We start from the raw sequence: 115,343 nt of genomic DNA, 5'->3' as shown, positions 1-115,343 counted from the left end.
TCCTGGCTTGCGGCAAGAGGCCATCCCCAAGCATGGCGGCGAATATCAAGGTGTTGCCCGAAAAAGAAAATGGAACAGTTTCACAAGAAAACCCTTAATATCCTCGTCTGAGCCAGCCCAGGGAAGCGATTTCCCAACTAGCCGGCAACTATGTACAGATGCAAATCTGGTTAAACAATCTACACACAACGAAATCACTCAGCCGCCTAGCGTCAAGGGTGAGCCGACGCAGCGAGACAGGCGCTCTTTCTGGCTTGCTGCAAGAGGCCATCCCAAAGCAGGGCGGCGGATTCATAAGCGATGCCTTGAACGAACCATAATACCTTACCGCACGCCAAGTCTGACTAACCGACCCAGATTTTAATCCAGGGAAGCGATTATGCACATTCTGCCCCAGCTCTCATTCTCGACTCACCGAAGAAAGTGAATGTCTCCAACTACATATCTGCCGGAAACCTCAAGATTCCACGCAATCGATCCACGGCACCTAATAGCGCGCATTTTATAGGCTGCAAATGGGTATGTGACAGTATGCTTTCTTCTGGACACAATGAACCAGCGCAGTGGTCCCCCTTTTTTGTTCGAGAACTTGAATCATGGTACAATTACAAGGATGAAATAAACCCGAAAGAAGATGAAAAGCAGAGCTATGCCTAATCAAAAGACACGTCAGTTGACGAATGGGGCCATGATGACGGCACTGTTTGCCGTCTTATTGGCTGTTTCTGTATATGTACCGGTGCTGAGTGTCGTCAGTACCTTGTTTTTAGCATTGCCGATTGCATGGTATAGTGCCAAGTATCCGGCAAAGGCTTCGGCGCTTGTAGCCGTGGTTGGAGTGGTCTTGAGTTTTATGATCGGCGGGCTGCTGGCGATTCCGCTGGCGTTGATCCACATTCCGCTTGGTCTGATGATCGGCTTGTCGATCTATTATAAGAAAAGTAAATTGTTCATGTTCATGGGCGCAAGTATTACGCTGTTGCTGTCCATCCTTGTCCAATATTTGGCGGCGATCGCGTTCTTCGGAATCAACTTCATCGAAGAGTTTATCTCAGCGATGCGGCTCTCGATCGAACAGGCAAATGCTTGGATGGAGCGCCTTGGGCAAACACCGACAGAAGACTATCAGGAGTTGGTAACTGAGTTTATTTTCACGTTCGAGGCTTTGATGCCGACGCTGTTGGTGTTGTCGGTATTTACCATGGTGTGGCTGTTATTATTGGTGTTTTTGCCGATTTTAAAGCGGCTTGGCATCGATGTACCGAAGTTCCCGCCATTTCGCGAGATGCGTTTGCCGAAGAGCGTATTGTGGTATTATTTGATCGTCATTTTGGTGTCCTTGCTGTCTGATTTTGAGCAAGGGACGATGGCGTATTTGATTTTTGCGAATGCCTCGATGCTGCTGCAGTTTTTGCTGTTTTTGCAGGGGGTATCGTTCTATCATTTCTATGTTCACCAAGAGGGCTGGCCTCGCTGGGTGACGGTGATCGTGACGATTTTTGCGTTTCCTTTGCAGTCGTTTACGAGCATCATCGGGATTTTGGATCTCGGTTTCGACATCCGAGGCTGGATCAAGCGTGCGCACGAGTTTAAAGGAAAGTAAGGAGCTGAAGAGAAATGTCGGCTTTTTTCAGGAAACGTAATCTAAGATATCCATTGCTGGCATTGCTGGCTCTTGGAATGGCCGCTGTCATCCTCATCTCCCTCTGGTCTGAATGGGGCGCAGGCATATTTGCCTTGCTCTACGGGGCGGCAATCACGTCGGCCTGGATAATGGAAAAGCGGAATTATGAAGCAACGGAAAAGCATATCGAAACGCTCTCTTACCGGATGAAAAAGGTCGGGGAGGAAGCGTTGCTTGAGATGCCGATTGGGATTTTATTGGTCAGCGACACTCATCAAATCGAGTGGGCCAATCCCTATATGACGGCAGCACTCGATTATGAGACTTTGATCGGCGAGTCGGTGTACAGCTTATCGGAGGAATTTAACCAATTGGTCAAGTCGACGGAATCGAACGAAATGGTCATTGCGCTCGCTGGGCGCAAGTACCGCGTCTATTACCGTGCAGATGACCGGCTGTTTTATTTATTCGATATTACCGAACAAGTGGAGATCGAAACTTTGTATCATGCGGACCGGACCGTCATCGGTATTCTGTTCATCGACAATTACGATGAATTATCGCAAGGAATGGATGACCAGGTGCGCAGCAATTTGAATAGTTTGGTGACTTCGCTCATCAATAAATGGGGGACCGACAACGGTATTTTCGTCAAACGGATTTCCTCGGACCGCTTTATGGCCGTCTTTAACGAATCGATTTTAAAAACTTTGGAAGAAACCAAATTCACCGTGCTTGACGATATCCGTGAAGTGACCGCGAAAGACAATATGGCGCTCACCTTGAGCATCGGTGTTGGAGCAGGCTCTGCATCGCTCATCGAACTTGGCTCGATGGCGCAGTCGGGGCTTGACCTGGTGCTCGGGCGCGGCGGCGACCAAGTGGCGATCAAACATCCGAGCGGCAAAGTGAAATTCTACGGCGGCAAAACAAATCCCGTGGAAAAACGTACACGAGTCCGTGCACGCGTCATTTCCCACGCGCTGCGTGATTTGATCCAGGAAAGCGATCAAGTCTTTGTCATGGGCCATAAAATGCCCGATATGGACTCGATCGGGGCAGCGGTTGGTGTGGCCAAAATGGCGGAAATGAACCGCGTCAAAGGCCGCATCGTCATCGATTTCGATGAATACGACCGCAGCGTCATGCGCTTGATGGAAGAAATTGAAAGCGACCCGGATTTGTTCGAGCGCTTTATCACGCCGGAAGAGGCGTTGGCGGAAATGACCGAACACTCGCTTTTGGTCGTCGTCGATACCCACAAGCCGTCGATGGTCATTGATGAACGTTTGCTTCAACGCATGGAGCGCGTCGTTTTGATCGACCATCACAGGCGCGGCGAGGAATTCATCACCAATACGATGCTCGTCTATATGGAGCCGTACGCATCTTCTACAGCGGAGCTCGTGACCGAATTGATCGAATACCAGCCGAAGCACGATAAACTGACGAAGCTTGAATCGACAGCGATGCTCGCCGGCATCATCGTCGATACGAAAAGCTTTACGCTGCGTACCGGGGCGCGAACATTCGAAGCGGCATCTTATTTGCGCTCGAACGGGGCGGATACGGTGCTCGTGCAGCGGCTTTTGAAAGAAGACCTCGAGACGTACATCGAACGGGCGAAAATCGTCCAAAGCGTCGAGTTCGTCGGAGACGGCATCGCCATTGCAAAAGGCGAGGAGGGGCGCATTTACAGCCCCGTGCTGATTGCCCAGACGGCCGACATCCTGTTGACGATGAAAGATGTTAACGCTTCGTTTGTCATCGCAGAACGGACAGAAGGAGGCGTCGGCATCAGCGCCCGCTCACTTGGCGAAGTCAACGTCCAGGTGGTAATGGAAAATCTCGGCGGCGGCGGCCATTTAACGAATGCGGCGACGCAAATGCCGAATGTTACGCTTGCTGAAGCGGTTGAGCAGTTAAAATTAGCATTGATGGAAAATGATAAAGGGGGATCTGAAGAATGAAAGTGATTTTCTTGAAAGACGTAAAAAATGTAGGTAAAAAAGGTGATATCAAGAACGTGGCTGACGGCTATGCCAACAACTTCCTGTTGAAAAACAATTTGGCTGTAGAAGCCGACCAGGCAGCGATGAGCAAATTGGCCGGGCAGCAAAAAAAGCAGGAACAAGAAGTCGAGCAGGAATTGAACGAAGCAAAAGAGTTGAAAGAAAAGCTCGAGGCTTTGACGGTTGAATTGACAGCGAAATCCGGTGAAGGCGGCCGCCTGTTCGGCTCGATCACGACCAAGCAAGTGGCGAAAGAGCTGGAGAAAAAACATGGCTATAAAATCGACAAGCGTAAAATGGAGCTTGACGACGCCATCCGGGCGCTCGGCTATACGAATGTGCCGGTGAAACTGCATCATGAAGTAACAGCGACATTGCGCGTGCACGTTACTGAAGAAGCGTAAGGGGAATAGATATGAACGAATCGATAGACCGCGTCCCGCCGCATAACCAGGAAGCTGAGCAATCCGTTATCGGCGCCATTTTCCTGGAGCCACAGGCACTGGTTTCCGTTGCGGAAATCGTCATGCCGGAAGATTTCTACCGCATCGCCCACCAGAGGATCTTCCAGACGATGATCGATCTATCGGACCGCGGCAAAGCGATCGATTTGGTGACGGTGACAGAAGAGCTATCGGTCAAAAAAGAGCTCGAAGATGTTGGGGGCTTGTCGTATTTGACCGAAATCGCCAATGCCGTCCCGACAGCCGCAAACGTCGGGCATTACGCCCATATCGTGGAAGAGAAGGCGTTATTGCGCCGTCTCATCCGCGTGGCCACATCGATCGTCGAAGACGGTTTTACGCGTGAAGACGAAGTCGAAGCATTGCTTGCTGAAGCCGAAAAGAAAATGATGGAAGTATCGAGCCGCAAAAATGCCGGCGACTTTATCCACATCAAAGACGTTTTGGTGAAAACCTATGACAATATCGAATTACTGCATACACGTAAAGGCGACGTTACCGGCATTCCGACCGGTTTCCGCGATTTGGACAAAGTGACGGCGGGCTTTCAACGCAACGATTTGATCATCGTGGCTGCCCGCCCGTCCGTCGGTAAAACGGCATTCGCCCTCAACGTTGCACAAAACGTGGCGACGAAAACCGATGAAAACGTGGCGATCTTCAGCCTGGAGATGGGCGCAGAGCAGCTCGTCATGCGGATGCTCTGTGCAGAAGGCAATATCGACGCCCAAATCATGCGGACCGGTGCGTTGCAAAATGAGGATTGGCGCAAGCTGACGATGGCCATGGGCAGTTTATCCAATGCCGGCATTTTCATCGACGACACGCCGGGTATCCGCGTCAACGATATCCGCGCGAAATGCCGCCGCCTCAAGCAGGAATACGGTCTCGGCATGATCATGATCGATTATTTGCAGCTGATCCAAGGCCCGGGCAAAGCCGGGGAGAACCGTCAGCAGGAAGTATCCGATATTTCCCGTTCCTTGAAAGGTTTGGCACGTGAACTCGAAGTTCCGGTCATTGCCTTGTCGCAGCTGTCCCGTGGGGTTGAGCAACGGCAAGACAAACGCCCGATGATGTCCGACTTGCGTGAATCTGGATCGATTGAGCAAGATGCCGATATTGTGTCGTTTTTATACCGCGAAGATTATTACGATAAAGAAACCGAAGACCAGAACATGATTGAAATCATCATCGCCAAACAGCGGAACGGCCCGACCGGCACCGTCAAACTGGCGTTTGTGAAAGAATATAATAAATTCGTCACCATCGATTGGGCAGACCATGAAGGCGGCGGCGATTTCTAATACGACTATTAAACACGAACATTAAATGCAGTCATGCATTTCGATGTTCGTGTTTTCTTTAGTTTCGTATTGACGATACGCCACTCTATTGATACAATTAACACTGTTTGAAACAGGGCGACAAGCCTAACGGAGGTGCGGACGATGACATCAGTCGTAGTAGTAGGAACGCAATGGGGAGACGAAGGAAAAGGGAAAATCACGGATTTTCTATCGGAACACGCAGAAGTGATTGCACGTTACCAAGGCGGCAACAACGCCGGACACACGATTATTTTCGGCGGCGAAACGTATAAATTGCACTTGATTCCATCAGGGATTTTTTATAAAGATAAAACATCGGTGATCGGCAACGGCATGGTTGTCGACCCGAAAGCGCTCGTCAAGGAACTTAAAGGCCTTCACGACCGTGGTGTGACAACAGAGAACTTGCGCATTTCAAACCGCGCACACGTCCTGTTGCCTTACCACATCAAGCAAGACGAAGTAGAAGAAGCGCGCCGTGGCGCGAACAAGATTGGGACGACCGGTAAAGGCATCGGGCCTGCGTATATGGACAAAGCGGCACGTGTCGGCATCCGGATGGCGGATCTTCTTGACCACGTCGTGTTCGAGGAAAAATTACGCCAGAACTTGACGGAGAAAAACCGCATGTTCGAAAAATTCTATGAAACAGAAGGCTTTACGGTCGAAGAAATCATGGAAGAGTACTATCAGTATGGCCAGGAAATCGCGAAATACGTGACGGATACATCGAAAGTATTGAACGATGCATTCGATGCCGGCCGCCGTGTATTGTTTGAAGGCGCACAAGGCGTCATGCTCGATATCGACCAAGGCACATATCCATTTGTCACTTCATCCAACCCGGTAGCGGGCGGCGTGACAATCGGCGCGGGTGTCGGCCCGACAATGATTTCACACGTAATCGGCGTCTGCAAAGCTTACACATCACGTGTAGGCGACGGACCGTTCCCGACCGAATTGTTCGATGACATCGGCGACAAAATCCGTACAGTCGGCAAAGAATTCGGCACTACAACAGGACGTCCGCGCCGCATCGGCTGGTTCGACAGCGTGGTTGTGCGCCATGCACGTCGCGTTAGCGGATTGACGGACCTTACAGTCAACTCGATCGACGTCTTGACAGGACTCGACACGGTGAAAATCTGTACAGCTTATCGCTACCAAGGCGAGCTGATCACAGAATACCCGGCGAACTTGCGCATGCTCGCAGACTGCGAACCGGTCTATGAGGAAATGCCAGGTTGGACAGAAGACGTCACGTCTTGCAAATCATTGGATGAATTGCCGGAAAACGCGCGCCATTATTTGGAGCGCATTTCCCAGCTGACAGATGTCCAGATTTCCATCTTCTCAGTCGGCCCTGACCGCAACCAAACCAATATCGTCAAAAGCGTTTGGCGCTAAAACAACTTCAAGCCATTGCACTCTTTTCGAAGAGCTGCAGTGGCTTTTTTCCATTCACACGCCATAGGTGACGGTTATGACAAAGGCATCTCGAAAAAAGGGTGAATTATGGGAAATAATTGCACACGGGATTAATGTATTGCCTTCTTTTGTTGATATAAAGAAGATATTCCCTAAAAGCCGCCGGTGCAGCAGGCACATTCGGCAACCGCGTCATCATCGACCACCACAATGGCTACGAGACGATCTACGCGCACCTCTCATCGATCGACGTTAAGGTGAGGGAAAGGGTTATTCCCCAAACATCAAACTCGGCGATATGGGCACCACAGGGCGCTCTACAGGAATCCATCTCCATTTCGAACTGTCCTTTGAAGGCCAGGACCGCGACCCTTTGGATTATGTAAAGAAATAATGGATCAAAAAGCTGCCGGCTTGCCGGGAGCTTTTTTGTGTATTTCAATATAGATTGCTTTAGGCCCGGCTTCAAAACATGCAGCTGATGCGACAGGACGTCGCGTTTTCAGCTGCCCGGTAATGGGGCGGGTGCCCGGCCAAGGCGGAAGAGCACCGCCTTTGTCTCGCCAGCCCGCGCGGTCCCACAGGCGTCAGCCCCCTTCCACTCCGTCTCTAGTTTTAAAGTGGATGACCGTTTCTTCTGTTCACTCTATAGAAAATGTGTAAATGTGTGATGTTTTATAGTTCAGCTGATCTTGAACCAAAGAGAGGCAATTGCGTTCTATTACTAATCCATACACAAGCTTTTTGAATTAAACAGGTTTTATCGGATGCTGCCACCAAGGAAGCGATTCCCCAACTAGCCGGCAACTATGTACAGAAGAAGATCTGGTAAACAATCTATACACAACGAAATCACTCAGCCGCCTAGCGCCAAGGGTGAGCCGACAAAGCAAGTGAAAAGTTACATGCAAGCATCCTATGAAAAACCTTGCTCCCACATCTGCGAGCAGATGCGTCGCAAATGAATCGGCTCAACTTCCTCTCGCCAATTCATTGGCTTGCGGCAAGAGGCCATCCCAAAGCAAGGCGGCGAATACTTAGGTGTGGCTCAAAACAGAATGATGGAACTGTTCCGCAAGAAAACCCTGAATATCCTCGTCTAAGCCCGACCAAGGAAGCGATGGACGACCAAACACCGACAACATCTCCGCACACCCATTCCACCTCCCAGCTGATGCTACTGAAAACAGTCAGCATCTAACAACATCATCCTACCAAAGCACAGGCTCGTCTCCATGCAGCCATATCTGCACATTCCCATGCCCTGACATAGCCGGAGCCCCAAGGCCCGCCATGACCATCTAAAGGTGCGAAATGCTTGAAATAATGATAAAGTAAAGGATAGTAAAGATTTTTAAACCGGCTGACTAATGGAAGAAATGGCATGCAGAGGGGGAGAAAAAATGAGTAAAACGATATTGGTTGTGGATGATGAGAAGCCAATTGCGGATATTCTGCAATTTAATTTAAAAAAAGAAGGATTTAATGTAGTGGTGGCCTATGACGGCGACGAGGCAATCAAGGTGGCGGAAGAAATTCAGCCCGACTTGATGCTGCTCGACATCATGCTGCCGAACCGCGACGGCATGGAAGTATGCCGTGAAGTGCGCAAGAAGTTCGACTTCCCGATCATCATGCTGACGGCAAAAGATTCAGAGATCGACAAAGTGCTCGGCCTAGAGCTCGGCGCGGACGATTACGTGACCAAGCCGTTTTCGACGCGTGAATTGATTGCGCGTGTCAAAGCCAACTTGCGCCGCCAGAATGTCGTGCCGGCAGAAGAAGAGGGCCTCGGCTCGAACGACATCCAAGTCGGTTCGTTGACGATTCAACCTGATGCGTATTTAGTATTGAAACGCGACCAAACTATTGAATTGACGCATCGCGAGTTCGAGCTATTGCATTACTTAGGCAAGCATATTGGCCAAGTGATGACGCGTGAACATTTATTGCAGACGGTCTGGGGCTATGATTATTTCGGCGACGTCCGTACAGTGGATGTAACGATTCGCCGTTTGCGCGAAAAGATCGAGGACAATCCGAGTCATCCGGCGTGGATCGTAACGCGCCGCGGTGTGGGCTATTACCTGCGGAACCCTGAACAGGAGTAGGCTGAATGCTGAAAACAAGTTTTTTTAAGTCGATCCATGTGAAGTTCGTTTTAATATACATTTTACTTATTCTCCTGGCAATGCAGATTATTGGTTTGTATTTCGCCCAACAGCTGGAAGAAACGCTGCTGGGCAACTTTGAGAATTCCATTGAAGACCGCATGGAAATTATTGAGTTCAGTGTACGCGAAGAAATGATCCGCAACCGGACAGATGAGGACTTGACCACCGAGCAGAGTCTGCGGTCGGTCATTTATAATTTCCAGTCTGAAGACATTAGTGAAATCCGTGTTATTGACAATCGCTACCGGATCTTGGCCACTTCGGCAAGCGAGAACCAGTCGCTTGTCGGCCAGCGTTCGACGGATGATCTAGTGCGCCGCTCCATCATCGGAGAGACGGAACTTTATCAAACCTATGTCGACCCGGTTCTCGAAGAGCGGGTGTGGGTCAGAACGCAGCCAATTGTCGCGGTCGGCGGGGAAGTGCTCGGCACGCTGTATGTCAAAGCAGAAGTCGAGAACGTTTATAACCAAATGGATTCCATCAACTCCATTTTAGCGGGCGGTACGGCGATTGCGCTGTTCATCACGGCAGTGCTCGGCGTGCTCGTCGCACAGACGATTTCACGGCCGATCGCCGATATGCGCCGGCAAGCGCAAGCGATGGCGAAAGGCAATTTCTCGCGCAAGGTGCGCGTCTATAGTGAAGATGAAATCGGCCAGCTCGCGCGTGCGTTCAACCATTTGACGAACCGATTGCAGGAATCCCAGCAATCGACTGAAAGCGAGCGCCGCAAGCTTGCCTCGGTACTCGCCAATATGACGGACGGGGTACTGTCGACTGACCGTCGCGGCCGCATCATTCTTATTAACGAGCCGGCTTTGCAGCTGCTCAATGTTTCACGTGAAACAGTCATCAACCAGCCGGTGACAGCCGTTCTTGGCCTTGATGAATCCTATACATTTGAAGATTTGATCGATATGCGCGAAGCGATTACGCTGGATATTAACACGCAAGACCAGTCGACGATTTTGCGCACGACATTCTCGGTCATCCAAAAAGAGACCGGCTTTGTCAATGGCTTGATCGCCGTCTTGCACGACAATACCGAGCAGGAAAAAATCGATATGGAACGCCGCGAATTCGTGGCGAACGTGTCGCATGAATTGCGGACGCCGCTGACGACGATGCGCAGCTATTTAGAAGCGCTCGCAGACGGCGCGTGGCAAGATCCGGAGCTTGCACCGAATTTCCTCAATGTGACGCAAACGGAGACGGAGCGGATGATTCGCTTAGTCAACGATTTGCTGAAGCTGTCGAAAATGGATTCGAGCGAATCGGATTTAAGCAAGGAAATGGTCGAGTTTGGCGTATTCTTCAACCGCATCATCGATCGTTTCGAGATGTCGAAATCGCAAAATGTGTCGTTCGAGCGCAAATTGCCGAAAACGCAGTATTTTGTGGAAATCGATACCGATAAATTAACGCAAGTAATCGACAACATCATCTCGAACGCCTTGAAGTATTCACCAGAAGGCGGCAAGGTCCGTTTTTCAGTCCGTGAAAAAGAGGATGAATTGCTCGTGTCGATCACCGATGAAGGCATGGGGATCCCGAAAGAAAATGTCGAGCGTATTTTTGACCGCTTCTACCGCGTCGACCGTGCACGTTCGCGTGCGATGGGCGGGACCGGCCTTGGTTTGGCGATTTCCAAGGAAATGATCAATGCCCACGGCGGCAAAATCTGGGCAGAGAGCAAGTACGGCAAAGGGACTTCGATTTTCTTCACCTTGCCATATGAAATCGACGATGGAGGTGAATGGGATTGAAGTATTTGGAGCATGTAAAGTCCATGGCGCTGCTGCTGCTCATTGTGCTCAGCCTGGCGCTGACATTCACCATCTGGACATTCACCCCGACCTACGATGAAATCGAAACTCCGACACAAGAAGAAGTAGCGATCGGCGACAAACGCAATGCCGATGAGGTCGTGCGGCCGATCAAAGTGCTGTACCATCACGAAGATGAAGTGACCGGCACTTTCTCCCAGCTGGAGATCGAAACGATGCTCGACACAGTCCAGCAATGGCAGATTTCCGATGTTCTGTTGTCTGAAGAAGAGGCCATACCGGAAGTGCTGACACAGTATTTACATGGTCCTGGTCGCGCGGTGCTTTACTACCCGGCGGCCGTTCCTTTTCCTGTATTCGATGTCATCATGGACATCACCGATAATAATTTGCCGGAATCGACGTTTAACCGTGTCGTCATCGAATGGGGAACGGAAGACAACACTGACCCCGTCATTTACTTTATCAATACCGGCTCCGGCCGAATATACGAAGCGCAAGTAATGAATACAGCGCTCGATCAGTTCCGTGATGATTTTGTCGAACAGGCAAAGGATTATGAAAGCTACATCACCGATCCGCGCATCGGTACATTGCCGGTATACGTAGCGGAAAATCCGGCAGAGAAAACCAGCTTTGATTATTTACTCGAAGAGACACCGGCCTCAGTACTGGCGGATGCCATTATGGACAGCCCGACTGCAGAATTTGCCGGAGATTTATTGAGCGAGGAATATACGGACGATTCCGGGGCAATCATGCGCGAGGTGGACAGCCAGAAGAGCATCAATTATGTCCAGCCGAAAGCCGAGACATCGGACCCAGGAATCCCATCCGACTTGATTTTCAATTCGGTCAGCTATATTAACGAACATGGCGGCTGGACCGATCAGTACATGTATTTCGGCATGACTTCGGTCAATCAGCAAATCAGCTATCAATTGCTATTTGAGGATGCACCGGTGTTCAGCAATACGACGGCGATTAGCTTGGACGTGGAGATGGGCACCGACGAAGGCATCGAGCAAGTGTTCCGCTACAGCCGCCCGACCTATTTCCTCGATTCGGTTGCTGAAACCCGCACCGTGGAAATGGCGCCAGGAAAGGCCGTACTGGAAGCTTTGACAAGGCTCGACCTGGAATTGGAGACCATCCAAGCGGTAACCATCGGCTATGAGCTGACACGCAGTGAAGACGAACAGCTGATCACGTTTGAACCGGCTTGGTATTATAAATCAAACGGCAAATGGACACGGCTATCTGAAGAATCGGTAGGGGGCGTAAAGCTTGGATTGGAGTAAAACGAAAACGATTTTCATCATCGTCTTTTCAATTCTCAATGTGTTTCTATATTCGCTTTATCTCGACCGCTATACCGAAGCGGAACGGATCGAGCTGCTTCCGGAGTCTACGATCGATGAGAAGCTGCGCGGCGATAACATTACCTATGCGGCGCTGCCTGATGCGACAGAAGCCAAACCGTATGTCCGCGGCGAATCAAGAATCTTCACCAGTTCGGATGTCGACATAGACGGTGTGGTCAATGTGTTGAATGACCGCATGCTGCAAGTGACTTATGATGAGCCGATTGCGTTAGAAGGCGAGGCTGAAGACGCGCTCGAAGCTTTCGCGGAACAGGAAGTTCCGTCGGGCTCGGATTATTTGCTGCGGCAAATCGATGAAGAACAGAACCGCGCTGTGTTTTCGCAGCAAATTGCGGAAAAGCCGCTGTTTTATAGCCGGGACGGACAATTGACCGTATTCTGGAATGAAGACGGCGACGTCATCGGTTTTGAGCAGACCATGTTCGACAATATTATCGAAAACGAAGAAGAAAAAGTGCTGATCAAGCCGCTTCAGGCGATCCACACTTTGTACCAGAAGAACTTGCTTGAAACGAATAGCCGCATTACCGAAGCACAGCTCGGCTATTCGATGCATGTGCAAGTATCGGAAAACCGCCAAATGTTCGTGCCGACATGGCGCATCCGCGTCCAGCAATCGGACGGTGTGGAAGAAGATCATTACGTCAATGCCATCAAGGATGGCGTCATTGAATTGAACAGACAGAACGAGGAAACAGCAGAGTAAGGAGATTTTGACTATGCGCTTTAGTGTATTGGCCAGCGGTTCGACTGGCAATGCCATTTACGTTGAAACCGACGAGCATGCGTTTTTGGTTGACGCAGGGCTTAGCGGCCGGAAAATGGAAGGCTTATTCGCTTCCATCGGCCGCGACATGAGCAAGCTCGACGGCATTCTCGTCACCCATGAGCATAGCGACCATATTAAAGGGCTCGGCATCGTCGCGCGCAAGCACAAAGTGCCGATCTACGCCAACGCCAAAACCTGGACAGCGATGGACGGACTAGTCGGGGCGATTCCTCTAGAGCAGCGTTTCCATTTTGATATGGAGACGATGAAATCGTTCGGCGGGCTCGACATCGAGTCGTTCGGCGTGTCGCACGATGCGGCAGAGCCGATGTTCTACGTATTCCATGAACACGGCCGCAAGCTCGCGCTCATCACCGATACAGGCTATGTCAGTGACCGCATGAAAGGCATCATCGGCGCGTCCGATGCGTATGTCTTTGAGAGCAATCACGACGTCGGCATGCTGCAGATGGGACGTTATCCGTGGTCGGTCAAACGGCGCATCCTAAGCGATGTGGGGCACGTCTCGAACGAAGATGCGGCGGTCGCCATGGCTGAAGTGATGGCGGAAAAGCCGACACGCATTTATTTGTCGCATTTGAGCAAAGACAATAACATGAAAGACCTGGCGCGCATGAGCGTCGAGCAGACCTTGCAGACAAAAGGCATCATCGTCGGCGAATACGTCGATTTGTTTGATACGTCGCCGACCGAAGCCACGCCCTTGGTTGTTGTGTGAATAGATGGTAGAGGAAAGACTGTCCCAGAAGCCTGAGAAAAGGCTTGTAGGGGCAGTCTTTTTTTAAAGAGTCGCTGATGTCCGTGAAAGTGGACGCTTTCCGGAGGGCTCGCATTGAGCCGCTTCCCTCGCTGCGCTCAGTCCAGGGTCTCAATTGTCTCGCTGATCCTCCCGGAGTCGCCACTTTCACTACCATCAGCTACAGGACGTCGCGGTGCCAGCTGCCGGGGGCTTGCAACCCCATTGCTCCCACATCTGCGCTGCAAGGGTAGACTTGCCCAAGAGCGAGGTTAAGATGGTGTAGAAACGGTGACTGGGATGTAAAAAACAGGCTTTCCGTTCCAGCGCTCGCTTTGCTCAGTCCAGTGTCTTCGGCTCGTACTGTTACCGCAGGAGTCGAGCGCTTCCACTTCAAGCTCAGCTTTCGCGGTATTGTCATCTACCTCGAGCAGCTTGTGAGCAGCAGGGACGATTGCTTGCATTTTGGGGGAGAGAATTTATGATAAAAAGAGAGACACTCAGAGAGGATGGAGGCTATGGGCTATTATAATCAAACGCCAAACGGCAGGCCGCGCAAACCGAGCCGTTCCGGCAGCTTTTTCTCCGGATTGTTCGGGGCGCTGGCCGGAGGGCTTGTGGTGTGGCTGCTGTTCAGCCAAGCACCGGGCGTCATGCCGGGGGCGGATAACCAGTCTGGCACGCAAATCCAAGAACAACAGCGCGAACAGCAAGGCGCTTCGCTCGACATTACGACCGATGTGACAAAAGCGGTGGAAGCGGCGTCGGATGCAGTCGTCGGCGTTTCGAATTTGCAGGCAGGCAGTGATTTCTTTTCCCAAAGCCAGGAGCAGGCAGTTGGCACAGGCTCCGGCGTCATCTATAAAAGTGAAGGCGAAATAGCGTATGTGGTCACGAACCAACACGTCATCGACGGTGCGAGCGGCATCGAAGTGACACTCGCAGACGGCACGAAAGTCGAAGCAGAACTAGTCGGCAGCGATATTTGGACAGATCTCGCCGTGCTGAGAATGAGCAATGAAAAAGTGCAAGACGTTGTGGAACTGGGCGATTCGGATGCTTTGAAGCGTGGCGAAGCAGTGATTGCAATCGGCAACCCGCTTGGACTGGAGTTTTCCGGTTCAGTGACGAGCGGTGTTGTCTCCGGCACTGACCGTGCGGTGCCCGTCGACTTGAACGGTGACGGCACAGAGGATTGGCAAGCGGAAGTGCTACAAACCGATGCTGCCATCAACCCCGGAAACAGCGGCGGGGCGCTCGTTAATCTGGCGGGTCAATTGATCGGCATCAATTCGATGAAAATCGCTACTTCACAAGTCGAAGGCATCGGCTTTTCGATCCCGATCAATTCAGCATTGCCAGTCATACGCCAATTGGAGGCGACCGGTGAAATGGTACGGCCGGCGATGGGCATCACGCTGGTGGATCTCGCCCAAGTACCGAGCACATATCGTGAAGATACGCTGAACTTGCCTGAAGACGTCACAGCAGGCGTTGTTGTCAGTTCGGTTGTCGAAGGGTCTGCGGCGGCACAAGCAGGCATGAGGCAGTACGACGTGGTGGTGGAGATGGACGGGCAAGAGATCCGCGACATCATCGATTTGCGCAAACATCTGTACAATGAAAAACAAATCGGCGATATGCTCGAAGTGAAAGCGTATCGAGACGGCGAATTGCTCGAATTCGAACTCGAACTCGTCGATAATTCTACATTTTAAAAAAAGCAGCTCCGGACGGTTGAATATACACCTCCGGAAGCTGCTTTTTTCTATTGGAAAACAGATGTGCGGCAACGGATAAAAAGCATGAATATTATACACTTCGCAAAGCGAAATTCCGGTGAAAAGGAGTCTAATGTTCGGAAAAATGGTATGTGGATAACTTTTTTGTAAAATTTCGATTGTGCACAATCCACAGGCAGTAAAAGCTTCGCTATCCGTAGGGTTTTTAATCTGTTAAAATGGATTGTGGATAAAGGGAACGAAATGTGTATAACTGTGTTGAATATTCGGAAATCGGAAGGAGGCGGAAAAATGAAACTTTATTGCTGCCAAACACACGTGGGACAAGGGCTTGACGAATTTGTCGCCAAAACGGAAAGTTATCCTATACTGACGGAATTATCAGAAATCGAAAAGTTATCCACAAACTGTGATTACTGTGAAGAACAAGCATTGTATCTTGTGGCGGATAAATAAAATTCTACAAGATGTAGAAACGCCTGTGGATATGTGCATAAAGTCTGTGGGCAACTTGTTTGTAAATTTCGTGTAAAGGGGGATAAGTTGTGAACATTTCCATTGTCACCGTCGGAAAACTGAAAGAGAAATACTTAAAAGCAGGCATTGCAGAATATGCAAAAAGGTTAGGGGCTTATGCAAAAATCACGGAAATTGAAGTCGCGGACGAGAAAGCGCCGGAGCAATTGAGCGAAGCGGATATGGAAATCGTCAAAAAGAAAGAAGGCGAGCGCATACTCGCCAAAATCTCGCAAGACGCCTACGTCATCGCCCTGGCGATCGACGGCAAGATGAAGACGTCCGAAGGGCTCGCTAAAGACATGGAATCGCTCATGACCTACGGCCGCAGCAAAGTTGTCTTCGTCATTGGCGGCTCACTCGGCCTCCATGATGAAGTATTGAAGCGTGCAGATGAGAAATTATCGTTTTCCAAGATGACGTTCCCGCATCAATTGATGAAGTTGATCTTGCTGGAGCAGGTGTATCGGGCTTTCCGGATTATAAAGGGTGAACCTTATCATAAGTAAGTGAGGTTTAAACTATTAAATAAAATTTAACTTATACATGATTTGTCCAAATGCTAAAGGCAATTCAGTTATTGAAACTATCCAAGAGAAACAGAATTTCATCATTTGGATATACTAAACATTGATTTGAATTCTGTTGTTTTAGTTGAATATATCCTTGATAAGGCCACTGCGCTTATTAGGATAACCCACTCAATGAAGCAATTGGACCGATTTCCTTTTTTCAAAAATTTATAATGATAAGAATGGATTTTTATTTGGAAGTATCTCTTAAGGGGTTTTTATCACTCGAGTTAAGGGAGCTTGAAGTTAGAAGGTGGGACTGAATTTAATGAAAAAAATTGGATTTGACTCGGAGAAATACTTGCAAGAACAATCAGCCTACATCCTGGAGCGGGTGCAGCAGTATGATAAACTTTACTTGGAATTTGGCGGAAAATTGATAGGCGACAAACATGCCAAGCGTGTCCTGCCTGGATTTGATGAAGATGCCAAAATCAAACTATTGCATACACTGAAAGAAAATGCGGAAATCATCATCTGTGTGTACGCTGGAGACATCGAACGAAACAAAGTCCGTGAAGATTACGGCATCACTTATGACCAAGATGTCCTGCGCTTAATTGACGAATACCGAGCATACGGAATTTCTGTCAACAGTGTCTTGATCACCCGTTACCAGGGGCAGCCAACAGTCAAAGTATTTATGACAAAGCTTGAGAGAAGCGGAATTAGCGTCTGTATTCACCGCGAAATTGAAGGTTATCCGACAAACGTGGAGGCGGTCCTTGGGGAAGAAGGATTTGCGAATAATCCTTATATTAAAACGACAAAGCCAATCGTGGTAGTAACGGGCCCTGGCCCGGGCAGTGGAAAGCTTGCCACCTGCCTTAACCAAATGTACCACGAGAACAAACTGGGAAATGAAGTCGGCTATGCTAAGTTTGAGACTTTTCCAGTTTGGAACTTGCCGTTAAAGCATCCAGTAAACATCGCTTATGAAGCGGCTACCGTCGATTTAAAAGACGTAAATATGATTGATAATTATCATTATGAAGCATATGAGAAAGTAGCGGTCAATTACAATCGTGATATTGAGACATTTCCTGTCATCAAACGGATTATTGAAAGGATTACCGGCAAAGAGTCTGTTTACAGTTCACCGACGGATATGGGGGTCAATCGCCTGAAATCGGGCATCACGGATGATAGCGTTGTCCAGGAAGCTGCCAAGCAGGAAATCATTCGGCGCAGCTTCGTCGTAGAGAACGATTATAAAAAAGGGCTTGCCGATGAAGACAGTGTGCGCCACATGCAAGTGATTCTGGAAGAGACCGGTTTAAAGAAAGAGGATCGGGCACCTGTATTGCCGGCACGTAATTATGCGAAAGAAGTCCAGGCGCAAATTGATAGCACGAATTTACAAGCCGTAATTGCGATAGAACTGCCGAATGGCGAGATGATCACCGGCCGAACGACAACTTTGATGGATGCTTCGGCAGCGGCGATTCTGAATGGGTTGAAGAAATTGACCAATATTTCCGATGAAATTGATTTATTGTCGCCGATGATTTTACAAACGATTCAACGGTTGAAAACCGATGACTTGAATAGCCGCGTCCCGACATTAAGCGCCAATGAAGTGCTCATTGCACTGGCAATCAGTGCGGTCACCAATCCTACTTCTGAGCTGGCTTATAAGCAATTGCCACATTTAAAAGACACCCAAGCTCATTCTACGGTTATATTGAATAGAGAAAACGAACAGACCTTTAAGAAGCTTGGAATCGACATCACCAATGATCCGGTATATCCAACTGAGAACCTATATTACAATTAGATTTTAGAAAACACCTGCCTTTTTCTCCTTCCATAGAAGCCTGAGGCGGATGTATTTTCATTTATCGCGTTTACTGAAAAGGTTCATTCTTCTTTTAATAAGAAGAATGAACCTTTTTGCTTTATTGAATTAATCAAGCGCTACTTGTGAAAGACTGTAAAAAATAATTTTACTTCACCCCACAGGAAAATAAAGCTCTACAGTAAATGGTTAAACTAATCCTGTCTTGTTTCTTAAGTCCATTTATTTTAACGAGTAACCACCATCTACAACGATTTCCGCACCGTTTATATAGGACGCCTTGTCTGAAGCTAAAAACAGCACGACTTCTGCGATCTCACTTGGTTTCCCGTAGCTTCCTCTCGGGTGTCCCTGTGATTGTTTTTCATAATTTTCTTTTCCGCCATATGCTTTAATGGCCAGGTCGGTTTCTGTCGGGCCGGGGGAGATGCAATTGACGCGGATGCCTTGATTGGCAAAGCGCAGAGCCGTGCTTTGGGTCATCGCGACAACGGCTGCTTTAGTTCCGCTATAAGCCGGCAGCATCGGATTGACTTTATCGTTTCCAAGGATGGCGGCGTTATTGATAACGACTCCATGTTTTTGCTTGCTCATCACGGCTAAAGCGTATTTCATGTAGAGGAAGATCGCCGTTTGATTGACGGCAATCAACTGACTCCAGTCATCTAGCTTTACGCGAGACAATGGCCCCATTCCGATAGACAGAACACCGGCATTGTTGAACAGGATATCGATCGGATGCCCATCATTTTCAAGTGTTTTAAAAAAGCTTTCAATTTCTTCCGGATTTTCGTTATGGACTTCGTAAAAATGAGCCTTCCCGTCGCATTCACTCTCAACTTGAGCGCCTTTATCGCTGTCTCTTCCCGTAAAATGAACGCTAGCTCCTTCTCTGCAAAAGAAACGAACCACTTCTTTGCCAATTCCACCCGTTCCACCATTAACAACCACTACTTTGTTTTCGAACATCATCCGATCTCCTCCAAACGTCATAGTAAAGTCATAAAGAATTTGTAATCAGTATATAACATTCGAATCACTGTAGGAAATCTGGGTGCCTACCACTCGAAGTATCCAGAGACAAAGGTCTCCTCAGTGTCTTGTTAGAATATATACAGAAGGAATCACCAACCATGCAATAGGAAAAACTCTGGACGCATCCGATTAAACAGTGATTTGATGGTGAATGCCGGGATGCGCATAAACATAGTGCATGCTCGCGGGGAGGGACGCATAAAATGCAGAAAGACAATAGAATGCAAGCTGTCTTTGAGACGAAAAGGTGTTGCATCAGGCCTTTTATTGAAAGCGATCTGGATGCTTTTGTGGTTTACCGCAACAACCTTGAATGGATGGAATTTCAATATTTTAAAGGCTTGGCTCGAGAAGAATATGAAAAAATTCTATTAAGAGAGCCATCAGTGGAAAAAGGTGCCCAGTTTGCCATCATCCGCAAAAACGACCAGGCCCTACTGGGGGATATTTTTATGAAAAAGGAAGCTGAGGCTTGTTGGATCGGCTATACCATCAGCCCCTCCTTTAAAAGACAAGGGTATGCGTATGAAACTATCCAGGGAATGATTCGCTGGATCCAACAATCGCATCGCGGACTCAAAATTCTAGCCGGAACGTCTCCTGAAAACCTTGCTTCCATTCAGTTACTTAAAAAGTTGGAGTTTGCGCCGGCGGGGACCGAAGAGGGCGAACTTGTTTTTCAATACGTGTAATGAATTTGTTTCATCGGTCCATACTAGGGAGAAAAGCTGACTGAATTTATTACCACTATGAGCAAAAAGCCATTATAGTCCTCGACTTTGATGGCTAGTTTTTTGCATGGATTTCTGTTCAGTAAAGAATAGATGTACTCACTATCATTTCACCTAAAGCCCCGACTAGCGTAAAATCAAAACCAATAGAGTAGAAAAGGTGGTTTTCAGGGATGGCCAGATTGCCGATCATGATTGATACAGACCCGGGCATTGACGATGCGATGATGCTCACTTTGGCGTTCGCGCATGATGATAAGTTGGATGTGCGCTTAGTGACGACGTGTTCGGGGAATATTTCGCAGGACAAGACGAATTACAATGCGCGCACGTTCTTGAGTTATATCGGAGCGCAGGTGGAAGTGGCGCGCGGTTTGGAGCAGCCGATGTTCCGCGAGCTCGAGATGGCGGAAGAGATCCACGGGGAGAGCGGGTTTGGGAATGTCGAGTTTCCGGAACCGACTTTGCCGGTGAGCGAACGGCCGGCGGTTGCTGCAATGCGGGAGACTTTGCTTGCGAGCGAGAAGAAAATGACCATTGTTGCAACTGGCCCTTTGACGAATGTGGCGGCCTTATTGCTGGCGCATCCGGAAGTGAAACCGAAAATTGAGCGCATTTCGTGGATGGGCGGAGCGGCAGTCGGCGGCAATATGTCGCCGTCCGCTGAATTCAATGCCTATGTCGACCCGCATGCAGTGGAAATCGTATTCCGCTCGGGCGTTCCAGTTGTGATGAGTGGCTTGGATGTGACACATAAAGCATTTGTCACGCTGGAGGAAGCGCAGGGCATTTTGGATATCGGCACAGAATTTGCGGAGAAGGCGTATGGCCTTGTCACGCATTATTTGGACGTCATCAAGAGAACACCTTTTCACGAAGAAAATTACGACCAAGTGCTTCATTTCCATGACGTCTGTGCGGTCATGTATTTATTGCGGCCGGATCTGTTTGAAGGACAGGACTGCTATGTGGCGGCTTCACTCGAAGGCATCACGGCAGGTGCTACGGTGGTCGATTTTACGAATCGGACAGGCGAAATGCCGAATGTCCATGTTTTGCATAGCGTGAACCGCGAGGAGTTCGTTGCGGAATTTGTGAAAGCCGTAAACGTGATTTCAGATCGTGTGGAATCGCGTTGATGTGTTTTATACTTTGGATTCGATAGCTTAACAACTCATAAGAAAGCTAGGTGAAGCGGGATGAAAATCATCGTATTCGGGGCGACGGGCGGCGTAGGCAGCTCCGTTGTAGAGCAAGCATTGGAGCAAGGCTATGAAGTGACGGCATTTGTACGGACACCGGACAAGCTGAAAGCGACAGGCGATAAATTGACCGTCATACAGGGTGATGCGTTCCACGTGGAACAAGTATCCGCAGCGATTGCCGGACATGACGCGGTCGTGTCGTGTTTGGGCTCGAATCAAGGCATGAACAAATCGACCGACCTGCAAACGATGGTGAAAAATATCGTGGCGGGCATGCAACAGCATGGCGTCCAGCGCATCGTCTATACCGCCTCTGCCGGGATCGACAAGGAATTGCCGGGCATCGGCGGGAAAGTGATGATGGGCGTGCTGAAGAATGCGCTCATTGACCACCGGGCGGCTGTGGATGCTATTCAAGCGGGTGGGCTGACCTACACGATCGTCCGGCCGATGGGATTGACCAATGATCTGTTTACAGGACAGTACAGGGAGTCGGAAGAAAGCGTACCAAGCAAATCGAAAACCATTCCGCGTGCAGATGTGGCGCATTTTATCTTGAAAGCGTTGAGGGATGCGCAATACGAAAACAAGTCGATCGGAATTGCGACGTGAATCATCGACAAGCCAAGCAGCTGCAGAATTTGCGGCTGCTTTTTTGGTTCATTCCCCTGATTTTCTTTGGAGCGGTTTTGGCTTATAGTAGAAACATCTTTTAAAAGAACTTTCCGGCTTAGAGAATGAGGTGCAGCATGGCGTTTTTATCCCGATTTAAATTAAGTACGATTATTATCCTCTTTGTCCTATCGGTTGTCTTGGTGTCGCTCGTGATCACCAACCTGCTCGTAGCGGATACATCAGGTGATAGGATCGAGCAGCAGTTGGAAGAGAAAGCCGTTAGGATATCGAATGCTATGGCAGATTCGGAAGTGATCCGAAGTGGGCTGCAATCACAAGCTGCGGAAGCCGATATCCAGGATTACGCGCTGGCGATGCAGCAAGCCGCAGATGTGTTGTTTGTCGTCGTCATGGATATGGACGGTATCCGGAAATCGCATCCGAATCCGGACAATATCGGCAAGGCTTTTGCCGGCGGGGATGAGAGGCGTGTACTCGAAGGGGAGGAATATACCTCTAGGGCGGAAGGGACGCTTGGCCAGTCGGTCCGTTCGTTCACCCCGATTTTTGATGATCAGGGCAATCAAATTGGTGCTGTTGCAGCCGGTATTTCGCTGGAGGAAGTAGAGTCGGCGATCGGTGAAAACCAGAAGACCATTTGGATTGGATCGCTGATCGGATTGCTGTTCGGGATTATTGGCGCCTTGTGCTTAGCGCGTTATATTAAACGAAGCCTGCTGGGACTTGAACCACACCAAATCGCCCGTATCCATGAAGAGCGTAACCAGATGCTCCATTCCGTTTACGAGGGCGTTATTGCCATTGATAAAGACTCAAGGATCATGCTGGCCAATCGCTCGGCGAGAGAGCTGTTCGAAAAAGCGGGGTTCAAGGGACAGGAACCGATCGGCGCGGCGATTGAGGAGTTTTTGCCGGGTCTCGCAGTAAGCCGCGTGCTCGTTGACAAACAGACGGTCTTGGACGAGGAACAAGAGCTCAATGGACTTTCCATCATTTCAAATCATGTGCCTTTGCTGGTACAGGAGCAAGTGATCGGGGCGATGGTGACGTTCCGTGACAAGACGGAAATCGATGAGCTGGCCGAGCAGCTGACAGGCGTGGAAATGTATGCGGAAACCTTGCGTGCACAATCGCATGAGTTCATGAACCAGCTGCATGTCTTATTGGGCTTGATCAAAATGGAGCAGTACGAACAGGTGTCACACTTTATCACAAAGCTGGTCGACCATCAGGCGGTGGAAGTCGGCAACGTGACGCGTTCCATCAAGGATCCGGTGCTGGCAGGCTTTATACTCGGGAAAATCAGTTTTGCCAGGGAAGCGCAGGTCGAGCTTGCGATCCACTGCGAAACGGACATTCCAAAACCGGACGATTCCGCTGTTACGCATGAATTGATCACCATCATCGGCAATGTGGTCGACAATGCGATCGACAATGTCGTGGATACTGAACGGAAGCAAGTAGATGCCATATTTTCTTATATCGATGAATTGCTGACGGTGACGATCAGTGATACGGGAACCGGCATCCAGCAGGAAGTGCAGGAAACGATGTTCGAAAAAGGAGTTTCCAGTAAGGAAGGCTACCACCGAGGATTCGGGCTGTATTTGGTGCAAAACAGTGTAGACAAACTCGAAGGCTCGATTGACGTGGCCTCCGAGGTGAACAATGGCACGACATTCGAGGTAGTAGTGCCTTATGAAGCAAGGGGTGAAAACGATGATTCAAGTGATGATAGTGGAAGATGATCCGATGGTCGCGGCTTTGAACCGGCAATTCGTCGAACGGATGGAAGGCTTCATGGTGAGCAGTGTGGCCGGGAACGCGCAGCAGGCGATCGCGATACTGGCGGAGGCAGACATCGATTTGGTGTTGCTCGACATCCATATGCCCGGCTTGACGGGTATTGAATTTTTGCAAATGATCCGCGAACAAAAGCAGGATCTTGATGTCATTTTAATCACGGCGGCATCTGAAATCCAGCAAATCCAGCACGCTTTAAGGCTCGGGGCTTCCGATTATTTGATCAAGCCGTTCGAATTCAGCCGTTTTCAGGAAGCGCTCTTGCAATACAAAAACAACTTTCATAAACTGCACGATAATAGACAGGTCAACCAGCAAGAAATCGACAGCTTGCTCGGCAGAAAACCGCCGTCCGCTGCTTCACAATCGAATGCCCAGGATTTGCCGAAAGGGCTGACGAAAGCCACCTTACAGACCCTCAAACACGTGATCCTGACGAATGAAGCCGCGGTGTTTTCGACGGACGACTTGGCGCAGGCGGCCCGGATTTCCAGGGTTTCTGTCAGGAAATACTTGAAGTTCCTCAGCGCGATCGGCTATTTGCAGGAAGATTTGACCTACGGAGTGGGCAGGCCCATCTACCAATACCGCTTGGACCCGGAAAATACACATCGTCTCGATCCTTATCTTTGAAAGTGAAGGGTGAGTATGGGAAAACGCGGTTTAAAAGTCCACGACAAGCTAAAAAAGCAGCCAATGCGGCTGCTTTTTTTAATTACAATAAAACCAATACTTTCATAAGCTAGAAGTTGTCAGAAATTTGTCTAAAATATGAAATACATTGAAAGCGCTTACCTGTGTGCGCTTAAGCTCAAGAAAACGAGGTGTCCAAGATGAAAGAAACAACAAAAGCCCCGGCACGGCTTCCGGGGAGAAGCTTGAAAGACAAATTCACGATTTTTAATCTGCCCATTCTATGGTTTGCTATTTTTGCGGTCATCGCCATTTATGCGATGTATACCGAAAATTTGCCGGCGGGCATGATCGGCGCATTGCTCATTACGATGGTGCTCGGTGAATTGTTTGGCTGGTTCGGCAATAATTTGCCGATTGTCCGCACCTTCCTTGGCGGTGGTGCGATTGTCGCTATTTTCGGATCCGCTTACATGGTCTATAGCGGACTGATGCCTGAAAGCACGACGGCGGGGATTACGGAATTCATGACAGACGGCGATTTCCTCAATTTCTATATTGCGGCATTGATTACCGGCAGTATTTTGGGGATGGAATCAAAAATCTTGGTAAAAGCGGGCGTCCGCTACGCCTTGCCGCTGCTCGCAGCGGTGGCAGGCGCAGTGGCCCTGGCAGCATTGGTCGGGCTGGTGTTAGGATTCAGCGTACAAGAAGCAGTGCTCGTCATCGCCATGCCAATCATGGGCGGCGGCATGGGGGCGGGTGCTGTGCCGATGTCTCAAGTGTATTCGGAAATGCTTGGCAATGAACCGGGCTATTATTTATCGATACTCGTACCGGCCTTGGCGCTCGGAAATGTCTTCGCCATCATCTTGGCTAGCGTCTTGAACATGATCGGCAATAAATACCCGAGTTTGACGGGGAACGGCCAGCTGATCCGTAATTTCCATTACGAGAAAAAAGAAACGACCGGCTATGATTTGGCCAAAATGGGAATCGGCGTCTTGGCTGCTGTGTCATTTTATATTTTAGGAAATCTATTGGGTGATTTTATTCCGTTGCATCCTTACGCCATCATGATCATCTTGGTCGCTGCATTGAAAGTTGCCAATGTCATGCCGGAAATCATTGTAGAAGGTGCGAGCCAGTGGTATGAGTTTGTGGCGCGCAACTGGACCAACGCGTTGTTGGTCGGCATTGGGGTCGCGTATACGGATTTGGAAGCGGTATTGAATGCGTTGAGCATCCAGTATGTGCTGATTGTCTTTGCTGTCGTCCTCGGAGCTGTGATCGGTGCGGGCGTGGTCGGCAAATTCATGGGCTTTTATCCGATCGAAGCGGCCATCACTGCTGGGCTGTGCATGGCGAATATGGGCGGAACCGGCGATGTCGCGGTGCTATCTGCAGCGAGACGAATGGAATTGATGCCGTTCGCGCAAATTTCTTCCCGACTCGGCGGAGCTTTGATCTTATTATTGGCGAGCATATTTATCCCGTTTTTCATCTGATACAAGGAAGAAACAGACAGGCGTTTTTGGAAACCATTTCGACAGCCTAGTTATTTTTTGGTAGTGTAAAAGTATCCGTTATCGTGGAAATGAAATATTCGTTATTTGTTCAACAGACGGGAAAGGAGAAATCCTTTCCTTTTTTTGATGGGACGTGAAAATCAATGGTAGTTGCTGAAATCATCAATATCATTTTACCTGTCTTTATTTTGCTCGGCATCGGTTTTTTTGTCGGCAAGTTCATGACGATCAATTCCAAGCCGGTTTCCGATTTATGCATTTATGTGTTCAGCCCGGCCTTGTTTTTCCATTCGGTCACCACTTCGTCTTTGAATCTCGGTGATTTGGGGAGAATTGTATTGTTTGCGCTCTTATTATTTGCGTGTTTTGCGCTACTGGTCAAATTACTGGGAGTGATTTTAAAATGGAATCTGCCGTATGAAAATACGATGATGCTCGCCAGTGCGTTTCCGAACACCGGCAATTACGGCTTGCCGATCATCTTGTTTGCCTTCGGTGACGAAGGGATGGCGATTGCGATCATTTATGTCGTCATGCAATCTTTGCTGATGAATTCGGCCGGCATTTTCTATGCTTCGAATCATGCCGATGTCTCGAAGAAGGCGATTGTCCTCACCATCATCCGCATGCCGGGGTTTATTGCCATTACGATTGGGCTGATCTTGAAAATAGCGGGAATTGCGGTTCCTGAGGCGATCGGGAATGCCACGGGCTTGCTTGGCCAGGCCGCTGTGCCGGTGTTGCTGACGCTGCTCGGAATCACCTTGGCGTCGATCCAGATCAAGACGGTGCTGAAGTTCATCGGGACAGCCGCTATACTCAAATTGGTGGCTTTTCCGGCGATCGCCTTCGTGTTATTGGCTTGGCTATATCCGGCAGGCTCGCTCGAGTCCAAAGTACTGCTGATTTCTGCAGCGACTCCAGCCGCAGCCACCACGACGCTATTGGCCATCAAATTCGATATGAATCCGGATATGGTGTCGAGCGCGATGTTCGTCAGCACTTTAGCGAGCATCATTACCATTCCTTTATTGTTGCTGGTACTTTAAAAAACTGTCTGGAGATCAGGAAACAAGCAAACTCCTGCTTCTATGTGAAATCTTGTTATAATGAGAGAGTGTCCAAAGCGAATTGGCTTGGATGCTCTTTTTTTGCGCATTACATGGATATTAAGTTAGGGAGTTGGAAATAGAGATGAACAAAAAAGATATAGCAGAGATTCGCAAAAGCTTTAAACTGGAAACCGATCTACTGAAAATCACTGAAATCTATAATGTCTACATCAAGCAGGAAAGCAGCGAGATCTTCCACGAGGAAAGCCGTTCGTTTACCATGTTGGACCGCGAGCAGCAAGAATTGTTCCTCGCCAACTTCAAGAAAGTATTGGGCGGCAAGCTGGATCAGAAGCTGTTTGAAGTGAAGTTCCAGCGTCCCGAGGAAGGCCAAGAAGATCACACGCAGCATTTGTTATACGGAGGGCTCCATGCAGACGATGCGGCAAAGTGGCAGGAAGATATGCAAAAAATGGCTTTGAAGATGGTGGAAGACAAACAATACGATAAAGACATGGTCATCACGTTCATTCGCGGGACTTATTTTAAAACGACCAAACGCCAGCCTGACGAAACAGAAGTCAACATGCGCGATGAAGTTTACACGACGCCGTTCATCCTGTGCAGCATGAACCAAACCGAGCTGCCGAAATCGTCGCTGGTGTTTGATTTTATCGAGAAGGAATTCAAGTCGAATATGATGGCCGACCCTGTCATCAAACTGGCTTCGCCTATCGGCGGCTTTTTGTTCCCGAGCTTTACGGACAATTCCGCAGACGTCAATCACATCCTCTATTCAGCGGGCAAGGCGAACAAGCCGGATTTCCAGTTTATCGAAAATGTGCTGAACGGCGATGAAATCATGACCGCCGAAGAAGACAAGGCGGTGTTTGAAGAAATCGTCAAAAGCATCATCGGCGAAGAAGTCAATTCGAAGACGCTGGCCAATGTGTACGATGAAATCAATAGTTTGCTCGAAGTGGCAGACGATGATGAAAACGATGAAGACAGCACGCCGACATTGGATACGAAAGAAGTGGAACGCGTACTGAAAGCAAGCGGCATCAAAGATGTCAGCACCGAAAAAGTGGAACGCGCTTTCCAGAACGTCGTCGAAGACAAGGCGTATGAAATGAAAGCGAGCCACATCATTCCGAGCTATACGTCCAAATCGATTAAAATCAACACGAAAGTCGCGGAAATCAAGATTGGGCCGCAAGACTTACGTTACGTAAAAGAAGTCAATTACAACGGCAAACGCTGCATTTTGATCGAAGTGGAAGAAGATACGATCATTGAAGGATTTAAATTGCTGGCGGAAGAAGAGTTGGAGTAGACAATTTGTCACGCCTAAATGTTGAGGAAAGCAGGAGATGCATTGATGAAAGAGATAATTCGCGAGAAGCTAAAAGAAATTGAACGTATGCACAACGTGAAAATTCTATATGCAGTAGAATCCGGGAGCAGAGCTTGGGGGTTTCCGTCGAAAGATAGTGATTACGATGTTCGCTTTATCTATATTCATCCGCCATCATGGTATTTATCGATCGATCAGCAAGGCATCGGTGCAAAACGCGATGTGATTGAAGAACCTATTAACGATTTACTGGATATTAGTGGATGGGAAATCACTAAAGCATTGCGTCTGTTCAGAAAAAACAACCCCCCGTTATTGGAGTGGCTGAGAAGTGAGATTATTTACTATCAGGAATATGAATTTATTCATCATATGCGGGCGCTTGAAAGCGATGTGTTTTTCCCGAATTCCATGCTCTACCATTATTTGAATATGGCAAAGAAAAACTACCGTGAGTATCTGCAGGGGACGGATGTGAAAATCAAGAAATACTTCTATGTCCTGCGGCCGATCCTCGCTTGCCAGTGGATTGAAAAGCATGGAACGACACCGCCTATTGGATTTCATGAACTGCTCGAAGACAGTGTCGAAGAAGGCGAGTTGAAAGAGAGAGTGGAGGAGTTGCTGCACCGCAAATTGAATGGCGAGGAGTTCGATCTTGAACCGCGCATCGATGTCATCAATCAATTTGTGGAACGTGAAATGGAGCGTCTCGAAGCATATGCCAAGTCTCTTCAAGGAACTGTTGAAGATCCGACCTCGCAATTGGATGAACTGTTCAGAAAAACTTTGGAAGAAGTTTTTTAATATGTATTTTCAATTTCAGCATGTACCCGAATTATAAGGAGGCCTCATATGATAACTGAAACCGATCTACACTATCTGAAACGCTGCGTCGAACTCGCCGAACAGGCGCTAGAAAAAGGAGACGAGCCGTTTGGTTCGGTGCTCGTGTCGGCGCAAGGGGAGGTGCTGTTCGAAGACCATAACCACGTAGCGTCAGGCGACCATACACAGCATCCCGAATTCGCGATTGCGCGCTGGGCGGCGGAACATATGGCGCCAGATGAACGGGCCGAAGCGATCGTCTATACATCCGGCGAGCATTGCCCGATGTGCGCGGCGGCGCATGGCTGGGTCGGACTTCGCCGCATTGTCTACGCGAGTTCGTCTGAACAATTGGCAGGTTGGATGAAAGAGCTCGGCGCCCCGCCTTCGCCTGTCCGCAACCTCTCCATCCCAGAAATACTGACAGACCCGGACGTCGACGGGCCGGTGCCGGAACTTGCGGAACAAGTGCACCAGCTTCACCGCCGTTTGCACGAATCAAAACAGTAAGCCCATAAAAAAGGACTGCGAAGAAATTCTCTTCGCAGTCCTTTTATGTTGATTACACCAAAACAGGGATGTCGCTTCGGATGAGGTGGTCGAACGCGCTGAGTGAAGCCGTGGCGCCGCCGCCCATCGAAATGATGATCTGTTTGTATGGCACGTTCGTGCAGTCGCCTGCTGCGAACACACCCGGCATATTTGTTGCGCCGCGCTGGTCGATGACGATTTCGCCGTGCGATGTGCGCTCGACGAAGTCACCGAGCCAGTCGGTGTTCGGCACGAGGCCGATTTGGACGAAGACACCGGACAGCTCGACATGTTTTTCTTCGCCGCTTTGAAGGTCGATATAGGAAATGCCGTTCACTTTGTCGGTGCCGGTAATTTCCTGTGTGCGGGCATTCGTCAGCACCGTCACGTTCGGCAGGCTCTTTAGGCGGTCTTGCAAAACAGAATCCGCTTTAAGCTCTGCGTTGTATTCCAACACCGTAACATGGTTGGTGATGCCTGCAAGGTCGATCGCCGCTTCAACACCGGAGTTGCCCCCGCCGATGACTGCGACGTCTTTGCCGGCAAATAGCGGGCCGTCGCAATGCGGGCAGTACGCCACGCCTTTGTTCTTGAACTCTTCTTCACCAGGGACGCCGATATTGCGCCAGCGTGCACCTGTTGAAAGAATGACGGTCTTGCCTTTAACGACTGCGCCGTTTTCGAGCTCCAGCTCGAACAGCTCTTTTTTCTCCAAGCGTTTCGCACGCTGCAAGTTCATGACGTCGATATCGTATTCTTTCACGTGTTCTTCAAGGCTGGCCGCAAATTTCGGGCCTTCCGTGCGCTTGACGCTGATAAAGTTCTCGATGCTCAAGGTATCCATTACTTGTCCGCCGAAGCGCTCAGCGACGATGCCGGTGCGGATGCCTTTACGCGCCGCATAAATCGCTGCGCTGGCTCCAGCCGGCCCGCCACCGACAACGAGCACGTCAAACGGCTCTTTGCCATCGAATTCGGAAGCATCGGGCGCGCTGCCGAGTTTCGCAAGCAATTCTTCAAGCGACATGCGGCCGCTCGCGAACGATTCGCCGTTTAAGAAGACCGTTGGAACGGCCATGATGTCTTTGCTTTCAACTTCTTCTTTGAACGCCGCGCCGTCGATCATCGTATGTGTGATGTTCGGGTTGAGGACGCTCATCAAATTGAGTGATTGCACGACTTCCGGGCAGTTCTGGCAGCTTAGACTAATATACGACTCGAAATGGTATGTGCCTTCGAGCGCTTTGATCTGGTCCATCGTTTTCTGTTCGGCTTTCGGCGCACGTCCGCTCACTTGCAATAGGGCAAGAACGAGTGACGTGAACTCATGGCCGAGTGGAATGCCCGCAAATATGATGCCCATCTCTTCGCCTGGACGGTTGACGCTAAAGCTCGGGGTTCTCTCAAGCTCAGTGCGCTCTACTTGAATGCGCGGGGACATGGCGGATAGTTCTTCCACCAAATCGACCATATCTTTTGATACCTTGTCGGAACCGGCGCTCATTTGGAGCAGCACGTCGCCTTCCAAAAGCTGCAAGTATTGCTCTAATTGTGCTTTGATTTGCGCATCTAGTATCATCGTCAAAACTCCTTAAATTTTGCCTACGAGGTCAAGGCTTGGCTTCAATGTGTCGCCGCCTTCTTCCCATTTAGCCGGGCATACTTCGCCTGGGTTGTTGCGCACGTATTGTGCGGCTCTGATTTTGCCGACAAGCGTGCTTGCGTCGCGGCCGATGCCGTCTGCGTTGATTTCTGCAGCTTGGACGATGCCGTCAGGGTCTACGATGAATGTGCCGCGCTGTGCGAGTCCTTCTTCTTCGTTAAGAACGTCGAATCCGCGTGAGATGCGTTGCGACGGGTCACCGATCATCGTGTATTCGATTTTGCCGATTGCATCTGAATGGTCGTGCCAAGCTTTATGGGTGAAGTGCGTATCTGTAGAAACGGAATACACTTCCACGCCAAGCTCTTTCAAAGTCGCGTATTGGTTTTGGAGATCCTCAAGTTCAGTCGGGCAAACGAATGTGAAGTCTGCTGGGTAGAAGCACACAACGCTCCACTGGCCTTTCATGTTTTCTTCAGTGACCTCGATAAATTCGCCGCTTGCCGCCTGGTAAGCTGACGCATGGAATGGTTGGATTTCTTTTCCGATCAAAGACATAAAATAATTACCTCCTGAATATTTTTTTAGAATGACCATAATCGATAACATAAAAAAAAATTGAAGTAATTCACCTCAATTAATATAGTTATCTGATTATAATGATTCTAATTCTATTTCCATTGTCATATGAAACGGGAATTTTGTCAAAGAGAACCCTTTCGTGTAAACGCTTTCTTTATGGGAGTAAGAAAAGTCAATAATAAAAGGGCGTTGGATACAAATCTGCACAAACAAAAAGCGGGGAATAAATAGTGAAATAAATAGCAATCAAATATTTCGAGATAACTAACTAATGTTTAAGAAGGATATTTTCTCATCGAATCTTTCCTAATTGAGAGAAGCGTTATGGACAAAGGAAGTTTAGTTTTCTCCCGGTTTGCCCATAGATAAGGTGTGAGTTTCCACCGGTGTAGTTTATGATAGAAAGAAAACAGGGGGGATCAGATGGGCATGAAAGTGGGCATTATCGGGTGCGGGGGAATCACAAAAACGCGCCATGCACCGGAATATTTAGCGAATCCGCATGTCGAAAGCATCGTCTTTTACGACCGCAACCTGCATCGTTCCGAAGCGATGGTCGAATTGTTCGGCGGCAGGAATGTAGAGCGTGTCGAGGAATTATTCAACGATCCGGACATTATCGCCATCAGCGATTGTTCGTCGAATGAACACCACCATCTGTTCACTACGCAAGCGCTGTTGAGCGGCAAGCATGTGCTGTGCGAAAAGCCGATTTCGTTGACACTGGCGCATGCTGCGGAAATTGTGGCGGCCCAGAAACAATCCGGAAAAAAGCTGATGGTCGACCATAACCAGCGCTTTACACGTGCGCACCAAAAAGCCCGGGAAATCTTGTCCAGCGGGGAACTCGGAAAGATTTTGACGTTCCGCACCGCATTCGGCCATGCAGGACCTGAAACTTGGGGCATCAATAAGAGCAATTCCACTTGGTTTTTCAAAAAAGAGCGTTCTGGATTCGGCGTCGGCGGAGATCTAGGCATCCACAAAATCGACTTGCTGCATTATTTATTGGACGACGAGATTGTCCAAGTGAGCGCGTTTCAAGGGGCTTTGCACAAAGTCGATGAAAACGGCGAGCAGATTGAAGTGTGCGATAATCTTGTGTGCAGCTTGGTGACCGAAAAAGGGCGTCTCGGCAATGCGGCGTTTTCCTGGACCTATTACGGCGAAGAAGACAATAGCACCATCCTTTATTGCGAAAAGGGCATTATGAAAATTTACCATGACGACGACTATCAGCTGCAACTCATCATGCACTCCGGCGAGAAAGTGAATTATCAATTGGAAGCGATGCAAACAAATGATAACCAAACCCCGAGTGGCGTCATTGACGCGTTCATCGATTCGATTCGCTTGGATCAGGATCCGCTGGTGACGGGCGAAGATGCGTTGAAATCGCTGAAAGTCATCTTGGGCATTATGGAAGCGGCGGACACCCAACAAGTCATCACCATCGAAAAAGAGACTGTCCTTTATTAATGGGACGGTCTCTTTTCGATTGCATCACAATCCAAAACGCTTGAGTGAAAACGGGGTGATGTCGTATTGGCTCTTGCCGTCCAATGCCATTTGGCTCAGTACTTCGCCCATGACGCTGCCGAATTTGAAGCCGTGTCCTGTAAAGCCGCAGGCGAAAATGACGCGGTCGTTATCGGGGTGGTGGTCGATGATGAAATGATGGTCATCAGAGACGGTATACAAACAGGTTTTCCCTTGTTTGAGCGCTCCGCCGGCTCCGGGCATGTAAAGGTCGAGGAACTGTCTCAAGTCGCCTTCATCGCTGTCGTATAACCCGAAGTTCTGTGTGTGCTCATTCGGGTCGATCGGTTGTCCGCCGTCGGACCTGCCGATTTTCACGCCGGCTCCGTCTATGCTCGGGAAACCGTAAAACATCATGTCGTGGTCTTCCACAAAAAATCCCGGGAAATCCACCGCGTCATACATGGCAGGCGCATCGAACCACCCGACGGCTTTGCGTGTCGGCTGAATCGGCAGCTTCAGGTCCGGCAATAATTTCGCCGCCCATGCACCGGTCGTAACGATCACTTTTTTTGCATAAAAAACAGACTGCCCGGTGGAAATTTTCACGCCATGCACGTCATTCAGATCGATGTCTCGAACCGGGGTATTCGGGATGAATTCCACCCCGTTTCGAATGGCCAATTCTTTATACGCACGGATGGCATTTTCGCTGTAAAGCACGCCCGCTTGCGCTTCAAAACAGCCGATGAAATGATCCGGTACTGTAAAACCAGGCCATCTTTCTTGAATCTCCTGGCTGCTTAATACATCCAGCGGCAAGTCGTAGCTTCTCGCAGACGCGATCATTTCCAGCAGAAAGGGGGAGTCATTCGGGCCGAGTCCGATGACGCCGGTGTTGTCGAAAATCTTAAAACCGGTTTGCCTCTCCAAGTCTTCCCATAATTGCTGTGCACGTAACACTAACGCAACGTAATGTCTGCCTTCGCCGTAAGCATGGCGTATTAAGCGGGTATCCCCGTGATGGCTTGCTTGGCTATGAGGGGGATCGAACGCATCGATCAATAAGGTCTTGGCGTCTTGTTGTGCCAAAAAAGCGCCGGCAGCCATCCCCATCGTTCCGGCGCCGATAATGGCGACGTCAAAAATCGTTTTTTCGGTCATCTTCACTTCACTCCGTTCTGTATGAGAGTTGTATGAATGGGCTTGCATGAATAGGTTACGGCCTCTAAGTATTAGTCGATCGTATGGAATATTTTGAGACTTGTCAATTTTTTCTTTAGCTTAACTGAGAAGCAGAGTTTTTGAAAACTAGCCCCTTTACCGATAGATTTTATTTATTTTTAAGCAACTTAAGTGGAAAGCAAAACCTACGCGCAGCAACATCTTGCAAGAAATTAAAGGGCTTACATTTTTATGCAGTTCCACGATAAAGCGAAAAAATGTGTTTGACACAAAGGGCAATGTCAAATACTATCGGTAATATGTTAAATAATTAAATAACTTATCCAGAGAGACTGAGGGACAGGCCCTGTGAAGTCCAGCAACCATCATTTTTAATGAGAGGTGCTAATTCCTGCAGAATGGCGTCATTCTGAGAGATAAGAAATTGGTCCAAACCTCTTTCTATTTGAAAGAGGTTTTTTTGCATCAAAAAGGAGGCCAGCAACGCATCGGCTGAAATGGAAGGCACAATAAAATAAATCCACATAAAAAAGGAGCTAGGGACATGACAAGAAACCAATACATACTCTCATCATTAGTTTTATTAGGAAGCATCGGCGCACTCGGCGGCTGTTCATCAGAGGAAGCGGTAAGCGCCACGGGCGATCAAGTGATTTTGGTTGGTACGCAAAACGACTATCCGCCCTTTGCTTTTGCGGACGACAACAACCAATTGACAGGCTATGACGTCGACGTCGTGAAAGCGATCGACGAGCAATTGGACGGCTATACGTTCGAGTTTGTCGCCGTGCCGTGGGACAGCATGTTCCTGGCGCTCGAGTCGAATAAAATCCAGGCGATCGCCGACCAAGTAGCGAAAACACCGGAGCGCCAAGAAAAATACTTGTTCACGGACGAATCGTATTTTGCAGCGGAAACGGTCATTGCCGTAGCGAGTGGAAGAGAAGACATCCAAACGATTGAAGATTTGGAAGGCAAGGCAGTCGGGGCGTTGGCGGGCGATTCGTACACGTTGTTGTTGGAGGAATACAACGAGACGGCTGATGAGCCAATCAACTTGAAGTACAGCGAAAGCGGCAACCCTTCGGAGATTTTGCAGGATGTGCAAAATGGCCGCGTTGATGCGTATGTCAATGATCCGATCATGATGAATGAGGTATTGGAAAAAAATGATTTGGGCGTAGAAATTGTTGGGCAGTCGCTCGTCAACGACGACATGGGAATCGTCTTGAAAAACGGGGAAGATGGCGAAGAGTTGAAGGCTTTACTGGACCCGATCATTGAGCAATTGAAACAAGACGGCACTTTGTCTGAACTGTCGACCAAATGGACCGGCGGCGACTACATCCCCGAATAAGCCAGTGGAAGGACAGAGACCATGGAAAATTTACTAGATTTGAATTTCTTGATCGAAAGCTTTCCTGCCATTGTTTCGAGGCTGCCCATAACGATCGGCATCGCTGTCGGCTCATTGATTTTGAGTTTATTCATCGGAATGGCTGCTGCATTGATCAAAATATACAAAGTGCCAGTGCTGAATGTCATTTCATCCATTTACGTATCATTTATCCGCGGAACACCGCTTTTGGTGCAGATCTACCTCGTGTTTTACGGAATCCCGAAAATCATTTATTTTCTTCAAATAGAATACGGCTGGCTCATGTCGGCGGACGTCAACAGCATTCCCCCGGAAGTGTATGCGCTCGTGGCGTTTTCCATCAATTTGGGTGCTTATTTGTCGGAGACGATCCGTTCGGCGATCGAATCGGTGGACCGAGGGCAGTTTGAGGCAGCCAAAGCAATCGGCATGACCCCGACGCAGATGATGCTGAAAATCATTTTCCCGCAAGCCTTATCGGTGGCGATTCCGAACCTCGGCAATATGTTCATCAGCACAATCAAAGACACTTCGCTTGTGTTCATCATCGGTGTCATCGATATTATGGGGCAAGCGAAAATCCTCGGGTCCCGCGGCTTGGCGTTTTTTGAAGTGTATATTGCGGTATCGATCGTCTATTGGATTTTGTGCATCGCCGTCGAGCGATTGCTGGTGAAAATCGAGAAGCGGGCGCGCAGATATGAAAGAGGGATTGCCTGATGATCAAATTGGAAAATATTCATAAATATTACGATAGCCATCATGTGTTGAAAGGAATTAACCTCACTGTCGATAAAGGCGAAGTGGTGGCGGTTTTGGGACCAAGTGGCTCCGGGAAATCGACGCTTTTGCGCTGCATCAATTTCCTCGAGCAGCCGACGAGCGGCATCGTGGAGATCGGGAGCAAACGAGTGGATGTGGCATCGGCCAAAAAAGCCGATATTTTCGCCTTAAGAACGTCGACCGGCATGGTGTTCCAGCAATACAATTTGTTCAAAAATTTAACCGTGCTGCAAAACGTTATGGTCGGCTTGACGAGCGTCAAGCAACTGAAAAAGCCGGAAGCAAAAACGAAGAGCCAGGATATGTTAAAGAAAGTCGGTCTGAGCGATAAGCTTAGCCATTATCCTGCACAATTATCAGGCGGCCAGCAGCAGCGGGTCGGCATCGCACGGGCTCTCGCACTCGATCCGGAAGTGCTGCTGTTCGATGAGCCGACCTCGTCGCTCGACCCCGAGCTGGTCGATGAAGTATTGGCCACAATCCGCAATGTAGCAGACACCGGCAAAACGATGTTCATCGTGACACACGAGCTGAGCTTCGCACGCGAAATCTCAGACCGCGTCATCTTCATGGAAGACGGCGTCATTATCGAACAAGGAAGCGCTGAACAAATCTTCACGCGTCCTCAAATGGAAAGAACTAGGCAGTTTTTAGGAAAAGCGGTTAAGGACTAAAGCAAAGACGCGAAAATGAATTTACATACCGGAAGGATGAGTAACCGTGAACCCGATCGAACAAATTTTGCATCACTTCCCTATCGTCATAGTTGACGGGGCCATGGCTACAGAGCTTGAGAACTATGGCTGTGACTTGAATGACCGCTTGTGGTCGGCGAAAGTCTTGATGGAAAACCCAGCATTGATCAAGCAAGTACATATGGATTATTTTCAGGCAGGGGCGGACTGTGCCATTACAGCGAGCTATCAGGCGACCATCGAAGGGTACAAAGAAAGAGGGTTGACGGAACAACAGGCCATCGCTTTGATCCGAAAGTCGGTCGAACTTGCCGCACAAGCGCGCGATGAATTCTGGAGCGGTGTGACGGATCGGTCGAGCAGGCCGAAACCTATCGTCGCGGCGTCAGTCGGCCCGTACGGAGCATTTTTGTCTGACGGCTCGGAATACCGCGGCGACTATTCCGTGACAGAAGATGAACTGGTGGCGTTCCATCAAGAGCGGATCCGCGTGTTGGTGGAGGCGGGCGCAGACATCTTGGCATGTGAAACGATTCCGTGTCTGGCAGAAGCGCAAGCGATTGTCAGGATCCTTAAGGATTTTCCGGACGTCTATGCCTGGTTCACGTTCAGCGCAAAGGACCATCTCCACATCAGCGACGGGGAAAAAATTGCGGACTGCGCCGGCTGGCTGGACGGGCACGCGCAAGTGGCGGCGATCGGCATCAATTGCACAGCGCCGCAGTATATCGAGTCGTTAATACAAGAAGTGACAAGCAAGACTTCAAAACCGGTCATTGTCTACCCGAATTCCGGGGCAAGCTATGATCCGGTAAGCAAGACATGGAGCGAAGAGCCGTCGGCCAATGCTTTTTCAGCCAACTCGAAAGCGTGGCACAAAGCAGGCGCCCAAATTATCGGCGGCTGTTGCAGCACGACGCCTGATGATATTGCCGACGTGGCGTCTTGGTCACGCGACCTCAACCCCTCGCAAGTTTAGCCAATAGGACTGCCTCCGTTGTGCGATTTTAAAACCCAGTTGACAAGTAGGTTTTAAATATAGTCTAATGTGAATAAGCTTTTTCAGCATAAGGACTGGATTACAATGAGGTAGGAGAGATCCTCCTAACTTTTAAAAAAACAAAGGAGGATCTCTATGGTTAAAGAGCAATACCCCGTCATGGAAGAGGCGTCGTCGTTTTTCCTGGAAGGCAATCACACCGGCATCTTGCTGTGCCATGGCTTTTTGGGCACACCCCAAAGCGTCAAAGAACTGGGTGAGGCGCTTGCGGCACAAGGCTATACGGTGTCCTGTCCGAGGCTTCCCGGCCACGGCACGCATTTCACAGACTTGGAACGATATGGCTTCGAAGATTGGTTTGCACAAGTCGAACAAGCCTATCAGGACCTGAAAGCAAGCTGTTCGACCGTTTTTGTCATCGGGCAATCGATGGGCGGGACCTTGAGCTTGGATTTGGCCAGCCGTTATCCGGACATTGAAGGAATAGCCTTGATCAATCCGGCGATCGACATCCCTGCGTTTGAAACCTACCGCAGTCAGCCGCCTCTTGCTTATGTTGCTGAAGATCGACCGGACATCAAAAAAGCGGATGCGGTAGAAATCACTTACGAGCAAGCGCCGGTCCACGCGTATCAGCAATTATTGCGCTATATGGATGCCGTCGACGCCAAACTTTCAGCCGTACGTTGTCCGGTCGTCTGTTTCCAGTCGCTCGAAGACCATGTCGTGCCGCCGGGCAATACCGACTCTATTCTCAGCAAAGTCGGATCCGGACATACAATGAAGCACGAACTGCACAACTCCTATCACATCGCCTCTATGGACCATGAACTGGATGTCATCGTCGAAAAAACAGTTCAATTCATAAAACAAGCCCGTGTATTGCCGGCTGGAGACAAGCTATAAAGACAATGGAAATTCGAGAATTTTGTAAATAAATTCTATTTCTTCAAAATAATGTTGACAAACAGATCTAGGATACGTAGTATGAACTTTACAATTTAATCATCTTATCGAGATTGACTGAGGGACTGGCCCTGAGACGTCAAAGCAGCAGACCACGAATGTGGCACTGTGCTAATTCCACGTACAGTTTGTACGGAAGATAAGAGAGGCGCTCAACGGTATTACCCAACCCCCTCTTCTTGTCAAAAAGAAGCAGGGGGTTTTTTATGGTTAAAACCTAGTAAGCGGGTAAGTTAAATAAGTTTTGAGAGGAGGAATCGACGATGGCAAGTGCGCGCGGCATTAAGTCAGCTAAAAAGGCGTGGAAGGATATATTCAATAGGTCGGGTCAGCGCAATGTTATGTTCACGGGAAAACACTTCGAGTCTTGCATGAAGATATGGGAACTTGGATAGACTAGCTGGAATCGCGACTGGCTCCACCACCACCTGGAAATCCGATTAGTGCTAGGTGTGGGAAACATCGAATCATCTTTTTATACATAAGGAGGACTATTGTGAAGAACATTATCTTTTTACTCATCAGTTTATTTGCACTTATTAGTTTGGCCGGTTGTACCGGCAGTGAAGCCAGTACTGAAAACTCTGGAGCGGGTTCCGAGCCTGTTGAAGGCGGCGAGTTGAACGTAGCAATCGGAGCTGATCCGAATACGCTCGACTGGATGTATACGGGTGAAAGTGCTGCCCGTAAAATCGGCTGGCACGTGTACGAAGGCTTGTTTGCATTAAACCAAGATTACGAAGCCGTGCCTCTTCTCGCTGAAGATTATCAAGTGAGCGAAGATGGAAAAACGTACACTATCAATTTACGAGAGGGAGTTACGTTTCATAACGGGGAAGCTGTGACCGCAAAAGATGCGGCAGCTTCGATTGAACGCTGGCTGAAGGTGTCTTCTGTCGGCAAGATCACTAATGAACACGTAGAGTCGGTCGAGGCTGATGAGGATCTGCAATTGAAGATACAGTTGAACAAAACTTACAGTTCCTTGCTATCTGACTTGGCTGCTCCAAAGTCGGCTGCAGTCATCCTGCCGGCAACAGTCGCTGAAGCTGCCGGCGAACAGCCTCTTGACCATGACCAGTATATCGGAACAGGGCCATTCCAATTTGACTCGTGGAAGCGTGGAGATGAAATTGTCTTAGCCAAATACGAAGGCTACGCTTCCAGAACAGATGAGACGAGCGGGCTCACAGGAGAGAAAAAAGCGTTTGTCGATGCCATTCATTTCAAAATTGTGAAAGACCCTCAAGTCGTCGTCAATGGATTGAAAACAGGGCTTTACGATTATGGCGATGATATTCCGCTCGACCTGTATGAGGTGATTGAGAATACGCCAAGTATTGAAGCCGATACGTCGACCAATGGATACACGGTGTTGACGCCGGATAAGTCGGAGGCGCCGTTTGACGATGTGCTAGTCCGCCAAGCTTTAAATGCGGCGCTGAATAAGGAGGCCATTGCCAAAGCCACTTACGGCAATGAGGAGTTCTACGAGCTGGACGGGGCGTTGTTCACCCCGAACCAAACAGCTCTCTACTCCAATGAAAACATTGATCAATTCCTTTCCTATGATTTGGACAAAGCGAAACAATTGTTGGAAGAAAGCAGTTATGACGGAAAACCCATTAAAATTATTTTCTCCAGCGACTCCAGCGACTATAAAAAAATTGCGGAGATTGCCGAGCAACAACTCGAAGAAGCGGGGTTTACAGTTGAGCTGGAATCTTATGAATGGGCTACCTATTTGGAGAAATGGGCAGAACCATCCAACTGGGATCTGGTCGTGGTCGGCTGGTCTCCATTCTTCTCGCCGAACCAGGCCGGCATGCTGAGCCAGGATTCAAACAGCAGCGGCTGGTACAACAGCGAGAAATGGCAGGGCTTGATTTCGCAATGGGCTGCCACAGATTCTGAGGAAGAAAAGCAGCAAATTCTTGCAGGCTTGAACGAAACCCTTTACGAAGAATTGCCTTTTGAAAAAGTGACAAACATTTCAAACCTCAGTGCACGCTCATCAAACATCGAGAATTACAGCGAATGGTATGGGCCGCGGTTCTGGAATACGTATAAAACACCATAATAAGAAAAGAAAATCGTCAGGAACGATGCTGGCGATTTTCTTTCTTTTTCAAAGAGGAGGGGAACGCATTGCTGCAATACACGATTCGCCGTTTATTATCGGTCATACCTGTCATGCTCGTGGTCAGTGTCATCGTCTTTATGATCGTGCATCTGACTCCTGGAAACCCCGCATTTCTGATTTTGGGAGAAGACAGTTCACCCGAAGCGATTGCCGATTTGGAACGGCAGCTTGGGTTGGATCAAGCTTTATACATTCAGTTTTTCAACTGGATTTCACAAGTGGCGACAGGAGACTTAGGCACTTCCGTTTATTCGTCACAAACGGTCACTTCATTGATTTTTGAAAATTTCGGCCCGACCTTCAGCCTGATGGCACTGTCGACTTTCATGTTGCTGGTCATTGCAATACCTGTGGCGCTGATGATTGTCGCACTCCGTAAAACGGTACTCGATCCAATTTTCACCTCGGTTTCTTTATTTGGCGTCTCTATTCCCGAGTTTTGGCTCGCGACACTTCTGGTGCTCGGGTTCGGGGTCACGTTGCCGATCTTTCCGGTCGCCGGCTATATGCCGCTGACAGAAGGCGTGGATGCCTGGATTCACCATATCCTGTTGCCGTCATTTGTTCTAGCTATCGTAGAGGTCGGCATCATCGCCAGAATGCTGCGCGACAGTATGCTCGATTCGATCAACCAGGACTACATAAAAACAGCTCGTGCCAAAGGAGTCCGTGAACGCGATGTGTTGAGGAATCATGTGTTTACGAATGCATTGATCCCGACAACAACCGTTCTCGGGGCAACGATTGCCGGTTTGCTCGGCGGCACCGTCATCATTGAAACCTTGTTTACGATTCCCGGCATCGGCCAGCTATTGGTCGACTCTATCCATCGCCGTGATTATCCGGTCGTGCAAGGAATTGTGTTGTTCATTGCCGGAATCTACGTGTTTGTGAATTTGCTGGTGGATTTGCTTTATACGTTCATGGATCCGCGGATCCGCTATGATTGACCACTTGGAAGGAGAAGAAACGGATGCTTAAAAAGAAAACGAACTTAATTGCGCTAACTGTATTGCTAGTCATGGCGTTGGCCGCAATCACCGCAAACGTCTGGCTTTCCTTCTCTCCTGCAGCAATTTCCCCGGAACAGCGATTGACTGGGCCATCCACAGTGCATTGGTTCGGGACCGATGATTTCGGGCGGGATATATTTGCCCGAACGGTCGTTGCAGCGAGGGTGTCGCTAAGTGTAGGCGTAATAGTCGCTTTGTTCGCCACTATCGCAGGAACCGCCATCGGTTTGATTTCGGGTTATTTCCGGAAAGTGGATTTTGTATTGATGAGGATCATTGATGGCTTTCTCGCTTTTCCAGCGCTCATTCTTGCATTGGCACTGGTCGCTGCACTTGGAGGCAGCATGACCAATATCATCATTGCATTAACGCTCGCCTTTTTCCCTGTCATGGCCAGAGTTGTCCGTTCGGCCACTTTGCAAGTGAAAAACCAGTCGTATATTGAAGCGGCCAGGACGACCGGTTCTAGCCATGCAGTCATTATCCTCAAATACATTTTGCCGAATATCCTCTCGCCGGTCATCGTTCAAAGCACGTTCATTTTTGCGAAAGCCATTTTAGCAGAGGCGGCGCTAAGCTTTCTAGGGGTCGGCGTCAACCCGTCGACACCGACCTGGGGCAACATGCTGCAAGAAGCGCAGATTTATATAACCATCGCCCCTTGGTATTCTATTTTCCCAGGGCTGGCAATCGTCATTACCGTTCTTGCTTTGAATTTACTGGGGGACGGGCTTCGCGACAGTTTTAATCCGTACCAAACGAAACGAAAGCGCAAAACTAAACTTGCATAAAAGGGGCGATTGAATGTTACAGGTAGAAGGTCTCCACGTACACTTGGAAACGCCCGATGGAGTCGTGAAAGCTGTAGACGGCGTTTCATTTTCGATACGCCCAGGGGAAACGCTCGGCATCGTCGGGGAATCAGGAAGTGGCAAAAGCGTACTCGCTCATTCGCTGATGAAGCTCAATCCTGAGCCGCCTGCGACCTATCCAAAAGGGGATGTGTATTTTGAAGGCAAGCAAATTTTAAAAATGACCAAAAAAGAGCTCCGTAATCTTCGGGGAAATGACATTGCGATGGTTTTTCAAGATCCGATGTCGAGTTTAAACCCTGTCGCTAAAGTCGGGAAGCAGCTAGTCGAAGCCATCCGAGCACATAAGAAACAGCCGAAAAAAGAAGCGTGGCACAAAGCGGTTGAATTGCTGGTGGATGTCGGTATATCCGATCCGGAAGTTCGCATGCATAATTATCCGCATCAATTTTCTGGAGGAATGCGCCAACGGGTACTGATTGCCATGGCTCTCGCCTCCAATCCGAAGTTGTTGATTGCCGATGAGCCGACAACTGCACTGGACGTGACCATTCAGGCACAGGTTCTTGATTTATTGAAGCGAATCCAGAAAAAATACGGATCCGCGATTATGATTATCACACATGACCTGGGAGTCGTGGCCCGTCTGGCAGATCATGTCTTGGTGATGTATGCAGGCAAAATTGTGGAGTCGGGAAGTGCTGATGATATTTTTTACAGGACCTCCATGCCTTATACGTGGTCGCTGCTGCGCTCGATCCCTACAATCCAGGAAAATAGCCCGCAACGTCTCATTCCGATTGATGGACAGCCGCCAAGTTTGATTGAGCGGCCGCCTGGATGTGCATTTGAACCGAGATGCCCGTTTGCCCGTGAATCATGCAAGCTGATTGAACCGGCACTGGAAAGCCGGGATGGCGATCATGCGGCTGCTTGCATTCTGTCCACTGCCCAGTTTGAATCAGCGCAAGCCCAGTTGAAAGGAGTGCTCATGCGATGAGTGCATTATTGGATATCAAAAACTTGCATGTCCACTTCCCTGTGAAAAATGGCTTGTTGCAACGTAAGGCCAATTCCATTAAAGCGCTGAATGGCATCGATCTCCAAGTCCAAAAAGGCGAAACGCTGGGAATCGTCGGTGAATCTGGATGTGGGAAAAGCACACTCGCGAGAAGCATTGTCGGGTTGCAGCAACCGACTGCTGGTGAGATTTTGTTTAATGGCAAAGATTATTCGGAAGCCAGTGCTAAAGAGCTCCATGAGATGAGGCGCAATGTGCAGATGATTTTTCAAGATCCATACACGAGCTTGAATCCACGAATGAAAATCGGGGATAGCGTGGCGGCTCCTTTGAAGGCGTATAAAAAGACGGAACGTCTGGAGTTGCGGGTCAAGGAGTTGCTTGAGCTGGTCGGCTTGAATCCCGATGTGCATTATCACAAGCTCCCCCATGAGTTTTCAGGAGGGCAGCGTCAGCGGGTCGGCATTGCAAGGGCTCTTGCACTTGAGCCAGAGCTGCTGGTATGCGATGAGCCGGTCAGTGCACTGGATGTTTCTGTCCAAGCACAAGTCATCAATCTCCTGCAGGATTTACAGAAACAATTAGGGCTGACTTATGTGTTCATTGCGCACGATTTATCTGTCATCAACCATTTGGCAGACCGTGTTGCCGTCATGTATTTAGGGAAAGTGATGGAGAAGGCAGGAAGGGGTTCGTTTCAGTCGCAAGTGCAGCATCCTTATACACAATCCCTACTTTCTGCGGTTCCGATTCCCGACCCGCAACTTGAGAGGAGCAGGGAACGCATTGTATTGAGCGGCGAACTGCCTTCACCGGCAAACCCACCGAGCGGCTGTGTGTTTCACACAAGGTGCCCCGTTGCTACGGAACGCTGCAAAGCCGAAGTGCCGGCACTCGAGCCGAGAGGATGGGATGGCCAGGAAGTCGCTTGTTTCTATCCCATTGAAGCGGCGGAAAAAACCGAGCCCACTAAAATCACTACGCTCGTATAAGCACTGGATAAAAGGAATTCACTTATGTATCTGCAGCATAAGCGAATTCCTTTTTTCAATTCCAAACCGAAGCTTAGAACCTGTTCCCAATAAACTTCTACTGTCTATCCCCAAACGTCAAGCTAAGCAGAGACTCAGTTTTTCTCCGAATAGTTGGACCCTTACACAATAAGCTTTAAAAACACGTGTGGATTTCGATATAAAAAAGCAAAAGGGGGTATTGAGAAAATAGGAGAAAAATGGGAGATGCTGCGGTCAGCTCTTGTGATAATCGAAGGGAAGGAGGAAGAAAATATGGTAAGGGAGGAACGATTACACAACGAGCGCGGGGTGAATCCGTTCACCGATATTTGGCTGCGCACCCGTGAAACCGTCCGCTTCGTCATTGAACGCAAATCGGCCAAGTTCATCATTTTGCTTATTGTCCTGACAGGGTTTGCTTCGGGGCTGATTGGTTTCATGAACACCCGCAGCGCAAATATGGAACCATGGGCTGCAGTTCTTCAGGCGCTGATCACCGGTCCGATAGGGAGTGCATTCGGTTATTTCATCGGTGCCGCAGTATTGACGCTCGTTGGACGGCTGTTCCAAGGAACCGCGACATATCAGGAAATGTTCAAAGCGCTGGTCACTGCGCAGATACCGCAAATCTGGCTGCTGCCGCTTCTGATTATTTGGGCTTTTGCTGCACCGGAAACTTTCTTTGCGGACCGGACTGATGTGGAAGGAAATCTGATTGTCGTCATTATGTCCATCGTCATGGCGGTCGTTTCCGTTTGGACATTCATCATTGTCTGCAAAGCGGTAGGGGAAGCACATCGTGTTTCATCTTGGAAAGGGTTTTTCATCGTCGTCATACCCGGCATCTTGATCACGATTTTTGTGCTCGTTATTGTCTTTGTGCTGTTTGCTTCATTCTTTAACCAGTTTTTCTAGGGGATTATACTAGTTGGTAAGAAAGGTCATTTCCTAATTCGGAGCTTGTTTAGCTTTGAGCGCAAAACGGCAAGAAAATAGAGCGCCTTTCTCAACCTGCTCAAACGGATGAGAAGCGCTCTATTTTTTTATTGGTTTTAAAGCCTGTTGCGTTTATTTCCCGGGAAATAAAGCCTTTTTCAATAATCGCTTAAGCGGCCATTATCGTTCCACTGGCCGTACATTTTATTGTCACGCGTATGGTTGATCAATTTGTCCAAGCGTTTATCGAAAATGCTGCGGTCATATTCTTTATATCCTTGGATATTATCAATGCGGATGCGCCGGTACAGTTCAGGGAAGTTCATGAAGTTCCCATACACTTGAGGGTCTTGTTTCAGGCGGATTTCCACTTCCGGGTCGACTTTGAAAGATTCGGCCCGCATATCGGGGAGAACGTCCAAGCCCTGTTGTGTCATCAGGCCGAGTTTTTGGAGCCTTCTGGCGCGTTCTTTATTCAGCTCGGTCCAATTGCTCCTTTTCTTTCTCGGAGACAGCCTTTGTGCCACTTCGCTTTCGGAAACTTTCTTCTTGATGCCGTCGATCCAACCGAAACATAAAGCTTCTTCAACGGCATCCACATACTGGAGCACTCCAGGACGCTCTGCCACGCTGACGACTACCCAGCAGCATTTTTCTGTAGTTGAGTTTTCCTTGAGCCATGTACGCAATTCCTGTCTCGTCTTCACCTTGAGCAAATTCTCAATCTCCAGCTTGAACACCTCCTTTGCGGCCCTGATCGTTGTTTCAATTATAATGGAATGGACAGAGTGGATGTATGGAGAAGCCTGATTTGATGGACAGTTTCCAAAAATGGGCATACGAGCTCTGTGCGTTCGCATAGTTTAAAAAGATTTACCGAAATTTACAGTCTTATTGCTGTTCAGTTCTCTCCCAGTTTAGTATAATTCTAATGTAAGAATTATTATATGCTGTTAGCAATATTTGGCAACAACTGTTTCAAGTCAAAGTTCACCATTTTTCATTATTTTTAGGAGGGTTTAAAAGATGGAAAACAACAATGAACAAAAGCGCCACACAGCTGCATCAGATGCACAATGTCCAGTAACGGGCGGAGGCGGGCAGCAGCCAACGAGCCAAACAGGCGGGCACACTGATAGTGCGATTACAACATCGAACAAGCCAGGCAAAACGCAAAATAAAGACTGGTGGCCGAATATGTTGAACGTCAACATCCTTCACCAGCATGATACAAAATCGAATCCTCTCGGGGAAGAGTTTGATTACAAAGCGGAATTCGAGAAATTGGATTACGATGCATTAAAGCAAGATCTTCGCGATTTGATGACCAACAGCCAAGAATGGTGGCCGGCTGACTATGGCCATTACGGCGGATTGTTCATCCGTATGTCATGGCATGCTGCAGGTACTTACCGTACGATGGACGGACGTGGAGGCGGGTCTACAGGAAACCAGCGTTTCGCGCCGCTTAACAGCTGGCCGGATAACGTCAACTTGGACAAAGCGCGCCGTTTGCTTTGGCCGATCAAGAAAAAATACGGAAACAAAATTTCATGGGCTGACTTGCTTGTCTTAACGGGCAACGTGGCGCTTGAATCGATGGGCTTCAAAACTTTCGGATTCGGGGCAGGCCGTGAAGATATTTGGGCGCCTGAAGAAGACGTCTACTGGGGCAATGAAAAAGAGTGGTTGTCGGATAACCGTTATTCAGGAGACCGCGAACTGGAAAACCCACTCGCTGCTGTTGAAATGGGCTTGATTTATGTAAACCCGGAAGGTCCAAACGGCAAACCAGATCCGCTGGCAAGCGCTTTTGACATCCGTGAGACATTTGGCCGCATGGGGATGAACGATGAAGAAACAGTTGCACTCATCGCAGGCGGACATACATTCGGGAAAGCGCACGGCGCTGGAGATCCATCCAACGTAGGCGACGACCCAGAAGCCGCGGTGATGGAAAACCAAGGTCTTGGCTGGAAGAGCTCTCACGGTTCAGGAAAAGGCCGCGATACGATTTCAAGCGGTATCGAAGGCGCTTGGACTGCCAACCCGATCCAATGGGATAACGGCTATTACGAGCAATTGCTAGGCTATGAGTGGGAATTGACGAAATCTCCTGCCGGCGCTTACCAATGGACAGCAGTAGACCTATCTGAAGAGCAGATGGCACCGGATGCAGAAGATTCTTCGATCAAAGTGAAAACGATGATGACCACTGCAGATATGGCGCTTCGCGTAGATCCTGAGTACGAAAAGATTTCCCGTCGTTTTTATGAAAATATGGAAGAGTTCCAAGATGCCTTCGCGCGTGCATGGTTCAAACTTCTTCACCGCGACATGGGACCGAAAAACCGTTACTGGGGACCAGAAGTGCCAGCTGAAGATTTGATTTGGCAAGACCCAGTGCCGGCAGCGCCAGGCACATTAAAAGACAAAGAAATCACTGAGCTGAAAGCGAAAATCCTCGAGAGCGGATTGAGCCCGCAACAGCTCGTAAAAGCAGCATGGGCTTCTGCTAGCACATACCGCGGTTCAGACAAGCGCGGCGGTGCCAATGGAGCACGCATCCGCTTTGCTCCGCAGCGCGGCTGGGAAGCGAACGAGCCGGAAGAATTGGAAAAAGTGCTTTATTTCTATGAGCATTTGAAAGCAGAAACGGGCGATAAAGTAAGCATCGCTGACTTGATCGTTCTTGGCGGTAATGCTGCCATCGAGCAAGCTGCAAAAGCGGCTGGTTTTGATATCGAAGTTCCATTCACACAAGGCCGCGGAGATGCTCTTGAAGAGCAGACCGATTCAGAAAGCTTTGAAGTGTTGGAGCCGATCTCAGACGGTTTCAGAAACTACCAGAAGAAAGAATATGCGACAAGCCCAGAAGAGATGCTGCTTGATAAAGCACAATTGCTTGGCTTGACAGCACCTGAAATGACTGTGCTAGTCGGCGGTATGCGAGCACTTGGCGCAAACTACCAAAGCGCAACAGAAGGCTTCTTCTCGAAAAATGTCGGTGTCCTGACAAACGATTTCTTCACCAATCTATTGGATATGAATATCGAATGGACACCAGTCGAGTTCAATAAATACGAAGGCAAAGACCGTACAACAGGCGAAGTCGTTCGCACTGCTACGCGCTTTGATCTCGTATTCGGTTCGAACTCCATCCTGCGCGCCATTGCTGAAGTATACGCACAAGACGATCATAAAGAAAAATTCGTCCGCGACTTCATCAAAGCATGGAACAAAGTGATGAATGCCGATCGTTTCGATCTAGTAAACAAATAAGATGCACTGAGTCCGGCCAGGGTACCATACCTGGCTGGATTTTTTTGTAGAAAATCGCCAATTTACACCTAGTTTTCAGAAAAATGAAATTTATTCAATAACTTAATGATAATATAGAGGCAAGAGCCATCAACTTAGAGTACATTTTCCCACAACAGCGAGATGAATTTGACTGGGTCGAGTTCAAATAACTGTAAGGAGAGGATTGTATTGCCGAAACAAAAGAATTTCTTCAAAAAGAGTTTGAGTATTGGGGTTGTTAGTTCAGCTTTGTTTGTAGCTGGGTGCGGGACTGCCGACATTGCTACAGAACAGCCCGCCGAAAGTGAAGCAACCGAACAAACGGGAGTCGAAACAACGACGGCGTCTGGTGATTCCGGCGAATCGGAAGAAGAGGAAGAGTCAGGCGTGGAAGAAGAGACTGGAACGGATGAAACGGAAACAAGTTCTGCGGAGGAAGAAAACAAGGGAGTGCCTGAAGATCAAGCAGGCATTACGACCGATTTTCCACTTGGTACGCCTTTGGCAGATTTGCTGGAGTATTACGGCACGCCAACGTATGATGAATTCTTTCTCGGAAGCCGCCTTGTCGTATTTGATGAAATAGACGGTTATTTTCTGGACAGTGATGACAAAGCTTCAGGATTCCTGATCGCGAACCCGGACGTTGATATTTTCGGGGCACGTATCGGCATGACATTTGAAGAAATTGATGCGGTACTTGAGAAAGAAGGCGAAGTGTTTTTTGATCAATCCGAAACCCAGGATTATGTCAGCCTATATTACGTCGAGAATTATCGAATTACATTTTATGCAGACACGGCAGATGGGGCTTCGCAGTATGCGATTGTAGTGAGGGATAAATAACAAATTTAAGACGATTCAATAACAAATTCATCTTGCCGAACAGTCGAAGCCGCTCAATTAAGCGGCTTTTTCTTATAAGTGTTGCGATCTTATAACTGTAAAACGAAAAATGCAGGAGAACTTGGTGAGCGTGTCTAAACAGTAAAGTACAGTGAACCTGCAGAGCGGCATGATCGCACAATCGAAAACATTAGGAGGCTTTCCAATGGATGCAAATGACAGGCAACTCAGCGAAGAACAACAAAGTGCGCTGCTCGCTACACTAAAAGAACGCTTCGAACAAAACGGCGAGCGACACGAAAAAATGGCATGGGACAATGTATTGCTGAAACTGAAGGAACAGCCAGAAAAGTTGTGGTATTTGCAGCAGATGGAACAAACCGGCGGTGAGCCGGATGTTATCGGCTATGAAGTGGAGACGGGGCTGTTTTTGTTTTGTGATTGCGCAAAGGAAAGTCCAACAGGGCGCAGGAGCGTATGCTACGACCATCAAGCGCTCGAGTCGAGAAAAAAGAATAAACCCGAAAATTCAGCAGTTGGGATGGCCGCAGAACTTGGCATCGAGCTATTGAACGAAGAACAATATCGGCTTTTGCAGACCCTCGGTGAATTTGATTTGAAAACGTCGAGCTGGCTTGAGACGCCCCCAGTAATCCGGGAGCTGGGCGGAGCGATTTTCGGCGATCGCCGTTACGGCCAAGTTTTCGTCTATCACAACGGGGCGGATTCGTATTATGCGGCAAGAGGCTTCCGCGGGATATTGAAAGTTTAGTGGGGATAGGGCTGGTGAGTGCGAACCAATAAGTTCTTGATGTTTCACGTGGAACCAAAGTCAATTTGTTGATACTGTAATTGGTGACTCAATAGCGTGTCATCAATGGAAACGATAGGAAAGGGTGGAACCGAAGTGAAACAATTGTTCATCAAACAGAAAGTGTTCAGTTTGAGCGAAAAGTTTACGGTAAAAGACGAGCAGGAGCGGGATGTATATTTTGTGGAAGGCAGCTTTTTGAAAATCCCCAAGACCTTTTCCATTTTGGATGCCGAGCGCAATGAAATTACGCTCATCACTAAAAAGACCTTCAGCTTCTTGCCGACTTTCTTTGTTGAAGTGGACGGGCAGGAAGCAGTTACGATCAAAAAGGATTTCACGTTCTTTAAGCAGCGCTATGCCATTGAAGCAGCGGGTATCGACGTTCAAGGAAATTGGTGGGACATGGAATTCGATATTGTAAAAAATGGCGCAGTAATCGGTTCCGTCAGCAAGCAATGGTTCAGCTGGGGCGATAGTTATGCAGTTCAAGTGCTTGATGAGGAGTTGGAACATCTAGTCATTTCGCTTGTCGTGGCGATTGACTGTGTGAAGGCAGACCAGGCCGCTGCGGCTTCAGCTGGAAGTTGATTAAAAATCTAAGCTGTAAAATCGGTTAGCGCGTTTTACAGCAACTAATTCGAGCAGCCAGCACTCACTTTTTTGGTGGGTGCTTTTTTGCGGAATCCGTACATAACAAATTTAAAAGAGCTATTTGATAAAAAATTCCAAAAACTTTATACTTGGATTTATCTTCTTTCGAACTTTACTAAGCTAGAGCAAGAAAGAACAGGTATGTAGTTGGGATCCAACTGCGCGAAAGGATGAGTTGATGGAGCTGAAAGGATATATGCTACTGAAGGAATTATGTGAACTAGTAGGCCCGAGCGGCTTTGAGCAAGATGTCCAGCGTTATATCAAAACGAGCATCGAAGATAAAGTAAGCAAATTGGAGGTCGACGCGCTCGGAAATGTCATCGCGACAATTTCCGCGACGGACCCTTCGATGCCGTCCATTCTGCTCGCTGCCCACGCTGATGAAATCGGTTTTATCGTCAAGAAAATCGAAGCGAACGGCACCTTGCGTTTCGAGCAGCTCGGCGGATTCGATAATCGTACGCTGCTTGCCCAACCGGTGACGATCAAGGCGGAGAGCGGCTATATCCGCGGCGTGATCGGCACACTTGCCGTCCATTATGTGAAATGGGACGACCCGAAACGCATCGACTCACACCGCCAGCTGTATATCGATATTGGCGCAGCCTCGCCGGAAGAAGTGGCACAGATGGGCGTCAAAGTCGGCCAGCCGATCAGTTACGGCAGCGAATTGAAACAGATCGGAGACGCCAAACAAAATCGCGTCGTCGGAAAAGGACTGGACGACCGCGCGGGATGCGCGGTGCTCATCGAATTGATCGAGCAATTCCACACAGCAACGGATCGTCCACACGGCGATATTCATTTTGCATTTACCGTGCAAGAAGAGGTTGGGCTGCGCGGCGCTTCGGTGTTGAGTTCAAACTTGCAGCCGGACTTTGCACTGGCGATCGATACGACGCCGACAAGTGACACGTATGATGTGTTGATGACAGGCACACGGACGCTCGGTGCGGGGCCGTGCATCAAAATTGCGGACAAATCGCTGATCTCGCATCCGCTTGTGACAGGCTTACTTGAAAAAGCTGCGATTGAACGGGGCATTCCGTACCAACAGGAAATTTTCATGGGCATCGGCACAGACGCTGGAGCGATCCATACGACGGCTAAAGGCGTTTCGTCTGGTGTTGTTTCCATTCCGTCTCGCTATACGCATACGCCGATTGAAATTGTCGATTTGACAGACCTTGAAAATACGGTCCGTTTGGTAGAAGCATTCATCTTGTCATCAGCACAATTAACCGGCAAAACTTTTTTGGATACTTAAAAATCTCCTTAATGAACAAGCATTGCGTCTTTTGGCCAGCGACCCGCATGGGAACTGGCCAAGAGGCGTTTTTTGGTAGATGGGCCTTCCGGTCGTAAATTATTATTCACCTCATTAAATTCCAAATAATTGAAACTTACTGGCGTGCTCCGCGTATTAAGTACAAAGGAGGAGAGCGGGATGCAGAAACGGACATACATAATAAAAATGGTGGGCGCAGCGCTGGTGCTGCTCTTCCTGGCAATCGTTACTTCAGGCTGTATGGAAGCACAGGCGGATGACCCGAACATGGAGACGATTGAGAGCGTATTGGCGCTTCAATTCAATGGACCGGACCGGGAACTGCTTGAGGCTATGTGGAATCCGGCCAATAAAAAGCTGGTCGACGGTGTGGAAGTGAACGAGGCGTTCGACAGCTACGTAGCAGACACATACGGCCCGTTTTTCACGGCAAGCGAGCTGGACGTTTTCATGCGTGTATTCGGCACCTATTTCATCAGCCTGGCGGATATTTATGGGTATGAGTTAGTCTTGAAAGACGTGGATATCGAACAAAGCGAACAAGTGGGCAACCGTTATTCGTTCACCGCGAAAGTCGCTTTTCAACAAGCTGGAGGCAAAAAACAGCATGCCGAGGTAGATGGCATCGTACTTTTTTCCACGACTGAACCCGGTAAGATCGGGAAGCTCACTTATACGAGCGACCAGGATTTATCGCAACGCCTGAAACAATAAGTTTTTGGAGGGGAGGGTGTGGTTGAATGTTCAACGATCCACCAGTATGCAGCGGCGTGTGCGGCGATGACATTAAAGGCGGTGAGCCGGTGCCTCTGTCCATGCGCTAGCTGAAACGCAGAGGGTTCACGGAAATTAAAGCGTATTTGAAAATCGAAGCGCAATTTACACGCCAAGGCTGCTTTTCGCGTCAAGAACGATAAGAGCACTCCTCCGAACGGCTTCCGGGGGGTAGTGGAAGTCCGTTCGGAGGAGTGCTCTTATTCATTTATTGAAACTTCATTCAGTTGGAAGGCCGTTCAATCTAGAAGGTTTACTGGCTGAAAGAATCTTCAAAAATGGCCAATAAATGTTCCAATGTAATCGGATCGCTGTAAGTGGAGGCTTTTGTGTTGATTTCAATTACATGGCCTTCGCTGACAGCAGGGATGGAGTTCCAGACATCTGTCTCCATAAATGAGTTGTCGACATCAGGGTTTTTGCTGAGCACGACGTAATCACCGGCAAAGTCAGGCAACACTTCTTGTGAGAACGTATAGACGCCTGCTTCAAGCGCCAACTCTTGTACTTTTTCCGGCATGTTCAAGTCCATTTCTTGATAGAGGATTTCTGTGCCGCGTGCATAATTATCGCCGAATACATAAAATTCCTTATTGCCGCTTTCGATGACCGACACAGTCGCGTCTTCACCAATTGTTTCGCGGATTTTCTCACCCGCTGTTTGTGCACGGCTTTGGAAATCAGCGACCCATTCTGTCGCTTCCGCTTCTTTATTAAGCAATTTGCCGATTTCTACTTGCTGATCCAAATAATCAAGCTGTCCCCATGTAAAGGCGACGGTCGGGGCGATTTCGTTCAGCTTGTCGAGGTTTTTCATATGCGAACCGGCGATGATGAGGTCCGGCTCCAGCTCGATAATTTTTTCCAAATTGTCTTCTGTAACGATTTCCACGTCTGCCAGCATATCTTCAAACAGCGGATTCGCATTGGTCCACTCGTCGATGCCGACAATCTGGCCATCAAGCGCCAACACGTTCGGCGCGTTCGTCAACGCAATAATGCGCTGAGGGTCTGTCGGCACTTCCACCGGTCCCATTTCCGACTCGTATGTAAATGTTTCTGCTTCCGTCTCATTTGGCGTGCTAGTGTCCTCTGCCGATTGAGCAGCGCCGCAAGCACTCAATGCAGCAAAAACAAGTAAAAGCATGAGCAATAATCCTGATTTTTTCAATGTTCTCTTCTCCTTTAGGGGATCAAATGACCAATCAATCCCTTTAATCAATAATGATAATCATTTTCAATTAGATTCTTATTTATCCTACTGCTAAGCTTTCGCCTTGTCAATAAACTTGTGAAAGATAATTTTGGAAGCTATTGATGAACTTTAAAGTGCGATGAAACTAAACAATCAAGAGGTGATGGAGATGAATGTCGAACTGACGCGATTTCGCGTAAAGGAAGGAAAGTCCGCGATGGTGGATGAATGGCTGGCATTTTTGAATGAGCATATGGAAGATGTGCTCGTGACACTAGATGGCGAGCATATGTATATAGAGACGATTTTCCGGGAAACACTCGAAGGCGCGGAGTATTTGTATTGGTATTCTGTACAAGGGGAAGGCGGCCAGTCAGTGGAAACGTCGACACATTGGATCGATGAAAAGCATATGGCCTATTGGCGTGAATGCATCGACCCTAGTTTCGAAGCTGTCGATCTGACCGTCGGGGCAGTTATGATTCCGCAAAAGGTCAGAGCGAGCATGAAATAAAGGGGCGCAAAGGACAGGCTGTCGAGGAAGTGAAGAAGTCGTATTTTCCGAAGCTTATCGCTCGCTTTCCGTGGGCTCGCGCCCAAGCCTCCTCATCCGCTTCGCTTCTTGCGGGGTCTCGGCCGTCTCGCTGTTCCACTGGAGTCGAGCGATAAGCTTCTCCAAATACTGAGATAGATCATTCATGATTGAGTGTGGAAAAAGTGATCACTTTTTTATTTACCTTGAATCATAGACGTATCCAACACTCTGTAAAGGACAGGGCTTCGATTCGAAGCCTGTCCTTTTTTATAGGGTAGAACTATTTTTTCCAAAACAAGCTTGCGCAGTTTGCCGCAGAGGTATATGATGTAAAACGTAATGATTACCTTTTACAACGCCAAGTTTAGAATGAATAACAGCCAGTGCACATTGTACATATTGAATTACCCCCCACGCCCTGATAGCCAGGGCAAATTTTTTTGATTTTTTAAATCGTAATGATTACTTTTTTGATGGTGAAAAAAGCTGTCATGATGATTTAACTACCCCAAAAGGAGAGGATTTTAATGAAAAAGACCATAGTTATTTTTACCGTATTAGCCATCATGGCGTTGTTATCAGCTTGCTCCAGTAACTCTGCAGAAGGCGGAACGGATGCACCGAAACAAGTGAATTTGCTGTTTAATTTCGCGACAAGTTCGCTCGATCCCCACGTCGATACGAGCTATGTGCCGCTGCGGGCAGGTATTTCTGAGACCTTGATTTACTTGAATGACGAAACCTTGGAAATTGAGCCGTGGCTCGCGGAAAGCTGGGAAAGCGAAGACGGCGAGAACTGGACGATCCAACTTCGTGAAGATGTACAGTTTCAAAACGGCAATCCGATGGACGCACAAGCGGTAAAAGCTTCACTAGAACGTGCGATGGCCGATAATGTGGCGATTCAAAACGCATTGCGCATCGAGTCGATTGCTGCGGAAGGGTTTGAATTGCAGATCAAAACGACAATGCCGTTCCCTGAGTTTCCCTCTGAACTGGTCCACCCGAACACATCAATCATCGATGTCACAGAAAGTGATTTTATCAATAAACCGGTCGGCACCGGGCCGTTTGCCGTTGAATCGTTCACACCTGGCACGGCTGTAGACCTTGTGCGCTTTGAAGGCTACTGGGATGGGGCTGCCAAGCTGGAAAAAGCGAGATTTTCATTTAATGAAGACGCCAATGCGCGTTCGCTTGCACTCGAATCAAAAGGCGCCGATATCGTCTTCCGCCCGGAAGTGGAAACAGTCGAGCAATTAGAAGCGATCGACGGCGTCACTGTGGAATCGACTTCGACATTCCGCGTCCATCAAATGACCATGAACTTGCAGCGTGAATCGTTGAAAGATGTCCATGTCCGCCAAGCAATCGATGCACTGATCGACCGTGAAACGATTGCTGAGACGATTTTGAGCGGCCATGCGGAAGTAGCGACAGGCCCATTTCCTTCTTCTTTCTCCTTTGCGCCGGATTATCCGGAAAAGCAATACGGTATTGAAGCAGCCCGTTCGCATCTAGCACAGGCTGGCTATGAAGAACAAGATGGCGTGATGCAAAAAGACGGGGAGCCGTTGACTTGGACGCTTCTGACTTACAGCGCGCGTGCGGATTTGCCGTTGATTGCCCAAGTGTTCCAGTCGGACGCGGGGCAACTCGGCATTGACGTAACGATTGAACAGATCGAAATACCGGAAGAGCATATGGCTGCCAACCGCGATTGGGATTTGACGACCTACAGCAATTTGACGGCACCGCGCGGAGATGCCGGCTATTATTTGAACGCGACTTATCATCCGAACGGCGCACTCAATTTCAGCGGCGCGGACGATGATAATTTGACTGCGATGATCAATGAGCTGAATCAGGTCGTCGGGCAACAAGAGCGCTCAGGCATTGCGGAAGAAATCGCCAGTTATGTGGACGAACAAATGTACAATTCGTTTGTGCTGCATCCAAATACACTCGTTGCCTATAATTCCGACAAAGTGAAAAACTGGACGACGACGCGAAGCGAATACTATATGCTGACGAACGAATTGGATGTGAAGTAAGTGTTTCGTATTTTGGCCCGCCGTTTGGCGGAAGTGGCGGTCTTTCTGCTATTGATCACCTTTGTCAGCTTCCTGTTTGCACGCATGGCACCGGGAGACCCGGTGCTGTCCATCTTGAAAGTGGACGATCTGTCGGTGTCGAACGAGCAAGTGGAGCAGCTGCGCGAAGACATGGGGTTTAATGAGCCGCTATTGGTCCAGTATGGGAACTGGTTGGCTGACTTTGTGCGGCTCGATTTCGGGAATTCCTATAGTTCCAATCAGCCTGTCATGGACATGCTGTGGAGCGGCGTGCCGGCGACATTGGAATTGACGCTCGGCGGGCTGTTCGTTATGGTGCTTGTCGCGTTGCCGCTCGGTTCGCTCGCCGCCCTTTACAGAGGCAGCTGGATCGACCAAGTGAGCCGCGGCGTATCGCTGCTCGGTGCGGCAATTCCAAGTTTTTGGCTTGGGCTCATATTGATTGATTTGGTCGGCGTGCGCTTAGGATGGCTGCCGACAATGGGGAGGGACGGCTTGCATTCTGCCGTCCTTCCTTCTATTACCTTAGGGCTCGCGATTTCGAGTGTCTATGTGCGCTTGTTGCGCTCGAGTTTGATTGATTCCTTGAATCAGGAAAACATCCGCGCCGCCCGCGCCCGCGGGATTCCGGAGACGCGGATTTTCTTCAGCCATGTGCTGCGGGCCAGTTTGCCTCCAGTTATCACCGTGTTCGGCGTCAGCCTCGGCAGCCTGATCGGCGGAGTGGTCGTCATCGAAGTGATTTTTGCCTATCCGGGAATCGGCAAAATGGTCGTCGATGCGATTCGTGGGCGGGATTATCCTGTCATTCAAGGCTATATGTTCGTCATGGCCATCTTGGTGTTTGCCATCAATAGCGCAGTGGATTTGTCGTATCGCTATTTGAATCCGGAACTGCGCTTGAAAGAAAAGAGGGAAATTGGATGATCGCTCAATTTCGTCTGAATAAAATCCGACTGAATAGGCTTTTTTTAATCGTCATCCTTGTGTTGATTGCGGCCATTACCGGGTATGCCTTATTGTTTTTGAAACATGACCCGTCGTTCGTCAATTTGAATGAGCGCCTGCATCCAGCAAGCTGGCAGCATCCTTTCGGCACCGACCATTTAGGCCGCGATGTGCTGACGCGTATTTTGCTGGGCTTTCAGTTGACGGTCGGATACGGCTTTTTGGCCCTAGTTTTGGCGGTAGCCATCGGTGTGCCGCTTGGCGTCATCGCCGGCTTTAAGGGCGGGGTGATCGACCGCCTGCTTATGCGGATCGCGGATGCGTTTTTGGCGTTTCCGGATACGGTCGTGGCGATCGTGCTCAGCGGTTTGCTCGGTGCCGGCATTGAAAATCTCTTGCTGGCGATTGTATTGGTCAAATGGGTTAATTACGCGCGGCTCGCTCGCAGCACGGTCGTCACGGAACGGCAGAAAGATTACATCACGATGGCCAAAATCAACGGCTTGAGCGAGTGGCGCATTATGGGCAAGCATTTGTTTCCCCATCTCATCGGCCATATTCTAGTACTGGCGAGCCTTGATTTAGGAAAAATCATTTTGCTCATTTCCTCTTTATCTTATATCGGTCTTGGGGCACAACCGCCCGCACCGGAATGGGGGGCAATGCTCAACGAAGCCCGCCCGTATTTCCAGTCGGTACCGGCTTTGATGATTTACCCAGGACTCGCCATTGTCACCGTTGTGCTATTTTCCAATGTACTCGGTGATTATTTACGTGATAAATTTGATGTGAAAAAGGAAGTGGCGCAATGACTTTGTTGTCGGTGAATCATTTATCGGTCCAAATCGCTGGCCGTCCGCTCGTGTCGGATGTCTCCTTCGATATCCAGCAGGGCGAGTGGCTCGCCATCATTGGACAGAGCGGCAGCGGCAAAAGTGTCACGGCGTCGGCGATCGGCCATTTGCTCGCCCCGAATTTAACAGCAAGCGGGGAGGCTCTCTATATGGGAGAGAATTTGCTGGAATTTTCCGCGAAAAAAATGCGCCGTTTGCGCGGCACGTCGATTTCATACGTGTTTCAGGATTACCAAGGCTCGTTCACGCCGTTTCATACGATTGGCCGCCATTTTGATGAGTTTTTAAAAACCCATTTCCGCTTGCCGAAAAGGGAAAGGCGCAACAGGGCGGAACGTGCGCTCGAGTCGGTCGGGCTGAAGGCGGAAATGTACGGCCGTTATCCGTTTCAATTGAGCGGCGGGCAGCTTCAGCGCAGCTCGATTGCATTGGCGCTGCTGGCAAAGCCAGATCTTCTGATTGTCGACGAACCGACGGCAGCACTCGATAGCATTTCTGCTTTTAAAGTGCTACGCTTACTCGCAGATCTGCAGCAAGAAACCGGCTGTGCGATGTTGTTCATCACCCACGACCTGCGGCACGTCCGAAAACACGCCGACCAAATTATCGTCATGAAACAAGGCGCAATCGTGGAGCAGGGCGACAAGGAGAGCGTTCTGGACCGCCCGCAACATCCGTATACCCAGTCATTGATTGCGGCATCCCCGAGCTTATCTGAGGCATCCGATTTGTTGAGAGGGGGGGGCTCTGTGTGCCATTATTGCAATTGAACAATGTCCAAAAATCCTATCAACCCGGAAGCCCGGTGCTAAAAGACATTAACTTTACACTCGGCCAAAAGGAATGTGTCGGCGTCGTCGGCGAAAGCGGATGCGGTAAAAGCACGCTAGCCCGCTGCATCTTGCAGCTAGAGCAGCTTGACGGCGGTGAAATTTTCTTTGAAGGAACGCCCTTGCACAATAAAACCGAACGGGAGATCCGACCGTACCGGCGCCATATACAAACGGTCATGCAAAACCCGTCCGCCTCGCTCAACCCGAAGTTGAAAATCCGACATTCGTTGATGGAGCCGCTTCGCCAGTACGGGAAACAGCTGTCGTTGACGCACTTCCAACATGGCAGCGAAGAAGACATGGCGCGCCAGCTCATGGAAGCGGTGGAGCTGTCGCCTGACCTGTTATCGCGCTATCCCCATGAGCTGAGCGGCGGTCAAAAGCAACGCATATCGATTGCACGCGCCATCAGCCTGGAGCCTTCGCTCGTGGTGCTCGATGAACCGACGTCGAGTTTGGACGTCCTGACCCAAATGTCGATTTTGAAGCTGTTGGATCACTTGCGCGACGCATTGGACTTGTCTTATTTGTTCATTTCCCATGATTTGTCGGCCATACAGGCATTGAGCCAAAAAGTGATGGTCATGAAAGACGGCGAAATCGTCGACCGCTTTTCGAAAGAAGAGTTGTTTGCAAAAGAACGGCATGCTTATACGAAAGAACTGGTTTCTTTATTTGACTGAACAGGAGCATCTGGATGAATCATAAAAAATACTTGGCGCTTGCTTTGCCTTTAACGTTTTCCACCGTGACCACGCCTTTGCTCGGCGCAGTCGATACAGCGGTCGTCGGCCAGCTGCCGGATCCCGCCTATCTTGGCGGCGTCGCAATCGGCGCGGTCATTTTCAATACGATGTATTGGCTGTTCGGCTTTTTGCGTGTCAGCACTTCAGGGTTTGCGGCGCAGGCGCTCGGCGCGAAAGATGAATTGCAGGAAACCTTGTCGTTTGTCCGGCCGTTTTTGATTGCGCTGCTCATCGGCCTCATGTTCCTGATCCTCCAAAATCCGATCGTTAACACTGCCATGTCGCTGCTCAATCCGGCTGAGGATGTGGAAGCTTTAGCTGTGGACTATTTCAATATCCGCATCTGGGGCGTGCCGGTAACGTTCATCAACTACGTCATCCTCGGTTGGCTCATGGGCATGTCGTGCATCCGCCTTGCCGTGACGATCCAAATTGCCATGAACTTATTGAACATTGCATTGGATTTATTGTTTGTCGTGGGGTTTTCCTGGGGCGTGGCCGGTGTGGCGTCGGCGACTTTGATCGCCGAAGTGAGTGCGATGCTGCTCGGCATCCACTTTCTCATGAAACGAACACAATTCACCTTCAATTTGCTGCCGGCGAAACAAATTTTCGAAGCGTCGGCCTTGAAAAAGATGATCGCCGTCAATCAGGATTTGTTTATCCGCACCGTGTGCTTGCTGGCGGTCTTTAATATCTTCACTTATAAAAGTGCTTCGTTCGGTACGGAAACCTTGGCTGCCAATGCCGTGCTGATTCAAATCCATTATTTGATGGCTTATTTTTTTGACGGCTTCTCGAACGCCTCGAGCATTTTGTCGGGCAAAGCGGTCGGATCGAAAGATGGAGGATTGTATAAACGGACACTCGCTTTATCCAGCCAATGGGCACTTTTCACAGCAGCGTTTTTGACCGCCATATATTGGCTGCTCAGCGAACCTGTCATCCGCTTGTTTACCGGCATTCCGGAAGTTATCGCTATTGCGGATCATTACAGCATGTGGCTGTTGCTGTTCCCGATTTCCACGAGCATCGGCATCATCTTCTACGGTATTTTCACGGGGGCGACCAACACCGCGCCGGTCCGCAAATCGATGTTGTTCGCCTTAGCTTTATTTTTGGCCGTCTATTTTCTTGCAGTTCCGGCCTTCGGCAACCACGGGCTGTGGCTGGCATTTATTGCGTTCAGCGCCGGCCGGTCGGTTTTCCTGGCCTTGTATGTTCCAGGATTAAGCAGGCGTTTTTACTTGTGAGAAATAAAGAGATCACCGTTATAAAGATTACTTGTTAAAAATTCCCACCCTGTATTTCTTTAGCCTGGAAACCATGATATTATGTAAAAAATGGGAATCAGAAAAAGGCGTTAAATGAGGGGGCAACAGCTATGCTGAAAATCATCCGCATTGTCTTGCAGATAAGTGTCATCGGCATGGCAGGCTATGCATTAATAAGCTCGAAAATGGGATTGCTGCCACTGGTCATGCTACTCGCATGGCTGTTCATGTTGGTGGCAGGATTCGAGCAAATCGAGAAAAACCAGAAAGAGTTTTGGGGCTATGCGTATGTCGTGATTGCATTATTTATCTTTATGGTATCTTGGCAAGGCTTTTTTCAAGGGGCATAGGCCATAAATAGCGAGTTGCGAAAAGGGGAGATCGGGATGTCGGAAATCGGAATGTTCGGAGCGGGAAGTTGGCTGGGGATCGTGTCGGCACTGCTGTTTGCCGCAAGTTTGTATTTCGCGTTGACGTTTTTTGAGCAATTGAAAACCGGAGAACATCGCTTGTTAAAACAAGCGAAAATCGCCGCGGTGCTATGCCTCGCGGGTGCGCTGTTGTTGCCTGCTATATACCAAATGTATTTCATCAATGAAATGATGAGATAGTGTATCACCAAACAAAGCCGAAACCGTCTGGAACACAGGGGTTCGGCTTTTTCATATGACCAGCTTTAGGAAAAGGGTTTTCCGCAAAATCTGTAGAAGTTAGTATGCAGGCAAAAGGGGGAACTAGAACTGTGACAGAGACGATCAATATGGGAGATATCCTCGCGACCTTTGTAATCCTTGGCTTTTTAATGATGGCAATCGCTATCATTGTAATATCGATTAGAAATGCGGGGAAAAAGAACAACGAGCAGAAAATATCCGCAACAGACGCCAATGCACGCATCGAAGCCTTGGAGAAACGTGTCGAGCAGCTGGAAAACGAGCGTTGAACGAATGAAGTATAGAGAGGGGGAACTACAATGGAGCTCAACGGCATGACGATAGCGATCATCATTTTTGTTCTATTCTTGCTCATCACCGGTTTTGTCGTCGGCAGTATTTTGATGGCGCTGAAGAAAACCAAATCGAAAAAAGTGGACGATGCACCGGTACATGAACAGGCAGAGTTTCAGCGTGACGTCGAAGTAAACGAAATGGACAAGCAGAATGCGGATTCAAACGATAAATTGCAGTAACACGTATGACGAAAGAGGAGCTGGCATATCTGCTCCTCTTTTTTATTTCCAGATGGCGGTATATTTTTTGCGGTATTTCGCGTCGTCCACGGATTCAATCAGTTTATGCGCGGTCTCGCGTAGCTGCTCGTCCTCTGTGGCATCAAAAAGCTTGCGGAGGCCTGCTAGCAAGTCGCCGCGGATCATCGTCAGGTGCTTTTCGCTTTTGCAGGCAGCAAAGCGCTCGGTGAAGTGTTGGATGATCCATTCTTTTTGCAGTGGACCGGCGAGCCCAACTTTCCAAATCGCTTGCAAACTATGACGTGCCGTCACGGTTTTCTCGTCATAGGTCACGTTCCATAACTTCGGGAAATCGTTCAGCATGCGATTTTTTGGATCGCTTTTCGCAAGGCCAGCCAAATACTGCGCTGCCCGCGAGCGCTGGTGGGAGTCGGAATGCACCAAGCGCTCCACCAGTTCATCCCACACGTCGTAAGCCCAGTCGACCGGGTGATCCGTCATCTTGATGAGTTGCTCGTAGGCTTGGAAGCGCGTATCCTTATCGCCCGTGGCCGATTGCTCAAACAATACTTCGATGTCTTTCTCCACCCCAATCACTCCTTTCACTCCATCATAACAAATAGATCTTGCTGAACGTGATACAGTAAAAATATAAACGAAAGAGGTGTTCACATGACGCAATGCGCATGGCCAAAAGGCGACAAACAGATGCAGGCATATCACGACGAGGAATGGTGCCGGCCAAAGCACGATGAGCGTTATTTATTTGAGTTGCTGACGCTTGAAGGGGCACAGGCTGGCTTGTCATGGCAAATTGTCCTATCAAAGCGCGATAGCTATAGGCAAGCGTTTCATGATTTCGATCTCGATTATTGTGCCGCATTGACAGACAAAGACTTAGAAACAATTAAGGAAACATACGGCGTCATCAAACACGCAGGCAAAATCAAATCTGTGCGTTCGAATGCGCAGGCAGTTCAAGCTTTAAAAGCCGAGTACGCAAGCTTCGCCGATTTTCTGTGGAGTTATACGGACGAAAAACCGGTCATCAACGACTGGCAAACGGACGCACAAATTCCCGTCCAATCGCCGTTATCTGTGCAAATCAGCAAAGACATGAAAAAGCGGGGCTTTAAGTTTGTCGGTCCCGTCACCACTTATTCGTTTTTGCAGGCAATCGGCATGGTTGACGATCATTTGGGCAGTTGCCCGTTCCATACCGCCAATCGTAAATTCGCTGACTAAAAAAATTGGGAACAATTGGATTTTAGTGTTTTCAGAAAACACCCCTTATGCTAAAATATGGAAAAGGGGTGGGACGGATGAAACTTTTGTGGCAAGCAGCAGCCGGGGCAGCTTTTATACATGGGTTGTATTGGATGACGGCGTTTCTGTTCGCTTACGTTAAAACGATGATGTATCAGCCAAATATCGAAATGCTGCTCGGCAATGAACAAGTGCTGCAGACAGAAGTGGCATTCGTCAACACCCTTTCCCCGCTTTGGTACGGAGCCAGTTTCATGGCAGTTACACTGATGCTGTGGGGATTGATGGCGTTGTTCAAGAAAGCGGCATCAACGCCGAGCTGGTAAAGTGGGAAAAACTCAAAAGCGCCAAGCAGCCATTAAATCGGCTGCTTTTTTTATTGGAATGATAAACGCCGCCCTAAAATGCTTCTCGTTTAGATTGAATTTTATGCCTTTAGCAGACAAATCCGCTTTTTCAGCAGGCTGACGCAGAAGAAAGGCTGATTTTCTTTAATCCGCAAGCACAATGGTATATAATTATGTGTTAGTAGTAGAAATTTTGTGTCATACAGGCATACAATAGATGGTGGATTTAAAACGGCAGCGGCAGTGTGTAAAGGCCGCTAATACGCGTATAGAAAAGGACGGTATATATGAGCAAAAGAGAAACAGATACAGATGTAATCTTAATCGGTGCCGGTATTATGAGCGCGACTTTGGGGATTCTCTTGAAGGAGTTGTCTCCAGACATGAAAATCAATGTCTTCGAGAAACTTTCAAGCCCTGGCGAAGAAAGCTCAAATGAATGGAACAATGCCGGTACAGGGCACGCAGCCCTTTGCGAACTCAACTACACGACCGAAAAGCCGGATGGCACGATGGACATCAGCAAAGCCATTAAAGTCAACGAACATTTCCAAGTGTCGACGCAATTTTGGTCCCATTTAGTGAAAACAGGCTTGCTGAAAAACCCGGACCAGTTTATCCGCCCGCTTCCGCACATCAGTATGGTGCAAGGCGAAGACAATGTCCGTTTCCTGAAAAACCGTTTTGATGCGATGGCAGCCAACCCGCTCTTTACGGGCATGGAATTTTCCGACGATCCGGCTGTCTTGAAAGAATGGATGCCATTGATCATGGAAAACCGCACCGACAATGAGCCGATTGCAGCTACGAAAATCGATACCGGCACAGACGTCAACTTCGGTGCGCTAACGCGCATGTTGTTTGACCGTCTCGTCCAAGAACACGTCAATGTCTATTACCGCCATGTGGTACAGGACTTGAAACAGATGAAAGACGGCCGTTGGTTGCTGAAAGTCCGCAATTTGGAAACCGGCAAAATCGATATGCACACGGCGAAGTTCGTCTTTATCGGCGGCGGCGGCGGAAGCATCCACCTGCTGCAGAAATCCGGTATTCCGGAGTCGAAACAAATCGGTGGATTCCCGGTCAGCGGCTTGTTCATGGTCTGCAAAAACCCGGAAGTCATCGAACAGCACCACGCGAAAGTTTACGGCAAAGCGAAAGTCGGCGCGCCGCCGATGTCCGTGCCTCACTTGGACACGCGCTTTATCGACGACAAGAAATCATTGTTGTTCGGGCCGTTCGCAGGCTTCACGCCGAAGTTTTTGAAAACCGGTTCGTATCTGGACCTGGTCAGCTCGGTTAAACCGAATAACTTATTGACGATGCTGTCAGGCGGGGCTAAAAACTTGTCCCTTACACAATACTTGATCCAACAAGTCATCCAGTCGAAAGAACAGCGCATGGAAGAGCTGCGTGACTTCATCCCGACCGCTAAGAGCGAAGATTGGGACCTCGTCGTAGCCGGACAGCGCGTTCAAGTCATCAAAGATACCGAGGCAGGCGGCAAAGGTACGCTGCAATTCGGTACGGAACTCGTCACGGCTGAAGACGGCTCGATTGCAGCGTTGCTCGGCGCATCTCCAGGAGCCTCTACGGCTGTCCAGGTTATGCTAGATATTCTTGATCGCTGCTTCCCGGAAGAACTCGAAAATTGGGAGCCGCAACTCAAGGAAATGATTCCGTCTTACCGCAAATCCTTGATGGACAACCCGGATCTATTGAAGCACGTTCACCAGTACACAGCAGAAGTGCTCGAGTTGAACGAAGTAAAACCGGCTGACCATTCACCGGAAGATCTGACCCCTCAAATTTAAGGAATTACACAAAAGAAACCCGCCGATTTCATCGGCGGGCTTCTTTTTGAATGCGGGCTTGTTCGTCACCTTAGAGAGCTGGGTAATAAAAAAACGCCCTTCCGGATAACAGAAGTGCGTTGGACTGCAATTTAGTTTCTGAAGTAAGGCGTTTTCTTTAATGCCGCAACGAGCGGGATCGCAAGAATCAAGCCGACTGCGTTTTGGACGAGGTTGCCCGGGATGGATGCAGCAGGGATGATCCAGCTGCTGAAGATGATCGCTTCGCCAATATAGTAGATGGCGACCATGACCGGAATCGACAAGACACAGGCCAAAATGTTAAGGCCAAAGTTATCGCCGCTGCGTCCGCCAGACCAGGCGATTTTCCCGACAAGGTAGCCTTGCAGTCCGCGTGCGATGATCGTAATCGGTGCCCATAGCGTCCAGCCGGACACTAAATCGAAGAGCCCCATGCCGGCCGCACCGGCGATTGCGCCTTTTTTCGGCCCGAACAAGAGCGCAGCTGTGAAGAGCATCGTTGTGCCGAGGTGGACCAGCCCGCCATTTGCTGCGATCGGCAGGCGAATATTAAGCAGCAGCGTCGCAACGAATACGAGCGCGATGAGCATCGACGTGATGATCATGCTATACGTGCGTCCGCTGGAGTAAGTTGTAGTTCTTTGCATGGAATGATTCCTTCTTTCTTTTCCGGTCGCTTAGAGAGCTGATAGCCTACAAGCAACGTCATGTAGTTTTTGATTACTTTAGCAAGGAATTGACCCAGTTGAAAGTATCAATACTGAAGTATTTTTAGGGGTCAGTTTGAAAGGCTTTAAAATCTGAATAATTTAAACAGGCGGGGAGTGGCAATTTTCCAGCGTTGCTTTTAATATGAAAAACAAACAGGCCCTAAGAAAGGATCGGTTGCATGCTTGCTACAGTGTTGATTGGACTGACCATTTTGTTGATGCTTGCGAATCTGTGGTTCTTTTTCACGGGCCGCAAATTCAAAAACAGCCATTTTCATCCGCCGCTTTTCCAAAAATTATTTTTTTCCTTGGTCGGCATTACGTTCGGGTTTGCGGTGCTTTACTACGTACTCGGCACTCAGAATGATATTTTGCGCATCGCCACTGCAGAAGGGGATGACGGGGCGGAAAGCTTTTGGGATTATTTGTACTTCAGTGGCACGACGATGCTGTCGGTCGGCTACGGAGACATTGTGCCGGTGGGCAGTGCACGCTTTTTCTCACTGGTTCAGGCCGCAATTGGCTTATTACTGCCTGCGGCATATTTCGCCAAAGTTTTAACCGGAAACGGAAAAGAAAGCGAAGTGGAGCAAGAAGAAGCGGAAGCATCGGGGAAGTCGGAAAATTAAGCTGATCGATCAAAAGATTGACAGAAGGGGCAGCATCCGTTATTGTTAACTACGCGATGAGCTAAGCTGCATAAGACGGACAGGCACCCTTAATTGGAAACACGTTGTGGAGCGTGGCCTGATACGCCGCAGCTATCGATACACCCCGCCCTTGTGGCTGGGGTGTTTTTTAATGGAAAAAACCCCGTGCGCCGAACTTAGCGCACGGGGTTTCCGTCATATTCATCAATAAGCCAGCCAGCCGGAATCGGCCGTAATGATGCTGCCGTTGACGAAGCTCGATTCATCGGATGCGAGGAACAAGGCGACGTAAGCAATTTCTTCCGGCTTGCCGATACGCGGATTGACGGCCATGCCGGGTTGCGTGCGGCCCATGCCGAATTCGTTGATATGGGTCATCGTCGAACCGATATTGGTTTCGACGCCGCCTGGTGCGATCGCGTTGCAACGGATGCCGCTATTGGCGTACATAAAGCCGGTGTTTTTCGTGAAGCCGACGACCGCATGTTTCGTGGCAGTATAGGTGGCACCTGCTCGCGATCCCTGCAGCCCTCCGGCAGAGGCGATATTGATGATATTGCCTGAGCCTTTTTCAAGGAAAACTTTCAATGCTTTTCGTGTGGCGCGCATGACGCCGGTCGTATTGACGGCGAATATCCGCTCCCAACTGTCGTCATCGATATCGCCGGCCGCTTCGAAATTATCCATGATGCCAGCGTTGTTGACGAGGATATCGAGCGTGCCGAATTCAGCGACGGCGCTGTCGACAAGTGTCTGGATGTCTTGTTCTTTCGCGACATTGCACGCCACGGCAATGGCTTCACCGCCGTGCGCTTTGATGTCTTCGGCGACTGCGTCTGCACCTTGTTGGTTAATATCAGAGACGACGACTTTTGCGCCTTCTTTCGCATACAAAGTCGCGATGGATTTCCCCATGCCGGACGCTGCACCGGTGACGATTGCTACTTTACCTGCTAATCTCATTTGTTTCATCCTCTCTTATTCCGTTAATATATGTGGCCTTTCTAGGTTGAGAATTTTGTAAACCCAATTCCAAAAGCAAGCTGCTTGCCTTGGTGATTTGGCAACGGGTCTTCCGCCATTTCATAAAAGAAAAATATCAGCGCTCCAGTTCACAGGCGGCTTTCAGGTTTTCCAGCGTATGGCGCAATGTGGTTCTTTCCAAACGGTCATAGACGAGGCGCTCGGTGAAGCGGTCGAATGCGCTATCGGGCAAGTCGATTTCGAGTTCAAACGTGACTTCAGTGCCGCCGTCCATGGCGCGGTAATGGCTCTTCTGATGGGCGATAAAGCTGCCGGTGATGATGCCTTCCCAAAAACCTTCCTGGCCGATGCGTTCACAGCGGATGACGTTGATGGCCACAGGAAAGCGCAAGCCGATTATGGAAAATACCGTATCGACTTCAGTGCCCGCATCACCGGTCCCGTCGATTTTCTCCGGCTTCGATAAATGGTTGTAGAAACTCGTCCAGTTTTCGGGATTCTTGGCGAACTGAAAAACATCGTCGATCGGCGCTTGGATAAATAGGCTTTGATGAGCACGAGCCATTGTTTTTCCCCCTCTGCAATCAAGCTAGTAAAAAATATCTGAAAATTAAGTTAATTATAAGTCGAAAGCACTGCCTATGTAAAGCTCATCCGCTTGAAGGCGAGCGCAGCATGCCCGATAATGAAGACAATACATCACCATTCAGGAGAAAGGAGGGCAGCTATGGAATTTTGGCTCAGCGACAATCATATCCGTAAATTATGCGGCCAGGCTGCCTATAAAAAAGGCCAGGCCTTTCACATGGCCGGAAAAGTCCGCATTGAACAAGCGGATGACAAATGCGTCACAGGCGTCGTCGAGGGGCGCGATTTGTTTCATGTCACATTGACCCGCTCCCAAGCAGGGACCGTGAACGCTGTATGCAGCTGTCCGCCTGTCGGCTTTATCCATACATATTGCCATCACATTGCAGCGGTCATGATCGCCGCAGAAGAACTCGGGCACCGGGAACGCCCGCTTGCCGAACAGATGATGGGGCTATTCCAAGAAGATGCCAAACCTGCTGCGCGGCTGCACCGTTTTGACCGGCGCGTGCCTTATCATGTCGAAGTGGTCGTGCAAAATGGAGGCGACGGTGTACTAGCCGTCGGATTCCGCAGCGGCACGGCGATTTTAAAAAACGTCCGGCATCCGGCAAGCTTTGCTGCTGCTTTGGCGAATGGCCAAGGCATAGAGCTGTATGACCCGCTCCGCCACTCACTCGAACAGCCGGTGCTCGATGTGCTTCAGTATTTAGAGAAAAGCAATTCCCAACCGGCTGACAACGGCACACTGATCATATCTGCGAGCGATTGGGAGCATTTGTTGCCGCTGCTGCGCAATATGGCGCATGTCAAATTCGAAAATCCGCTCGGCGAGATGTTGCCGCTTCGCGTGACCGATAGTTTGCCGGTATCGTTCCGCTTGGATCATCAAGCCGGTGCATACCGCCTTATCGTACGCGGTTTGGATCAGCTGCAAGTTTTTCCGAAATACGGAATGGCCATCACCGAAGAAGCGATTGTCCAACCGGCCGCGACTGACATGAAGCGCTTATCGGGACTGCAGGAATTGATGACAGGTGCCGGTGAAGAGCTGCCGATTGAAGAAAGCCAAGTGGGGCATATGATGAAGACTGTCCTGCCGGGCCTCGAAAAGCTCGGGCCGGTCATCGTGACCGAAGGGGCGATTGAAAAATTAGGGGAGACGCCGCTGCGCGCAAAATTATACTTGGACCGCGTGCGCAATCGCCTGCTTGCCGGACTGGAATTTCATTACGGCCAGCTTATCATCAACCCGTGCGAAGAACCGGAAGGAACGTACCGGCAGTATCCAGGCGTTTTTCGCCAGCTGGCAAAAGAGCAGACGATCATGAAGTTAATGGACTCCGGACGGCTTACCCGCACGGACGGTGGATTTTATTTGCAGGACGAGGAAGCGGAATACGAATTTTTATTCGACACCGTTCCCTTGCTGGAAGAATGGCTCGACGTCTATGCGACGACATCGGTCAAACTGCGCATCGAGAAAACTTTGCCGGGCCCGAAAATACGCGTCAATTTGCCGAAAGACCGAACCGATTGGCTGGAGTTCCGTTTCGACCTCGGGGGCATCCCGGAAGACGAATTGCGTGGCATCATCCGCGCCATCAGGGAAAAAAAGCGCTATTTCCGCATCCCTGACGGTACGTTAATGTCTTTGGAAACGCCAGGAATGGCAGCGTTTGAAGAGTATTTGGAGACGATGAACATCGATGAAGACAATTTTGAACGCGTGCAGCGTGTGCCGTTGCTCGAAGGCATGCGGCTTACCGGCACATTGGAACAATACGAGCTGGCGGAAACCGGGACGGAGTTTGCACGGCTTTTGAAAGATTTGCACCATCCGTGGACACGCACCGAACAGCTGCCGCCTTCATTGGCGCCTGTTTTGCGTGATTACCAACAGCGTGGGTTCAGCTGGTTTCGCCTGCTTGCGCAATATGGTTTCGGCGGCATATTAGCCGATGAAATGGGGCTCGGGAAAACTGTCCAAAGCATCGCCTTCTTACAGTCGGTACTGAGCGACATCCGGGCCAGCGATGAACCGGCATTGATCGTTGCCCCGTCATCACTCATGTACAATTGGCGCGCGGAATTCGAACAGTTTGCACCGGACATTCGGACCGTCATCGTCGACGGGGCGAAAGCGAATCGCACAAAGGCGCTCCAACAGCCGGCAGACGTTTATATCACTTCGTATCCTGCGCTGCGGATGGACCGTGGGGCGTATAAAGATTGGAAATTCTATACGATTTTCTTTGATGAAGCGCAAGCCTTCAAAAACCCGGCAACGCAAACCGCAAAAGCCGTCAAAGAATTGAACGCGCGCCACCGTTTTGCCTTGACCGGAACGCCAATCGAAAACTCGCTAGATGAATTGTGGTCGATTTTTCATGTCGTTTTTCCGGCATTGCTGCCGGACCGCAACCAATTTGCGGAAATGCGCAATGCCGATATCGCCAAGCGCGTCCGCCCATTCCTGTTGCGCCGCACAAAAGCCGAAGTGCTCGGGGAAGTGCCGCAAAAGGTCGAGCGCATCGAGCATTCCGAGCTCCACGAAGAACAGAAGAAACTGTACACCGCTTACCTGGCAGAGCTGCGCCACGAAGCTCTGAAGCATCTGCGCGACAAGAGCATGCGCAAAAACCGCATCCGCATTCTCGCGGGATTGACGCGTTTGCGGCAATTATGCTGCCATCCGTCATTATTTGTAGAAGACTATAAAGGCGGTTCGGCGAAATTCGATCAATTGATGGAGATTTTGGAAGAAGCCCGCTTGACCGGCCGGCGTGTGCTGGTATTTTCCCAGTTCACCGGCATGCTCAGCCTCATTGGCCAGTCTTTATTGAGATCCGGCCGCTCGTATTTCTATTTGGACGGAGCGACGCCGCCGAAAGAACGCGTGGAATTGTGCGACCGCTTTAACGAAGGCGAAGAGGACCTGTTTTTGATTTCCTTGAAAGCGGGCGGAACCGGCCTCAATTTGACTGGTGCCGACACGGTCATTTTATACGACCTGTGGTGGAACCCGGCAGTCGAACAGCAAGCAGCGGGCCGCGCACACCGAATGGGGCAGACCCAGGAAGTGCAAGTGCTGCGTCTGGTGGCAAAAGGGACGATCGAAGACAAGATGTACGACCTGCAGCTGCGCAAGCAAGACTTGGTGGATGAAATGATCCAGTCAGGGCCGGAAGCCATAAGCGCGATGAGCGAAGAAGACATCCGGGAAATTTTGATGATTTAAATGAAATACGGATAGTATGAGAAACAATGTGAAGTTGAGATTTCGTTGCATTCAGACACCGTTCCACCTGTCGAATCCAAAGAAATCAAAAACAGTTCAGTTTTCACCAGCGTATACTCGTCCAACTAAGCGTATTCTAGCCAAGTGAAAAGAAAAGTAGAGGACACCCTTTCACAAATTAAACACAACGAAATCGTCAAGCCGCCTCGCGCTTACGGGTGAAGCGAAGCAATGAGACAGCGGGTTTCTGGCTCATGGCGAAAGCTCAACCCCAAGCGAGGCTGCGATTGCTTTAGTGAAAAACGATCAATGATTTCTCAAATACACAAAAAAACTCTAGCCACCAACAGTAATTACTCTAAAACGCAAAAATCTCTTCCGACATGCGGAAGAGATTTTCTTATTATTTCTTAACAATATAAGCCATATGGCGGCCGCATTGCTTGTCCTCGCGGTACGAGAAGCCGTCCGGGCTCATATAAGTGCAGCTCCAGTCGATATCGATATGTTCCGGAAGGACGCCTGCGCGCTCAAGCTGGGTTTTGACAGTCAGCTGGTTATCGATATGGTATTTTCCAGTCGCCTCATTAAATTCGATGAACGGATCAGCATAGCCGAGTGCTTTGAACTTCAAGCAGACATCCTCGTCTACTTCAAACTTTTCCTGGCTGAGCGCCATGCCGATCTGCACGCGGAACCCTGCCGGATCGCATCCTTCATGATCGGTCAAATGCGCAAACAGCTGAGGAACGAGTTCCTTCACGGTTCCTTGCCAACCCGAATGAACAGCGCCGACCAACTCTTCCGTAACGTGATAAAACGTCACCGGCACACAATCGGCGGCGAAACTGCTGAGAACGAGGCCGGCTTCACGTGTGTACAGCGCATCAGTGTCCAAAATAGCATCTTCGATCGTACGTGCGCCTTTTCCGGCGTCTGCACGGGTGACTTTCTGGAAATGGCTGCTATGGGTTTGATTGGCGCATACCAAGTCATCAATCGTATAACCGAATGTCGACAACAATGCTTCGCGATTGGCCAGTGAATGCGCGCGGTCAATTCCCGCATGAAGCGCCAAGTTGTTGTGGCTGCCGGTGTGCAGGTCTTTGATGGTCATACCTGCTGTATAGGAATCGTTATCGATATAATTTTTTTGGTTCATCTAAATCCCCTCCGCTTCTATTGTAGCGGCTCGGCTAAAGCTTCGCCAATGGACTGTTGGGACGGCAGAATTTTTTTCATTGGCGGAGCGGTCGATAAGCTTTGTCTGGCCATTGTTTGGTAAGATAAGAGGAAAGAAAATCGAGGTGATGGCATGGAACCGGAAAAGATTTTGAAAAAGGTCAAAGGACGCGTGCCGGAAGTGCTCGGCAACCGGGATTTCTCTAAATATGCGATTTTGCTGCCACTCATAGAAAAAGAAGACGGCGTCCATATTCTATTTGAAGTGCGTTCATTTGAAATGAGGCGGCAACCGGGAGAGATTTGTTTTCCAGGCGGCCGGATCGACCGCGGCGATGAAGATGAAAAAGAGACCGCTTTGCGTGAGACAATGGAAGAACTCGGCATTGAAAAGACGGCAATCAGCAATGTGTTCCCGCTCGATTACATCGTTTCACCGTTTGGCATGATCGTCTACTCATTTGCCGGCTTTATCGATCCCCACACGGAGTTTACGCCGAATCCACAGGAAGTTGATACGGTCTTCACGGTGCCGCTTCAGTTTTTTCTGGATAACGAACCGCGTGTGTACCGCATCGATTTTGATATCCAGCCGGAAGAAAGTTTTCCTTACGATTTGATTGCAGGGGGCGAAAACTACAGTTGGCGCGCCCGCCAAGTGGATGAATTTTTCTATATATACGAAGACCGCGTCATTTGGGGACTGACCGCAAAAATACTGATGCATTTCATGGAAGTCATCCGCTGAGCCATTCGGCCGATATTCGGTGAATTTCGCCTACAGCCTTTTCAGCGTCCTTGAACATGTGTATAATTATGCGAAATAGTGAAACTAAAATTATTGCATTAAAAGGAGATATGACCATGACGACTTATCAATTGGAAGTAATCGAGAATACTGCGAAAAAAGACAAGCCGGCACAGGACCAGATTGCGTTCGGCCAAACGTTTACCGATCATATGTACATCATGGAGTATCATACCGAAAAAGGCTGGTATGACCCGAAAATCGTTCCTTATGGCCCGATTTCCTTGGATCCAGCGGCAATGATTTTCCATTACGGACAGACGGTTTTTGAAGGGATGAAAGCCTACCGGACAGAAGACGGGCGCATTTTATTGTTCCGCCCGGAGAAGAACTTCGAGCGTCTGAATTTGTCGAGCGAACGCTTGAGCATTCCGGCGATTGATGAGGAATTGGTGCTGGAGCATCTGAAGCAATTAATCAAACTCGAGCAGGATTGGGTACCGAAAACACCGGGCACTTCGCTTTATATCCGCCCTTACATCATCTCGACCGATGCGAATTTGGCGGTCGGCCCGTCTGCGACTTATAAATATATGGTCATCTTGTCACCGGTCGGTTCGTACTTCACAGGCGGCTTGAAACCGGTCGTTATCCACGTTGAAGACCAGTTCACACGTGCGGTCAAAGGTGGCACGGGGATGGCGAAGACAGCGGGGAACTATTCATCCGGTTACCAAGCGCAGGCAAATGCCAAAAAAGAAGGCAATGCGGACGTGTTATGGCTCGACGGTGTTGAAAAGCGCTATATCGAAGAAGTCGGCAGCATGAACATCTTCTTCAAAATCGATGGGGAAGTGGTTACGCCAGAACTCAACGGCAGTATCCTAAAAGGCATCACGCGCATGTCGATCATCGAGCTATTGAATTCATGGGGCATCCCGGTGACCGAGAAACGCATGGCGATCGATGAGTTGTACGAAGCCTACCAAGCCGGAAAAGTGGAAGAAGTATTCGGCACAGGTACGGCTGCGGTCATCTCTCCGGTCGGCGAATTGAACTGGCAAGGCAAGAAAATGATTATCAACAATCATGAAATCGGCGAATTGTCGCAAAAGCTTTATGACACCATCACCGGCATCCAGACGGGCAAAGTGGAAGACACGCTTGGCTGGACGGTGGAAGTAAAATAAAGTACCATCCCGGCAATCCCTGAGGACAGTGAAATCCTCCGGAAATAACCTATTAATCGAATCACCGGCTTCCTTTTTTAAGGAGCCGGTTTTTTCGTTTATTGGAGTAAGAAGCGATTTGCTTATAGGTATAAAAGTCTGAATTATTAGACTTCTTTATTGTAATTTCCAAAAAAATCCTTCATGATGAAGCTAATAGTCAAGCTCAAAGGAGATGGAGGCATGAAATTAAGCGATCGGTATATTCACGCAGTGCTCGAGCGGCTGCCAAAAAACAGTCGCGGCAAAGCGGAGACAGACCTCAGGCGCAAACTGTCAGAACGGCTGACAGATGGCAGCAGTGAAAGCGAAGAGCGGACAGTGCTTCAGGAATTCGGTCATCCGGCATTGATGGCTGAGCAGTATGGCAAAGTGAGGCGCTATTTGATCGGGCCGCGTTATTTCGATCTGTATGTCCGGCTGCTGCGGCTTATCATCCCAATTGCGGTGCTGGTGACGCTCATTGTGGTAACCATCGTCGGCATCGTTTCAGGGATTGGGCAAGACGAAACGCTGTTTAATGTACTCGGTTCACTGATCGGCAATATCATCAGCGCAATCCTTAATACGATTATGCAAACTTTGTTCTGGATTACGCTTGTAGTCGCCTTCATAGACTGGGCGGACAAATCGGGCGTGGAAACGCCGCTCGGATTGACGATGGAAGAGTGGACGCCGGAAGACTTGAAGCAATGGGAAAGCCAGGAAAGTTTGTTGGAACCCGTCGAAGCCAAAGTGGCAAAAAGCCAAATTTTCGGCAGCTTGATCTGGATGGTCATTTGGACGACAGTTTATTTCAATGCCGATAAAGTGCTCGGCATCTATACAGACGACGGGGAAGGCTTGCGCTTTCAGATGGCGATGTTCAACCAGGACGTGCTCATATCTTATTGGCCGTTCGTTGCGCTCGTCATTGTATTGGAATTGGCGCTTGCCATTTGGCAATGGCGTGCTGGCTATTGGAATTTCCGGCTCGCTACATTCAATGCTGCCGTGCAGACGGTTTCGGTATTAGTGTTTGTCCTTGTCTTGACCAATTCTGAGTTGCTCAACCCGGAGTTTTCCGCATTTTTGTCTGAGACATTCGGAGGGACGAACGCGCTCACATGGATTTTCGGTGCTATCGTAGTAATGATGATCGTGGGGGCGTTAAGCGATGTGGTTCAAGGATACCGCCGCGCAGCGAAGCGCCAGAGGGGCACTGCGCCGCCGCAATGATCAGTGGAGAAGCAATACAGTTTCAGCTAAACTGGAAAGGATGAAAAAAACTTTCGGAGGTTGGCTGCATAATGAAGAAAATCGTAGTAGCTTTAACGGCTTTAGCGCTGACATTATGGTTGGCGGGCTGTTCAGGCGAAGATCACACCTTGCACGGGTATGAAGAATACCTTCTCATTTCCGAGCGCATCGATGTGTCGGAATACAAAGCACAAGTGGAAACCGATAATGACGGCACACGTGTATTGTTTTTTGAGGACGCAACGGGAGCAAAAGTATACAAAAGCGTTTACGTAAAAGATACACAGCGCCTAGAGTTGATCCACCTCGGTAAACAAGGCGTGATATACGATGGTACTTTAGAATGAAATAAAGCCATAGCCGTGGAAAAAGCCCGAACCCCTTACGGTTCGGGCTTTTAGTAACCCTTGAAAGATACTTTTGGCCTATGTTTATTAATTTTTGTAAGCCCTTTCATAAGGCTAAATCCCCCTTGTCAGCTTGATATACTCTCTAGTTATGTTACACTTGCCACTTACTATCGGCGTGTTGCGATTAAAGAAAATATCCGCAAATTGCAGGAAAAGAGTTTCTTTTTGCGCACGTCGGCTCCGGAACCAGAAATGGTTGATATAAATTAGAGTCTCTTGAATAAATATACACAAATATGCAAGTTGAAGATTCTTAAAAACCGCTTTATAAGTATTTGTAAAATTAATGGTTGACTTAAAATGCATATGAGTGCATAATAATTCTTATTATCAGAAACCGAAAATCAGCCATTGTATAGCGTTTTACGGAGACCGGGTTCTTCCGCTTTTGATCATTAATGGGAGAGCTCATTCATTTATCAAAAATCGGGTGGTGACTGTAACAATGGAAAAGAAAAGAATCGTAGTTAAAATTGGCAGCAGCTCGCTGACGGACAGTCATGGAAAATTGTCCATCACGAAGTTGCGCGAACACGTCGGAGCATTGGCCCGATTGAAAGAAGAAGGACATGACGTCATTTTGATTTCCTCTGGGGCAGTGGCAGCCGGATGCACAAGCATGGGCTATCTATCCCGTCCGGATACAGTAGTGGACAAACAATCGGCCGCAGCGGTGGGGCAAAGCTTGTTGGCTCAAGCCTATGCGACAGAATTCAAAAATCATGATATCGTCTCTGCGCAATTATTGTTGACGAAAGACTTATATATGAAAGCAAACGATACCATTTCAAAATTATTGGAGCGCGGCATCATGCCGGTCCTCAACGAAAACGATTCAGTAGCGGTCGAAGACTTGACCTTCGGCGACAACGACATGTTGTCGGCGCTTGTCAGCGGACTGGTGCATGCCGATCAATTGATCATCTTGACGGACATTAACGGCATCTATGCAGACAATCCAAAAACCAATCCGGATGCGGAGAAGTATACACATTTGACGACCATTCCGGACGAATTGATAGCAGGTGCTTCAGGAGCAGGCTCGGATGTCGGAACAGGCGGCATGAAGACCAAAGTCGAAGCCGCCAAAACGGCGCATAATTTTGGCGTGGACGTTTTTATCGGAACAGGCGAAGGCAGCGAAAAGCTTGTCGATATCATGGACGGCAAAGGCGACGGTACGTATATTGCAAAACCGATGAAAGAATTGGCATAAGCAACAGAAATTCGAAAGGAGAAGATTGGATGACAGAAGTTCTTCAAACGGAAGAAGCTGTAGAAACGGAACTGATTCAAAAAGCGAAAAAGGCGAAAGCGGCGGCGGGGGAACTCGCCAAAGCCGACACCGCCGTTAAGAATAAAGCGTTAGAACTTATATCTGAGCAATTATTGGCTGAAAAACAATTCATTTTGAACGAAAACTTGAAAGACATCGAAGCAGGACGCGCAAACGGCATGAGCGAATCGCTCGTCGACCGCCTCAAGCTCGATGGAGACCGCTTGGCGGATATGGCGGATGCACTCATGCAATTGACGAAACTGAACGACCCGGTCGGGGAAGTGCTCGAACAATGGCAGCAGCCGAACGGGCTCGACATGTCGAAAATACGCGTGCCGCTCGGCGTCGTAGGCATGATTTACGAAGCGCGCCCGAACGTCACAGTGGATGCTTCGAGTCTTTGCTTAAAGACCGGCAACGCGGTCGTTTTGCGCGGCAGTTCAACGGCTATCTACTCGAACACAGCCATTGTAGCGGTCATTCACCGCGCGCTTGAACAAAGCGGGCTGCCGGTCGACTCGATTCAATTGCTCGAAGATACGAGCCGCGAAGCAGCATCAGCGATGTTCAAGCTGAACGACTATTTGGATGTATTGATTCCGCGCGGCGGTGCGAACTTGATCAAGACGGTTGTGTCGAACTCCACGGTCCCGGTCCTTGAGACGGGCGCTGGCAATTGCCATGTTTACATCGATGAGACAGCGGACAAGGATATGGCGATCAGCATCGCACTCAATGCCAAAACCCAGCGCCCTTCTGTCTGCAACTCCTGTGAAACGATTCTCGTCCACAAAAAATGGGCAGACCAGCATCTGCCGGAATTGATTTCAGCACTGCAAGCGAAAGACGTGGCGATCCACGGCGACGAAGCCGCGCAGCAGGCAGGAAACGACATCATCCCGGCGCAAGAAGCAGACTGGGGAACAGAATACTTGGCTTACGAACTCGCGCTGAAAACGGTAGAAAGCGTCGATGAAGTGGTCAAGCACATCAACCAGTACGGAACGAAGCACTCCGAGGCGATCATTTCGGAAGATGCGGAAAGCGTCCAGCAATTCTTCACGGAAGTGGATGCGGCGGCAGTGTACCATAACGCGTCGACCCGTTTCACGGACGGTTTCGAATTCGGCTTTGGCGCCGAAATCGGCATCAGCACGCAAAAGCTCCACGCGCGCGGGCCAATGGGCTTGCCGGCACTAACTTCGACGAAATACATCATCAAAGGCAATGGACAAATAAAATAACAAAAAGGCGGAGACCAAAGTCTCCGCCTTTTTTCTATTTAAATGAGCGAAATCAAAAATCCGTTTTCGTCCGGCGGTGTTTCCACATCAGCAATTGATAGCGCACGGTGCAGCCGATGCAATAGCCCATAAGCGCAACGCCTGCAGCGATAATGACCATAGCCGCGAAGACGGTGGCTAGAAGTGGCATGCCGATGGCGAATAAAGCGAGTGCAAGGCCGAGGCAGACGGTCGCAATCCATTGGTTGAACAATTGCTGATCGCGGTCTTCCTGTACATAGGCGCTTGCCGGCTTTTTCAAAAAACGGCGGCTGTTGGCGATAAGCGGGTTCTTTTTCGTCGCCAATGTGACGACCCCAACCGCAAACGGCAGCAACAGGATGAACGGGTGGATGAGTAATCCGGCGAGTGTGGTGACGACGAGGAATACTTGATTGAGTTGGACGAGCGGTTTTGGAATCGTCATAGGGATACCTCCGAGCTTTTTTGTCTATTATACATAGTTACTTACTCGGAATAAAGAAAAAGGGATTGAAATTAAAAACGCTGTTCACATCAAACGAGAGATGAACAGCGAAGCCAGCCCGAAATAAATGAGTAAGGACAGAATATCGTTAATAGTCGTGATGAGCGGACCCGACGCAACAGCCGGATCCACTTTCAGCTTGTACAAAATCAATGGGATGATGGTGCCGGCGAGTGTCCCGATGATCAGCGTCAATAACAGCGAACTGCCGACAACCAGGCCGAGCACGATATTGCCTTGCCATACATAGGCGATGAGCATGATTAAAATCGCACAAGTGACACCGATGATGATGCCGACCCATAATTCGCGGATAATGAGCTTGATCGTCCCTTTACGGTCGGGCTGCTCGGCAACCAGCCCGCGGACAACAACGGCGAGCGATTGTGTCCCAGTGTTACCGGTCATGCCGGCAATCATCGGCATAAAGAACGCCAAGGCGACGACCGTTTGCAGCGTGTCTTCAAAGCGGCTAATGATGCCGCCGGATATGAGGCCGATAAATAATAAGAGAATAAGCCATGGCAAGCGCCGGTAAGCAGCGATGAGTGGAGGAGTCTTGAAGTCGATCGCTTTACCGGATGCGGAAAGCTTTTCGATGTCTTCGTTCGCTTCTTGCATCACGACATCGATGACATCATCAACAGTGATGATACCGAGCAGCCGATTTTCGGTGTCGACGACCGGCAAGGTGATAAAGTCGTAGCGGCCGATAATATCAGCGGCGATTTCCTGGTCAGTCAAGGCATCGACTTTGACGACGCGCGTGTACATAACTTCTTCAATTTCATCGTCAAGCTCCCCAAGAATCAAATCTTTATATGAAACGACCCCGACTAGCTGTTTATCTTCATCGACAATGTATAAATAGTTCAAGTACTCGGCAATTTCCGCAAACTCACGGATTTTGTCGATTGCCTGACGAATCGTATAATAACGCGGAATCCAGACATAGCGGTTGTTCATGATGCGTCCCGCTGTTTCCGGTGGATAACTCATCGTTTTTTGGATATAGGAAGATTCGTCGCGGTTCATCCGCGACAGCAATTCTTCGATCAAGTTCGGTTCAAGGTCGGACAATAGTGAGACGAGGTCGTCGTTGTCCATCAAATCGAGTACTTTCGTCGACTGGTCAATCGGCATTCGCTCGAGCAGCCGGACTTGGTCACTCCGATGAAGTTCCTGCATAAGCTCAGTCAATTGCCGGATGTTCAAGTGGAGCAAGAAACGTTCCCGGTGTTTTTCCGGCAAGCGTTGATATTGCACGGCGATATCATATGGCTGCAGTTCATCCAAAATCATTTGGAAATCGTTTGTGCGCCCTTCTTTTAAAGAGCGGATCAACGCTAAAGTAATTTCATTTTCCGTCATCTTCTTACGGACAACTCCTTTCGGGAAGACCAGAATGTAGCTAGTCTCGTTTGTTCTTTCCCCAAAGGGAGGCAACAGTATCATTATGCCCGAAAATACGGAAAATATGCAATCAGATCAACGCTCCGGCGCATAATTGGCGATTAAAACACCTTGATCGGTCGCAAAACTATTTAACAGCTTGAACGCTTTCGGCGCGGTGCCGTCACGGAATAGTTTTTTACCTTCGCCGAGCAGCAGCGGAAAGGTCATCAAATGCAATTCATCGATCAAGTCGTGGGCGATCAGTGTGTCGATAAGCTCGGCACTGCCGTAGACGAGTAGTCGCTGGCCGGTCTTTTTCAGCCGTATGATTTCCTCGACGAAATCGTGGTTGATGAGTCGCGCATTCCATTCGGTTCGTTTCAAGGTACTCGATACAACGTATTTCGGCATTTCGTTCATGCGATCGGCAAAGCCGCGGCTGTCTTCAGCGGTTGGCCAAGTAGCAGCGAACCCTTCATAAGTGACGCGACCGAGCAGCAGCGCATCGTTTCCGTAAATTTGGTCCAATTGAAACTGGGCGAGTTCGCCGTCCCAGTAAGCGGCGGTCCATGACGGTTCTTCCATGATGCCGTCGAGTGTTACGTACATAGAAACAGTCAGTTTTCCCACGTCCATCTTCTCCTTTCCATGTCTTGGCCGGGAGCAAATACGATATCGATACTCTTCGGTGCATAACGCGGGTATTCCTGCTTGAGACTATTCCGAATTCCGAAAAATCGGTGTAATCTGAAAATTTATATAGCCATTAAAACAGTATAGTGGCAAAATAAATACATGCATTTATTCTATCTTTACAAAGGGGCTTGAACATATGGAAGAGAAGAAGAAACGTCCAAAGCAACAGGAGATTGAAGTGCCTTTTGGGCTCGCGTTGCTGCCGTTGATCTTCATGGTAACGGCGATGGCCATCACCATTATCATTTTCGAAGGAAGCCCGCATATTCCTTTGCTTCTCGGCACGACTGTAGCGGTCATCATCGCCTGGCGATTGGGGTATCGCTGGCACATGATCGAAGAGGGGGCGTATAAAGGAATCCGGCTCGCATTGCCGGCTTTGGTCATCATTATCATGGTCGGGATGATCATCGCTTCATGGATCGGCGGCGGGATCGTCGCGACGATGATTTATTATGGATTGAAAATCATTACACCATCTCTATTCCTTGTGACGATCTGTTTGATCTGCGCACTCGTTGCCGGATCGATCGGCAGTTCCTGGTCTACGATGGGTACTGTCGGCATCGCCGGCATGGGCATTGGGGCAAGCATGGGCATTCCGGCAGCGATGGTTGCAGGAGCAGTCATCTCTGGTTCTTATTTTGGAGACAAAATGTCGCCATTGTCTGACACGACGAACCTGGCAGCAGGGGTCACGAACACCAACTTATTCGTTCACATCCGTCACATGGTGTATACGACCATCCCGGGGCTGATCATCGCATTGATCGCATATTTCTTCCTGGGGCGACAGTTTGGCGGGAATGCCATCGACAGCGGCAATATAAACTCCATCTTGTCATCGCTTGAAGAAAACTTTGTCATTTCGCCGCTATTGCTGCTCGTGCCGCTGGCGGTCATCGTTTTGGTCATGAGAAAGGTGCCAGCGCTTCCTGCGCTCGGCATCGGCATCGTTCTCGGCTGGCTGTGCCATATCTTTGTGCAAGGCGGTTCGGTCGCAGAGGCGGTCAATGCCCTTCATGACGGCTATGTGATTACATCTGGAAATGAAGTTGTCGACTCCTTGTTCAACAGGGGCGGCATCGATTCGATGATGTTCGTTATTTCTTTGACCATTTTCGCCATGACTTTCGGCGGCGTGTTGGAACATACGGGCATGCTTAAGTCGGTTGTCACAAAGATTTTGATGCTGGCGAAAACTGCGGGCAGTTTGATTGCCGCGACAGTGGCATCGGCATTTTTGACGAATGTCACCGCTTCTGAGCAATACATTTCGATTCTCCTGCCTGGGCGCATGTATGCACGTGCGTATCAAGACCAAGGGTTGCATTCGAAAAACTTGTCGCGCGCCTTGGAAGACGGGGGCACGATCACTTCGCCATTTGTTCCATGGAATACGTGCGGTGTGTTCATCCTCGCGACGCTCGCGGTCCATCCGTTTGCTTATGCACCTTATGCGGTTTTGAACTATTCAGTGCCGATCATCGCGATCATCATGGCATTCCTCGGCTGGAAAGTCGAATTCATGACCGATGAGGAAATGCAGAAGATCAAAGAACGAGAAGCGCGTATGGAAGAGGACGCACGGCAAGCTGAGCCGGTCTGACAGCAAAAATAAAATGGCTAGCACACCTGATAAAAGGAAGTGCTAGCCATTTTGTTATTTTTTCAGCAATAAATAGACGAAATAAGGCGCGCCGATCAGTGCGGCCATGACACCTGCAGGAATGCCGGATGGTTCAAGAATGTTGCGGCCGATTGTGTCAGCAGCGAGGAGCAGCCAGCCGCCAAGCAGGATCGCCACAGGCAAGAACAATTGATGGCGAGGCCCGACGAGCGCTTTGGCGAGGTGAGGAGCCATCAAGCCGATAAATGCGATGCTGCCGGTGACCGATACGGCAGCCGCAGCCAAAGCGACAGCCGCCATGAGCAGCACAGCACGCTCTTTGCCGATGTTGAGCCCGAGCCCGACTGCTGCTGGGTCTCCGAGTCCAAGAATATTCAAGCGATTGGCTTTGTACAAGACAAATGGCACCAGAATGACGAGCCATGGCAACAAGGCCAAAATAAACGGCCAGTCCGTACCCCAAATCGACCCAGCCAGCCAGCGTGCGATGAAATCGACTTTTTCGCGGTCAGCAGATGAAATGAGCACGATCATGACGCCGGACAAGGCCATCGAAAAGCCGATTCCGACCAGCACGAGACGTACCGGCTGGAGCCCTGTGCGTGGATCGCGTGAAAAAAAGTAAATCAACACGGCGGTGATAAAGGCGCCGATAAAAGCTACGAACGGCAGCATGAAGGTGAAAGATCCCGGGTCTACCGGCATAAACAAAAAGAATACTGCAATGGCGACGCCGGCACCTGAATTGATGCCGATGATGCCGGGGTCGGCCAGGTCATTTCGGGTGATGCTTTGCAATACCGCACCGGACAAGGCGAGCGCCATGCCGGCAAGGAAGGTGATCACCAGCCTTGGCAAGCGGATGGAATAAAGCACGAACTCTTCTTTAAAGTCGCCTTGGCCAAACAGCACCGGCAAAATGCGGTTAAAGCCAAGTGTCGAATAGCCGAGACCCATGCTTAGTACGGCAGTCGCAGCGATAATGGCAATCAGCACCACCACAGTAATGCGTTGTTTGCGGATAATATGTTGTTGGATCATGAGAACGCGCCTCCTCCTTTACGGACAATGAGCAGGAAGAACGGCAAGCCGAGCATGGCGACGACTGCTGCAACCGGTGTTTCAAATGGTGCGTTGACCGTGCGGCCGAACAAATCGGCGAGCAGCATGAAAATAGCGCCTATGACAGCAGACATTGGAATAATAAAGCGGTAATCGCTGCCGACAATCACGCGGACGATATGCGGAATCATCAAACCGATAAATGCCAAGTTGCCAGCAAGTGCGACTGCGGCGCCAGCAAGCAAGGTGACGACCACAAATAGCATCGCCTTGATCTGGCCAGTTTTTTGACCGAGCCCGATTGCCGCTTCCTCGCTCAAGCTGAGCACCGCGAGCTGGCGGGATAATAATAATGCGGCAAGCAGTGCAAGACCGATGAACGGCACGATAATCTGGAGCTGCCCCCAAGAAGTGCCGATCAATCCGCCGGCTGTCCACATCGAGACATCTTTCGAGATTTTAAACAATAAGCCGATCGCTTCTGCAATGGCCGTCAAGAAAGCGGACACAGCAGCGCCGGCAAGGACGATGCGAAACGGCGAAAAGCCGCCGCGCCGGGATGCCCCGATGCCGAACACCAGACCGGCACCGAGCGCGGCACCGATAAAGCAAGCAATCATAATGCCGAAATAATTGACACCCGGGATGAATGCCAAAGTTGCAGCGAGCGCTGCGTTGGCACCCGCCGTCAACCCGAGAAGGCCAGGGTCGGCAAGCGGATTGCGGGTCATGCCTTGCATGATCGCCCCTGAAACGGCGAGTGCCGCCCCGACAAAAATTGCGGCGACTTCGCGCGGCAGGCGGATTTCACGGATGACCGAAATTTGCTGCCCGGTGCTATCCGAGAACAAAGCAAGCCACAGGTTTTTCAGGCTGACATCCGCTGCGCCGAACACCATCGACACAACAAAAGCCAGCACAAGTGCCAGCAAGCTGATTCCAAATATGTAGGTAAAGCGGAAATTATAACGCATGCATCATCATCTTTTCTATAGAAAGAATAAAGGGATTCCGCTGAGCAGAGCAGAATCCCTTTTGGTATTATTGGCCAAGGAATTTTTCTTGGAAGAACTCTAACTGGTAATCGAGTGAAATTGGGTCATTAAAATAGAGTTTTTTTGCATCTTCTTCAAATACCTGGTCGTTTTGGACAGCTGGTGTATTTTTGTACAGGTCCGTCTCTTGGAAAGAGTTGTCCTGCTCAGAATCTTTACTGAAGATAACATAATCGCCCATGTATTCAGGCAGCACTTCTTGGGACAATGCGTAGAATCCGTCATTTAGTGCCATTTCTTCAACTTTTTCAGGCATTTTCAAGCCCATTTCCTGATAAAGGATTTCGGTGCCGCGGCCCCAGTTGTCGCCGAATACATACAATTGCTTATCGAAGTTCTCGATGACCGATACAGTTGCGTCTTCACCGATTTCGGCTTTGACTTCTTCTCCAGCAGCTTGTGCGCGCTCTTTGAAGTCATCCACCCAAGTTTGTGCTTCTTGTTCTTTATTAAGCAATTTGCCAATTTCCACATGTTGCGTCAAATAATCCACTTGACCGTATGTGAATGTAACGGTTGGAGCGATTTGTTCCAATTTATCGATGTTTTGAATCGTCGAGTATCCGATGATCAAATCCGGATCCAATTCGATGATTTTCTCGAGATTTTCTTCAGATACTTCTTCAACGCCTTCTAAGTGATCCTGATAGTTCGGGTTGTCGATCGCCCAAGCATCGATGCCGACGAGCGGGACATCAAGGGCCATGACATTGCCGCCGTAAGCAAGCGCGACAACGCGCTGCGGGTCAGCCGGCACTTCCACTGTGCCGTTCTCAGATTCATATTCGATCGTGCCTTCAGCAGTTTCGTTTCCTTCAGCGCCGCCGGTTTCTTCCGTTGTTTCCTCTGTGGAACCGCAAGCGGCAAGCGCTAGCATAATAAGCAGTGCGATGGATAGAATGAGTAATTTTTTCATGATCAGGTCAAGCTCCTTTAATTAAATTGTAAGTGAGACAAATGGGTTTTTGCGTGCGCGGGTCCAGGCCGATTTCCGCATCGATGCGGAACACTTCCCGGAGCACCTCGGGAACGATGACTTGTTCCGGCGATCCTGCTTTAATGATTTGGCCGTCCTTCATCGCCACAATATGGTCGGCGAAGCGGGCGGCATGGTTCAAGTCGTGCAGTACCATCACGATGGTGCGTTCTTCGTCTGCATTCAATTGCTGAAGTAGTTCCAAAATTTCCAGCTGATGCGCCATATCGAGATAGGTGGTCGGCTCATCGAGGAAAATCATTTCTGTTTCCTGTGCCAGCGCCATCGCAATCCAGACGCGCTGGCGCTGTCCGCCGGATAAGGCATCGACAGGGTGGTATTTAAAAAACTGAGTACCGGTCACGTTAAGTGCCCAATCAATCATTTCGTAATCCCGCGCACTTAGCTTGCCGAATCCTTTTTGGTAGGGGAAGCGACCGTAAGATACGATTTCGCCTACGGTCAATCCGGCAGCGTTTTCCGGTGACTGGGGCAGAATCGCCATTTTCTTGGCCAATTGCTTGGTCTTTTCTTCGGCGATTTGCTGGCCATCGAGAATGACTGTTCCGGATTCGTGCGGAATGACGCGCGTCATCGCTTTCAGAAATGTCGATTTGCCGCAGCCGTTCGGGCCGATGATGGCGGTGATCTTTTTATCAGGAATCGACAGGGACAAGCCTTTGACGATTTTCCTGTCGCCGTAGCTGACTTCCAGGTTTTCGGTGAAAAGGCGTCCCATCGACAGCCCTCCTTTTCAATAACTTGTATTTTTACAGGCAAAAAATAAAAAAGAGATATATATTGATAATGATTCTCAATTTCATTACAATGAATACTATAAAGCTATTGAGAATCGTTGTCAATCGGAATTTACTATAGAACGGGGATGGAAAGAATGGCTAATCACGACATTTATGACGTAACCATCATTGGGGGAGGTCCCGCCGGCTTATATTCCGCTTTTTATAGCGGACTGCGGGGCATGAAGACGAAAATCATCGAGTTCCAGCCGCGTCTTGGCGGTAAGCTGCACGTCTATCCCGAAAAGATGATTTGGGACGTCGGTGGGCAAACGCCGATCCGCTGCGAGCAGCTCATTACCCAACTGGTCGAACAAGGCCTGACCTTCGAGCCGACCGTCTGTCTCGATGAGAAAGTCGAAAGCATGGCGAAAAACAAAGACGGATTGTTTGTCCTTGCCGGTGCGTCGGGTGAAATCCATTATTCCAAATCTGTTATTGTCGCTGTTGGTGGCGGCATCTTGAAGCCTCAAAAACTTCAAATCGAAGGAGCCGAACGCTTTGAAGTGGCCAACCTCAACTATACCGTCAAAACGCTCGAACGCTTCCGCGGCAGCACGGTGCTCATTTCAGGTGGCGGCAATTCGGCGGTCGATTGGGCGAATGAACTCGAGCCGATCGCGGAAAAAGTCTACGTCGTCCACCGCAAATCCGAAATGACCGGCCACGAAGCGCAAGTGCGCCAATTGCTTGAAGGCCGCGCCGAATGCTTGCTCGATTCGGGCATCACACGGCTCGTCGCATCGGATGTGGGCGACCGTGTGGAATTGGTGGAAGTCATGAACCAACAGACCGGCGAACGGCGGTTATTGGCGGTCGACCAACTTGTCATCAACCATGGCTACGAGCGCGATGCGAGTTTGCTTGAAAACAGCCCGCTCGACTTGGCGATTTCAGAAGGCTTCTATATTAAAGGAACGCCTTCAAGTGAAACGACCGTTCCCGGTGTCTTTGCCGCAGGGGATATCCTTCAGCATGAAGGCAAGCTCAATTTAATCGCCGGCACATTTACCGATGCGGCCAATGCGGTCAATAAAGCAAAGCAATTTATCGAACCCGATGCTGCACGCAGTGCGATGGTGTCGTCCCATAATGATGTTTTCAACTCGCGCAACCAAGCGCTAAAACAAAAAGCGGTGCATTGACCGGTTAGTTTATGGCTGAAGCTCCACGGGTAGAGTAGAGCAGAACAGCATAACAAATCGGAGGAGGAATCATGATGGAACTAAAAGATTACGGTGCGGAGTCCTTTGTCGTCAATATTGAGGAAGCGACTAAACAAAACGATACATTCCGGACAGCGCTTTGGACCGGAAAAAACTTGCAAGTCACATTGATGAGCATCGCACCAGGCGATGACATCGGTCTGGAGGTCCACGAACATGGCGATCAGTTTTTGCGCGTTGAAGACGGGCAAGGCCTCGTACAAATGGGTGACAGCGAAGACAATTTAAGCTTCGAAGAAAAAGCGGAAGACGATTACGCCATCCTCATCCCCGCAGGCAAATGGCATAACGTGACGAATACAGGCGACGAGCCGCTGAAAATCTATTCCATCTATGCACCACCTGAACATCCACATAGCACTGTGCACGAAACAAAAGCTGAAGCGGATGCGGCAGAAGAAGAGGAATAACATATAAAACAAAGACCGGACGACACCTTGTCGTCCGGTCTTTTTCTTTTCTATAGCTCAATTTTAATGGACAGAAGCAGAGCGCTGGGCACGCTCTTTTCTTCCGTGAAGCAAATAATAAGGCACGATCAACACCAAGACGACAATCCCGAGCAAGCCATAAAGCGAACTATAGCCGATAAACGGAATGATAAAGCCGAGTACATACGGCCCGACACCGAGACCTCCGTCCATCGCGACAAAAAATGTTGATGTTGCGAGACCCATGCGGTGGGGAGGCGTCAATTTAATGGCGACCGCCTGTGTCGTAGATTGCATATTGCCGAACCCGAGCCCGATCAATGCACCCGCGAACAATAAGCTCCAGCTCGAATCGGCATTGCTCAACAGCAGCAAGCCGGCAGCGAGCGACACCAAAGCCGGGTACATGATGTAATTGGCTCCATACAGATCCATGATGCGCCCGGTAAAAGGGCGTGTCAGCAGGATGACAATGGCATAGACCAAGAAGAAGAAGCTCGCCGCTTCGACCAATCCTTTATCGTTGGCATAGAAATTGATGAAAGACAGCACGCTCGAATAGCTGAGCGCCACCATAAACATGACGATGGCAATCGGCACGGCGTTCGCCTCCAAATAATTGGACAGGCGGAAGCCGCTTTTCTGGTCGCTGGCGGGTGGTTTTTCCACCGGCGGCACTTGGACAAAACGGCTGAGAACGAGCGCGGCGAGCGCAATGGCCGTACAAACGGCGAAAATCATGTTATAGCTCGTCCACTGGCTCATCATCAAGCCGATAAAGGGGCCGAACGCTGCGCCGAGCGTGGAACTCATACTGAAATAGCCGATGCCTTCACCCTTACGCGTATGCGGGATGATTTGTGCGGCGATCGTTCCGGCGGCCGTGCTGGCAATGCCGAGTGTGGCGCCGTGCAAAAAGCGGTTGAGCATCAAGAATGGCAAACCGAGCGGCAGGAAATACAGCGCAGTCATCCCGACGAACAGCGCAGAACCGAGCATGAGCGCCCGTTTGCGGCCGATCATATCCAGTGTGCGGCCGATGACCAGGCGCCCGGTCAAAGCACCCAGTATGAAAATCCCCGTCACCAGTCCGGCTTCACTTGTCGAAGCCCCGTATTCATCTACAGCGTACACGGCCATCGTCACGATTAATAAATAAAAGACCAGCAGCAACAGGAAATGGACAATCGAGACGCCGACAAAGTCGCGTGTCCACAATTTAGGTTTATTGGTACTCAAATGTAAGACTCCTTTAAAAGCATGAAAATAGCTCTATATGTAATATATCTTCCTATTAAACCTAGCAGAAGCCGGGCGCATCGTCCAATATATGGGATGGGGTAAGGCTGCGCGGTGCACGGGCTAAATGGTGGGAGGGAGTACCCGAACAGCTAGAATCGGATGCTTTCAAGTTTTAAGGTTTGTTGTGTTAGCCATTTAGCGAATCGCCGCCTCGCTTAGGGTTGAGCTTCCGCAGTAAGCCAGGAAAAGCGCCTGTCTCACTGCTGCGCTTCAACCGTGAGCGCGAGGTGGCTTTTATATTTCATTGAATTGTATATATGAACTAGCATTTTCTTTAATTTAGGTCCACCGCCTTTGTATAGGCCGCTTAGCTGGTGTACTGACTGGTGGAAACTAATAATGCATCTTTGACCGGATAGAATGAGGGAACATCGAAACAGCGCAGCATCGGAGCTAAATCTCCCATGCTGCGCTGTTTAATTTATCCGGTTTTCTTGGTCATCCAGAAGCGACATCTCCGTAAAAGGTCATCTGGTTCTTGCCGTTTTCTTTCGACACGTATAGTGCTGCATCTGCATAAGACAGCAGCGTATACAAATTCTCCGCGTCATCCGGATAAACCGAAATCCCGATGCTGCAGCCGAGCTGGACGCGGCCGGCATCGACCTTAATCGGCAAACTTAATTGTTCAATCAGCCGGCTCGCCAACTGGCGTGTCGAAGTGTCCTCAAGAGTCGAACAGGGGAACAAGAGAACAAATTCATCGCCGCCGATTCTGGAAATAAACGCACCGTGCGGCAGTTCTGACATGAGCCGATCCGCCACTTTCTGCAACACATGGTCGCCAGCTAAATGCCCTAACGTATCGTTAGCCTTCTTGAAGCCGTCCAAATCCAAATAGAAAAACGCTAATTTCTCTTGTTTTTCCTGCGTTTTTTTCATCATGCGATCAGCGGCATCTTCCAATGCGATGCGGTTCGGCAAGCCGGTCAAAGGATCGCGTTGCGCCAAATCCTGCATGCGCACCAAATCGGATTCCGTCATGACGAGTGTTGCCACAAGGGTTTCCAGCGAATTCGACAAGTCCTCAATTTCGCGGACACCGGTATTTTTCGGCAAGCTCAGTTGTTGTCCTTTCCGGAAAGCTTTCGCCTTTAAAGAAATATCGTTCAATGGCCGTGAAATGCGCCCTGCGACCAACCAGCCGCAAATGGCAAAAAGAAGCGCGCTCGCCAATCCGCTCAGTATAATCAAGCGCCCCAAATCTCGCGCTGCGGCAAAGGCGACTGCTTCAGGCTGGCGCACAAGTATAGTCCATTCCAAGCCAGGATAATCCCAATTGGTCTCGCTGCCTGTATAACCGGTCAAATACATTTTGCCATCCGGCCATTCTTCCAACACCCATCCTGCAGATGATTCTCTTGACAGTGAATAAGATTCAATGGACAGCTTGTTGCCGAGATATTCTTCAGGTCCTAAGATGACGCGGTGGTCGCGTGAGCTCAAGACGAAGACTTCCAGTTCGTTTTCACTGCCGTTTAAAGGATGCAGCACGAAATTCATGACTTCTTCTGCCCATACCCAGCTCAAGTGAGCCGCCACGACGCCGCCGAATGACCCATCCGGATAAACGATGGGGACACTAATATCGACAAATTCAAGGTCGCGTCCACCGGGGTTCGGAAGCAGTTCAGCCAGCAACAAGGCTTCGTGGACATCACCGATAAAGTCGGACTTTCGTGCCTCGGTATAAACCGGGCGCTGCGACAAATCCAATCCCTCCAGCAATGCATCGGTAGAAGCGATGACGCTGCCCGCTGAATCGGTGATGCCGATCCAGGAAAAGGCCGGTACTTGCTGTTGGAGCAATTCGATCGTGGCGCGTTTTTCTTCCGCTGTTGTGGCCAGTCCAAGCTCTTCGATTTCCCCGAAGGTTTTGATTTCACTATAACGGCTCCACATGTATTGGTCTAAGCGGTCTTTCATCTGGAACGCGGTATTCGATAGCGCAGTGCCGCGTTCTTCTTTTAGTCTGCTGGTGCTCACTTCGGACACCAACACGCTGAGAACGGCCGCAAACAATAAGATGAAGACAGCGAATATAAGACCCCAATAATTCCTAAGTGATAATGATTTCATATAGTTTCCTTCCAAAGCAGGCATTTTTAACGATTACGATAATTATATCAAAAGTCCTGCATAAAAGGTGAAAGAAGGAAAAAAGAAACAGGCAGTTTTCACTGCCTGTTTCTTGTTATTTTGCTGCTTCGATGACCGAAGCGACTTTTGTGATGACCAGTTCGCTACCGAGCATCGGCGATTCTTTTTTCTCTTCGCCTTCTGCTGGTTCTGGGCGTTTATGCGCTTGTTTGAAGACGTCGCTTGTTTTCCAAGCTTCGTAATTCTCTAAGTTTTCCCAGTACATATTGACGTTCAATTCATCGTATTCTTCGAGGTTTTGCGTGACGGTCACTTCCACTTTATGGAAGCCTTCCATTTCCTGCAATGCGCCTGGACGTGTGAAGTTCGGTGCCATCTTTTCGGCAAAGCCCGGTTTCATTTTGATACGGTTCGTTACGATATACATATGGGCATGTCTCCTTTTTCTGTAGGATACGAGATACTTCCACTGTATCATAAGCAACTGTTCTTTGTCCGTCTAGAGCCGGATCAAGCTTTTGCTGTGCCTCGGCGCTTTTCGCTTTGGTCGATCAGTTTCGACCCGGCCAAATCGCCAGTGACGTTGAGCATCGTTGCGCCCATGCCGACCAATGCATCAATCGCCGTAAGCAGCGCGACCGCTTCCATCGGCAAGCCAAGCTGGACGAAGACGGTGGCGATCATGACAATACCTGCGCCTGGGATACCGGCAGTGCCGACAGTGGCCAATGTGCCGACCAGGACGACGAGAAACATTTCGGACAAGCTGAGCGGGTCGCCGATGATATTAGCGGCGAAAACGGCAGAGACGGCGATGCGGATTGCCGCCCCGTCCATATTGATCGTCGCACCGAGCGGCAGGCTGAAGCCGTACAAGCTTTTCGAAACGCCAAGACCGCGAGCTGCATCAAGCGTCAGTGGCAAAGTGCCGGAGCTGCTTTGCGTAACGAACGCTGTCAGCATCGGCGTACGTGCGTGTTTGAAGAAGGTCAATGGATTCACTTTAAACAACAGCAACGCCGCTGTGTAAATGGCAATTTGAACGGCGATGGCGATATACAACACAGCGACCATGCCGCCGAGCGAAACGAGCGTATCCATCCCTTGCGATCCGACTGTTTGTGCCATGATGGCGAAGATGCCGATCGGCACGTATTGCAGGATGGCTTTCAAGACGAACAATGTCGCTTCATTCAAAGCGTTGATTGTCTTCATCAAATGGTTGCCGAGTTCGCTGAATTCCGCAGAGCTTCTCATATACGAGATGGCAATGCCGAACGCGAACGCAGTGAAGATAATGCCGAGCAAATTCATCTCACTGAACGCAGCGATGATGTTCGACGGCACAATATTCAGCAGCACACTGGTGAAGCCTGGATTTTCCGGCACATCGAATGTTTCCGAGCCGTCGAGCTGCATGCCCGAGCCCGGCTGAAAAATGCTGGCGACCGATAAGCCGACAATAATGGCGAATGCTGAACTTAATGTATAGAACAAAAAGACTTTCCCGCCCATGCGTCCGAGGTCGCCGATTCGCGACTGGTTAATGCCGACAATCAGTGTGAAGAAAATCAACGGCACAATCAGGAAGGTCAACAGCCGCAGCAAAAGATCGCCGAGTGGGTCGAGCACGGCCGTTTGTTCGCCAAAAATGAGGCCGGCAGCGACGCCAAGAATGAGTGCGACAGTGATTTTTAAAATAAGGGATATATTTACATAAGATTTCCAAAGAGCTTTCATAAGTGCCTCCTCATATATTTTTAAAAAACTTATAAACTTAGTCGGATTTGACCTTATTACGATAGCGTACGGCTTTCGTTTTGTCAAAGAACGGAACTCGTCGCCGATACTCCATAGAAAAGAGCATAAAGAGAAAATTTGTTATCAGAAAAATTAAAAAATATTCTATAATTTCCCAAAATCTCGTGATACTATAATTGTATGTACAGATGAATGGGAATCGGTGAAGCAAATCAGTCGGCCAGGGGTGAAAAAATGGATGGAATGAACAGAATGGATGGAATGACCGGAATGACCGGCTATTATTCTGCTCCGACCAATTGGGTATGGGCATTGATCGGATTTTTAGTCGTCACCGGCATTTCGATCGCCCTGGTGAATTGGTTGCTGAGGAAAATTTTGAAGGTGGAGCGCAAGAAGTTATTTGCGCCTTCTTCAAATTACGTCAACGGACGCCATGAAAAAGTGGACGGCTATTTCCGTTGGGGAGGAGCAGGTATCGCGCTCTTTGCGTATTTTGCTTCTATTGAACATGGGCCGACAATTCCTTTAGTCGTCATCATGGCAATCGGCGCAATCCAGGAATTATACACCGCTTATATGGAAAAAAGGCATTCCGATAATCCGAATGATTATAAATACACCTTATTGCAGCTGCTGACTGGAGGGGTTATTGTCATCACGTGCTTATTTGCGTTTTTCCCGGATTTCGTGGAGTTAATGTTGTAAGACCAATCAAATCAACTGATTGTACAATGGAATGTAAAAGGGGGAGAGCGAATGGTTCATCAAGGAAAAGTGCAGCGCTTGCTGCTGGTCTTCATGGTATTGGCGATCAATTTGCCCCCGGTTCTTCTCGGCTCATTTCCAACAGGATTTGCGCTATATTTTCAGCTATTCGTCACCGCCTTGATTGTGCTCGCTTTGTTTATCAAAGCGAACGCCAGGGTGCGCCGGGACAATATCGTCTACCGTCTTGAATGGTTGAAGTTGCCTTTGTTCTATAAAACGGTGTACGCGGATCAAGTCCGGCGCATTGATTTCAAGCGTAGCAATTGGACATCGAAAGCAGCGGTTGTCCATGTGAAAAAAGGAATCGACTTGCGTTTCACGCTATTTCCGGACGGATTGTTTAACGACTTGGAACAGTTTGCCGAACGCAATAAGCTAGAGCTCCATAAATCCAAAGATTATAAAACGGCAGAAAAACTCGGCAGCAATCGGCTTCGCTAAAGGCGATTGCTGGAAAAATGTTTCACGTGAAACGGCCGGAAGGAGCAGTGACGATGAAATTGGAAAGCGAGCGCTTGCTGTTGCGCCGGTACCGGGATGAGGATTTTGAATTTCTTTTCTCACTCGTCAAAAAGCCGCAAGTCATGCGCCATATTGGAGAGGGCACGACAAAAAATCGCCAGCTTGCGCTGGAATTTCTCTATTGGATTTATCGATCATACCGAGAACATCCACGCAATGGCTTGATGCTGCTCATCCGAAAAGAAGACGGCAAGCGCATCGGCCATGCTGGACTTGTCGAGCAGACCGTAGACGGAACTAAAGAGCTTGAAGTCGGCTATTGGCTCGCTCCGGAATTTTGGGGCATGGGCTATGCACGTGAAGCGGCTGCTGTATTGTGCCGGGAAGGGTTCAAAGAACATGGCCGCAACCGGCTGATTTCGCTCATCCAACCTGGAAATACTGCTTCCCGCAAAGTGGCGCAAGCAATCGGCATGAATTGTGAGAAAGAACTCATGCGGGGCGGGCAGCCCGTGCTGGTATATGTGCTAACAAAGGAGAGGTGGCATGGAGTTTCCGATACTTGAAACACAAAGATTGATGCTGACGGAAATAACGGAGCGCGATGCAGATCGCTATTATGCGCTGCTGAAGCGCGAGGACGTGACTTATTATTACGGCATGGACAAGTTGCTGGAAAAAGAAGAAGCAATCGAGATGATCCGGGCTTTTCGAGTGGTGTTCGAGGTGATGCGCGGCATGCGCTGGGGCATCCGGCTGCGCGGAAACGAGGAACTAATCGGCACAATCGGGCTGAATCAGCTGTTTCTGCACTCCAAGAAAACCGAAGTCGGCTATGAGCTGCATCCCGATTATTGGCGCCAAGGGTTCATGGAAGAGGCGCTTGGGGCAGTGCTTGCTTATGCGTTCGAAGGGCTCGGCTTATACCGCGTCGGTGCCACGACATATCCGGAGAATACCGGTTCGAACCGGCTGCTGACGAAGATGGGGTTCACGCAAGAAGGTAGGCTCCGCGGGTATTTGTATCAACGCGGCGAGTCGCACGACGCACTCATCTTTTCGCTGCTAGCACCGGAATGGCAACAGCAGCAAGTCGGTAATTAGAAAGGAAGCGGCATGATGCTAGGAAAACAAGGGTTTAATGAATGGGCAGCGGAATATGACGAAACCGTCCGGAATAGTGACCGGGACGGCAGCTATCCCTTTGCCGGATACGGAGACGTATTGACCGAGGTTTTCAATACGGTAAATGACAAGCAGCAAGCAGCAGTGCTCGACATCGGCTTTGGCACCGGCGCATTGTCGGCTGCATTATACGACAAAGGGCACCGCATAGCAGGCATCGATTTTTCTTCCGAAATGATCGAACGTGCAGGCAAGAAAATGCCCGAAGCAGAACTTGTGGAATGGGATATGGAGGACGGATTGCCGCCTGATTTTGACGGGCGCTTGTTCGATTGCATCATCAGTACATATGCGCTCCATCATTTATACGACGCTGAAAAATGGGGATTCCTCCAGCGTTTGCTAAAACAGCTGGCACCGGGCGGCATGCTCGTCATCGGAGATATCGCTTTTCGAACGCAGCAGGATCGTGATGCTTGCCGGAGTGCATATGCCAATGTCTGGGACGGCGACGAGGAATACACCGTATTCGAAGAGCTCGAAGCAGCGCTGACCGGAATAGCGGATTGCGAATTCACGGCGCATTCCCATTGCGGAGCGGTCATCAAACTGCGTCCTGCATGTCCATTTTGCCACCCGGCATCCGATGCACAACAGCGCGTCGTCTTCGAAAACGATAGTTGCCTTTTTTTGCAGCACGACACAGCGCAAGGCGCACTTGAAGGCTCGGGTGTCATTGTGCCGAAACAACACCGAACAAGCCCGCTCGAGCTGACGATGGAAGAATGGCAAGACACCCAGCGACTGCTCGTACAGGCAAAGCAAATGCTTGATAAAACGGCATCGCCGGATGGCTACACACTCGGCTGGAACGTCGGAGAAGCCTCGAACCAATCGGTCGGCCATAGCCATCTTCACGTCATTCCGCGTTTTAATGACGAACCATATGCCGGAAAAGGCCTGCGACACTGGCTAAAGCAACCCGAAAACAAGCGCCCGAAAACAGGCGGTTCGCTGTGACCTTTGCAACACGCGAAATGGGCGAGGCGGACGCGCGGGCGATTATGCATTGGCGTTATCCGCCGCCATATGATCTGTATAACGGCGAAGACTCAGACGACAGCCTAAAAGAAATGGTGGACGGCAGTTACCATGTCGTAACGCTGCAAGGGGAGCTGTTCGGATTTTACTGTGCCGGTAAATCAGCGCAAGTGCCTGCAGGTGAAAAATTCGGGCTATATCCTGCGGGACCGGTCGATATCGGGCTCGGCATGAAGCCGGACAACACGGGAACGGGCAGAGGGGCGGCCTTTTTGTCCTATATTCTTCGCGACATCGCTTGCCATCATCCTGGCAAGCCGTTGCGGCTGACGGTCGCAACGTTTAACGCACGGGCGATCGCTTTATATACGCAGGCGGGCTTTATCGCGAACGGGGAATTCGCAACCGATTCGGCGTCATTTCAAGTGATGGAAAAACCAAGCGCAGGCGCTTAACGCTAATGGGCGCTTCTGCTATAGTAACACTAGGGCGGTATCCAATCGGAGCTGCACCTGTACACGCTTCATCAACCGAATAGATCTGCCTTGATCTGAAATACGACAGGGACGGAGAAACCGACAAATTCAACTTCTGCCCGTCCTCACATGAGCGGCGGGCTTTTTTAAAAGGTTTCCTTCCCGGAAGGAGAAAATGATGGAAAATACAGCTTCATTAATGAAGATGAAGAAACAGGGAAACAAAATTGCGATGCTGACGGCTTACGATTACCCGTCGGCAAGCATTGCACAAGCCGCGGGAGTCGACGTTTTGCTTGTCGGTGATTCACTCGGTATGGTCGTGCTGGGTTATGATTCGACTGTCAAAGTGACCGTTGACGATATGATACACCACGGCAAAGCGGCACGGCGCGGGGCACAGGACACATTCCTCGTCGTCGACATGCCGTTCGGGTCGTTCCACGGAAGCTTCGACCGGACACTCGGCCATGCTGTCCGGATCTTCCAGGAAACGGGCGCACAGGCTGTAAAACTAGAAGGCGCAGGAGACGTGATCGAAGTAACACGCAAGCTCACCCAGACCGGCATCCCTGTCGTCGCCCATCTCGGCTTGCTGCCGCAAAGTGCATCTGTTCTTGGAGGCTATAAAGTGCAAGGTAAAACCGCAAACGCTGCCAAGCAATTGATTGAAGACGCCAAAGCATGCGAAGCGGCAGGGGCCTGCATGCTCGTCCTCGAATGCATCCCGCACCAACTGGCCGCACAAGTGACAAAAGAACTCAGCATCCCAGTCATTGGCATCGGTGCAGGCAGCGAAACCGACGGTCAAGTACTCGTCTACCACGACACTGTGAAATACGGCTCCCACCACGTACCGAAATTCGTCCGCTCCTACGCAGAAGCAGGCGACGCGATGAAACAAGGGCTCGAGCAATACGTTCAGGAAGTGAAAGCGGGTGCGTTCCCGGCAGAACAGCATCGCTTCACGATGAAAGAAGAAGAGCTCGAGCAGCTATACGGCGGATCAAAATAAAAAAAGGACTGTCCTTAACGGCCATGATTATTGGCCTCGGGGACAGTCCTTTTTTATAGTGTTGGAAGTGCGGCCTAATCAGGGTTGCTGAAAACCGAACCGGCCGACAAATAGCAACAGCGCATAAAGCGCAAATAGAATGCCGTGGCCGCTCGTAAGAAGCATGCGGTATGTGCCTTGAATCCCGAACCAGGCAAGCGCAAATCCGGCAGCTGCCAAAACAATCGGCGTATAAAAGCCAAGCGCCATGACTGCCCCGAACAAAGCATCCCCGAACCGGCTCGAGGCAAAAGCGAGTGGAATCAATAAGGCGAGAAATAAGATAAAAGATGAGATAGACAATAGCTGTTGTTTCATTCGACAGCTCCTGCAATAGACAAAGCGCTAAAGATAAACGGAGACACAAGCAGGAGCATAGAGGCGGAAACCAGCAGAATCGTCGTGATGCGTGGAAGTTTATCCTGTGCTTTTAGTTTGTGCCAGCCCGAGAATTGCAGTGTATTGCGGTACCACACAAAAATCAGCAAAAGAACGGCAATGCCGCCGAGCCATGCATAAGGTTCAGTTCCCGAATCACTCGAATAAAAGCTTGTCAAAATCATCCCGCCGCCAGACCCAAACACGATAAAAATAGCTGCAACGCGGAGTAGCTCCAAAAATGTGCTCATCTTTTCATCCCTTTCGTAGTGAAAATGGCACTATGAATTATCTATCTGTTCTGTTCAGTTTACCATATAAAAGGGAATGGTTAGCCGCTTGCTATGGAATCTCGACATAAAAAAACAGCATCCACAGTCTTGGATAGGACTGTGGATGCTGTTTTTGGTAGATGGCATTATTGATTAGCCGCCAATGTATGGTGCTGGGTCAACTGCGTTTGAGCGAGCACCGTTCCAGCTGCCGATATGGATTTCAAAATGCAAATGCGGGCCGGTTGAACGCCCAGTGTTGCCAAGGCCGCCGATGTTCTGTCCTTGTGAAACAGATTGTCCTACAGAAACATTGATCGAATTCAAATGTGCGTAAACTGTTGAATAGTTTTGGCCGTTGATGACATGCGTTAAGATGATGACATTACCGTAGCCGCCCATTGAACCAGCGTGGGATACATAACCGCTAGCCGATGCGAGGATCGGTGTGCCTGGAGTGTTGGCGATGTCGTAGCCAAGATGTGATTCATGTCCTGCACCGATGTCACGGCCGCCAAAGCCGGAAGTGTGCCTGCCTGTTGCCGGGCGGATAAAGCCTGAGCTTGACTGCGGTGCTGCTGCTTGTGTTACAGATGTGGCAGAAGCGCTAGCGCTAGACGCTTTCGAAGCTGCTGCTTCCGAAGCTGCTGCTTTTTGGGCTGCTGCTTTGCGTGCAGCCGCTTCTTCGCGTTTGCGCTTTTCTTCTGCTTTACGTGCAAGTTCAGCAAGGCGTGCTTGTTCTTTGCCAATTTTCTTTTCCAATGAAGAACTGATGTTCATCGCTTTGGCGTGCTGTTCTTCAAGAGTTGATTTTTCTTTTGCTAGCCGTTTCTGTTCTGCTTTCAAATCATCCTGCAAATCATTTTGCTCTTCTTTCTGAGCATCTAATGAATTTTTCAAGTCTACGAGTTCAGCTTTTTGGTCTTCTTGTTTAGCCAGTTTCTCTTCAACTTCAGCTTTTTGTTCAGCCAAAAGTTCTTTGTCGGCCGCTTGCTCACGCATGATATCGCGGTCCGCTTCGATTAAGGTGTTAACTGCTGTCGCACGGTCGATCAAATCGACAAAGCTGTTGGCGCCTAGCAGTACATCGATGTAATCCACAGAACCGCCGCTCAGTTGAATCGCGCGTGCCCGCTCTTTCAATAGTTCTTCGCGTTCTTTAATTTTTCGTTCCAGTTTTTTAATCGATTCTTTTAATTCATCGATTTCTACTTTCGTTTGGTCGATCTGCGCTTGAACCACATCGATTTTTCCTTGAGTTTCATCGATTTCCCCGTTCAGTTCCTGAATCTTGTTCATGATCTTTTCGAGTTCTGATTGGTTCTCGATGATTGCGTTATTTTTTGATTGTATTTCGGAGTTTAAATTATTCTTGTCTTGTTCGACCTGCTGTTTTTCTTTTTCGAGGTCGGACAATTTATCAGCACTTGCTGTCGGCAAGAAGATGGATAACGCCAGAACAGCAGATAATGCCGCCACAAGCCATTTGGACCATGTATTCAATGTGATGTGCTCCTTTCGAAATTCCCTAACTATTATTATTGTAAATTTAGATAAATGTTATTTTTTACAGTTATAAAGACACAGCAAAAGCCATGAAAAAAGCCGTTAAAAAACCAGCAGACCCATTGTACCACCTCATAAACCTGTTTATTATTACAGTTTCTTATCAAATCCGTTCCTTGTTTGTCATATGCGACATATTAGTTGAGAAAATGTATTGTTTTATAAGAAGAAAGTAATGTTTTTCCAGAATAATTCATTTATTCATTAATTCAGTTAGTTCCAGAGGCTCGTATAAGTTTTTATTTCGCATTACGAAGGAAGCGTTTTCATAAAAATAGCAGGAAGAGCATGCAGAAAAAAGGAAGTAACAGCGTGGAAACAATTAAAAGGAGTGGTGGATGGATGAAAACATTGAAAAAAGGGGCATTAACATTATCACTGGCAGGGGCATTGGTCTTCAGCGCCGTGCCGATGAACTCGACTGTCGTAGAAGCGGTTGGCAACGGGCCAGGCTACGGGGGCAACGAAACCATCAATACTTCCATTTTGACGACCTATTCGGAAATGGCGGATTACCTGCAAAAACAAGAAGCAAAGCAGCAGAATATGGAACTGGAAGTAATCGGGGAGAGCGTCAAGGGGCGCGATTTGTTTTTAGTGAAATACATGACCAACCCGGAGAACCCGACAATCCTATTCTTGACGCAGCAGCACGGTAACGAGCAGTTGACGACAGAAGGAGCGCTTGAGTTCATCAAGCATCTGGGCACCGGCAAGATGAAAGGCGTAACCGATAATGTCAACATCCTGGTTGTGCCGATGCTCAACCCGGATGGCGCAATGGGAGACGTCGACTTTTCACTGGATGATTACATAGCATCCGGCGACCGCAACTTGACGCGCCTCAACGCAGTCGGTGTGGATTTGAATCGCGACCATGTGACGAAAATCCAGCCTGAAACGCAAGCATTGCACACAAACGTCATGAGCAAATACGATATCGACTATATGATCGACCTGCATCATCAAGGCGCCAATAGCGAGCGTGATGGCGAATTGGTTTCGGGATCGATTCTGTACCCGACAAGCCCAAATGTGGATCCGGATGTACTCGAAGGATCCAAGAAGCTTGGATCGGTCGTTTTTGACGCAATCGATTCCAAAGGCTGGGGCCATCTCGGCAAGTATAACGGCGGCGATGCAGAAACAATCAGCCGCAACGGCATCGCAGTCGAATACGGAATCTCGACGCTGCTATTTGAAATGCGCGGTATGTCTGACCATTACTACGATTCATATGTCCTTGGACAGAAAAGCAATGGTTATTTGATCAAGCAGACCGTCACTACATTGGAATCAACGGTGCGTGCCATTGCAGACGGCTCGATCGAAGATGCCGACACTTCATTCTGGGACACGCTGGCATTCCAGCAAACCCGTCCATCTGAATAAAGACGAAGAAAAGCCTTTCCCGCTTTAGTCGGGAAAGGCTTTTCTTATGGTAGTTGTTGTTTATTCGTCTGCGTCGATATCTTCTTGGTTTCGACGGACGACGAGCACGTCGCATTTAGCGGTACGCACTATGCGCTCGGATACGCTCCCCATGATCAAACGCTCAGCTGCATTCAAACCGGTCGCGCCACAAACGATAACGTCGATTTCCAATTGATTTGCCAGTTTCTTCGGAATGACGGTTTTCGGCGATCCGTATTCGATCATCGGATGGACCTTTTTCACGCCATGGGAAGTAGCTTCGTCCTTGTAGCGGGCAAGCAGCTCTTCACCGTTTTTAAGTGCACGTTCTGCAATGGTCCGGTCGTAGGCTTCGATCGAACCGAACGAGCGGTTGTCGATTACATGCACGAGGTAGAGGTCAGCGTCGTTGCGAGAAGCTGCAGCAGAGGCTTTCTTGAATGCCCACTCCGCTTCCTTGGAACCATCCACTGCCACCATAATACGGGAATATTTCAATGTCATTGTCCATTCCTCCTTCTATACTCCTACCATTTCGATGCAATAGGGTGGACTTCCTTCTTTTTTCAGAAAATTTCGTGTGAAGTTGGGCGGCTTTGTGAAAACGCCACCAAAAAGACCAAATTTTGTGTTACGCTTGAGTTCAAAAGACTTCAGTATTAATGGAAGGAGGAGCTCGAATGGAATTAGAAATCGGTAAATTGGCACCCGAGCTGGAAAAGCTGCTGACGATCAATCACCATGTAAAGGAATATCAAAAAGGCGATTATCTATTCCGTGAAGGGGAGCCGGTAAAAGGGCTCTACATCCTCCGCTCCGGCAAAGTTCAGATTGGCAAAGTGACTCCAGATGGCCGCGAACTGGCATTGAAGATTTGTGGAACTGGACAAATGGTCGGTGAAATTACCGTGTTCGCAGAAGGCGCAACGTATATGCTCGATGCCCGCGCACTCGCTAAAACCGTGTGCTTGAAAATTCCTGTGGAGGAGCTGGAGCAATCACTGGAGAAAAATCCGCAGCTTGCGATGGCGTTCATGAAATGGATGGGCATCGACCAACAAAAAACACAAACCCGTTTCCGTGACTTGTTGTTGCATGGCAAAAAAGGGGCTTTGTATTCGACCTTGATCCGCCTTGGCAATAGCTATGGAGTAGAAGCGGAAGGCGGCTTATTGATTGATGTCGCGCTGACCAATCAAGAGCTGGCGAATTTCTGCGGCATGAGCCGTGAAATGGTCAACCGGATGTTGGGCGATTTGCGGAAGCAAGGAACCGTCGGCATGAAGGACGGCAAGATTGTACTCTATAATATTCCGAAGCTGAAATTCGAGATCAATTGCGAGGAATGCCCGATTTATCTATGCAAAATCGACTGATTTTAAAAGACTGCCGTAACGGCAGTCTTTTTATTTTGGTTTTTTATATAGGGTAAGGTGAGGGATTTCAGACTTTTCATCTTAAACCGCTAATGCTATGAGACTGCGCTGCAGGGGCACGCTTGCCGGGGGGCGGGTGTTGAGCCAATGTGCGCGGCACATTTGTCTCGCCAGCCCGCGCGGTCCCCCAGGCGTCGGCCCCTTCCGCTCCGTCTTTAAATTTAGAGTGAAGGATAAGTTTTTAAAGCTTCTCAAATTAGGTTGCGACAGAGATGTGTCATTGTCGCCAGTATCTCTTTTATGGAAGTGGATGTGAAAAATAGAAATCCGAAAAATGTTCTCATCATCTATTGAACGAATATATTTTGTTTTCCATTCAAAACACCATTCCAAAGCAAGGCGGCGAATGCGACAGCGACGCCTCCGTAAAAGCACACACGTATCCGCACGCCAACTCATCTGACTTAAAAAAACTAGGGAAGCGATTCCCCAACCGGCGGATACATTTTATAGAAGCAGATGCCCATGTCACTCGGCCCGTTCAAGGAAATCTACCAGCCGACTGCGTCCCGGGTGAGCCGAAGCTATTAGACAGGCGTTCTTGCTGGCTCATTGCGAAAGGACAACCCAAAGCAGGCCGGCGAACCATCAAGCGACGCCTCCGCAAAAGCCCATACATATCCGCACACCCATTCCAACTTACTACACCTGGAAAAAACACTAGGGAAGCGATTCCCCCTCGGGCGGATACATTTTATAGAAGCAGATGCCCATGTCACTCGGCCCGTTCAAGGAAATCTACCAGCCGACTGCGTCCCGGGTGAGCCGAAGCGATGAGACAGCGGGTTTCTGGCTCATCGCGGGAGGCCAACCCAAAGCAGGCCGGCGAATGCCACAGCGACGCCTCCACAAAAGCACATGAATGTCCGCACATCCATTCCAACTCACTACACTCGAAAAAACACTAGGGAAGCGATTCCCCCTCGGGCGGATACATTTTATAGAAGCAGATGCCCATGTCACTCGGCCCGTTCAAGGAAATCTACCAGCCGACTGCGTCCCGGGTGAGCCGAAGCGATGAGACAGCAGGTTTCTGGCTCATTGCGAAAGGACAACCCAAAGCAGGCCGGCGAACCATCAAGCGACGCCTCCGCAAAAGCCCATACATATCCGCACACCCATTCCAACTCGCTACACCTGAAAAAAACACTAAGGAAGCAACGCCCGACCCTTACCAATCCATCCACCAGACAGCCAGCTTAAAACGCTGGCTTTTTTTATTTGGCAAAAATATGTACAGCGAAAAATAAAAAGGAGCAGGTGTGATTTATGTCACAGCTAAACCGAAACTTAGGTCCTATGCTAAAGGAAACAGTAAACGAGCAAAGAGGTGGAAACAATGGATAAGAAACAAACAGGCCATGACGATGTGAATTTAAAGGGCACGCTCGTCAGCGTGTTCTTCGTCGGCGCCGTCATCATCGCGATGTGGGTCGCTGTTTACTTGATGTATGTAGCAAGATAAGAAAAGGAGAGATTGATCATGCATTTGCATAAATACGAGAAAATTTGGCTTAGCTTCGGCATCGTCTCGCTCATTGTCTTTTTGAGCGTCGTCGGCGTCAGTGCTTTTTCGCAAGATCATACCCCGTCCGGCGGGATGGATATGATCGACCCGGAAAAAGTCAACGAGACCGCCCCTTTCGATAACCCGGGCGTCACACAATTGGACGAAGATACATACCAGGTGGCGATTGTCGCACTGGCTTTCGGCTATACCGCCCCGGACTTGCGCGTTCCGGCCGGCAAAGAAATTATTTTTAAAGTTACCAGCACGGACGTCGTGCACAGTTTCACCATCGACAACACGAAAGTCAACATGATGGTCGTTCCAGGACGCATCACGACTAAATCTTACACATTTGAAGAACCGGGTAAATATTTGATTTTGTGCAATGAATATTGCGGCACCGGCCACCATATGATGTATACAGAAATTGAGGTGTACTAAAATGATCGCATATGCAGACCGCAAAATTGCTTTATGGCATATCGGCGTAGCTTATACCGCTTTTCTCATCGGCACGCTCATGGGAGTGTTGCAAGTATTTGTCCGAAATGATTCCTTGGCTCTTCCGGCATGGCTTGATTACTATCAAGTACTGACCGCGCACGGTGTTTTACTCGCACTTATTTATACGACTTTTTTCATTTTTGCATTCTTCATTACAGGCATGAGCAAAAGCCTAGGCAGCTTCGGCCCGAAAGTCCGTCTGTATTCTTGGATCGGCCTTTGGGTGACGCTGCTCGGCACGGTCATGGCGACGGTGCTGATCCTGATTGGCGAGGCATCTGTCCTCTATACCTTCTATGCCCCGATGCAAGCAAACGGCTTTTATTATGTCGGGCTCGCGCTCGTCATCGTCGGGACATGGATTTCCAGTTTTGCATTGGTCGGCCATTACCTCGTCTGGCGCCGGCGCAATAAAGGTCAGCTCAGTCCGTTGTTTGCCTTCATGACCATTACCACCATCATTATGTGGATCATCGCCTGTCTTGGCGTTGTGGCAACGGTGCTGTTCCAGTACATTCCGTGGGCATTCGGCTGGACGGATACGATCAACGTTGAACTAAGCCGCTCGCTGTTCTGGTATTTCGGCCACCCGCTCGTCTATTTCTGGCTGTTGCCAGCGTATATCGCTTGGTACACGATTGTGCCTAAATTGCTTGGCGTGAAAGTGTTCAGTGATTCCTTGGCGCGCCTCGCGTTCGTCTTGTTCATCTTGTTTTCGATTCCCGTCGGTTTCCACCACCAATTGACGGAGCCCGGCATTTCGAACTTCTGGAAATTCCTGCAAGTGGTCTTAACGTTTATGGTCATCGTGCCATCACTCATGACGGCGTTCTCGATGTTTGCGACCTTTGAAATTTCAGGACGCAAAAAAGGCGGCACAGGCCTATTCGGCTGGTTCAAGAAACTGCCGTGGAAAGATGTCCGCTTCACATCGATCTTTATCGCCATGGCGTTTTTCATTCCGGGAGGCGCCGGCGGCATCATCAACGCCAGTTTCCAGTTGAATGAAGTCGTCCACAACACGCTATGGATCGTCGGCCATTTCCATATCACAGTCGGTACGCCGGTTGCGATGACGTTTATGGGTCTGACGTTTTGGCTCATCCCGTATTTGACGGGACGGCGCTTTACCAAACGCATGCAGATTCTCGGCTTTGTCCAGATTATCACTTGGTCGATCGGCATGCTGCTCATGTCGACAGCACAGCACGTACTCGGACTGCTAGGGGCACCGCGCCGCACGGCTTACAGCGGCTACAACAACCACCCCGCTGCGCTGGAATGGTTTGAGGGCATCGTCTCGAATCACGTGACGATGGCAATCGGCGGCAGCATTTTATTCCTGTCGGCAATGATTTTGATGTATATCGTCATCATGACGATGTTCGTCTCGCCAAAAGCCGAGACGCCTGAACAAATAGTGGAATTTCCGCTGGCGGACAGCGATATGTCCAATACACCAAAATGGCTGGAAAACTGGTGGATCTGGATCGGCATTGCTGCTGTATTAATTGTCGTTGCTTACGCCATTCCGCTATCACATATGATTCAACACGCACCGCCAGGATCTAAAGGGTTTATTACATGGTAGGAGTTGAGGACAATGTTCACGATGACACTCGCATTAATTGCCATTTTCATCGTTTTTACCGCCATGCTTGTTGAGCTGTCGGTGACAGACGAAGAATAGCAGGGAGGTTCCGCTAGCTGATGCTAGCGGAACCTCTTTTTGCATGGCTGCGGTGTTTTCCGGTCAGGCTGGAAATTGTATTGAGCAAGGATTTTCTATATATTTAGAGGGAAAGAGGTGTCTATAATGGGCTGGATGGACTGGATTTTTACCGGGGTGAGCGTAATATGGCTTGTCGAATTTATCGTTTTTAAAAACCGTGAGACCGGGCAAGGCGATCCGGTCGAGAAAAAAACTTTCTTGGCGATTTTCATGTCGCTCCTTGCGACCATCGCCGGCGCTTATGCACTGCAGGAATTGGGTGGGTCGGAAAGCGCGGCGGCTGTGTTGAAGCCAGTCGGATTGGTGCTGCTCGCTCTCGGTGTATTTTTGCGGTTCTGGGGAATTATCCATTTGAAATCACAATTCACGCGTCACGTGACGGTTCGCGAAGGCGATGCCATCGTCAGCAGCGGACCATACCGCAAGCTGCGGCATCCACTGTATACGGGTTTGTTTTTGATCGGCATCGGCATGGCACTGTATTTCACCAGCCCGATCGCCGCAGGCATCGGCGGATTGCTGCTGGCATTTACACTCAATAAGCGCATGCAGCACGAAGAAGCATTGCTCGTTGAAAAGTTCGGCACGGAATATGAGGAATGGATGAAGCAGCGCGCACGGCTGATTCCGTATATTTATTAAGCAAACCCATCACCGAAAAGTTTGAACGGTCCTGAAAGAAATCTTTCGGGACCGTTTTTTATATGCAGGAAGTGAGCATATTAATTTACATCGTATACGATGTAAATTAATATAGATCGTGTAAGATCTAATTCTTGGAGGGATGTAAAAATGAAAACTTTATTTGAAACGACCATGATCAACAGCGGCGGACGCGAAGGCACCGTTTATTCATCGGACAATATCTTCAATCTCGATGTCGCGAAACCTGTCGCGCTCGGTGGCCAGCCGAACACAGCGACCAACCCGGAGCAATTGTTTGCAGCAGGCTACAGCTCTTGCTTCAACAGCGCGCTGGACTTCGTGTTGGAACGTGATAAAGTGAAAGTAACGAACAGCGAAGTCACTGCGACCGTTTCTTTGCTCGGCGATAAAACAGACGGCGGCGTGAAACTCGCGGTACGCCTCGAAGTGGACATCGACGGTTTGGAAGACGGCAAGAAACAGGAGTATGTCGACAAAGCCCACGCATATTGCCCGTATTCCAAAGCCATCAAAGATTCGGTAGACGTGGAAATTATCGTTCGATAAGCAGAAAAACAGGTGATGACATGGACAAACCAACCAAACTGGAACAGCAATTATGCTTTGAAGTGTATAAAGCTTCGAGCAATTTCTCGAAACTTTATGCCAAAACGCTAGAGCCGTTCGGCCTGACCTTTACGCAGTATTTGGTCTTGCTCGTGTTGTGGGAAGAAGATGGCTTGACGATGAAAGAGATCGGCGGGCAACTCGGGCTCGGCACCGGCACGCTCAACCCGATCATCAACCGCATGATCGAAAACGGCCGTGTGATCAAAGAGCAATCGATCGAAGACCGGCGTGCTTTCCGCATTTCCTTGACCGAACAATCGCGTGCGGATGAAAAGCCGATCGAGCAGGCCATTCACGACAAGATCACCAGCTGCAATTACCTCGACGTCAATGCGATTGAGCTGATGAAAAACTTGAAAGCCTTGAATGCGTTTTTCAGCGAGATGGATCTGTGAAAATTCATGGAAACAGGAGTGGTGAATGATGGGAATCTATGATATTAAGGTCACCAATGCCAGCGGGGAAGAGTACAAACTCGAACGCTACAAAGGCCAGCCGATGGTCATTGTCAACACGGCGACCAAATGCGGCTTGCGCGGCCAGTTTGACGGCCTCGAAAAAATTTACCAGCGCTATAAAGATGAAGGTCTTGTCGTGCTTGGCTTTCCGTCCGATCAATTCGGCCAGGAAGTCGGGGAAGCGGCAGATGCCGAATCGTCGTGCCGCATGACTTACGGCGTCACGTTTCCGATGCACGATATCATCAAAGTGAACGGAAAAGAAGCGCATCCATTGTTCAGTCATTTGACATCGAACACGAAAGGCTTCCTGTCGAGCGGCATCAAATGGAATTTCACGAAGTTCCTTGTCGATCCGAACGGCAAAGTCGTGGCGAGGTTCGCACCGAAAGATACACCCGATTCGATGCACAAAGACATCCAGAAAGTGCTCGGGGCCTAAACAAGAATTGTTCACGAAAGCGGCGGGATGTGTTAAGCTGAACGTCACGATGTGTGAACGGGAGTGAAAGAAATGAGCAAAGCAAAACCGAAAGCGAAAAGCGGCATTGGCAAAGGAACCGGCAAAAAAGGCTGGAACCGTTGGGAAAAAGGCAAAAACAAAGCCAAGAGTTACAAGCCATATACGAGCAAAGACAATAAAGAAGTCACCGGCCAAAAAGGAAAGCAGCCACAACAAGCTGAATCCGAATGGGTTGATGGATAACACGAGCCGCGCATGCAATTGCGCGGTTTTTTTATTTCCTGGGAAATAACAGCGGACTGGATGGAGGTGGAGATTGCATTCCTCCTCCAGTTTTGTGTTTTCGAAAAAAAAGCACGCCCAATGATCATGGGCTGTGCTGGTCGAATCCGCTGCTGTTGTGGGCGTTCTCTGCTGAGTGGTTGGCGTAATGGTTATTTGGGTTGGTATCATGCGGTTTGCGGTCTTTGAAATTATCCTGTCTGTAATCGACAAATACGCCGACCGCGACCAAAGCGGCGATAAATCCAAGAACATACATAACTTCAGCCCCCTTTTTTATAAGTATAACCAAAATGGGAGATTCTTACACAACTATTTATTCACTTTATATCAGTGAAATTGATAAAAAACCAATAGGCACGAATCCAAATAAGCTGTACCTTGAATAGTAGACATTAAGTAGAGCAACAGTCACCCTTTCACATTCCACAATCAGTGGAATATCGAAGCGGCCGCGCGCATAAAGGTGAGACGAAGCAATAAGACAAATGCTTTTCTTGGCTTATTGCGGGAGGCCAACCCAAGGCTGCGGCTAATGTGGCGATGAAAAAATCAGCCCTCTCATTCCACCACTTCCAGATTCCAGCTAATATCCCCAAATTCGATACTTATAAACCCGCATCAAAAAACAACTACAAATGGGAAGTTTTATGCTTGAAACAGTTAAACGCCTAGCCCCTTTTTCACTTTCTGATGGTAGACCCTAGAAAATACTTGCGGCTAAATTGGAAAAGGTCTATAGTTAAAACTACAAGATTTGGTGTTTTAATTAATATATGACACCATATATAGTGATACCGCAATGAAGGTGCCCAATATGGGCTTAATAGGGAATCCGGTGGAAAACCGGAGCTGTTCCCGCAACTGTAAGCGCAGACGAACCATGATGATCCCACTGTCCAATGGACGGGAAGGGCATGGTGAGAGTGACGCGCGAGCCAGGAGACCTGCCTTTGTTGTCGTTTTGCTCTTCTCCGGGAATTGGGAAGGATGACAAAGGTTGTGTTCGCGTGGTCGTAGTATGCCCACCTTCTTAACTTGCGTTTATGCCCCCATTCTCTCCGGAGAGCGGGGGCTTTTGTGTTTTTTTAAAAGGAGGATATCAGCATGTATAAAGAACAACTTCCGGCCGGTGTGTCGAGGACCATCCAGTCCCGGCTCGTCTTGCCGCCGGATACGAACCATATGGGCACGATTTTCGGCGGAACGGTGCTCGCTTATATTGATGAAATCGCAGCGATTGCGGCGATGAAGCATAGCCGGCACGCAGTCGTCACCGCCTCTATCGACAACGTCAATTTTCTGTCATCGGCGAAAGTCGGCGATATCCTGATCTTGGAAGGTGTCGTCATCTCAACGGGCCGGACATCGATGGAAGTGTATGTTAAAGCGGAATGCCAGCACATCGAAAGCGGCACGCGCAGTTTGACGACAACCGCCATTTTATCGATGGTGGCAGTTGATACAGAAGGACGCCCGACACCGGTCGCAAGCGTGGTACCAGAAACTGAAAATGAAAAACGATTGTTTGAAAATGCACAGGAACGAAAAGAACGCCGCATGAAAGCGAATGAATACGCGAAGGAGTTGTGCTGAGATGATATTAGAAACAGTAGCAAGGGATAAAAAGATTCAAGATGCATTAGACCGGGTGTCGATGGACGAGCCGCATTGGACATTTGAAGCGGCAGGATTATATTTGGAGAAACTATACGAACAAGCGGCTGAGACGCGCGGCTATAGCGCAGCGAACAAATACGATGACTTCTACGGATTGATTGAAGGGCTTAGCCATCTCGGCATTTATTCGAAAGATTTGATGGGAGCTTATTCGGAAGAAGAGATCCGCTTATTGGGACGTGAAATTGCACCTGAGCGCGACGAGCTATTCAATTACATCGGCTTGTTCTTGCTCGCCGACCGCTATTTGGCAAAAGACTACGACGGCCGTGTGTGGGAGCTGCCGCAGGAGCGCTTTTTGATCATCGCCATGACTTTGATGCAAAAAGAACCGAAAGTGCGTCGCCTGGAACTCGTCAAAGAGGCATATTGGGCGATGAGCAATTTGTATATGACAGTCGCCACTCCAACTTTATCGAATGCCGGGAAAAGCTTCGGGCAAATGTCTTCGTGCTTTATCGACACCGTAGCGGATTCGCTTGACGGCATCTACCAGAACAACTGGGATGTCGCGCGCCTCAGCAAAGATGGTGGTGGCCTTGGCGTCTATTACGGCAAAGTCCGTGCGCTCGGTTCGGACATCCGCAAGTTTAAAGGCAATTCATCCGGCGTTATCCCGTGGATTCGCCTGCTCAACGACACCGCCGTCAGCGTCGATCAACTCGGCCAGCGCCAAGGTGCAGTAGCCGTCTATTTGGATGTCTTCCATAAAGACATCATGAACGGCTTCCTCGACTTGAAAACCAATAACGGCGACGAGCGCCGCAAAGCGCACGATATTTTCACCGGCGTGTCGATTCCGGACCTGTTTATGCAAAAGCTGCAGGAAACGGATGAAAACGGCCGTAGCATTGGTGAGTGGCATACGTTCTGCCCGCATGAAGTCAAACAAGTTATGGGCTGGAAAGACGATCAGGGCAATTCGCTAGGCTTGGAAGATTTCTACGACGAAACCGACCGCAAATATTTCACCGAGAAATACGAAGAAGCTGTCGAGCATCCATTATTGCCGAGAAAATCTGCACGTGCGATGGATATCATGGCACGTATCATGGTGTCACAGCTCGAGACCGGCACGCCGTATATGTTCTACCGCGACGAAGTCAACCGCGGGAACCCGAACAAGCACTTGCGCGGCATCGGCAAAACATCCATCTACTGCAGCAATCTTTGCAGTGAAATCGCACAGAATATGTCGCCGACAGAAATCATTAAAGAATATAAAGACGAAGAAGGCAATTTGGTCACTGTGAAAAAACCGGGCGATTTCGTTGTCTGCAACCTGTCGTCAATCAACTTGCCAAGAGCGGTGCAAGCGGACGTCTTGTCCCGCTTGATCCCCATTCAATTGCGCATGCTTGATAACGTTATCGATTTGAATACGATTTCCGTCGGCCAGGCGGAAGTGACGAATGAGAAATACCGCGCTGTAGGATTAGGAACATTCGGTTGGCACCATTTACTGGCGCTTCGCGGCATCCATTGGGAGACGCAAGAAGCAGTCGATTATGCCGATACATTGTATGAAGAAATCGCCTGGCACGCCATCCGCGCATCAGCGGGACTGGCAGAAGAAAAAGGCGCATTCAGTGAATTCACCGGTTCTGAATGGCATACGGGCGAGTATTTCGAGCGCCGCAGCTACAAGGGAGAGCGCTGGGACGCCTTGCGCAGAAAAGTATCTGCATCCGGTGTGCGCAACGGCTGGATGATGGCGGTCGCACCGAACTCGTCGACCGCGAAGATCGGCGGCTCGACAGACGGCATCGACCCGCTATATGCAGTTGAATACGCAGAAGAGAAGAAGAATTTCCGCTTTAACGTCACAGCACCGGACCTCAATCACCGGACGTATGACTATTACCGGCGCGCGCGCCACGTGCTGGACCAG

General features: G+C 49.3%; 114 protein-coding genes, 1 pseudogene and 3 riboswitches (1 of these 118 only partly in view). Of the genes and pseudogenes, 88 read left to right on the top strand and 27 right to left on the bottom strand.

The features are described from left to right. The first annotated feature begins 649 nt into the window (after window positions 1-649). From ACFO5U_RS12620 to ACFO5U_RS12550, 15 genes are all read left to right on the top strand, one after another. Entirely contained in the window at window positions 650-1,603 is a 954-nt protein-coding gene (locus ACFO5U_RS12620; protein ID WP_377279420.1) for a YybS family protein, read from the top strand. 14 nt (window positions 1,604-1,617) lie between these two features. Beyond that, window positions 1,618-3,594 carry a DHH family phosphoesterase gene (locus ACFO5U_RS12615; protein WP_377279419.1) on the top strand — a complete coding sequence of 659 codons (1,977 nt, stop codon included), beginning with the start codon at window positions 1,618-1,620 and terminating at the stop codon, window positions 3,592-3,594. Next, window positions 3,591-4,040: a 50S ribosomal protein L9 gene (rplI, locus tag ACFO5U_RS12610; protein ID WP_377279418.1), complete on the top strand. Its 450-nt coding sequence runs from the start codon at window positions 3,591-3,593 to the stop codon at window positions 4,038-4,040. Before ACFO5U_RS12615 ends, rplI begins: the two co-directional genes overlap by 4 nt. Window positions 4,041-4,051: 11 nt before the next feature. Next, window positions 4,052-5,407, top strand: coding sequence for a replicative DNA helicase (gene dnaB / locus ACFO5U_RS12605; protein ID WP_377279417.1), 1,356 nt, complete (start codon window positions 4,052-4,054; stop codon window positions 5,405-5,407). 144 nt (window positions 5,408-5,551) lie between these two features. Next, window positions 5,552-6,838: an adenylosuccinate synthase gene (locus tag ACFO5U_RS12600; RefSeq protein WP_377279416.1), complete on the top strand. Its 1,287-nt coding sequence runs from the start codon at window positions 5,552-5,554 to the stop codon at window positions 6,836-6,838. A gap of 215 nt (window positions 6,839-7,053) precedes the next feature. Further along, window positions 7,054-7,245, top strand: a complete 192-nt coding sequence (locus ACFO5U_RS12595) for a M23 family metallopeptidase (RefSeq protein WP_377279505.1) — start codon at window positions 7,054-7,056, stop codon at window positions 7,243-7,245. Between the two features lie 1,017 nt (window positions 7,246-8,262). Then, the gene (gene yycF, locus ACFO5U_RS12590; protein ID WP_377279415.1) at window positions 8,263-8,970 is read left to right on the top strand and encodes a response regulator YycF; all 708 of its coding nucleotides are present in this window, start codon (window positions 8,263-8,265) and stop codon (window positions 8,968-8,970) included. A gap of 5 nt (window positions 8,971-8,975) precedes the next feature. After that, entirely contained in the window at window positions 8,976-10,802 is a 1,827-nt protein-coding gene (gene walK / locus ACFO5U_RS12585) for a cell wall metabolism sensor histidine kinase WalK (RefSeq protein ID WP_377279414.1), read from the top strand. Further along, window positions 10,793-12,124, top strand: a complete 1,332-nt coding sequence (locus ACFO5U_RS12580; protein ID WP_377279413.1) for a YycH family regulatory protein — start codon at window positions 10,793-10,795, stop codon at window positions 12,122-12,124. Before walK ends, ACFO5U_RS12580 begins: the two co-directional genes overlap by 10 nt. Continuing rightward, a complete protein-coding gene (locus tag ACFO5U_RS12575) occupies window positions 12,111-12,914 on the top strand; it encodes a two-component system regulatory protein YycI (protein ID WP_377279412.1) in 804 nt (267 codons plus the stop codon). Before ACFO5U_RS12580 ends, ACFO5U_RS12575 begins: the two co-directional genes overlap by 14 nt. Before the next feature lie 13 nt (window positions 12,915-12,927). Beyond that, a complete protein-coding gene (locus ACFO5U_RS12570; RefSeq protein ID WP_377279411.1) occupies window positions 12,928-13,716 on the top strand; it encodes an MBL fold metallo-hydrolase in 789 nt (262 codons plus the stop codon). A 536-nt stretch (window positions 13,717-14,252) separates the two neighbouring features. Further along, a complete protein-coding gene (locus tag ACFO5U_RS12565; protein ID WP_377279410.1) occupies window positions 14,253-15,452 on the top strand; it encodes a S1C family serine protease in 1,200 nt (399 codons plus the stop codon). A gap of 315 nt (window positions 15,453-15,767) precedes the next feature. Continuing rightward, window positions 15,768-15,932: a CxxH/CxxC protein gene (locus ACFO5U_RS12560; protein ID WP_377279409.1), complete on the top strand. Its 165-nt coding sequence runs from the start codon at window positions 15,768-15,770 to the stop codon at window positions 15,930-15,932. 89 nt (window positions 15,933-16,021) lie between these two features. Then, complete coding sequence (gene rlmH, locus ACFO5U_RS12555; RefSeq protein WP_377279408.1) at window positions 16,022-16,501, top strand: 23S rRNA (pseudouridine(1915)-N(3))-methyltransferase RlmH; 480 nt, start codon at window positions 16,022-16,024, stop codon at window positions 16,499-16,501. A 331-nt stretch (window positions 16,502-16,832) separates the two neighbouring features. After that, window positions 16,833-18,341 (top strand): DUF1846 domain-containing protein, encoded by a 1,509-nt coding sequence (locus ACFO5U_RS12550; protein WP_377279407.1) that lies wholly within the window; start codon window positions 16,833-16,835, stop codon window positions 18,339-18,341. Window positions 18,342-18,584: 243 nt separating this feature from the next. On the opposite strand, the gene ACFO5U_RS12545 is transcribed toward ACFO5U_RS12550, so the two are convergent. Beyond that, on the bottom strand, window positions 18,585-19,334 hold the full coding sequence (locus ACFO5U_RS12545) for an SDR family NAD(P)-dependent oxidoreductase (protein ID WP_377279406.1): 750 nt from the start codon (window positions 19,332-19,334) through the stop codon (window positions 18,585-18,587). Window positions 19,335-19,600: 266 nt separating this feature from the next. On the opposite strand from ACFO5U_RS12545, the gene ACFO5U_RS12540 reads away from it, so the two are divergent. The 10 genes from ACFO5U_RS12540 to ACFO5U_RS12495 all read left to right on the top strand — a co-directional run bounded on the left by ACFO5U_RS12540 (window position 19,601) and on the right by ACFO5U_RS12495 (window position 29,681). Beyond that, on the top strand, window positions 19,601-20,089 hold the full coding sequence (locus ACFO5U_RS12540) for a GNAT family N-acetyltransferase (protein ID WP_377279405.1): 489 nt from the start codon (window positions 19,601-19,603) through the stop codon (window positions 20,087-20,089). Between the two features lie 212 nt (window positions 20,090-20,301). Then, a complete protein-coding gene (locus ACFO5U_RS12535; protein WP_377279404.1) occupies window positions 20,302-21,267 on the top strand; it encodes a nucleoside hydrolase in 966 nt (321 codons plus the stop codon). Between the two features lie 60 nt (window positions 21,268-21,327). Next, a complete protein-coding gene (locus ACFO5U_RS12530; RefSeq protein WP_377279403.1) occupies window positions 21,328-21,945 on the top strand; it encodes an NAD(P)-dependent oxidoreductase in 618 nt (205 codons plus the stop codon). 137 nt (window positions 21,946-22,082) lie between these two features. Beyond that, window positions 22,083-23,717, top strand: coding sequence for a DcuS/MalK family sensor histidine kinase (dcuS, locus tag ACFO5U_RS12525; RefSeq protein WP_377279402.1), 1,635 nt, complete (start codon window positions 22,083-22,085; stop codon window positions 23,715-23,717). After that, a complete protein-coding gene (locus ACFO5U_RS12520; protein WP_377279401.1) occupies window positions 23,689-24,405 on the top strand; it encodes a response regulator in 717 nt (238 codons plus the stop codon). Before dcuS ends, ACFO5U_RS12520 begins: the two co-directional genes overlap by 29 nt. Window positions 24,406-24,605: 200 nt before the next feature. After that, window positions 24,606-25,913 (top strand): 2-hydroxycarboxylate transporter family protein, encoded by a 1,308-nt coding sequence (locus ACFO5U_RS12515; protein ID WP_377279400.1) that lies wholly within the window; start codon window positions 24,606-24,608, stop codon window positions 25,911-25,913. A gap of 164 nt (window positions 25,914-26,077) precedes the next feature. Beyond that, window positions 26,078-26,983: an AEC family transporter gene (locus ACFO5U_RS12510; RefSeq protein WP_377279399.1), complete on the top strand. Its 906-nt coding sequence runs from the start codon at window positions 26,078-26,080 to the stop codon at window positions 26,981-26,983. Between the two features lie 145 nt (window positions 26,984-27,128). Further along, entirely contained in the window at window positions 27,129-28,322 is a 1,194-nt protein-coding gene (locus ACFO5U_RS12505; RefSeq protein WP_377279398.1) for a DUF4317 domain-containing protein, read from the top strand. A gap of 45 nt (window positions 28,323-28,367) precedes the next feature. Next, a complete protein-coding gene (locus ACFO5U_RS12500) occupies window positions 28,368-29,150 on the top strand; it encodes a nucleotidyltransferase domain-containing protein (RefSeq protein WP_377279397.1) in 783 nt (260 codons plus the stop codon). 48 nt (window positions 29,151-29,198) lie between these two features. Continuing rightward, window positions 29,199-29,681 (top strand): nucleoside deaminase, encoded by a 483-nt coding sequence (locus tag ACFO5U_RS12495; RefSeq protein ID WP_377279396.1) that lies wholly within the window; start codon window positions 29,199-29,201, stop codon window positions 29,679-29,681. A 52-nt stretch (window positions 29,682-29,733) separates the two neighbouring features. Here the strand turns inward: ACFO5U_RS12495 and ahpF are convergent, their stop codons facing one another. After that, the gene (gene ahpF / locus ACFO5U_RS12490; RefSeq protein ID WP_377279395.1) at window positions 29,734-31,281 is read right to left on the bottom strand and encodes an alkyl hydroperoxide reductase subunit F; all 1,548 of its coding nucleotides are present in this window, start codon (window positions 31,279-31,281) and stop codon (window positions 29,734-29,736) included. Window positions 31,282-31,293: 12 nt separating this feature from the next. Continuing rightward, window positions 31,294-31,863, bottom strand: coding sequence for an alkyl hydroperoxide reductase subunit C (gene ahpC, locus ACFO5U_RS12485; RefSeq protein ID WP_377279394.1), 570 nt, complete (start codon window positions 31,861-31,863; stop codon window positions 31,294-31,296). Window positions 31,864-32,310: 447 nt separating this feature from the next. On the opposite strand from ahpC, the gene ACFO5U_RS12480 reads away from it, so the two are divergent. Further along, window positions 32,311-33,366, top strand: coding sequence for a Gfo/Idh/MocA family protein (locus ACFO5U_RS12480; protein ID WP_377279393.1), 1,056 nt, complete (start codon window positions 32,311-32,313; stop codon window positions 33,364-33,366). A gap of 24 nt (window positions 33,367-33,390) precedes the next feature. Here ACFO5U_RS12480 and solA read toward each other — a convergent pair whose 3' ends face one another. Continuing rightward, window positions 33,391-34,530 carry an N-methyl-L-tryptophan oxidase gene (gene solA / locus ACFO5U_RS12475; protein ID WP_377279392.1) on the bottom strand — a complete coding sequence of 380 codons (1,140 nt, stop codon included), beginning with the start codon at window positions 34,528-34,530 and terminating at the stop codon, window positions 33,391-33,393. A 337-nt stretch (window positions 34,531-34,867) separates the two neighbouring features. After that, window positions 34,868-34,974: riboswitch (SAM riboswitch) on the top strand. 121 nt (window positions 34,975-35,095) lie between these two features. On the opposite strand from solA, the gene ACFO5U_RS12470 reads away from it, so the two are divergent. The 11 genes from ACFO5U_RS12470 to ACFO5U_RS12420 all read left to right on the top strand — a co-directional run bounded on the left by ACFO5U_RS12470 (window position 35,096) and on the right by ACFO5U_RS12420 (window position 46,290). After that, complete coding sequence (locus ACFO5U_RS12470) at window positions 35,096-35,908, top strand: transporter substrate-binding domain-containing protein (RefSeq protein WP_377279391.1); 813 nt, start codon at window positions 35,096-35,098, stop codon at window positions 35,906-35,908. A 21-nt stretch (window positions 35,909-35,929) separates the two neighbouring features. Then, the gene (locus tag ACFO5U_RS12465; protein WP_377279390.1) at window positions 35,930-36,649 is read left to right on the top strand and encodes an amino acid ABC transporter permease; all 720 of its coding nucleotides are present in this window, start codon (window positions 35,930-35,932) and stop codon (window positions 36,647-36,649) included. Next, complete coding sequence (locus tag ACFO5U_RS12460) at window positions 36,649-37,386, top strand: amino acid ABC transporter ATP-binding protein (protein ID WP_377279389.1); 738 nt, start codon at window positions 36,649-36,651, stop codon at window positions 37,384-37,386. Before ACFO5U_RS12465 ends, ACFO5U_RS12460 begins: the two co-directional genes overlap by 1 nt. Window positions 37,387-37,432: 46 nt before the next feature. Next, window positions 37,433-38,386, top strand: coding sequence for a homocysteine S-methyltransferase (gene mmuM, locus ACFO5U_RS12455; RefSeq protein ID WP_377279388.1), 954 nt, complete (start codon window positions 37,433-37,435; stop codon window positions 38,384-38,386). Window positions 38,387-38,542: 156 nt separating this feature from the next. Beyond that, window positions 38,543-39,313 (top strand): alpha/beta hydrolase, encoded by a 771-nt coding sequence (locus tag ACFO5U_RS12450; protein WP_377279387.1) that lies wholly within the window; start codon window positions 38,543-38,545, stop codon window positions 39,311-39,313. A gap of 101 nt (window positions 39,314-39,414) precedes the next feature. Further along, a riboswitch (SAM riboswitch) is annotated at window positions 39,415-39,519 on the top strand. Between the two features lie 350 nt (window positions 39,520-39,869). After that, entirely contained in the window at window positions 39,870-41,453 is a 1,584-nt protein-coding gene (locus tag ACFO5U_RS12445) for an ABC transporter substrate-binding protein (RefSeq protein ID WP_377279386.1), read from the top strand. Between the two features lie 68 nt (window positions 41,454-41,521). Continuing rightward, on the top strand, window positions 41,522-42,466 hold the full coding sequence (locus ACFO5U_RS12440; protein WP_377279385.1) for an ABC transporter permease: 945 nt from the start codon (window positions 41,522-41,524) through the stop codon (window positions 42,464-42,466). A gap of 23 nt (window positions 42,467-42,489) precedes the next feature. Beyond that, on the top strand, window positions 42,490-43,320 hold the full coding sequence (locus ACFO5U_RS12435; RefSeq protein ID WP_377279384.1) for an ABC transporter permease: 831 nt from the start codon (window positions 42,490-42,492) through the stop codon (window positions 43,318-43,320). 13 nt (window positions 43,321-43,333) lie between these two features. Further along, window positions 43,334-44,341, top strand: coding sequence for an ABC transporter ATP-binding protein (locus ACFO5U_RS12430; protein ID WP_377279383.1), 1,008 nt, complete (start codon window positions 43,334-43,336; stop codon window positions 44,339-44,341). After that, window positions 44,338-45,354: an ABC transporter ATP-binding protein gene (locus tag ACFO5U_RS12425; RefSeq protein ID WP_377279382.1), complete on the top strand. Its 1,017-nt coding sequence runs from the start codon at window positions 44,338-44,340 to the stop codon at window positions 45,352-45,354. The genes ACFO5U_RS12430 and ACFO5U_RS12425 overlap by 4 nt, the downstream gene beginning before the upstream one ends. Before the next feature lie 294 nt (window positions 45,355-45,648). Beyond that, window positions 45,649-46,290: a Yip1 family protein gene (locus ACFO5U_RS12420; RefSeq protein ID WP_377279381.1), complete on the top strand. Its 642-nt coding sequence runs from the start codon at window positions 45,649-45,651 to the stop codon at window positions 46,288-46,290. Window positions 46,291-46,469: 179 nt separating this feature from the next. On the opposite strand, the gene ACFO5U_RS12415 is transcribed toward ACFO5U_RS12420, so the two are convergent. Continuing rightward, the gene (locus tag ACFO5U_RS12415) at window positions 46,470-47,042 is read right to left on the bottom strand and encodes a YdeI/OmpD-associated family protein (RefSeq protein ID WP_377279504.1); all 573 of its coding nucleotides are present in this window, start codon (window positions 47,040-47,042) and stop codon (window positions 46,470-46,472) included. A 295-nt stretch (window positions 47,043-47,337) separates the two neighbouring features. On the opposite strand from ACFO5U_RS12415, the gene katG reads away from it, so the two are divergent. The 6 genes from katG to ACFO5U_RS12385 all read left to right on the top strand — a co-directional run bounded on the left by katG (window position 47,338) and on the right by ACFO5U_RS12385 (window position 53,930). Beyond that, window positions 47,338-49,593 carry a catalase/peroxidase HPI gene (gene katG, locus ACFO5U_RS12410; RefSeq protein ID WP_377279380.1) on the top strand — a complete coding sequence of 752 codons (2,256 nt, stop codon included), beginning with the start codon at window positions 47,338-47,340 and terminating at the stop codon, window positions 49,591-49,593. 210 nt (window positions 49,594-49,803) lie between these two features. Then, entirely contained in the window at window positions 49,804-50,460 is a 657-nt protein-coding gene (locus ACFO5U_RS12405) for a hypothetical protein (protein ID WP_377279379.1), read from the top strand. A gap of 205 nt (window positions 50,461-50,665) precedes the next feature. After that, the gene (locus tag ACFO5U_RS12400; RefSeq protein ID WP_377279378.1) at window positions 50,666-51,232 is read left to right on the top strand and encodes a DUF4256 domain-containing protein; all 567 of its coding nucleotides are present in this window, start codon (window positions 50,666-50,668) and stop codon (window positions 51,230-51,232) included. A gap of 135 nt (window positions 51,233-51,367) precedes the next feature. Further along, complete coding sequence (locus tag ACFO5U_RS12395; RefSeq protein WP_377279503.1) at window positions 51,368-51,862, top strand: LURP-one-related/scramblase family protein; 495 nt, start codon at window positions 51,368-51,370, stop codon at window positions 51,860-51,862. A 241-nt stretch (window positions 51,863-52,103) separates the two neighbouring features. Continuing rightward, window positions 52,104-53,195, top strand: a complete 1,092-nt coding sequence (locus ACFO5U_RS12390; protein ID WP_377279377.1) for a M42 family metallopeptidase — start codon at window positions 52,104-52,106, stop codon at window positions 53,193-53,195. 180 nt (window positions 53,196-53,375) lie between these two features. Continuing rightward, window positions 53,376-53,930, top strand: a complete 555-nt coding sequence (locus ACFO5U_RS12385; protein ID WP_377279376.1) for a hypothetical protein — start codon at window positions 53,376-53,378, stop codon at window positions 53,928-53,930. Between the two features lie 313 nt (window positions 53,931-54,243). On the opposite strand, the gene ACFO5U_RS12380 is transcribed toward ACFO5U_RS12385, so the two are convergent. Further along, window positions 54,244-55,161: an iron-hydroxamate ABC transporter substrate-binding protein gene (locus ACFO5U_RS12380; protein ID WP_377279375.1), complete on the bottom strand. Its 918-nt coding sequence runs from the start codon at window positions 55,159-55,161 to the stop codon at window positions 54,244-54,246. Between the two features lie 193 nt (window positions 55,162-55,354). Between ACFO5U_RS12380 and ACFO5U_RS12375 the strand changes: the two genes are divergently transcribed. The 11 genes from ACFO5U_RS12375 (at window position 55,355) to ACFO5U_RS12325 (ending at window position 63,639) form a co-directional block, all read left to right on the top strand. After that, the gene (locus ACFO5U_RS12375) at window positions 55,355-55,699 is read left to right on the top strand and encodes a DUF6176 family protein (RefSeq protein ID WP_377279374.1); all 345 of its coding nucleotides are present in this window, start codon (window positions 55,355-55,357) and stop codon (window positions 55,697-55,699) included. A 548-nt stretch (window positions 55,700-56,247) separates the two neighbouring features. Beyond that, entirely contained in the window at window positions 56,248-57,774 is a 1,527-nt protein-coding gene (nikA, locus tag ACFO5U_RS12370) for a nickel ABC transporter substrate-binding protein (RefSeq protein ID WP_377279373.1), read from the top strand. Next, on the top strand, window positions 57,775-58,722 hold the full coding sequence (gene nikB, locus ACFO5U_RS12365; RefSeq protein ID WP_377279372.1) for a nickel ABC transporter permease: 948 nt from the start codon (window positions 57,775-57,777) through the stop codon (window positions 58,720-58,722). Continuing rightward, window positions 58,719-59,555 carry a nickel transporter permease gene (gene nikC / locus ACFO5U_RS12360; RefSeq protein ID WP_377279371.1) on the top strand — a complete coding sequence of 279 codons (837 nt, stop codon included), beginning with the start codon at window positions 58,719-58,721 and terminating at the stop codon, window positions 59,553-59,555. Before nikB ends, nikC begins: the two co-directional genes overlap by 4 nt. After that, complete coding sequence (locus ACFO5U_RS12355) at window positions 59,552-60,367, top strand: ABC transporter ATP-binding protein (RefSeq protein WP_377279370.1); 816 nt, start codon at window positions 59,552-59,554, stop codon at window positions 60,365-60,367. Before nikC ends, ACFO5U_RS12355 begins: the two co-directional genes overlap by 4 nt. After that, complete coding sequence (locus ACFO5U_RS12350) at window positions 60,349-61,113, top strand: ABC transporter ATP-binding protein (protein WP_377279369.1); 765 nt, start codon at window positions 60,349-60,351, stop codon at window positions 61,111-61,113. The genes ACFO5U_RS12355 and ACFO5U_RS12350 overlap by 19 nt, the downstream gene beginning before the upstream one ends. Window positions 61,114-61,127: 14 nt before the next feature. Then, window positions 61,128-62,429: an MATE family efflux transporter gene (locus ACFO5U_RS12345; RefSeq protein WP_377279368.1), complete on the top strand. Its 1,302-nt coding sequence runs from the start codon at window positions 61,128-61,130 to the stop codon at window positions 62,427-62,429. Window positions 62,430-62,560: 131 nt separating this feature from the next. Beyond that, the gene (locus ACFO5U_RS12340; protein ID WP_377279367.1) at window positions 62,561-62,800 is read left to right on the top strand and encodes a hypothetical protein; all 240 of its coding nucleotides are present in this window, start codon (window positions 62,561-62,563) and stop codon (window positions 62,798-62,800) included. Between the two features lie 36 nt (window positions 62,801-62,836). Next, a complete protein-coding gene (locus tag ACFO5U_RS12335; protein WP_377279366.1) occupies window positions 62,837-63,061 on the top strand; it encodes a hypothetical protein in 225 nt (74 codons plus the stop codon). Between the two features lie 131 nt (window positions 63,062-63,192). Further along, window positions 63,193-63,393 carry a hypothetical protein gene (locus ACFO5U_RS12330; RefSeq protein WP_377279365.1) on the top strand — a complete coding sequence of 67 codons (201 nt, stop codon included), beginning with the start codon at window positions 63,193-63,195 and terminating at the stop codon, window positions 63,391-63,393. 30 nt (window positions 63,394-63,423) lie between these two features. Further along, the gene (locus ACFO5U_RS12325; RefSeq protein WP_377279364.1) at window positions 63,424-63,639 is read left to right on the top strand and encodes a hypothetical protein; all 216 of its coding nucleotides are present in this window, start codon (window positions 63,424-63,426) and stop codon (window positions 63,637-63,639) included. A 42-nt stretch (window positions 63,640-63,681) separates the two neighbouring features. Here ACFO5U_RS12325 and ACFO5U_RS12320 read toward each other — a convergent pair whose 3' ends face one another. Next, on the bottom strand, window positions 63,682-64,227 hold the full coding sequence (locus ACFO5U_RS12320) for a hypothetical protein (RefSeq protein WP_377279363.1): 546 nt from the start codon (window positions 64,225-64,227) through the stop codon (window positions 63,682-63,684). A gap of 84 nt (window positions 64,228-64,311) precedes the next feature. On the opposite strand from ACFO5U_RS12320, the gene ACFO5U_RS12315 reads away from it, so the two are divergent. The 3 genes from ACFO5U_RS12315 (at window position 64,312) to mqo (ending at window position 67,069) form a co-directional block, all read left to right on the top strand. Next, window positions 64,312-64,884 (top strand): DNA-3-methyladenine glycosylase I, encoded by a 573-nt coding sequence (locus ACFO5U_RS12315; RefSeq protein WP_377279362.1) that lies wholly within the window; start codon window positions 64,312-64,314, stop codon window positions 64,882-64,884. Between the two features lie 77 nt (window positions 64,885-64,961). After that, window positions 64,962-65,231: a hypothetical protein gene (locus tag ACFO5U_RS12310; protein ID WP_377279361.1), complete on the top strand. Its 270-nt coding sequence runs from the start codon at window positions 64,962-64,964 to the stop codon at window positions 65,229-65,231. 308 nt (window positions 65,232-65,539) lie between these two features. Next, window positions 65,540-67,069 carry a malate dehydrogenase (quinone) gene (mqo, locus tag ACFO5U_RS12305; protein WP_377279360.1) on the top strand — a complete coding sequence of 510 codons (1,530 nt, stop codon included), beginning with the start codon at window positions 65,540-65,542 and terminating at the stop codon, window positions 67,067-67,069. A 131-nt stretch (window positions 67,070-67,200) separates the two neighbouring features. Here the strand turns inward: mqo and ACFO5U_RS12300 are convergent, their stop codons facing one another. Beyond that, window positions 67,201-67,737 carry an ECF transporter S component gene (locus ACFO5U_RS12300; protein ID WP_377279359.1) on the bottom strand — a complete coding sequence of 179 codons (537 nt, stop codon included), beginning with the start codon at window positions 67,735-67,737 and terminating at the stop codon, window positions 67,201-67,203. Window positions 67,738-67,979: 242 nt separating this feature from the next. Between ACFO5U_RS12300 and ACFO5U_RS12295 the strand changes: the two genes are divergently transcribed. After that, on the top strand, window positions 67,980-68,429 hold the full coding sequence (locus ACFO5U_RS12295) for a potassium channel family protein (protein WP_377279358.1): 450 nt from the start codon (window positions 67,980-67,982) through the stop codon (window positions 68,427-68,429). Window positions 68,430-68,654: 225 nt separating this feature from the next. On the opposite strand, the gene ACFO5U_RS12290 is transcribed toward ACFO5U_RS12295, so the two are convergent. Together ACFO5U_RS12290 and ACFO5U_RS12285 are read right to left on the bottom strand one after the other, a co-directional pair. Next, entirely contained in the window at window positions 68,655-69,413 is a 759-nt protein-coding gene (locus ACFO5U_RS12290) for an SDR family oxidoreductase (RefSeq protein ID WP_377279357.1), read from the bottom strand. Between the two features lie 136 nt (window positions 69,414-69,549). Continuing rightward, window positions 69,550-69,999, bottom strand: a complete 450-nt coding sequence (locus ACFO5U_RS12285) for an SRPBCC family protein (protein WP_377279356.1) — start codon at window positions 69,997-69,999, stop codon at window positions 69,550-69,552. Window positions 70,000-70,161: 162 nt separating this feature from the next. Between ACFO5U_RS12285 and ACFO5U_RS12280 the strand changes: the two genes are divergently transcribed. Next, window positions 70,162-73,263, top strand: coding sequence for a DEAD/DEAH box helicase (locus ACFO5U_RS12280; protein ID WP_377279355.1), 3,102 nt, complete (start codon window positions 70,162-70,164; stop codon window positions 73,261-73,263). Between the two features lie 403 nt (window positions 73,264-73,666). On the opposite strand, the gene ACFO5U_RS12275 is transcribed toward ACFO5U_RS12280, so the two are convergent. Beyond that, complete coding sequence (locus tag ACFO5U_RS12275) at window positions 73,667-74,425, bottom strand: purine nucleoside phosphorylase YfiH/LACC1 family protein (RefSeq protein ID WP_377279354.1); 759 nt, start codon at window positions 74,423-74,425, stop codon at window positions 73,667-73,669. Window positions 74,426-74,578: 153 nt separating this feature from the next. On the opposite strand from ACFO5U_RS12275, the gene ACFO5U_RS12270 reads away from it, so the two are divergent. The 6 genes from ACFO5U_RS12270 to ACFO5U_RS12245 all read left to right on the top strand — a co-directional run bounded on the left by ACFO5U_RS12270 (window position 74,579) and on the right by ACFO5U_RS12245 (window position 80,594). Further along, complete coding sequence (locus ACFO5U_RS12270; RefSeq protein WP_377279353.1) at window positions 74,579-75,193, top strand: NUDIX hydrolase; 615 nt, start codon at window positions 74,579-74,581, stop codon at window positions 75,191-75,193. A gap of 116 nt (window positions 75,194-75,309) precedes the next feature. Further along, complete coding sequence (locus ACFO5U_RS12265; protein ID WP_377279352.1) at window positions 75,310-76,383, top strand: branched-chain amino acid aminotransferase; 1,074 nt, start codon at window positions 75,310-75,312, stop codon at window positions 76,381-76,383. 222 nt (window positions 76,384-76,605) lie between these two features. Next, window positions 76,606-77,640, top strand: a complete 1,035-nt coding sequence (locus ACFO5U_RS12260; protein WP_377279351.1) for a hypothetical protein — start codon at window positions 76,606-76,608, stop codon at window positions 77,638-77,640. Between the two features lie 71 nt (window positions 77,641-77,711). Then, on the top strand, window positions 77,712-78,008 hold the full coding sequence (locus tag ACFO5U_RS12255) for a hypothetical protein (protein ID WP_377279350.1): 297 nt from the start codon (window positions 77,712-77,714) through the stop codon (window positions 78,006-78,008). Window positions 78,009-78,516: 508 nt separating this feature from the next. Continuing rightward, on the top strand, window positions 78,517-79,287 hold the full coding sequence (gene proB / locus ACFO5U_RS12250; protein WP_377279349.1) for a glutamate 5-kinase: 771 nt from the start codon (window positions 78,517-78,519) through the stop codon (window positions 79,285-79,287). Between the two features lie 29 nt (window positions 79,288-79,316). Then, window positions 79,317-80,594 carry a glutamate-5-semialdehyde dehydrogenase gene (locus ACFO5U_RS12245; RefSeq protein ID WP_377279348.1) on the top strand — a complete coding sequence of 426 codons (1,278 nt, stop codon included), beginning with the start codon at window positions 79,317-79,319 and terminating at the stop codon, window positions 80,592-80,594. Between the two features lie 52 nt (window positions 80,595-80,646). On the opposite strand, the gene ACFO5U_RS12240 is transcribed toward ACFO5U_RS12245, so the two are convergent. The 3 genes from ACFO5U_RS12240 to ACFO5U_RS12230 all read right to left on the bottom strand — a co-directional run bounded on the left by ACFO5U_RS12240 (window position 80,647) and on the right by ACFO5U_RS12230 (window position 83,145). Then, window positions 80,647-81,060: a DUF4395 domain-containing protein gene (locus ACFO5U_RS12240; protein ID WP_377279347.1), complete on the bottom strand. Its 414-nt coding sequence runs from the start codon at window positions 81,058-81,060 to the stop codon at window positions 80,647-80,649. Between the two features lie 84 nt (window positions 81,061-81,144). Continuing rightward, the gene (gene mgtE, locus ACFO5U_RS12235) at window positions 81,145-82,491 is read right to left on the bottom strand and encodes a magnesium transporter (protein WP_377279346.1); all 1,347 of its coding nucleotides are present in this window, start codon (window positions 82,489-82,491) and stop codon (window positions 81,145-81,147) included. 117 nt (window positions 82,492-82,608) lie between these two features. After that, window positions 82,609-83,145, bottom strand: a complete 537-nt coding sequence (locus ACFO5U_RS12230; RefSeq protein WP_377279345.1) for a dihydrofolate reductase family protein — start codon at window positions 83,143-83,145, stop codon at window positions 82,609-82,611. Between the two features lie 202 nt (window positions 83,146-83,347). Here ACFO5U_RS12230 and nhaC point away from each other — a divergent pair, with 202 nt between their 5' ends. After that, window positions 83,348-84,820 (top strand): Na+/H+ antiporter NhaC, encoded by a 1,473-nt coding sequence (gene nhaC, locus ACFO5U_RS12225; RefSeq protein WP_377279344.1) that lies wholly within the window; start codon window positions 83,348-83,350, stop codon window positions 84,818-84,820. 54 nt (window positions 84,821-84,874) lie between these two features. On the opposite strand, the gene ACFO5U_RS12220 is transcribed toward nhaC, so the two are convergent. The 4 genes from ACFO5U_RS12220 to ACFO5U_RS12205 form a co-directional block, all read right to left on the bottom strand. Beyond that, window positions 84,875-85,882: a FecCD family ABC transporter permease gene (locus ACFO5U_RS12220; protein WP_377279343.1), complete on the bottom strand. Its 1,008-nt coding sequence runs from the start codon at window positions 85,880-85,882 to the stop codon at window positions 84,875-84,877. Next, window positions 85,879-86,877: a FecCD family ABC transporter permease gene (locus ACFO5U_RS12215; RefSeq protein WP_377279342.1), complete on the bottom strand. Its 999-nt coding sequence runs from the start codon at window positions 86,875-86,877 to the stop codon at window positions 85,879-85,881. Before ACFO5U_RS12215 ends, ACFO5U_RS12220 begins: the two co-directional genes overlap by 4 nt. Before the next feature lie 67 nt (window positions 86,878-86,944). After that, window positions 86,945-87,874 carry an iron-hydroxamate ABC transporter substrate-binding protein gene (locus ACFO5U_RS12210; RefSeq protein ID WP_377279341.1) on the bottom strand — a complete coding sequence of 310 codons (930 nt, stop codon included), beginning with the start codon at window positions 87,872-87,874 and terminating at the stop codon, window positions 86,945-86,947. A gap of 7 nt (window positions 87,875-87,881) precedes the next feature. After that, on the bottom strand, window positions 87,882-88,673 hold the full coding sequence (locus ACFO5U_RS12205; RefSeq protein WP_377279340.1) for an ABC transporter ATP-binding protein: 792 nt from the start codon (window positions 88,671-88,673) through the stop codon (window positions 87,882-87,884). A gap of 156 nt (window positions 88,674-88,829) precedes the next feature. Here ACFO5U_RS12205 and ACFO5U_RS12200 point away from each other — a divergent pair, with 156 nt between their 5' ends. Both ACFO5U_RS12200 and ACFO5U_RS12195 read left to right on the top strand, forming a co-directional pair. Continuing rightward, complete coding sequence (locus ACFO5U_RS12200; protein ID WP_377279339.1) at window positions 88,830-89,879, top strand: NAD(P)/FAD-dependent oxidoreductase; 1,050 nt, start codon at window positions 88,830-88,832, stop codon at window positions 89,877-89,879. Between the two features lie 74 nt (window positions 89,880-89,953). Next, window positions 89,954-90,370, top strand: a pseudogene (locus ACFO5U_RS12195) (cupin domain-containing protein); the annotation flags it as partial. Between the two features lie 63 nt (window positions 90,371-90,433). On the opposite strand, the gene ACFO5U_RS12190 reads toward ACFO5U_RS12195, so the two are convergent. The 4 genes from ACFO5U_RS12190 to ACFO5U_RS12175 all read right to left on the bottom strand — a co-directional run bounded on the left by ACFO5U_RS12190 (window position 90,434) and on the right by ACFO5U_RS12175 (window position 95,533). Beyond that, window positions 90,434-91,630, bottom strand: a complete 1,197-nt coding sequence (locus tag ACFO5U_RS12190) for an MFS transporter (protein WP_377279338.1) — start codon at window positions 91,628-91,630, stop codon at window positions 90,434-90,436. Window positions 91,631-92,131: 501 nt separating this feature from the next. Next, complete coding sequence (locus ACFO5U_RS12185; RefSeq protein ID WP_377279337.1) at window positions 92,132-93,772, bottom strand: diguanylate cyclase domain-containing protein; 1,641 nt, start codon at window positions 93,770-93,772, stop codon at window positions 92,132-92,134. 115 nt (window positions 93,773-93,887) lie between these two features. Beyond that, a complete protein-coding gene (locus tag ACFO5U_RS12180; RefSeq protein ID WP_377279336.1) occupies window positions 93,888-94,220 on the bottom strand; it encodes a heme oxygenase in 333 nt (110 codons plus the stop codon). An 83-nt stretch (window positions 94,221-94,303) separates the two neighbouring features. Further along, on the bottom strand, window positions 94,304-95,533 hold the full coding sequence (locus ACFO5U_RS12175; protein WP_377279335.1) for a dicarboxylate/amino acid:cation symporter: 1,230 nt from the start codon (window positions 95,531-95,533) through the stop codon (window positions 94,304-94,306). 255 nt (window positions 95,534-95,788) lie between these two features. Between ACFO5U_RS12175 and ACFO5U_RS12170 the strand changes: the two genes are divergently transcribed. The 7 genes from ACFO5U_RS12170 to panB all read left to right on the top strand — a co-directional run bounded on the left by ACFO5U_RS12170 (window position 95,789) and on the right by panB (window position 100,444). Continuing rightward, window positions 95,789-96,262, top strand: a complete 474-nt coding sequence (locus tag ACFO5U_RS12170; protein ID WP_377279334.1) for a DUF4181 domain-containing protein — start codon at window positions 95,789-95,791, stop codon at window positions 96,260-96,262. 51 nt (window positions 96,263-96,313) lie between these two features. Next, window positions 96,314-96,766: a hypothetical protein gene (locus ACFO5U_RS12165; RefSeq protein ID WP_377279333.1), complete on the top strand. Its 453-nt coding sequence runs from the start codon at window positions 96,314-96,316 to the stop codon at window positions 96,764-96,766. Between the two features lie 53 nt (window positions 96,767-96,819). Beyond that, complete coding sequence (locus ACFO5U_RS12160; RefSeq protein ID WP_377279332.1) at window positions 96,820-97,353, top strand: GNAT family N-acetyltransferase; 534 nt, start codon at window positions 96,820-96,822, stop codon at window positions 97,351-97,353. Next, window positions 97,334-97,891 (top strand): GNAT family N-acetyltransferase, encoded by a 558-nt coding sequence (locus ACFO5U_RS12155; RefSeq protein WP_377279331.1) that lies wholly within the window; start codon window positions 97,334-97,336, stop codon window positions 97,889-97,891. The genes ACFO5U_RS12160 and ACFO5U_RS12155 overlap by 20 nt, the downstream gene beginning before the upstream one ends. Before the next feature lie 15 nt (window positions 97,892-97,906). Further along, window positions 97,907-98,932: a methyltransferase domain-containing protein gene (locus tag ACFO5U_RS12150; RefSeq protein ID WP_377279330.1), complete on the top strand. Its 1,026-nt coding sequence runs from the start codon at window positions 97,907-97,909 to the stop codon at window positions 98,930-98,932. After that, on the top strand, window positions 98,929-99,408 hold the full coding sequence (locus tag ACFO5U_RS12145) for a GNAT family N-acetyltransferase (RefSeq protein ID WP_377279329.1): 480 nt from the start codon (window positions 98,929-98,931) through the stop codon (window positions 99,406-99,408). The genes ACFO5U_RS12150 and ACFO5U_RS12145 overlap by 4 nt, the downstream gene beginning before the upstream one ends. Window positions 99,409-99,607: 199 nt before the next feature. Further along, on the top strand, window positions 99,608-100,444 hold the full coding sequence (gene panB / locus ACFO5U_RS12140; protein ID WP_377279328.1) for a 3-methyl-2-oxobutanoate hydroxymethyltransferase: 837 nt from the start codon (window positions 99,608-99,610) through the stop codon (window positions 100,442-100,444). A gap of 78 nt (window positions 100,445-100,522) precedes the next feature. On the opposite strand, the gene ACFO5U_RS12135 is transcribed toward panB, so the two are convergent. The 3 genes from ACFO5U_RS12135 to ACFO5U_RS12125 form a co-directional block, all read right to left on the bottom strand. Further along, the gene (locus tag ACFO5U_RS12135; protein ID WP_377279327.1) at window positions 100,523-100,801 is read right to left on the bottom strand and encodes a hypothetical protein; all 279 of its coding nucleotides are present in this window, start codon (window positions 100,799-100,801) and stop codon (window positions 100,523-100,525) included. Further along, on the bottom strand, window positions 100,798-101,112 hold the full coding sequence (locus tag ACFO5U_RS12130) for a hypothetical protein (RefSeq protein WP_377279326.1): 315 nt from the start codon (window positions 101,110-101,112) through the stop codon (window positions 100,798-100,800). The genes ACFO5U_RS12135 and ACFO5U_RS12130 overlap by 4 nt, the downstream gene beginning before the upstream one ends. Window positions 101,113-101,286: 174 nt before the next feature. Then, window positions 101,287-102,636 (bottom strand): murein hydrolase activator EnvC family protein, encoded by a 1,350-nt coding sequence (locus ACFO5U_RS12125; protein ID WP_377279325.1) that lies wholly within the window; start codon window positions 102,634-102,636, stop codon window positions 101,287-101,289. A 405-nt stretch (window positions 102,637-103,041) separates the two neighbouring features. Between ACFO5U_RS12125 and ACFO5U_RS12120 the strand changes: the two genes are divergently transcribed. Further along, window positions 103,042-104,091 (top strand): M14 family zinc carboxypeptidase, encoded by a 1,050-nt coding sequence (locus ACFO5U_RS12120; protein ID WP_377279324.1) that lies wholly within the window; start codon window positions 103,042-103,044, stop codon window positions 104,089-104,091. A gap of 60 nt (window positions 104,092-104,151) precedes the next feature. On the opposite strand, the gene ACFO5U_RS12115 is transcribed toward ACFO5U_RS12120, so the two are convergent. Then, window positions 104,152-104,616, bottom strand: coding sequence for a universal stress protein (locus ACFO5U_RS12115; protein ID WP_377279323.1), 465 nt, complete (start codon window positions 104,614-104,616; stop codon window positions 104,152-104,154). A gap of 176 nt (window positions 104,617-104,792) precedes the next feature. Here ACFO5U_RS12115 and ACFO5U_RS12110 point away from each other — a divergent pair, with 176 nt between their 5' ends. From ACFO5U_RS12110 to ACFO5U_RS12065, 10 genes are all read left to right on the top strand, one after another. Next, on the top strand, window positions 104,793-105,488 hold the full coding sequence (locus tag ACFO5U_RS12110; protein WP_377279322.1) for a Crp/Fnr family transcriptional regulator: 696 nt from the start codon (window positions 104,793-104,795) through the stop codon (window positions 105,486-105,488). A 1,016-nt stretch (window positions 105,489-106,504) separates the two neighbouring features. Then, complete coding sequence (locus ACFO5U_RS12105; protein ID WP_377279321.1) at window positions 106,505-106,798, top strand: hypothetical protein; 294 nt, start codon at window positions 106,505-106,507, stop codon at window positions 106,796-106,798. Window positions 106,799-106,887: 89 nt separating this feature from the next. Beyond that, window positions 106,888-107,013: a cytochrome C oxidase subunit II gene (locus ACFO5U_RS12100; RefSeq protein ID WP_377279320.1), complete on the top strand. Its 126-nt coding sequence runs from the start codon at window positions 106,888-106,890 to the stop codon at window positions 107,011-107,013. 18 nt (window positions 107,014-107,031) lie between these two features. Further along, a complete protein-coding gene (locus ACFO5U_RS12095) occupies window positions 107,032-107,499 on the top strand; it encodes a cytochrome c oxidase subunit II (protein ID WP_377279319.1) in 468 nt (155 codons plus the stop codon). A 1-nt stretch (window position 107,500) separates the two neighbouring features. After that, window positions 107,501-109,153 (top strand): b(o/a)3-type cytochrome-c oxidase subunit 1, encoded by a 1,653-nt coding sequence (locus tag ACFO5U_RS12090; protein WP_377279318.1) that lies wholly within the window; start codon window positions 107,501-107,503, stop codon window positions 109,151-109,153. Between the two features lie 225 nt (window positions 109,154-109,378). Further along, entirely contained in the window at window positions 109,379-109,936 is a 558-nt protein-coding gene (locus ACFO5U_RS12085) for a methyltransferase family protein (RefSeq protein WP_377279317.1), read from the top strand. A 150-nt stretch (window positions 109,937-110,086) separates the two neighbouring features. Continuing rightward, complete coding sequence (locus ACFO5U_RS12080) at window positions 110,087-110,506, top strand: organic hydroperoxide resistance protein (RefSeq protein WP_377279316.1); 420 nt, start codon at window positions 110,087-110,089, stop codon at window positions 110,504-110,506. A 20-nt stretch (window positions 110,507-110,526) separates the two neighbouring features. Then, window positions 110,527-110,964, top strand: a complete 438-nt coding sequence (locus ACFO5U_RS12075) for a MarR family winged helix-turn-helix transcriptional regulator (protein WP_377279315.1) — start codon at window positions 110,527-110,529, stop codon at window positions 110,962-110,964. A gap of 28 nt (window positions 110,965-110,992) precedes the next feature. Next, the gene (locus tag ACFO5U_RS12070) at window positions 110,993-111,469 is read left to right on the top strand and encodes a glutathione peroxidase (RefSeq protein ID WP_377279502.1); all 477 of its coding nucleotides are present in this window, start codon (window positions 110,993-110,995) and stop codon (window positions 111,467-111,469) included. A gap of 72 nt (window positions 111,470-111,541) precedes the next feature. Continuing rightward, window positions 111,542-111,733 carry a DUF3934 family protein gene (locus tag ACFO5U_RS12065; RefSeq protein ID WP_377279314.1) on the top strand — a complete coding sequence of 64 codons (192 nt, stop codon included), beginning with the start codon at window positions 111,542-111,544 and terminating at the stop codon, window positions 111,731-111,733. 124 nt (window positions 111,734-111,857) lie between these two features. Here ACFO5U_RS12065 and ACFO5U_RS12060 read toward each other — a convergent pair whose 3' ends face one another. Beyond that, on the bottom strand, window positions 111,858-112,031 hold the full coding sequence (locus ACFO5U_RS12060) for a hypothetical protein (protein ID WP_377279313.1): 174 nt from the start codon (window positions 112,029-112,031) through the stop codon (window positions 111,858-111,860). Window positions 112,032-112,561: 530 nt separating this feature from the next. Then, a riboswitch (cobalamin riboswitch) is annotated at window positions 112,562-112,741 on the top strand. A gap of 138 nt (window positions 112,742-112,879) precedes the next feature. On the opposite strand from ACFO5U_RS12060, the gene ACFO5U_RS12055 reads away from it, so the two are divergent. Then, window positions 112,880-113,368, top strand: a complete 489-nt coding sequence (locus ACFO5U_RS12055; RefSeq protein ID WP_377279312.1) for an acyl-CoA thioesterase — start codon at window positions 112,880-112,882, stop codon at window positions 113,366-113,368. 1 nt (window position 113,369) lies between these two features. After that, window positions 113,370-115,343, top strand: partial view of a ribonucleoside-diphosphate reductase subunit alpha gene (locus tag ACFO5U_RS12050; RefSeq protein WP_377279311.1) — the 5' portion only. The gene runs 204 nt beyond the window's last position; 1,974 of the gene's 2,178 nt are visible here — the first part of the coding sequence; its start codon is at window positions 113,370-113,372; its stop codon lies off the right edge, out of view.

Origin of the sequence: Planococcus dechangensis (assembly GCF_042654465.1) — a bacterium.
Classification (GTDB): domain Bacteria; phylum Bacillota; class Bacilli; order Bacillales_A; family Planococcaceae; genus Planococcus; species Planococcus dechangensis.
This window is presented reverse-complemented; position numbering and strand designations above follow the sequence as displayed.

Excerpts from the sequence above, each read along its gene's own strand:
- ACFO5U_RS12355 (WP_377279370.1), top strand. The coding sequence starts at position 59,552 with ATGACTTTGTTGTCGGTGAATCATTTATCGGTCCAAATCGCTGGCCGT.
- ACFO5U_RS12450 (WP_377279387.1), top strand. The coding sequence starts at position 38,543 with ATGGTTAAAGAGCAATACCCCGTCATGGAAGAGGCGTCGTCGTTTTTC.
- ACFO5U_RS12600 (WP_377279416.1), top strand. The coding sequence starts at position 5,552 with ATGACATCAGTCGTAGTAGTAGGAACGCAATGGGGAGACGAAGGAAAA.
- ACFO5U_RS12615 (WP_377279419.1), top strand. The coding sequence starts at position 1,618 with ATGTCGGCTTTTTTCAGGAAACGTAATCTAAGATATCCATTGCTGGCA.
- ACFO5U_RS12065 (WP_377279314.1), top strand. The coding sequence starts at position 111,542 with ATGAGCAAAGCAAAACCGAAAGCGAAAAGCGGCATTGGCAAAGGAACC.
- ACFO5U_RS12435 (WP_377279384.1), top strand. The coding sequence starts at position 42,490 with ATGCTTAAAAAGAAAACGAACTTAATTGCGCTAACTGTATTGCTAGTC.
- ACFO5U_RS12300 (WP_377279359.1), bottom strand. The coding sequence starts at position 67,737 with ATGCAAAGAACTACAACTTACTCCAGCGGACGCACGTATAGCATGATC.
- ACFO5U_RS12495 (WP_377279396.1), top strand. The coding sequence starts at position 29,199 with ATGATAACTGAAACCGATCTACACTATCTGAAACGCTGCGTCGAACTC.
- panB (WP_377279328.1), top strand. The coding sequence starts at position 99,608 with ATGGAAAATACAGCTTCATTAATGAAGATGAAGAAACAGGGAAACAAA.
- ACFO5U_RS12220 (WP_377279343.1), bottom strand. The coding sequence starts at position 85,882 with ATGATCCAACAACATATTATCCGCAAACAACGCATTACTGTGGTGGTG.
- ACFO5U_RS12520 (WP_377279401.1), top strand. The coding sequence starts at position 23,689 with ATGATTCAAGTGATGATAGTGGAAGATGATCCGATGGTCGCGGCTTTG.
- ACFO5U_RS12060 (WP_377279313.1), bottom strand. The coding sequence starts at position 112,031 with ATGTATGTTCTTGGATTTATCGCCGCTTTGGTCGCGGTCGGCGTATTT.
- ACFO5U_RS12150 (WP_377279330.1), top strand. The coding sequence starts at position 97,907 with ATGCTAGGAAAACAAGGGTTTAATGAATGGGCAGCGGAATATGACGAA.
- ACFO5U_RS12165 (WP_377279333.1), top strand. The coding sequence starts at position 96,314 with ATGGTTCATCAAGGAAAAGTGCAGCGCTTGCTGCTGGTCTTCATGGTA.
- ACFO5U_RS12245 (WP_377279348.1), top strand. The coding sequence starts at position 79,317 with ATGACAGAAGTTCTTCAAACGGAAGAAGCTGTAGAAACGGAACTGATT.
- ACFO5U_RS12120 (WP_377279324.1), top strand. The coding sequence starts at position 103,042 with ATGAAAACATTGAAAAAAGGGGCATTAACATTATCACTGGCAGGGGCA.
- ACFO5U_RS12100 (WP_377279320.1), top strand. The coding sequence starts at position 106,888 with ATGGATAAGAAACAAACAGGCCATGACGATGTGAATTTAAAGGGCACG.
- ACFO5U_RS12560 (WP_377279409.1), top strand. The coding sequence starts at position 15,768 with ATGAAACTTTATTGCTGCCAAACACACGTGGGACAAGGGCTTGACGAA.
- ACFO5U_RS12215 (WP_377279342.1), bottom strand. The coding sequence starts at position 86,877 with ATGCGTTATAATTTCCGCTTTACCTACATATTTGGAATCAGCTTGCTG.
- ACFO5U_RS12385 (WP_377279376.1), top strand. The coding sequence starts at position 53,376 with ATGCAGAAACGGACATACATAATAAAAATGGTGGGCGCAGCGCTGGTG.
- ACFO5U_RS12580 (WP_377279413.1), top strand. The coding sequence starts at position 10,793 with ATGGGATTGAAGTATTTGGAGCATGTAAAGTCCATGGCGCTGCTGCTG.
- ACFO5U_RS12185 (WP_377279337.1), bottom strand. The coding sequence starts at position 93,772 with ATGAAATCATTATCACTTAGGAATTATTGGGGTCTTATATTCGCTGTC.
- dnaB (WP_377279417.1), top strand. The coding sequence starts at position 4,052 with ATGAACGAATCGATAGACCGCGTCCCGCCGCATAACCAGGAAGCTGAG.
- ACFO5U_RS12265 (WP_377279352.1), top strand. The coding sequence starts at position 75,310 with ATGACGACTTATCAATTGGAAGTAATCGAGAATACTGCGAAAAAAGAC.
- nikC (WP_377279371.1), top strand. The coding sequence starts at position 58,719 with ATGATCGCTCAATTTCGTCTGAATAAAATCCGACTGAATAGGCTTTTT.
- ACFO5U_RS12295 (WP_377279358.1), top strand. The coding sequence starts at position 67,980 with ATGCTTGCTACAGTGTTGATTGGACTGACCATTTTGTTGATGCTTGCG.
- ACFO5U_RS12375 (WP_377279374.1), top strand. The coding sequence starts at position 55,355 with ATGAATGTCGAACTGACGCGATTTCGCGTAAAGGAAGGAAAGTCCGCG.
- ACFO5U_RS12135 (WP_377279327.1), bottom strand. The coding sequence starts at position 100,801 with ATGAAACAACAGCTATTGTCTATCTCATCTTTTATCTTATTTCTCGCC.
- mgtE (WP_377279346.1), bottom strand. The coding sequence starts at position 82,491 with ATGACGGAAAATGAAATTACTTTAGCGTTGATCCGCTCTTTAAAAGAA.
- ACFO5U_RS12500 (WP_377279397.1), top strand. The coding sequence starts at position 28,368 with ATGAAAGAGATAATTCGCGAGAAGCTAAAAGAAATTGAACGTATGCAC.
- ACFO5U_RS12340 (WP_377279367.1), top strand. The coding sequence starts at position 62,561 with ATGCTGAAAATCATCCGCATTGTCTTGCAGATAAGTGTCATCGGCATG.
- ACFO5U_RS12275 (WP_377279354.1), bottom strand. The coding sequence starts at position 74,425 with ATGAACCAAAAAAATTATATCGATAACGATTCCTATACAGCAGGTATG.
- ACFO5U_RS12240 (WP_377279347.1), bottom strand. The coding sequence starts at position 81,060 with ATGACGATTCCAAAACCGCTCGTCCAACTCAATCAAGTATTCCTCGTC.
- ACFO5U_RS12055 (WP_377279312.1), top strand. The coding sequence starts at position 112,880 with ATGTATAAAGAACAACTTCCGGCCGGTGTGTCGAGGACCATCCAGTCC.
- nhaC (WP_377279344.1), top strand. The coding sequence starts at position 83,348 with ATGGAAGAGAAGAAGAAACGTCCAAAGCAACAGGAGATTGAAGTGCCT.
- ACFO5U_RS12200 (WP_377279339.1), top strand. The coding sequence starts at position 88,830 with ATGGCTAATCACGACATTTATGACGTAACCATCATTGGGGGAGGTCCC.
- ACFO5U_RS12205 (WP_377279340.1), bottom strand. The coding sequence starts at position 88,673 with ATGGGACGCCTTTTCACCGAAAACCTGGAAGTCAGCTACGGCGACAGG.
- ACFO5U_RS12095 (WP_377279319.1), top strand. The coding sequence starts at position 107,032 with ATGCATTTGCATAAATACGAGAAAATTTGGCTTAGCTTCGGCATCGTC.
- rplI (WP_377279418.1), top strand. The coding sequence starts at position 3,591 with ATGAAAGTGATTTTCTTGAAAGACGTAAAAAATGTAGGTAAAAAAGGT.
- ACFO5U_RS12110 (WP_377279322.1), top strand. The coding sequence starts at position 104,793 with ATGGAATTAGAAATCGGTAAATTGGCACCCGAGCTGGAAAAGCTGCTG.
- ACFO5U_RS12480 (WP_377279393.1), top strand. The coding sequence starts at position 32,311 with ATGGGCATGAAAGTGGGCATTATCGGGTGCGGGGGAATCACAAAAACG.
- ACFO5U_RS12290 (WP_377279357.1), bottom strand. The coding sequence starts at position 69,413 with ATGAGATTAGCAGGTAAAGTAGCAATCGTCACCGGTGCAGCGTCCGGC.
- ACFO5U_RS12070 (WP_377279502.1), top strand. The coding sequence starts at position 110,993 with ATGGGAATCTATGATATTAAGGTCACCAATGCCAGCGGGGAAGAGTAC.
- ACFO5U_RS12180 (WP_377279336.1), bottom strand. The coding sequence starts at position 94,220 with ATGTATATCGTAACGAACCGTATCAAAATGAAACCGGGCTTTGCCGAA.
- ACFO5U_RS12270 (WP_377279353.1), top strand. The coding sequence starts at position 74,579 with ATGGAACCGGAAAAGATTTTGAAAAAGGTCAAAGGACGCGTGCCGGAA.
- ACFO5U_RS12105 (WP_377279321.1), top strand. The coding sequence starts at position 106,505 with ATGTCACTCGGCCCGTTCAAGGAAATCTACCAGCCGACTGCGTCCCGG.
- ACFO5U_RS12170 (WP_377279334.1), top strand. The coding sequence starts at position 95,789 with ATGGATGGAATGAACAGAATGGATGGAATGACCGGAATGACCGGCTAT.
- ACFO5U_RS12315 (WP_377279362.1), top strand. The coding sequence starts at position 64,312 with ATGACGCAATGCGCATGGCCAAAAGGCGACAAACAGATGCAGGCATAT.
- yycF (WP_377279415.1), top strand. The coding sequence starts at position 8,263 with ATGAGTAAAACGATATTGGTTGTGGATGATGAGAAGCCAATTGCGGAT.
- solA (WP_377279392.1), bottom strand. The coding sequence starts at position 34,530 with ATGACCGAAAAAACGATTTTTGACGTCGCCATTATCGGCGCCGGAACG.
- ACFO5U_RS12545 (WP_377279406.1), bottom strand. The coding sequence starts at position 19,334 with ATGATGTTCGAAAACAAAGTAGTGGTTGTTAATGGTGGAACGGGTGGA.
- ACFO5U_RS12460 (WP_377279389.1), top strand. The coding sequence starts at position 36,649 with ATGATCAAATTGGAAAATATTCATAAATATTACGATAGCCATCATGTG.
- ACFO5U_RS12155 (WP_377279331.1), top strand. The coding sequence starts at position 97,334 with ATGGAGTTTCCGATACTTGAAACACAAAGATTGATGCTGACGGAAATA.
- ACFO5U_RS12565 (WP_377279410.1), top strand. The coding sequence starts at position 14,253 with ATGGGCTATTATAATCAAACGCCAAACGGCAGGCCGCGCAAACCGAGC.
- ACFO5U_RS12465 (WP_377279390.1), top strand. The coding sequence starts at position 35,930 with ATGGAAAATTTACTAGATTTGAATTTCTTGATCGAAAGCTTTCCTGCC.
- ACFO5U_RS12535 (WP_377279404.1), top strand. The coding sequence starts at position 20,302 with ATGGCCAGATTGCCGATCATGATTGATACAGACCCGGGCATTGACGAT.
- ACFO5U_RS12530 (WP_377279403.1), top strand. The coding sequence starts at position 21,328 with ATGAAAATCATCGTATTCGGGGCGACGGGCGGCGTAGGCAGCTCCGTT.
- ACFO5U_RS12255 (WP_377279350.1), top strand. The coding sequence starts at position 77,712 with ATGAAGAAAATCGTAGTAGCTTTAACGGCTTTAGCGCTGACATTATGG.
- ACFO5U_RS12325 (WP_377279364.1), top strand. The coding sequence starts at position 63,424 with ATGGAGCTCAACGGCATGACGATAGCGATCATCATTTTTGTTCTATTC.
- nikA (WP_377279373.1), top strand. The coding sequence starts at position 56,248 with ATGAAAAAGACCATAGTTATTTTTACCGTATTAGCCATCATGGCGTTG.
- ACFO5U_RS12620 (WP_377279420.1), top strand. The coding sequence starts at position 650 with ATGCCTAATCAAAAGACACGTCAGTTGACGAATGGGGCCATGATGACG.
- ACFO5U_RS12285 (WP_377279356.1), bottom strand. The coding sequence starts at position 69,999 with ATGGCTCGTGCTCATCAAAGCCTATTTATCCAAGCGCCGATCGACGAT.
- ACFO5U_RS12075 (WP_377279315.1), top strand. The coding sequence starts at position 110,527 with ATGGACAAACCAACCAAACTGGAACAGCAATTATGCTTTGAAGTGTAT.
- ACFO5U_RS12550 (WP_377279407.1), top strand. The coding sequence starts at position 16,833 with ATGAAAAAAATTGGATTTGACTCGGAGAAATACTTGCAAGAACAATCA.
- ACFO5U_RS12400 (WP_377279378.1), top strand. The coding sequence starts at position 50,666 with ATGGATGCAAATGACAGGCAACTCAGCGAAGAACAACAAAGTGCGCTG.
- ahpF (WP_377279395.1), bottom strand. The coding sequence starts at position 31,281 with ATGATACTAGATGCGCAAATCAAAGCACAATTAGAGCAATACTTGCAG.
- ACFO5U_RS12515 (WP_377279400.1), top strand. The coding sequence starts at position 24,606 with ATGAAAGAAACAACAAAAGCCCCGGCACGGCTTCCGGGGAGAAGCTTG.
- ACFO5U_RS12540 (WP_377279405.1), top strand. The coding sequence starts at position 19,601 with ATGCAGAAAGACAATAGAATGCAAGCTGTCTTTGAGACGAAAAGGTGT.
- ACFO5U_RS12175 (WP_377279335.1), bottom strand. The coding sequence starts at position 95,533 with ATGAAAGCTCTTTGGAAATCTTATGTAAATATATCCCTTATTTTAAAA.
- ACFO5U_RS12085 (WP_377279317.1), top strand. The coding sequence starts at position 109,379 with ATGGGCTGGATGGACTGGATTTTTACCGGGGTGAGCGTAATATGGCTT.
- walK (WP_377279414.1), top strand. The coding sequence starts at position 8,976 with ATGCTGAAAACAAGTTTTTTTAAGTCGATCCATGTGAAGTTCGTTTTA.
- ACFO5U_RS12420 (WP_377279381.1), top strand. The coding sequence starts at position 45,649 with ATGGTAAGGGAGGAACGATTACACAACGAGCGCGGGGTGAATCCGTTC.
- ACFO5U_RS12390 (WP_377279377.1), top strand. The coding sequence starts at position 52,104 with ATGGAGCTGAAAGGATATATGCTACTGAAGGAATTATGTGAACTAGTA.
- ACFO5U_RS12160 (WP_377279332.1), top strand. The coding sequence starts at position 96,820 with ATGAAATTGGAAAGCGAGCGCTTGCTGTTGCGCCGGTACCGGGATGAG.
- ACFO5U_RS12510 (WP_377279399.1), top strand. The coding sequence starts at position 26,078 with ATGGTAGTTGCTGAAATCATCAATATCATTTTACCTGTCTTTATTTTG.
- ACFO5U_RS12570 (WP_377279411.1), top strand. The coding sequence starts at position 12,928 with ATGCGCTTTAGTGTATTGGCCAGCGGTTCGACTGGCAATGCCATTTAC.
- ACFO5U_RS12210 (WP_377279341.1), bottom strand. The coding sequence starts at position 87,874 with ATGAAAAAATTACTCATTCTATCCATCGCACTGCTTATTATGCTAGCG.
- ACFO5U_RS12280 (WP_377279355.1), top strand. The coding sequence starts at position 70,162 with ATGGAATTTTGGCTCAGCGACAATCATATCCGTAAATTATGCGGCCAG.
- ACFO5U_RS12470 (WP_377279391.1), top strand. The coding sequence starts at position 35,096 with ATGACAAGAAACCAATACATACTCTCATCATTAGTTTTATTAGGAAGC.
- ACFO5U_RS12130 (WP_377279326.1), bottom strand. The coding sequence starts at position 101,112 with ATGAGCACATTTTTGGAGCTACTCCGCGTTGCAGCTATTTTTATCGTG.
- ACFO5U_RS12080 (WP_377279316.1), top strand. The coding sequence starts at position 110,087 with ATGAAAACTTTATTTGAAACGACCATGATCAACAGCGGCGGACGCGAA.
- proB (WP_377279349.1), top strand. The coding sequence starts at position 78,517 with ATGGAAAAGAAAAGAATCGTAGTTAAAATTGGCAGCAGCTCGCTGACG.
- mqo (WP_377279360.1), top strand. The coding sequence starts at position 65,540 with ATGAGCAAAAGAGAAACAGATACAGATGTAATCTTAATCGGTGCCGGT.
- ACFO5U_RS12090 (WP_377279318.1), top strand. The coding sequence starts at position 107,501 with ATGATCGCATATGCAGACCGCAAAATTGCTTTATGGCATATCGGCGTA.
- ACFO5U_RS12505 (WP_377279398.1), top strand. The coding sequence starts at position 27,129 with ATGAACAAAAAAGATATAGCAGAGATTCGCAAAAGCTTTAAACTGGAA.
- katG (WP_377279380.1), top strand. The coding sequence starts at position 47,338 with ATGGAAAACAACAATGAACAAAAGCGCCACACAGCTGCATCAGATGCA.
- ACFO5U_RS12260 (WP_377279351.1), top strand. The coding sequence starts at position 76,606 with ATGAAATTAAGCGATCGGTATATTCACGCAGTGCTCGAGCGGCTGCCA.
- ACFO5U_RS12115 (WP_377279323.1), bottom strand. The coding sequence starts at position 104,616 with ATGACATTGAAATATTCCCGTATTATGGTGGCAGTGGATGGTTCCAAG.
- ACFO5U_RS12310 (WP_377279361.1), top strand. The coding sequence starts at position 64,962 with ATGAAACTTTTGTGGCAAGCAGCAGCCGGGGCAGCTTTTATACATGGG.
- ACFO5U_RS12425 (WP_377279382.1), top strand. The coding sequence starts at position 44,338 with ATGAGTGCATTATTGGATATCAAAAACTTGCATGTCCACTTCCCTGTG.
- ahpC (WP_377279394.1), bottom strand. The coding sequence starts at position 31,863 with ATGTCTTTGATCGGAAAAGAAATCCAACCATTCCATGCGTCAGCTTAC.
- dcuS (WP_377279402.1), top strand. The coding sequence starts at position 22,083 with ATGGCGTTTTTATCCCGATTTAAATTAAGTACGATTATTATCCTCTTT.
- ACFO5U_RS12430 (WP_377279383.1), top strand. The coding sequence starts at position 43,334 with ATGTTACAGGTAGAAGGTCTCCACGTACACTTGGAAACGCCCGATGGA.
- ACFO5U_RS12345 (WP_377279368.1), top strand. The coding sequence starts at position 61,128 with ATGAATCATAAAAAATACTTGGCGCTTGCTTTGCCTTTAACGTTTTCC.
- ACFO5U_RS12335 (WP_377279366.1), top strand. The coding sequence starts at position 62,837 with ATGTCGGAAATCGGAATGTTCGGAGCGGGAAGTTGGCTGGGGATCGTG.